The organism is Pseudomonas sp. Sample_23 (assembly GCF_004307595.1).
GTDB classification, from domain to species: domain Bacteria; phylum Pseudomonadota; class Gammaproteobacteria; order Pseudomonadales; family Pseudomonadaceae; genus Aquipseudomonas; species Aquipseudomonas atacamensis.
In genome coordinates this window covers 1-105,660 of sequence record NZ_RCNX01000092.1, presented here as the reverse complement: position 1 = coordinate 105,660, position 105,660 = coordinate 1, and the positions used below count along the sequence as shown (strand labels likewise).

94 protein-coding genes and 1 pseudogene are annotated in these 105,660 nt (G+C 60.3%); 60 read left to right on the top strand and 35 right to left on the bottom strand.

The window, feature by feature from the left end:
- Positions 1-104 precede the first annotated feature (104 nt).
- Together D8U82_RS24985 and D8U82_RS24980 are read right to left on the bottom strand one after the other, a co-directional pair.
- The gene (locus tag D8U82_RS24985; protein ID WP_016772344.1) at positions 105-1,058 is read right to left on the bottom strand and encodes a homoserine kinase; all 954 of its coding nucleotides are present in this window, start codon (positions 1,056-1,058) and stop codon (positions 105-107) included.
- 52 nt (positions 1,059-1,110) lie between these two features.
- On the bottom strand, positions 1,111-1,401 hold the full coding sequence (locus D8U82_RS24980) for a DUF2782 domain-containing protein (RefSeq protein ID WP_016772345.1): 291 nt from the start codon (positions 1,399-1,401) through the stop codon (positions 1,111-1,113).
- A 74-nt stretch (positions 1,402-1,475) separates the two neighbouring features.
- On the opposite strand from D8U82_RS24980, the gene polA reads away from it, so the two are divergent.
- On the top strand, positions 1,476-4,280 hold the full coding sequence (gene polA, locus D8U82_RS24975) for a DNA polymerase I (protein WP_130903180.1): 2,805 nt from the start codon (positions 1,476-1,478) through the stop codon (positions 4,278-4,280).
- A gap of 403 nt (positions 4,281-4,683) precedes the next feature.
- Here polA and yihA read toward each other — a convergent pair whose 3' ends face one another.
- A complete protein-coding gene (gene yihA / locus D8U82_RS24970) occupies positions 4,684-5,328 on the bottom strand; it encodes a ribosome biogenesis GTP-binding protein YihA/YsxC (protein ID WP_110599637.1) in 645 nt (214 codons plus the stop codon).
- Positions 5,329-5,519: 191 nt separating this feature from the next.
- Here yihA and D8U82_RS24965 point away from each other — a divergent pair, with 191 nt between their 5' ends.
- The 7 genes from D8U82_RS24965 (at position 5,520) to D8U82_RS24930 (ending at position 12,786) form a co-directional block, all read left to right on the top strand.
- On the top strand, positions 5,520-5,825 hold the full coding sequence (locus tag D8U82_RS24965; protein WP_016772347.1) for a c-type cytochrome: 306 nt from the start codon (positions 5,520-5,522) through the stop codon (positions 5,823-5,825).
- Positions 5,826-5,855: 30 nt separating this feature from the next.
- Complete coding sequence (locus tag D8U82_RS24960; RefSeq protein WP_016772348.1) at positions 5,856-6,467, top strand: c-type cytochrome; 612 nt, start codon at positions 5,856-5,858, stop codon at positions 6,465-6,467.
- Between the two features lie 199 nt (positions 6,468-6,666).
- Positions 6,667-7,308, top strand: coding sequence for a thiol:disulfide interchange protein DsbA/DsbL (locus tag D8U82_RS24950; RefSeq protein WP_016772349.1), 642 nt, complete (start codon positions 6,667-6,669; stop codon positions 7,306-7,308).
- Between the two features lie 14 nt (positions 7,309-7,322).
- Complete coding sequence (locus D8U82_RS24945; RefSeq protein ID WP_024014985.1) at positions 7,323-8,201, top strand: endonuclease/exonuclease/phosphatase family protein; 879 nt, start codon at positions 7,323-7,325, stop codon at positions 8,199-8,201.
- Positions 8,198-10,213 (top strand): GGDEF domain-containing protein, encoded by a 2,016-nt coding sequence (locus tag D8U82_RS24940; RefSeq protein ID WP_130903179.1) that lies wholly within the window; start codon positions 8,198-8,200, stop codon positions 10,211-10,213. The genes D8U82_RS24945 and D8U82_RS24940 overlap by 4 nt, the downstream gene beginning before the upstream one ends.
- Positions 10,214-10,314: 101 nt before the next feature.
- Positions 10,315-11,097, top strand: coding sequence for an N-acetylmuramoyl-L-alanine amidase (locus D8U82_RS24935; protein WP_130903178.1), 783 nt, complete (start codon positions 10,315-10,317; stop codon positions 11,095-11,097).
- Between the two features lie 75 nt (positions 11,098-11,172).
- Positions 11,173-12,786: an EAL domain-containing protein gene (locus tag D8U82_RS24930; RefSeq protein ID WP_130903177.1), complete on the top strand. Its 1,614-nt coding sequence runs from the start codon at positions 11,173-11,175 to the stop codon at positions 12,784-12,786.
- Here the strand turns inward: D8U82_RS24930 and D8U82_RS24925 are convergent.
- The gene (locus D8U82_RS24925; RefSeq protein ID WP_130888804.1) at positions 12,783-14,573 is read right to left on the bottom strand and encodes an ATP-binding protein; all 1,791 of its coding nucleotides are present in this window, start codon (positions 14,571-14,573) and stop codon (positions 12,783-12,785) included. The genes D8U82_RS24930 and D8U82_RS24925 overlap by 4 nt on opposite strands.
- A 10-nt stretch (positions 14,574-14,583) precedes the next feature.
- Positions 14,584-15,930, bottom strand: a complete 1,347-nt coding sequence (algB, locus tag D8U82_RS24920; RefSeq protein ID WP_024014980.1) for a sigma-54-dependent response regulator transcription factor AlgB — start codon at positions 15,928-15,930, stop codon at positions 14,584-14,586.
- A gap of 428 nt (positions 15,931-16,358) precedes the next feature.
- Here algB and D8U82_RS24915 point away from each other — a divergent pair, with 428 nt between their 5' ends.
- The 5 genes from D8U82_RS24915 (at position 16,359) to D8U82_RS24890 (ending at position 20,827) form a co-directional block, all read left to right on the top strand.
- Complete coding sequence (locus tag D8U82_RS24915) at positions 16,359-16,643, top strand: hypothetical protein (RefSeq protein WP_024014979.1); 285 nt, start codon at positions 16,359-16,361, stop codon at positions 16,641-16,643.
- A 74-nt stretch (positions 16,644-16,717) separates the two neighbouring features.
- The gene (locus D8U82_RS24910; RefSeq protein ID WP_003177151.1) at positions 16,718-16,882 is read left to right on the top strand and encodes a DUF1328 domain-containing protein; all 165 of its coding nucleotides are present in this window, start codon (positions 16,718-16,720) and stop codon (positions 16,880-16,882) included.
- Positions 16,883-16,884: 2 nt separating this feature from the next.
- Positions 16,885-17,349 carry an inhibitor of vertebrate lysozyme family protein gene (locus tag D8U82_RS24905; protein WP_016772356.1) on the top strand — a complete coding sequence of 155 codons (465 nt, stop codon included), beginning with the start codon at positions 16,885-16,887 and terminating at the stop codon, positions 17,347-17,349.
- A gap of 714 nt (positions 17,350-18,063) precedes the next feature.
- On the top strand, positions 18,064-19,395 hold the full coding sequence (gene gltP / locus D8U82_RS24900) for a glutamate/aspartate:proton symporter GltP (RefSeq protein WP_130888803.1): 1,332 nt from the start codon (positions 18,064-18,066) through the stop codon (positions 19,393-19,395).
- A gap of 202 nt (positions 19,396-19,597) precedes the next feature.
- Entirely contained in the window at positions 19,598-20,827 is a 1,230-nt protein-coding gene (locus D8U82_RS24890; RefSeq protein ID WP_122880234.1) for a spore maturation protein, read from the top strand.
- Between the two features lie 115 nt (positions 20,828-20,942).
- Here D8U82_RS24890 and D8U82_RS24885 read toward each other — a convergent pair whose 3' ends face one another.
- The 10 genes from D8U82_RS24885 to D8U82_RS24840 form a co-directional block, all read right to left on the bottom strand.
- Positions 20,943-21,569 carry an ABC-type transport auxiliary lipoprotein family protein gene (locus D8U82_RS24885; RefSeq protein WP_123441936.1) on the bottom strand — a complete coding sequence of 209 codons (627 nt, stop codon included), beginning with the start codon at positions 21,567-21,569 and terminating at the stop codon, positions 20,943-20,945.
- Positions 21,566-22,504: an MlaD family protein gene (locus D8U82_RS24880; protein ID WP_016772359.1), complete on the bottom strand. Its 939-nt coding sequence runs from the start codon at positions 22,502-22,504 to the stop codon at positions 21,566-21,568. Before D8U82_RS24880 ends, D8U82_RS24885 begins: the two co-directional genes overlap by 4 nt.
- 1 nt (position 22,505) lies before the next feature.
- Positions 22,506-23,309, bottom strand: a complete 804-nt coding sequence (locus tag D8U82_RS24875) for an ATP-binding cassette domain-containing protein (protein WP_122506332.1) — start codon at positions 23,307-23,309, stop codon at positions 22,506-22,508.
- Positions 23,306-24,454, bottom strand: coding sequence for an ABC transporter permease (locus tag D8U82_RS24870; protein WP_125927316.1), 1,149 nt, complete (start codon positions 24,452-24,454; stop codon positions 23,306-23,308). Before D8U82_RS24870 ends, D8U82_RS24875 begins: the two co-directional genes overlap by 4 nt.
- A gap of 54 nt (positions 24,455-24,508) precedes the next feature.
- Positions 24,509-25,537, bottom strand: a complete 1,029-nt coding sequence (locus D8U82_RS24865; protein ID WP_122705410.1) for a DUF5924 family protein — start codon at positions 25,535-25,537, stop codon at positions 24,509-24,511.
- 211 nt (positions 25,538-25,748) lie between these two features.
- On the bottom strand, positions 25,749-27,143 hold the full coding sequence (locus D8U82_RS24860; protein ID WP_130903176.1) for an insulinase family protein: 1,395 nt from the start codon (positions 27,141-27,143) through the stop codon (positions 25,749-25,751).
- Between the two features lie 175 nt (positions 27,144-27,318).
- Positions 27,319-28,977 (bottom strand): Na/Pi cotransporter family protein, encoded by a 1,659-nt coding sequence (locus D8U82_RS24855; protein ID WP_122612878.1) that lies wholly within the window; start codon positions 28,975-28,977, stop codon positions 27,319-27,321.
- A 327-nt stretch (positions 28,978-29,304) separates the two neighbouring features.
- Positions 29,305-30,072 carry a TerC family protein gene (locus tag D8U82_RS24850; protein ID WP_024014971.1) on the bottom strand — a complete coding sequence of 256 codons (768 nt, stop codon included), beginning with the start codon at positions 30,070-30,072 and terminating at the stop codon, positions 29,305-29,307.
- 85 nt (positions 30,073-30,157) lie between these two features.
- Complete coding sequence (locus tag D8U82_RS24845; protein ID WP_073470799.1) at positions 30,158-31,465, bottom strand: CitMHS family transporter; 1,308 nt, start codon at positions 31,463-31,465, stop codon at positions 30,158-30,160.
- Positions 31,466-31,868: 403 nt separating this feature from the next.
- Positions 31,869-32,195 (bottom strand): DOPA 4,5-dioxygenase family protein, encoded by a 327-nt coding sequence (locus tag D8U82_RS24840; RefSeq protein WP_056791177.1) that lies wholly within the window; start codon positions 32,193-32,195, stop codon positions 31,869-31,871.
- Between the two features lie 81 nt (positions 32,196-32,276).
- Here D8U82_RS24840 and D8U82_RS24835 point away from each other — a divergent pair, with 81 nt between their 5' ends.
- Positions 32,277-32,942: an NAD(P)H-binding protein gene (locus D8U82_RS24835; RefSeq protein WP_041476500.1), complete on the top strand. Its 666-nt coding sequence runs from the start codon at positions 32,277-32,279 to the stop codon at positions 32,940-32,942.
- A 23-nt stretch (positions 32,943-32,965) separates the two neighbouring features.
- Here the strand turns inward: D8U82_RS24835 and D8U82_RS24830 are convergent, their stop codons facing one another.
- Positions 32,966-33,916, bottom strand: coding sequence for a LysR family transcriptional regulator (locus D8U82_RS24830; RefSeq protein WP_122880238.1), 951 nt, complete (start codon positions 33,914-33,916; stop codon positions 32,966-32,968).
- Positions 33,917-34,030: 114 nt separating this feature from the next.
- On the opposite strand from D8U82_RS24830, the gene betC reads away from it, so the two are divergent.
- From betC to D8U82_RS24815, 3 genes are all read left to right on the top strand, one after another.
- Positions 34,031-35,545: a choline-sulfatase gene (gene betC / locus D8U82_RS24825; protein ID WP_130888796.1), complete on the top strand. Its 1,515-nt coding sequence runs from the start codon at positions 34,031-34,033 to the stop codon at positions 35,543-35,545.
- A gap of 16 nt (positions 35,546-35,561) precedes the next feature.
- Positions 35,562-36,482: a choline ABC transporter substrate-binding protein gene (choX, locus tag D8U82_RS24820; protein ID WP_130903175.1), complete on the top strand. Its 921-nt coding sequence runs from the start codon at positions 35,562-35,564 to the stop codon at positions 36,480-36,482.
- Positions 36,483-36,737: 255 nt separating this feature from the next.
- On the top strand, positions 36,738-38,306 hold the full coding sequence (locus D8U82_RS24815; RefSeq protein ID WP_130888794.1) for a SulP family inorganic anion transporter: 1,569 nt from the start codon (positions 36,738-36,740) through the stop codon (positions 38,304-38,306).
- Positions 38,307-38,381: 75 nt separating this feature from the next.
- Here the strand turns inward: D8U82_RS24815 and aroE are convergent, their stop codons facing one another.
- Both aroE and hemF read right to left on the bottom strand, forming a co-directional pair.
- Positions 38,382-39,203: a shikimate dehydrogenase gene (aroE, locus tag D8U82_RS24810; protein ID WP_130888793.1), complete on the bottom strand. Its 822-nt coding sequence runs from the start codon at positions 39,201-39,203 to the stop codon at positions 38,382-38,384.
- Positions 39,204-39,212: 9 nt separating this feature from the next.
- The gene (hemF, locus tag D8U82_RS24805; protein ID WP_125927326.1) at positions 39,213-40,127 is read right to left on the bottom strand and encodes an oxygen-dependent coproporphyrinogen oxidase; all 915 of its coding nucleotides are present in this window, start codon (positions 40,125-40,127) and stop codon (positions 39,213-39,215) included.
- Between the two features lie 150 nt (positions 40,128-40,277).
- Here hemF and D8U82_RS24800 point away from each other — a divergent pair, with 150 nt between their 5' ends.
- Positions 40,278-41,255 carry a quinone oxidoreductase gene (locus D8U82_RS24800; RefSeq protein ID WP_125927327.1) on the top strand — a complete coding sequence of 326 codons (978 nt, stop codon included), beginning with the start codon at positions 40,278-40,280 and terminating at the stop codon, positions 41,253-41,255.
- Positions 41,256-41,434: 179 nt separating this feature from the next.
- Here D8U82_RS24800 and D8U82_RS24795 read toward each other — a convergent pair whose 3' ends face one another.
- The 4 genes from D8U82_RS24795 to D8U82_RS24780 form a co-directional block, all read right to left on the bottom strand.
- The gene (locus D8U82_RS24795) at positions 41,435-42,103 is read right to left on the bottom strand and encodes a hypothetical protein (RefSeq protein WP_125927328.1); all 669 of its coding nucleotides are present in this window, start codon (positions 42,101-42,103) and stop codon (positions 41,435-41,437) included.
- Positions 42,104-42,362: 259 nt separating this feature from the next.
- A complete protein-coding gene (locus tag D8U82_RS24790; RefSeq protein WP_039757175.1) occupies positions 42,363-42,920 on the bottom strand; it encodes an L-threonylcarbamoyladenylate synthase in 558 nt (185 codons plus the stop codon).
- A 56-nt stretch (positions 42,921-42,976) separates the two neighbouring features.
- Positions 42,977-44,074, bottom strand: a complete 1,098-nt coding sequence (gene dprA / locus D8U82_RS24785) for a DNA-processing protein DprA (protein WP_130888792.1) — start codon at positions 44,072-44,074, stop codon at positions 42,977-42,979.
- Positions 44,075-44,158: 84 nt separating this feature from the next.
- Positions 44,159-45,184, bottom strand: a complete 1,026-nt coding sequence (locus D8U82_RS24780; RefSeq protein ID WP_130888791.1) for a LysM domain-containing protein — start codon at positions 45,182-45,184, stop codon at positions 44,159-44,161.
- Positions 45,185-45,343: 159 nt separating this feature from the next.
- Here D8U82_RS24780 and def point away from each other — a divergent pair, with 159 nt between their 5' ends.
- The 5 genes from def (at position 45,344) to D8U82_RS24750 (ending at position 50,019) form a co-directional block, all read left to right on the top strand.
- Complete coding sequence (gene def, locus D8U82_RS24775; protein ID WP_016772378.1) at positions 45,344-45,850, top strand: peptide deformylase; 507 nt, start codon at positions 45,344-45,346, stop codon at positions 45,848-45,850.
- Positions 45,851-45,907: 57 nt separating this feature from the next.
- Complete coding sequence (gene fmt / locus D8U82_RS24770) at positions 45,908-46,867, top strand: methionyl-tRNA formyltransferase (RefSeq protein ID WP_130903174.1); 960 nt, start codon at positions 45,908-45,910, stop codon at positions 46,865-46,867.
- Complete coding sequence (gene rsmB / locus D8U82_RS24765) at positions 46,864-48,174, top strand: 16S rRNA (cytosine(967)-C(5))-methyltransferase RsmB (protein ID WP_125927331.1); 1,311 nt, start codon at positions 46,864-46,866, stop codon at positions 48,172-48,174. Before fmt ends, rsmB begins: the two co-directional genes overlap by 4 nt.
- A gap of 21 nt (positions 48,175-48,195) precedes the next feature.
- Positions 48,196-49,572: a Trk system potassium transporter TrkA gene (gene trkA, locus D8U82_RS24760; protein WP_016772381.1), complete on the top strand. Its 1,377-nt coding sequence runs from the start codon at positions 48,196-48,198 to the stop codon at positions 49,570-49,572.
- A gap of 132 nt (positions 49,573-49,704) precedes the next feature.
- Positions 49,705-50,019, top strand: coding sequence for a tetratricopeptide repeat protein (locus tag D8U82_RS24750; protein ID WP_130903173.1), 315 nt, complete (start codon positions 49,705-49,707; stop codon positions 50,017-50,019).
- A gap of 57 nt (positions 50,020-50,076) precedes the next feature.
- On the opposite strand, the gene D8U82_RS24745 is transcribed toward D8U82_RS24750, so the two are convergent.
- Both D8U82_RS24745 and D8U82_RS24740 read right to left on the bottom strand, forming a co-directional pair.
- The gene (locus D8U82_RS24745; protein ID WP_016772383.1) at positions 50,077-50,964 is read right to left on the bottom strand and encodes a lysophospholipid acyltransferase; all 888 of its coding nucleotides are present in this window, start codon (positions 50,962-50,964) and stop codon (positions 50,077-50,079) included.
- A 41-nt stretch (positions 50,965-51,005) separates the two neighbouring features.
- A complete protein-coding gene (locus D8U82_RS24740) occupies positions 51,006-51,563 on the bottom strand; it encodes a DNA-3-methyladenine glycosylase I (RefSeq protein WP_056791133.1) in 558 nt (185 codons plus the stop codon).
- Positions 51,564-51,644: 81 nt separating this feature from the next.
- Here D8U82_RS24740 and glyQ point away from each other — a divergent pair, with 81 nt between their 5' ends.
- From glyQ to D8U82_RS24720, 4 genes are all read left to right on the top strand, one after another.
- Positions 51,645-52,598 (top strand): glycine--tRNA ligase subunit alpha, encoded by a 954-nt coding sequence (glyQ, locus tag D8U82_RS24735; protein ID WP_003187265.1) that lies wholly within the window; start codon positions 51,645-51,647, stop codon positions 52,596-52,598.
- Positions 52,595-54,649, top strand: coding sequence for a glycine--tRNA ligase subunit beta (gene glyS / locus D8U82_RS24730; RefSeq protein WP_024014953.1), 2,055 nt, complete (start codon positions 52,595-52,597; stop codon positions 54,647-54,649). Before glyQ ends, glyS begins: the two co-directional genes overlap by 4 nt.
- A 4-nt stretch (positions 54,650-54,653) precedes the next feature.
- A complete protein-coding gene (gene gmhB / locus D8U82_RS24725) occupies positions 54,654-55,193 on the top strand; it encodes a D-glycero-beta-D-manno-heptose 1,7-bisphosphate 7-phosphatase (protein WP_162999871.1) in 540 nt (179 codons plus the stop codon).
- An 83-nt stretch (positions 55,194-55,276) separates the two neighbouring features.
- A complete protein-coding gene (locus D8U82_RS24720) occupies positions 55,277-56,056 on the top strand; it encodes a lysophospholipid acyltransferase family protein (RefSeq protein ID WP_071173920.1) in 780 nt (259 codons plus the stop codon).
- Positions 56,057-56,226: 170 nt separating this feature from the next.
- On the opposite strand, the gene D8U82_RS24715 is transcribed toward D8U82_RS24720, so the two are convergent.
- A complete protein-coding gene (locus tag D8U82_RS24715; RefSeq protein ID WP_130903172.1) occupies positions 56,227-57,762 on the bottom strand; it encodes a HAMP domain-containing sensor histidine kinase in 1,536 nt (511 codons plus the stop codon).
- A gap of 164 nt (positions 57,763-57,926) precedes the next feature.
- Here D8U82_RS24715 and D8U82_RS24710 point away from each other — a divergent pair, with 164 nt between their 5' ends.
- A complete protein-coding gene (locus D8U82_RS24710) occupies positions 57,927-58,646 on the top strand; it encodes a response regulator transcription factor (RefSeq protein ID WP_024014949.1) in 720 nt (239 codons plus the stop codon).
- Between the two features lie 56 nt (positions 58,647-58,702).
- On the opposite strand, the gene gyrB is transcribed toward D8U82_RS24710, so the two are convergent.
- The 4 genes from gyrB to dnaA are packed head-to-tail and all read right to left on the bottom strand — an operon-like array spanning position 58,703 to position 64,910.
- A complete protein-coding gene (gyrB, locus tag D8U82_RS24705; RefSeq protein ID WP_024014948.1) occupies positions 58,703-61,120 on the bottom strand; it encodes a DNA topoisomerase (ATP-hydrolyzing) subunit B in 2,418 nt (805 codons plus the stop codon).
- A 5-nt stretch (positions 61,121-61,125) separates the two neighbouring features.
- Entirely contained in the window at positions 61,126-62,229 is a 1,104-nt protein-coding gene (gene recF, locus D8U82_RS24700; RefSeq protein ID WP_016772389.1) for a DNA replication/repair protein RecF, read from the bottom strand.
- 14 nt (positions 62,230-62,243) lie between these two features.
- Positions 62,244-63,347, bottom strand: coding sequence for a DNA polymerase III subunit beta (dnaN, locus tag D8U82_RS24695; RefSeq protein WP_016772390.1), 1,104 nt, complete (start codon positions 63,345-63,347; stop codon positions 62,244-62,246).
- Between the two features lie 39 nt (positions 63,348-63,386).
- Complete coding sequence (gene dnaA, locus D8U82_RS24690) at positions 63,387-64,910, bottom strand: chromosomal replication initiator protein DnaA (RefSeq protein ID WP_130903171.1); 1,524 nt, start codon at positions 64,908-64,910, stop codon at positions 63,387-63,389.
- Between the two features lie 566 nt (positions 64,911-65,476).
- Here dnaA and rpmH point away from each other — a divergent pair.
- From rpmH to D8U82_RS24570, 23 genes are all read left to right on the top strand, one after another.
- Positions 65,477-65,611 (top strand): 50S ribosomal protein L34, encoded by a 135-nt coding sequence (gene rpmH, locus D8U82_RS24685; RefSeq protein ID WP_003213577.1) that lies wholly within the window; start codon positions 65,477-65,479, stop codon positions 65,609-65,611.
- A gap of 16 nt (positions 65,612-65,627) precedes the next feature.
- Entirely contained in the window at positions 65,628-66,029 is a 402-nt protein-coding gene (gene rnpA / locus D8U82_RS24680; RefSeq protein ID WP_024014946.1) for a ribonuclease P protein component, read from the top strand.
- Complete coding sequence (gene yidD, locus D8U82_RS24675) at positions 66,022-66,267, top strand: membrane protein insertion efficiency factor YidD (protein WP_027901580.1); 246 nt, start codon at positions 66,022-66,024, stop codon at positions 66,265-66,267. Before rnpA ends, yidD begins: the two co-directional genes overlap by 8 nt.
- Before the next feature lie 2 nt (positions 66,268-66,269).
- Entirely contained in the window at positions 66,270-67,949 is a 1,680-nt protein-coding gene (gene yidC, locus D8U82_RS24670) for a membrane protein insertase YidC (RefSeq protein ID WP_123441917.1), read from the top strand.
- An 81-nt stretch (positions 67,950-68,030) separates the two neighbouring features.
- Positions 68,031-69,398: a tRNA uridine-5-carboxymethylaminomethyl(34) synthesis GTPase MnmE gene (gene mnmE, locus D8U82_RS24665; protein ID WP_130888860.1), complete on the top strand. Its 1,368-nt coding sequence runs from the start codon at positions 68,031-68,033 to the stop codon at positions 69,396-69,398.
- A gap of 552 nt (positions 69,399-69,950) precedes the next feature.
- Positions 69,951-71,849, top strand: a complete 1,899-nt coding sequence (mnmG, locus tag D8U82_RS24655; protein ID WP_122603541.1) for a tRNA uridine-5-carboxymethylaminomethyl(34) synthesis enzyme MnmG — start codon at positions 69,951-69,953, stop codon at positions 71,847-71,849.
- Complete coding sequence (rsmG, locus tag D8U82_RS24650; RefSeq protein WP_123441912.1) at positions 71,846-72,490, top strand: 16S rRNA (guanine(527)-N(7))-methyltransferase RsmG; 645 nt, start codon at positions 71,846-71,848, stop codon at positions 72,488-72,490. The genes mnmG and rsmG overlap by 4 nt, the downstream gene beginning before the upstream one ends.
- An 18-nt stretch (positions 72,491-72,508) precedes the next feature.
- Positions 72,509-73,306 (top strand): ParA family protein, encoded by a 798-nt coding sequence (locus D8U82_RS24645; RefSeq protein WP_016772400.1) that lies wholly within the window; start codon positions 72,509-72,511, stop codon positions 73,304-73,306.
- Positions 73,307-73,315: 9 nt separating this feature from the next.
- Entirely contained in the window at positions 73,316-74,188 is an 873-nt protein-coding gene (locus D8U82_RS24640) for a ParB/RepB/Spo0J family partition protein (RefSeq protein ID WP_007960777.1), read from the top strand.
- A 148-nt stretch (positions 74,189-74,336) separates the two neighbouring features.
- Positions 74,337-74,744, top strand: coding sequence for a F0F1 ATP synthase subunit I (locus tag D8U82_RS24635; protein WP_016772401.1), 408 nt, complete (start codon positions 74,337-74,339; stop codon positions 74,742-74,744).
- Between the two features lie 16 nt (positions 74,745-74,760).
- Positions 74,761-75,630 (top strand): F0F1 ATP synthase subunit A, encoded by an 870-nt coding sequence (gene atpB / locus D8U82_RS24630; protein WP_016772402.1) that lies wholly within the window; start codon positions 74,761-74,763, stop codon positions 75,628-75,630.
- Between the two features lie 133 nt (positions 75,631-75,763).
- Entirely contained in the window at positions 75,764-76,021 is a 258-nt protein-coding gene (gene atpE / locus D8U82_RS24625; protein ID WP_003097235.1) for a F0F1 ATP synthase subunit C, read from the top strand.
- Positions 76,022-76,079: 58 nt separating this feature from the next.
- Complete coding sequence (locus D8U82_RS24620; protein ID WP_016772403.1) at positions 76,080-76,550, top strand: F0F1 ATP synthase subunit B; 471 nt, start codon at positions 76,080-76,082, stop codon at positions 76,548-76,550.
- A 12-nt stretch (positions 76,551-76,562) separates the two neighbouring features.
- A complete protein-coding gene (locus D8U82_RS24615; RefSeq protein WP_016772404.1) occupies positions 76,563-77,099 on the top strand; it encodes a F0F1 ATP synthase subunit delta in 537 nt (178 codons plus the stop codon).
- Between the two features lie 21 nt (positions 77,100-77,120).
- Positions 77,121-78,665, top strand: coding sequence for a F0F1 ATP synthase subunit alpha (atpA, locus tag D8U82_RS24610; RefSeq protein ID WP_016772405.1), 1,545 nt, complete (start codon positions 77,121-77,123; stop codon positions 78,663-78,665).
- A 50-nt stretch (positions 78,666-78,715) separates the two neighbouring features.
- Complete coding sequence (gene atpG / locus D8U82_RS24605) at positions 78,716-79,576, top strand: F0F1 ATP synthase subunit gamma (RefSeq protein ID WP_007911960.1); 861 nt, start codon at positions 78,716-78,718, stop codon at positions 79,574-79,576.
- Between the two features lie 27 nt (positions 79,577-79,603).
- Positions 79,604-80,983, top strand: coding sequence for a F0F1 ATP synthase subunit beta (atpD, locus tag D8U82_RS24600; RefSeq protein WP_016772406.1), 1,380 nt, complete (start codon positions 79,604-79,606; stop codon positions 80,981-80,983).
- 45 nt (positions 80,984-81,028) lie between these two features.
- Positions 81,029-81,454 (top strand): F0F1 ATP synthase subunit epsilon, encoded by a 426-nt coding sequence (locus D8U82_RS24595; protein ID WP_016772407.1) that lies wholly within the window; start codon positions 81,029-81,031, stop codon positions 81,452-81,454.
- 118 nt (positions 81,455-81,572) lie between these two features.
- Positions 81,573-82,940 (top strand): bifunctional UDP-N-acetylglucosamine diphosphorylase/glucosamine-1-phosphate N-acetyltransferase GlmU, encoded by a 1,368-nt coding sequence (glmU, locus tag D8U82_RS24590; protein WP_016772408.1) that lies wholly within the window; start codon positions 81,573-81,575, stop codon positions 82,938-82,940.
- A 206-nt stretch (positions 82,941-83,146) separates the two neighbouring features.
- Complete coding sequence (locus D8U82_RS24585; protein ID WP_130903170.1) at positions 83,147-83,923, top strand: DeoR family transcriptional regulator; 777 nt, start codon at positions 83,147-83,149, stop codon at positions 83,921-83,923.
- Positions 83,924-83,925: 2 nt separating this feature from the next.
- Positions 83,926-85,758 carry a glutamine--fructose-6-phosphate transaminase (isomerizing) gene (gene glmS, locus D8U82_RS24580; RefSeq protein WP_130903169.1) on the top strand — a complete coding sequence of 611 codons (1,833 nt, stop codon included), beginning with the start codon at positions 83,926-83,928 and terminating at the stop codon, positions 85,756-85,758.
- A gap of 75 nt (positions 85,759-85,833) precedes the next feature.
- Positions 85,834-86,760, top strand: coding sequence for a LysR family transcriptional regulator (locus tag D8U82_RS24575; RefSeq protein WP_130903168.1), 927 nt, complete (start codon positions 85,834-85,836; stop codon positions 86,758-86,760).
- 104 nt (positions 86,761-86,864) lie between these two features.
- Positions 86,865-87,491: a glutathione S-transferase gene (locus D8U82_RS24570; protein WP_130903167.1), complete on the top strand. Its 627-nt coding sequence runs from the start codon at positions 86,865-86,867 to the stop codon at positions 87,489-87,491.
- Positions 87,492-87,617: 126 nt separating this feature from the next.
- Here D8U82_RS24570 and D8U82_RS24565 read toward each other — a convergent pair.
- Positions 87,618-88,010: pseudogene (locus D8U82_RS24565) on the bottom strand (glycosyltransferase); the annotation flags it as partial.
- Positions 88,011-88,111: 101 nt separating this feature from the next.
- On the opposite strand from D8U82_RS24565, the gene D8U82_RS24560 reads away from it, so the two are divergent.
- Together D8U82_RS24560 and D8U82_RS24555 are read left to right on the top strand one after the other, a co-directional pair.
- The gene (locus D8U82_RS24560; RefSeq protein WP_130903166.1) at positions 88,112-89,296 is read left to right on the top strand and encodes a DUF3142 domain-containing protein; all 1,185 of its coding nucleotides are present in this window, start codon (positions 88,112-88,114) and stop codon (positions 89,294-89,296) included.
- On the top strand, positions 89,283-91,418 hold the full coding sequence (locus D8U82_RS24555) for a hypothetical protein (protein WP_024014872.1): 2,136 nt from the start codon (positions 89,283-89,285) through the stop codon (positions 91,416-91,418). Before D8U82_RS24560 ends, D8U82_RS24555 begins: the two co-directional genes overlap by 14 nt.
- On the opposite strand, the gene D8U82_RS24550 is transcribed toward D8U82_RS24555, so the two are convergent.
- Positions 91,415-92,044 carry a LysE family translocator gene (locus D8U82_RS24550; RefSeq protein ID WP_130903165.1) on the bottom strand — a complete coding sequence of 210 codons (630 nt, stop codon included), beginning with the start codon at positions 92,042-92,044 and terminating at the stop codon, positions 91,415-91,417. The two genes, D8U82_RS24555 and D8U82_RS24550, sit on opposite strands and share 4 nt — an antisense overlap.
- Before the next feature lie 145 nt (positions 92,045-92,189).
- Between D8U82_RS24550 and D8U82_RS24545 the strand changes: the two genes are divergently transcribed.
- Entirely contained in the window at positions 92,190-92,663 is a 474-nt protein-coding gene (locus D8U82_RS24545; RefSeq protein ID WP_129998005.1) for an Lrp/AsnC family transcriptional regulator, read from the top strand.
- A gap of 99 nt (positions 92,664-92,762) precedes the next feature.
- On the opposite strand, the gene lpdA is transcribed toward D8U82_RS24545, so the two are convergent.
- A complete protein-coding gene (lpdA, locus tag D8U82_RS24540) occupies positions 92,763-94,163 on the bottom strand; it encodes a dihydrolipoyl dehydrogenase (RefSeq protein WP_016772429.1) in 1,401 nt (466 codons plus the stop codon).
- Between the two features lie 211 nt (positions 94,164-94,374).
- On the opposite strand from lpdA, the gene D8U82_RS24535 reads away from it, so the two are divergent.
- The 5 genes from D8U82_RS24535 (at position 94,375) to cfaB (ending at position 101,706) form a co-directional block, all read left to right on the top strand.
- A complete protein-coding gene (locus D8U82_RS24535) occupies positions 94,375-96,336 on the top strand; it encodes a protease modulator HflK (protein WP_130903164.1) in 1,962 nt (653 codons plus the stop codon).
- Positions 96,333-97,388, top strand: coding sequence for a protease modulator HflC (locus D8U82_RS24530; protein WP_130903163.1), 1,056 nt, complete (start codon positions 96,333-96,335; stop codon positions 97,386-97,388). The genes D8U82_RS24535 and D8U82_RS24530 overlap by 4 nt, the downstream gene beginning before the upstream one ends.
- Entirely contained in the window at positions 97,385-98,434 is a 1,050-nt protein-coding gene (locus tag D8U82_RS24525; protein WP_130903162.1) for a protease modulator HflK, read from the top strand. Before D8U82_RS24530 ends, D8U82_RS24525 begins: the two co-directional genes overlap by 4 nt.
- A complete protein-coding gene (locus D8U82_RS24520) occupies positions 98,431-100,341 on the top strand; it encodes a cation-translocating P-type ATPase (protein WP_130903161.1) in 1,911 nt (636 codons plus the stop codon). Before D8U82_RS24525 ends, D8U82_RS24520 begins: the two co-directional genes overlap by 4 nt.
- Before the next feature lie 177 nt (positions 100,342-100,518).
- Positions 100,519-101,706, top strand: coding sequence for a C17 cyclopropane fatty acid synthase CfaB (cfaB, locus tag D8U82_RS24515; protein ID WP_122612801.1), 1,188 nt, complete (start codon positions 100,519-100,521; stop codon positions 101,704-101,706).
- A gap of 10 nt (positions 101,707-101,716) precedes the next feature.
- Here cfaB and cls read toward each other — a convergent pair whose 3' ends face one another.
- Positions 101,717-103,156: a cardiolipin synthase gene (gene cls / locus D8U82_RS24510; protein ID WP_130903160.1), complete on the bottom strand. Its 1,440-nt coding sequence runs from the start codon at positions 103,154-103,156 to the stop codon at positions 101,717-101,719.
- Positions 103,157-103,287: 131 nt separating this feature from the next.
- Here cls and D8U82_RS24505 point away from each other — a divergent pair, with 131 nt between their 5' ends.
- Positions 103,288-103,806: a DUF3617 domain-containing protein gene (locus tag D8U82_RS24505; RefSeq protein ID WP_016772436.1), complete on the top strand. Its 519-nt coding sequence runs from the start codon at positions 103,288-103,290 to the stop codon at positions 103,804-103,806.
- Between the two features lie 83 nt (positions 103,807-103,889).
- Here D8U82_RS24505 and D8U82_RS24500 read toward each other — a convergent pair whose 3' ends face one another.
- Positions 103,890-104,765, bottom strand: a complete 876-nt coding sequence (locus tag D8U82_RS24500) for a metal ABC transporter substrate-binding protein (RefSeq protein WP_130903159.1) — start codon at positions 104,763-104,765, stop codon at positions 103,890-103,892.
- A gap of 11 nt (positions 104,766-104,776) precedes the next feature.
- Entirely contained in the window at positions 104,777-105,646 is an 870-nt protein-coding gene (locus D8U82_RS24495) for a metal ABC transporter permease (RefSeq protein WP_024014863.1), read from the bottom strand.
- Positions 105,647-105,660: the final 14 nt, after the last annotated feature.

Sequence of the window (105,660 nt, the reverse complement as noted above, 5' to 3'; positions counted from 1 at the left end):
TTTTTAGCGGTAAACACACCCAAAAAGCTTGACCGTGAACAGAGTATCTACAGGGTGTACATCAATCCCTTGTAGGAGCTGCCGAAGGCTGCGATCTTTTGATCTTAAAGGGCGAAAGGCAACGGTGTGCTGACCTTCTGCCGCTGCGCCAGGCGCTGCTCGAATTCCTGCGGATCGTGAATCAACACATCCTGCCCGGCGAACTGCTCGGCGGCGATCAAGCGTGACAGCCAGAACCGCACACAGGCCACACGCAACATCGTTGGCCAGAGCTCAGCCTCCGCCGCCGTGAACGGCCGCAGCGCCGCATAGGCACCGAGAAACGCACGCGCGCGCGGGCCATCGATCACGCCCTCCTCGTCAGAACACCAGTCATTCAAGGCAATTGCCACGTCGTACAGCATCGGCCCCGAGCAGGCGTTGTAGAAGTCGATCAGCCCGGTCAGGTGGGTGCCTTCGAACATGGCGTTGTCGCGGAACAGGTCGGCGTGAATGTTCGCCCGAGGCAGCGCGAGGATCTTGTCTTTGCGCTCGGTGATCTCATCCAGCGCCTTTTGCAGCAAGGCACGCGGCTCATCGCTCAGGTGCGAGAGAAATTCAGTACCTTCTTCCAGCATCCAGTCCAGGCCACGATCGGTCTTGCGCTTGATCATGCGCTCGCCCTGGGTCGCCAGGTGCAGATGCGCCTGCAACTCGCCGACCTGGGCGCAATGCTGGGCGTTGGCGACTTTGATGTGCTTGCCGGACAAGCGCGGTTGCAGCAGCGCCGGTTTGCCTTTGAGCTCACGCAGGGCCAAGCCGTCGGTGGTGCGCAGGGCGTAAGGCACCGGCAGTTCGGCTTCGTGCAGCACGTCGAGCAGGTCGATGAAGAACGGCATCTCTTGCACCGGGCCGCGCTCGACCAGGGTCAGGACAAACTCGCCCTGCTCCAGGCTGATGAAGAAATTGGTGTTTTCGCTGCCGGCGGCGATCCCCTGGAAATCAAGCAGGCGGCCGAGCCCGTAAGGGGCGAGAAAGGTTTCCAGCTCGGGCCGAGCCAGGGGAGTGAACACAGACATGTCTTAACTGCCAGTACGGGCGCCGCAACGGCGGCGCCGGGTGAATTAAAACCTACTTCCATTCGAATATCTTCCATGACGGGATCAGCATATCCGGCTGATCCGAACGGATGAAATTGGCATCCGTCCCGTCGGCGCGCACCAGAAAGTACGGCGGCGCGCCCTTTGGCGTGACTTTGATCGCATACAGGAAACCGTTCTGGCGGTACTCCTCAATGGTCTTGTCGCCCTCCGTGCGGATGGTGACCTCGGGGTCGCCGCCCGGCGCATCATCCGCCGCCATCGCGGCCAGTGGTGAGACAGCGATCAACCCGACCAGCAGCAAGCGATTTAACGTACGCATGATAACCTTGTCCCTTTGTCGTCAACGGTCCCGCTATTCTAGCCCCGGACCCGCCGAAAAGGTTGATCCTGCTCATGAGCCAAGCCCCCCTCGTCCTGGTGGACGGTTCGTCTTACCTGTACCGCGCCTTTCATGCACTGCCACCACTGACCACGTCCAAAGGCCTGCCGACCGGTGCGGTCAAAGGCGTGCTGAACATGCTCAAGAGTCTGCGCAAGCAGTACCCGGACAGCCCCTTCGCCGTAGTGTTCGACGCCAAGGGCGGGACATTTCGCGATGAGATGTACGCCGAATACAAGGCCAACCGACCAAGCATGCCCGATGACATGCGCGTGCAGATCGAGCCGCTGCACCAGAGCGTGATCGCCCTCGGCTTCCCGCTGCTGTGCGTCGACGGCGTCGAGGCCGACGATGTGATCGGCACCCTCGCCCGCAGCAGCGCGGCGGCCGATCGCCCGGTGATCATCTCCACCGGTGACAAGGACATGGCGCAACTGGTCGATGGCCACATTACCTTGGTCAACACCATGTCCGGTAGCTCGATGGATGTGGAGGGCGTTAAGGAGAAATTTGGCGTCGCACCGGATCAGATCATCGATTATCTGGCGCTGATGGGCGATTCGTCCGACAACATTCCGGGCGTGCCGGGCATCGGCCCGAAGACGGCGTCCGGCCTGCTGGTCGGCGTCAACGGCGGCCTGACCGAGCTGTACGCCAACCTCGATATCGTGCCGACCCTGCCGATCCGTGGCGCAAAAAACTTGCCGGCCAAGCTCGAAGAGCACCGGGAGATGGCTTTCCTGTCCTATCAACTGGCGACCATCAAGGTCGATGTGCCGCTGGATATCGGTCTCGATGATCTGCAAATGGGCGCGGAAGACCCGGCCAAACTCTACGAGCTGTACACCCTGCTGGAATTCAAGAGCTGGCTCAATGATCTGGATCGCGATGCCAAGCGTCTGGAACTGAGCGCGGCGGCCGAACCTGCGCCGGCGGGCGATCTGTTCAGCGCCCCGCAAGCCGAGGCACCTGTTGCTCCTGTCGAGGCCGCATACGAAACCATCCTCGATCAGGCCCGCTTCGACGTCTGGCTGGAAAAACTGCGCAACGCCAAACTGATCGCCTTCGACACCGAGACCACCGGCATCGACGCGCAGCAGGCGCAACTGGTTGGCCTGTCGTTCGCCGTACAGGCCAACGAAGCCGCGTACATCCCGCTGACCCATTCCTACATCGGCGTGCCGGAGCAGCTGGATCGCGACACCGTGCTGCGCGCACTCAAGCCGATTCTGGAAGACCCGAACAAACTCAAGGTCGGCCAGCACGCCAAGTTCGACATGAACATTCTGGCCAACTGCGCCATTGGCGGCGATCAGAGTGAAGGCATCAGCGTGCGCGGCATCGCCTTCGACACCATGCTCGAGTCCTACGTACTCAACTCCACCGCAACCCGCCATGACATGGACAGCCTCGCGCAGAAATACCTCGATCACACCACGGTGAGCTTCCAGGACATCGCCGGCAAAGGTGCCAAGCAGCTGACCTTCGACCAGATCGCCCTGGAACAGGCCGGGCCGTACGCCGCTGAAGACGCCGACATCACCCTGCGCCTGCATCAGGCCCTGTTCGACAAGCTCAGCGCGATTCCGAGCCTGGCCAGCGTGCTGACCGACATTGAGATCCCGCTGGTGCCAGTGCTGGCTCGCATCGAACGCCAGGGCGCGTTCGTCGATGCCGAGTTGCTGGGCATTCAGAGCATTGAGCTTGGCAACAAAATGGTCGCGCTGGAGCGTGAGGCCTTCGAAATCGCCGGGGAAGAATTCAACCTCGGCTCGCCGAAGCAGCTGGGCGTGATTCTTTATGAAAAGCTCGGCCTGCCGGTGCTGAAGAAAACCGCCAAAGGCCAGCCGTCCACCGCTGAAGAAGTGTTGGCGAAACTCGCCGAAGACGATCACCGCTTGCCGAAGGTGCTGATGGAGCACCGCTCGATGAGCAAGCTGAAAAGCACTTACACCGATCGCCTGCCGGAGCAGATCAACCCGCGCACCGGGCGCATCCACACCTCGTATCACCAGGCTGTGGCTTCGACCGGGCGCCTGTCCTCCAGTGATCCGAACCTGCAGAACATTCCGGTGCGCACCGCCGAAGGCCGACGCATTCGTCAGGCGTTCGTCGCACCCAAAGGCTACAAACTGCTGGCGGCGGACTATTCGCAGATCGAACTGCGGATCATGGCGCACCTGTCCCGCGACGAAGGCCTGATGAACGCCTTCCGTAACAATCTCGACGTGCACACTGCAACCGCTGCCGAAGTATTCAAGGTCGAGCTCGATCAAGTGACCTCCGACCAGCGCCGCAGCGCCAAGGCGATCAACTTCGGTCTGATCTACGGCATGGGCGCGCAGAAGCTCGGCAAGGACATCGGCGTCGACACCAAGACCGCCAAGGCTTACATCGACACCTACTTCGCCCGTTATCCAGGTGTTCGCGAATACATGGAGCGCACCCGCGCGCAGGCGGCGGATCAGGGTTACGTCGAAACTTTCTTCGGGCGTCGCCTCTACCTGCCGGAGATCAACTCGAACAAGCCGCAAGAACGCGCCGCTGCAGAACGCACAGCGATCAACGCGCCGATGCAGGGCACGGCAGCGGACATCATCAAGAAAGCCATGGTGGCTGTGGATAACTGGCTGACCGCGTCGGGTCTGGACGCGCGGGTCATCCTGCAAGTGCACGACGAACTGGTGCTGGAGGTTCGCGAGGATCTGGTCGAGCAGGTCAGCGCCGAGATTCGTACGCACATGAGCGAAGCGGCGAAACTGGATGTGCCGCTGCTGGTGGAAGTTGGCGTGGGCAACAACTGGGATGAGGCGCACTGAATATTGGCAGAGTTGCCGCGACGCGCCGTCGCGGCAAGCCCGGGAACCGGGCTTAGACCGATAAATGCTTGAGGCTATTCCAAAGCTTTTTGAAAAAAATCTGAACTAATCTGTCGATCGAACACTCAGAGGTACTGAATGGCTGGTGAAGCCCTTCGATGCTCCTATGTTGTGTTAAGTGTTGGCAGATATCTGAACCCCGCCCTAGCGGTTCGGAACTTGAACCCCGGAATTTCTCCCTCCCCAATGAAATCCGGGGCTTTTTTTGCCCAAAAATCGGCTGAAGCGCGGCCATGCTGCGTTAAAAGCATCGCTAAAAAAGCTCATTTAGGTCCCCTAAACTCCGCTTTTTAGCGTTACTCTCGCCTTGCCTGACAGCACCACAGTCAGTTTTGAAATTGTCTTACTCGGCTGCCGCCTCGGCGCCTTTGTCTGCCAGTTCCATCCAGTTGGCCAATACAGTGTAGGCCTCTTCCAGGCCCATGCGTTTTGGGGCGGAGAACAACTGGATGGTGATCGAGTCGCCCCAGCCTTTGCGGATTTCCGACTGTACTTTCAACAAGGTGTTCTTGGCTGCGCCGTAGGTGAGCTTGTCGGCCTTGGTCAGCAGGATGTGCATCGGCATGCCGGCGGCGACGGCCCAGTCGAGCATCAGCAGGTCGAAGTCGGTCATCGGATGGCGGATGTCCATCATCAGAATCAGACCTTTCAAACTCTCCCGACCACCGAGGTAAGCCTCGAGGTGGCGCTGCCAGTGTTGCTTGAGCGGGATCGGTACTTTTGCATAACCGTAGCCCGGCAGGTCGACCAGACGGCGATCATCGTCTAGCTTGAAGAAGTTCAACAGCTGTGTGCGACCCGGAGTTTTCGAGGTGCGCGCCAGGCTGGCGTGGGTCAGGGTGTTCAGCGCGCTGGATTTGCCAGCGTTGGAACGACCGGCAAACGCCACTTCGAAGCCTTCGTCGTCTGGGCATTGATCGACTTTGGCGGCACTGAGCATGAACGTGGACTGTTGGCACAGGCCGAGGATGGGATTCTTGAGTTGCATGGGATTTCCGATGTGGGCGGCGCCGGGATTGGGCGCGGAACGCGGTGTCGCTTCCGTTTCAGTGACGCCAGTATATAATGCCGCAGATTTTGTGTGTGCTTTGTCCCAGCGAAGGATGAAGTTCACGAGAGCGACAGACTTTGAATGCGCATTAGAACGCAGAACGCTCTCAACCCTGAAAAGGTCGTTTTATGACGAAATGGCTGCTGGCTGCCGGAGTCTTGATGCCGCTTTACAGCGCACAGGCTACACAGGATCCGGAAGCTGTGTACAACCGTGTTTGTGGTGCCTGTCATTCCGGCCAACTACCCATGGCGCCCGCAAGAGGCGATCAGGAAGCTTGGACGCCGAGGTTGGCGAAAGGTATGGGGACGCTGGTGCAACACGTGACCCAGGGTTTCAAGGCGATGCCGCCGCGTGGTTTGTGCATGGACTGCAGTGCCGAGGATTACCAGGCCATCATCCTTTGGATGAGCGAGAGTAAGCCCGGTCCATAACTTAACCCTTAGCCGTAGTTGGATTAGCTGATGAACAAATTGATCGTGAGTCTGCTGTTGACCGTGGGAATTTCAGGTGTCGCCCATGCTGCCGGCGATGCCGCAGCAGGCCAGGCCAAAGCTGCCGTGTGCGGAGCCTGCCACGGCCCGGACGGCAACAGCATGGCGCCAAACTTTCCGAAACTGGCAGGTCAAGGTGAACGCTACCTCGACAAGCAATTGCACGACATCAAGTCGGGCAAGCGCGTGGTGCTGGAAATGACCGGGCTGCTGACCAACCTGAATGACCAGGATCTGGCCGACATCGCTGCGTACTTCGCCAGCCAGAAAGGCAGCGTCGGCGCCGCCGATCCGAAGATCGTCGCTCGCGGTGAAGCGCTGTTCCGTGGCGGCAATCTGGAAAAAGGTCTGCCAGCCTGCACCGGCTGCCACTCGCCGAACGGCTCCGGCAATGCCGCCGCAGGCTTCCCGCACCTGGGTGGCCAGCACGCTCAATACATCGCCAAGCAACTGACCGATTTCCGCAAGGAAGACGGCGGTCGCGCCAACGACGGCGACGCAATGACCATGCGCACCATCGCACGCAAGCTGAGCGACGAAGACATCGCTGCGGTTTCCAGCTACATCCAGGGCCTGCACTGAGGCCCTGAATCGAGGGCTGAGCGAGGCGCGCAGCGCCGGTCACGTTAACGCTCGATTAATCCTTCGCAGCAAGTATAAAAAGGGTGGCTTTGGCCGCCCTTTTTTGTGGCCGCTGCCGTTACACTACAGCACTCATGCCCGCCAGGATCTGTGTCGAAACAGGTCGAGCGAGGCGACCCAAATTGTTCAGGAGTAAAGCATGCGTAATCTGATCATCAGCGCCGCCCTCGTCGCTGCCAGCCTGTTCGGCGTCACTGCCCAGGCCGCTGAAGCCCCTGCCGCCCCTTACGTCGAACTGGCCAACCCGGTGCCGGTGGCAAAGCCTGGCAAAATCGAAGTGGTCGAGCTGTTCTGGTACGGCTGCCCGCATTGCTACGCTTTTGAGCCAGTGATCAATCCATGGGTTGAAAAACTGCCGTCCGACGTCAACTTCGTGCGCATTCCCGCCATGTTCGGCGGCCCATGGGATGCTCACGGCCAGATGTTCCTGACTCTGGAAGCCATGGGTGTCGAGCATCAGGTGCACAACGCCGTGTTCAACGCGATCCAGAAAGAACACAAGAAGCTCACCGACAAGAACGACATGGCTGACTTCCTCGCCACTCAAGGCGTGGACAAGGACAAGTTCCTCGCCACTTTCGACTCGTTCGCAATCAAAGGCCAGATCGTCAAGGCCCGTGAGCTGGCGAAGAAGTACGAAATCACTGGCGTGCCAACCATGATCGTCAATGGTAAATACCGCTTCGACATCGGCTCTGCCGGTGGTGCCGAGCAAGCATTGAAGCTGGCTGACGATCTGGTCGCCAAAGAGCGAGCGGCTAACAAGGCTGCTGCCAACTAAGCGCGGCATTCGCCATGCGCCGCTGGAAGTCCGAACGCATCGTTGGCCTGCATGATCCGCAGGTCAACGAGCATCATCTGGCGTCTACGGGCCTGCCCGCAGACCAGCGTCTGCGCTTGCTCAGTTTCAACATTCAGGTCGGCATCAGCACCGAGCGCTATCGGCATTACCTGACCCGCAGCTGGCAGCATCTGCTGCCGCACACCGGGCGTTCCGGCAATCTGCAGAAGATCGGTGACCTGCTCGGCGACTTCGATCTGGTCGCGCTGCAGGAAGCCGATGGCGGCAGCCTGCGCTCGGGCTACGTCAATCAGGTCGAACACCTGGCCCACCTCGGCGCCTTTCCCTACTGGTATCAACAACTCAATCGCAACCTCGGTCGACTGGCCCAGCACAGCAATGGCGTGCTCAGTCGCCTGAAGCCGTGGGCGATCGAGGATCACCCGCTGCCCGGTCCGAAAGGTCGCGGCGCGATCCTGCTGCGTTTCGGCGAAGGTCCGGAAGCGCTAGTGGTGGTAATGATGCACCTGGCCCTCGGCGCGCGGACGCGCAGCCTGCAACTGGCCTACATTCGTGATTTGATCAGCGGGTACAAGCATCAGGTGCTGATGGGCGATATGAATACCCATGCCAGCGACCTGCTCGAACACTCGCCGCTACGCGATCTCGGCCTGCTGGCCCCGCAGGTGGAAGCGACCTTCCCCAGCTGGCGCCCACAGCGTTGCCTTGATCATATTCTGCTCAGCCCGACCCTGACCCTGGAAAAGGTCGAGGTGCTGGCCCAGCCCATTTCCGATCACCTGCCGGTCGCGGTGGAAATTCGTCTGCCGGGTTCGCTCACGGCTGACGCATTGCCCGCGTTGAGCCCTGCCCCTCGCGGAACCTGTGAATGAGCGACGACGCCCAGCGCTGGAAAGAGAAGTACCTCAAGAGCATCGAACAGCAGGACAAGCTCGAACGCCGCTGGGCCGCGCGACTCGACCTGCTGCGGCGCGGTCTGGTGCGCAGCACGCTGGCGGCCGAGGGCACCGACAAGGTCGTCGATCAGTGCATGAAGGAAATGCGCGAAGTCGTGCGCACCGATGACATGGACGCCGGCCTCGCCGCCCTGCTGCCGCGTCTGGAAAAAGCCGTGCTCGACTCCGAGCAGCGCCGTGAAACGCGCATTGATCAGGTCAGCACCGCACTGACCGCGCTGGTCACCCAGTTGCAGGCTTTGCCGCTGCCGCGCGAAGTCGCGCAACCGCTGAAGAAATTCGCCAAACAACTGGACAGCCGCGTCGGTCAGGCACGGGAAATGCCGCTGCTGTTGAGCGAACTCAGTGGCTTGCAGGGCAAGGCCTTGAGTCAGTTGGAAACGCCTGCCGAGCCGGGGCGGCCGGGGTTGTTGCAGCGTTTGTTTGGTAGTCGCGACAGTGAAGAAGCCGTTGCACCGGCGGCCGACATACCAGCAACACCAGTGCCGCAACCGGTCGAAGCCCGACAATCTGAACCGGAGCCTGTGCAATCGGCACCGGTGGCCCAAGCTGAGCCAGCGATCGCAGCGCCCGAGACCGTCATCGAGGCGCCTGTCCAGACGCCGCCTGATGAGCCGCAAGTCGTTGCGTTCGCTACGCCTGTGGTCGCCGTTGAAGCCGAGCCAACGCAGGTTGAGCCAGCAGCTGACACCGAGATAACCGTCGCTGCGCAAGCAACCGAAGCACTCAACCCCGACGAACTGATCCACCCCGGCGATCCGTCGCCGCTGCTCCTCGACAGCCTGCCCCTGCCCGAACCGATTGCTCAGGCCTTGGCCGCCATCGACCCGGAGCAGTCGGAACACGACATCCTCTTCGCGCTGCCGGATTCCCCGGAGCCGTCCTACAGCTCCGTAGCCAGACATATCGAAGACACGCTGATCGGCCTGCTCGACGACCTGACCCTGCCCGAGCGCCACCGGCCGCAAGCCGAAGCCATGCGCGAACGGCTCAAACACGGACTGAACTGGTACGAACTGCTGCCGATCCTCGACGATCTCGCAACCTTGATGCTGGCGATTACCGACAGCGGTCAGCACGAATTCGAAGCCTATCTGCAGCAACTCAACGAACGCCTCGAAGCGTTTCAGAGCAATCTGCAAGCGGCCAGCGAAGGGCATGCCGACAACAGCTCGGCGGCGCGGGCCATGGACACGCAGATTCGCGAGCAGGTCGACGGCTTGCAGAGCAGCGTCCAGCAAGCGGCGGACCTCGATGACCTCAAGCATGTGCTGGAGAATCACCTGGAAGGCCTGCTGGGAACGATGGACCAGCACCAGAAACAGCGCGACGCCCGAGAGCAGGAAGTCGCCGCCAGGTTGAAGAGCCTGTCGGAGCGGGTGGCGCATATGGAGCAGGAAGCCATGGGCTTCCGTGAACACCTTGAAGAGCAGCGGCAGAAAGCCCTGATCGATCCGTTGACCGGCCTGCCCAACCGTGCGGCGTGGAGCGAACGCCTTGAGCATGAAATCCAGCAATGGCAGCAGCACGGCAACACCCTCAGCCTGGCCATGCTCGACCTCGATCACTTCAAGCGGATCAACGACAGCTATGGCCATCTGGCCGGCGACAAAGTGCTGAAGATCATCGCCACGGTATTGCGCAAACGCCTGCGCGGCTCGGATTTCATCGCCCGTTTCGGCGGTGAGGAGTTCGTGCTGTTGCTGCCCGCGACGCCACCAGCGGTGGGCGCGAAACTGCTGGAAACCCTGCGCGCGGCGATCGAAGCCTGCCCGTTTCATTTCAAGGGCGAGCGAGTGACTATCACCATTTCCATGGGACTCGCGTCATTCCGGGTGGGAGAACACAGCGATCTGGTGCTGAAAAGAGCCGATCAGGCGCTGTACCGAGCAAAAAACGCCGGGCGCAACCGAGTCGAGCTCGGCTAAGGCAATTGTTCCATTTTGTTTAAATCCGCCCGCTGGCGGACTCTGAGCAAATCCGTACGTTACACTGTTGCATTATCGTTTTCAGCGTATCGTCCTCTGCCATGAAATTCCTTGCCCTTGTTGCCTCGCTGCTCGTCCTCGCTGGTTGCGCCAGCGGTCCGCGCTATGACACCAGCCACCCTTCGGCCAATTACGACAGCCGCATCCAGTTCGTTGTGGTGCATTACACCTCGGCGTCGCTGGAGCGTTCGCTGCAATTGCTGACCCATGGCGACGTCAGTAGCCATTACCTGATCGGCGATGACAAGAGCGCCACCGTGTACAAGCTGATGGACGAAAACCAGCGCGCCTGGCACGCCGGCGAAAGTCAGTGGCAGGGCCGTACCTGGCTGAACTCCAGTTCCATCGGCATCGAAATCGTCAATCCCGGCTACAAGGACACCCCGACGGGGCGCCTGTGGTATCCGTACAGCGAAGCGCAGATCGAATCGTTGATCACCCTGCTCAAGGACATCAGCAAACGCAACGGCATCAGCCCGCGGCACATCATCGGTCACAGCGACATCGCGCCGTTGCGCAAGCTTGATCCGGGGCCACTGTTTCCGTGGAAACGTCTCGCCGCCGAAGGCCTTGGCCTGTGGCCGAACGAGCAAGCGGTGGCGCGTCAGCAGGCTATTTTTAACAGCAACCCGTTGCCGGAGATCGGCTGGTTCCAGGCGCAACTCGCGCGTCTGGGTTACGACACGCCGCAGACCGGCGAGCTGGACGTCGCCACGCGCCACGTCCTCGCCGCGTTCCAGATGCATTACCGCCCTGCCCGCTTCGACGGCACTCCGGATGCGCAAACCGCAGCACTTCTTTTGGTCCTCAATCAGACAAAATAATGACGCCCGCCCGACGGTCAGGGCGAAATCGCAATCAGCAGCTATAACTCATGGTAATTCTTCGGAAAATCCCTTATGGCTGCGACCCGAGAGACGCTGCGTAGCTGGTTTTATCGCCCTGTTTTTTTGGCGATGATCGCGGCTGTCCTCAGCGCCAGCCTGCTGATCGCCGGCGGTATGTTCGCGGCGATGCGCCAGTTGGAAATGCGCGAGAGCCAGGAAATGAACGCCCAAGGCGAGCGTTTCCTCGCGCGCCTCGAACAATTGTTCGGCCAGTTGCGCGAAAGTCTCGACGACCTTGAAGCCCAGCCCTTGCGCGGCTGCGACGAAGAAATGATCGCGACTCTGCAGCAAGTCACCTTCAACTACCGCTTCGTCTACGAAGCCGCGTACATGGACGCCTCGCGGTTCTGCTCCAACCGTCCGCGCCAGGAAGGTCTGTCGTTGGTGCGCGCGCCGGACATTCAGGGCCCGACCTACAGCTATTGGCTGAACACCACCACCGAGCCCGATGAAAACCGCGCGGCGCTGATGCTCGGTCGCGGCAACTTTCGTGTCGCTACCTCGCGCGGGCATTTGACCGACATGGTCGATCTTTCGCCCGGCAGCAGCCTGCTGGTGGTACTCGATCACGGCACTCGCGCGATTCCGGTGCTCGGCACCGCACAGACCTGGCCACCGACCGAACCCTGGCCACCGAAGAGCCCTAATGCGCTGCAAGTCACGCAAACGCGGCTGATCTATCGCATGCCCACCGACAACCCGGAATATCAATTGGTGCTGATTACGCCGCGCACGGGCATGCACGTCCCGGCGGTGTGGTGGTGGCTGTTGCCGGTGTGCCTGATCGCCGGGGCCGTTGTCGGCTTTCTGACCTTACTATTGGTGCGTCAGCGCCAGTCGCTGGATGCCGAGCTGCACGGGGCGATCCGCCGGGGTGAGTTGCAGGTGCTGTATCAGCCGATCTTCGATCTCGACAGCCGCAACTGCGTCGGCGCCGAAGCGCTGCTGCGCTGGCGGCGCCCGGACGGCACGCTGACCAGCCCCGACCTGTTCATTCCCATGGCGGAGAACACCGGGCAGATCCGGCAGATGACCGACTTCGTCTTGCAGCGTCTGCTCGAACAGCTGGGGCAGCTGCTGCGCGCCAATCCGCAGCTGTATATCTCGGTGAACCTCGCGGCCTGCGATGTCATGGTGCCGCGCATCGGCCAGGTCATGGCGCGGCTGCTCGCGCTGCACCGTGTCGCCGCGCGGCAGATAGCCTTCGAAGTCACCGAGCGGGGCCTGATTGATGTGGTGGTGGCGCGGGAAAACCTGCAAGCCTTGCGCGACGTCGGCCATCAGGTGCTGATCGATGATTTCGGCACCGGCTATTGCAGCCTCGCCTATCTGCAGACCTTGCCGGTGGACTGCCTGAAGATCGACAAGGCGTTCATCGATGCGCTCGGCCATGACGCGGCGAGCAGCGGCGTCGCTCCGCACATCATTCACATGGCGCAGGCGCTGGATCTGAAAGTGATTGCCGAAGGCATCGAGCTGGAATCCCAGGCAGCACTGCTCAGCAGTGAGGGGGTCAAGTTCGGTCAGGGCTGGCTGTTCGCTCACGCACTGAGCGCCGTGCAGTTCATTGAACTGATCACCCGTGGACGACGCCTGGCCGGACGGCGTATGGACGATGAAGCCTAAACGGCCAGCGCCATGTAGAACTGGGTGCCCTGCCCCGGCCGCGAATAAACGCCCATGCGCCCGCCGTGCAACTGGACGATTTCCTTGCACAGCGCCAGACCGAGGCCGGCGCCGCCCTTCTTGCGCCCGACCTGCACGAACGGTTCGAAGATCCGCCCCTGCTGGCCGTAGGCAATGCCTTCGCCATTGTCTTCGACGCTGATGATGACCCGCTCGCCATGCCGGCGCGCTTGCAGCCGGATCTGCCCGTCGCGGGCAGTGTGCCGCAGGGCGTTGTCGATCAGGTTGTCGAGGACGCGATCAAGTTGCGCCTGATCAGCCTGCAACCTCGGCAGCGGGCCTTGAATCTCGATGTTCAGCGCAACACCTTTGGCAGCAGCCACGTCGGCAAAGCGCAGCTGCGCCTGCTCCAGCAGGTCCTCAATGGAACATGGCGCCAGAGTGAGTTTCTGTAGGCCGTTCTGGTAGCGCGAGAAATTCAGCAGGTCGTTGATCAACTGCATCAGGCGCTGCATTTCTTCGTTGACCGTATCCAGCAGGTCGGCTTCGCGCGATTCCGCCGGGAACTTGGCCCGCTCGCGAAACAGCCCGAAGGCCATGTGCATGCCTGTGACCGGCGTGCGCAGTTCATGGGAAGCGCGCAAGACGAACTCACTGCGCACGCGCTCGAACGCGCGTTGCTCGGTAACGTCGTGCAGCACCATCACCGCGCCGAGAATATGCCCCTGGGTATGACTGACCGGCGTCAGACTGTAGGTCAGCAGGCGCGATTCGCCATCGACTTCGATGCTCAGATCTTCCGGCGCGCGCTCCAGCGTGCCGCCGCGCAGGACCAATTGCAATTGCGCATCCAGCTCCGGACGGCCGAGTGCAGTACCCAGGCCTTGGCCGAGCCGGTCGTCTTCCCAGCCCAACTGGCGCTGAGCCACGGGGTTGAGGTGTTCGAGCTGGCCCTGGCGGTCGATCATCAGCAAGCCATCGTCGATGCTGTCGAGCACCGCTTGCAAACGCTGCTGACCGGCCAACAGTTCGTCGACATTCATCGCTTGGTGTTCGCGCAACGCTTCGGCCATCAGGCCGAAGCGTCGCGACAACAGGTTGACTTCCATGGCCGTGGAAATCGGCAGGGTCACGTCATAGTTGCCCTGGCCGATATTGTCGGCAGCCTTGGCCAGCGCTTCGATCGGTGCGCCGAAACGTCGGGCGATGCCCTGGGCGGTGACGAAACCGATGATCAGCACCGCCAGTCCGACCAGGCCAAGCAGCCCGGCAATCAGCAACGCGCGTTCACGGGCAGCGTGTTGGACCGCGTTGATGGTTTCCAGCGCATGTTTGTGCTCAGCAATCAGGCCATTACGCAGAATGTTGAAGCGCTCGCGGAAATCCGCAGTGGTACTGGCGTTCTTCGCCGCTTCGGCAGTCACGTCGAATGAGGCGAGGAAGTTCAGGTAGTCGGCCTTGGCCTGGCGGAAACCGTAAGGCTGGTCATCGCCCTCCGGCTGCTGGGCGATGCCTTGGTCGAGCAACTCGAAGTAGTGCTGCTTGGACGCTTCGAACGCAACGGGATCGGGTTTTTCGGCGAGCATGATGATCAATTGATCACCGAGGGTCTGGCGCAGCTTGAGGCCCAGATCCAGGGTGACGAAGTTGCTGCGCACCAGCGCTTCCTGTGACCCGGCCATCTGCATCACGCTGACCAGCCCGAGCAAGAGCCCGAGCAAGGCCACGGTGATCAACGCAGAAATGCTCAGGAACAGGCGCGTGCGCAGCTTGATCGCCAGTTTCATCGCGCAGTGCTCACAGGTTGTACTGCTTGCGTTTGCGATACAGGGTCGAGGCGTCGATGCCGAGGGTTTTCGCCGCTTGGTCCAGGGTGCCGGCGGTGGCCAGCACCGCGCCGATGTGCGCTTTCTCCAGCTCGTCCAGGCTCAGTGCCGCGCCGACCCGTGGCGCGTTGTTGGCCGGTTGTTCGGCCATGCCCAGGTGGCTGATTTCCACGCGTTCCTGCGGGCAGATGATACTGGCCCGCTCGACCACGTTGCGCAGTTCGCGAATATTGCCCGGCCAGCGATAACCGAGCAGCGCTTCGCGCGCCTCATCGCTGAAGCCGCGCGCTGGGCGTGCGTACTCTTTGACGAAGCGTGCGAGGAAGCGATCGGCAAGGGTCAGGATGTCTTCGGCGCGCTCGCGCAACGGCGGCAGATGCAGGGTGATGACGTTGAGACGATAGAGCAGGTCTTCGCGGAAACGGCCGTCGCGGACCATGTCTTCGAGGTTGAGGTTGGTGGCGGCAAGGATGCGCACATCGGCGCGGCGAGTGACCGGATCGCCGACCCGCTCGTATTCCTTGTCCTGGATGAAGCGCAGCAACTTCGGTTGCAAAGTCAGGGGAAAGTCGCCGATCTCGTCGAGAAACAGCGTGCCGCCGTCCGCCTGGTTGACTCGACCCAGCGTGCTTTCGCTGGCGCCGGTAAACGCGCCACGGCTATGGCCAAACAGCTCGCTTTCCATCAGCTCGGCAGTCAGCGACGGGCAGTTGATAGTGACGCAGGATTTCTTCTCGCGCTTGCTCCAGCCGTGGATCGCACGGGCCAGTTCACCTTTACCGGTGCCGGACTCGCCAAGGATAAGAATGTTGGCGTCGGTGCTTGCGACCTGCCGGGCCGTTTCCAGCACGACTTTCATCGCCGGGCTGTGGGAATCAAGGCCGTCTTTCGGTTTGCGGATCTCGCCTTCCAGCGCTTCGAGCCGCGCGGAGAGCTGGCGCACTTCCAGCTGCTTGGCGGTGGCCAGGCGCAGTTGATCAGGGCTGCACGGCTTGACCAGATAATCGGCGGCGCCGGCCTGGATGGCATCAACGGCGGTGTCGACCGCCGAATGGGCGGTGACGATCACTACGCGCATCCACGGCGCCTGAATGCGCATCTGCGCGAGGACGTCGAGACCGTTGTCCTCGCCCAGGCGCAAATCAAGGAAGCACAGATCGAAGACCTGACGTTGCAGCAAAGCATCGGCCTGGGCTGCGCTATTGGCGGTGGCTACCGTATAGCCTTCGTCTTCGAGGCAATAACGAAACGTACGCAGGATGGCGGATTCATCGTCCACCAGCAGAATGCGGCCTTGTTGCTCAGTGGCAGATTCCATTTTTCCTACGCTCCATAGTGATTAGTCTTGGGTTAGTCCCGGAAAAATCGGGCAAGTTGCATGGTTGATTCTGAACGATACCAGCCATAGGAGGGTAGCTCTCTACTGCCATAACGGCCAATTCATTGATTTCGTTGAGTTTTAAAACATTCTGCGTTTTGCAGGGCAGATCCTGCGTCCTCTTCTGACATCTGCGTACCGGTAGCAATTCCATATCATCGAAATTTCCCACGAAATAATCGTGCATTGCGCACGACCGCAGAAGAGCCATCGTGCAGGATGCGTCTTAGGAAATTTCTCAACCACGTATAAGTCATTGTTTTCAGTGGTTTTTTCACAGATGAAAAAACTGGCATGCAGGCTGCAATACCTCACTCAGCCCGGGCAGAACAGCACTGCCCCAACCGAACAAGCGTGAGGAACACAGGATGACTCGCCCAATCGCCGCCCAAGTACGTATTTCGCCACTGCAGATCCAGCAAGGTCTGTTCGGTGTACTGGCGTTGCTGATCACCCTGATCGTCTGCCAGCAGTACATGAGCTGGGAAAACAGCCGTAAACCCGAGCCACTGATTTCGATGCAGCACAGCACTCAAACGCACTTCAGTGCCGTGAGCAGCAGCCAGGCCGAGAACGCTTCGATGCACATGATCGATGTCGACCAGGCGCAACCGCTGGATCAATTGCCACGGGAAGAGCGCTGGGTTTTCTAAGCCTTTGAACACATTCAGGCGCGTAGCGCCGGAAACCGGAAACACCCCTAAATAGAGAAGTAAGGAGAATCACCATGTTGAGCTGGGCAATTACATTCTTGATCATTGCCATCATCGCCGCCGTTCTGGGCTTCGGTGGTATCGCGGGCACCGCCACGGGTATCGCCAAGATTCTCTTTGTCGTGTTCCTGGTGATGTTCATCGCTTCCTTCTTCTTTGGCCGTCGCGGCCGAGGTTAACGATGATCGGTCTCAAGACATTGGCCGCCGCCCTGCTTCTGGGCGGCAGTGCCATGGCCATGGCGGCCAATGACGGCCAGACCCGGGTCAACGAACTGCTCGCCTCCGACGCGCAGTACCGTGAAACCTGGGAAGGCGTGATCAAAAAGGAAGAGCGCGTACCGGAATGGGTGATCAACCTGTCCGGCACCTCCGAACAACAGATGCATGCCGTTACGGAAGATGGCGATCAGTATCTGGTCGGTCCGCTCTGCGAGAGTCAGGACAAGTGTCTGAATCACCGCTTGATCGTGGCCTTCAGCTTCGACAAGGATGACGCCTACGCCATGCTGGTCGATGTGCCGGAAGGTCTGCCGCAGGACAAGTCGCCGACGCGACACGCGACTTATCGCTTCTTCGGCAAACCTGATCAGGGCATGCAGGATCTGCTGATGGAAACCCTGAAGAAAGATCCGAAGTGGTACTGACGCAGGACGCGCAACGGTTTCGAACACGAAAGCAGCGCCCCGCTGCTTTCCATTGCACCGCCCGATGAGGGTCGGTGCATGACCAGGGGGCCGGGATGTTCTGACTGATACAGGGTCGGAGTGACCTACGGGTACAGGGAGTACCTGCGCAAGGGCCGGGTCAGGGTAAAAGCTGCGCCGCAGGTTCGTCGACCCGGTGGTCTGACGAATCTGCGCTGGGCTTTGAATTCGCTAAAACATTGATCCAGCACGCCAAATTCCTTTTTCAATCGTCAACACTGCGAGGAAAACATTTCGCGGTGTTTCCTGGCGACCGTATATCGACAAAGATCGCGCTCGTTCCGTGTGACTTCTAGTCTTGCGATTCAGACTTTTTCCGGAAATTTCCGCCGGTTTTCCCTGTGCAAAATTTAACCAGCCTACGCTGTAATGGCCGGTTCACGGCACTTATGCCGGCACAAATGTCACAATCGAACCGCTTGGGACGCCAGTTTCAAATGAAAAAGCTCATGCCGATTAGGCATAGGGTAGGCGTTTACGGCATTAGACGGCGCCACCTTGCATCGGAATAGTTGCGCCTTTTTTCGCCTGCCGAAGAGCCGTAAACACGCACTTCGGGGCACCTTATACGGAGGCAGATGCACAGACTTTTCCGCTGATGAGCGTTCCAGTTCCTGCATGTGCCTGAGTCAAACGCAAGTAAGGGTAAAGATAATGAAGAAGGCAAAAATCAGCCTCGCCTGGCAGATCCTCATCGGTCTGGTTCTAGGGATTGCAATTGGTTCGTTGCTCAACCACTTCAGTGCTGAAAAGGCCTGGTGGATCAGCAACGTCCTGCAACCGGCAGGCGATATCTTTATCCGTCTGATCAAGATGATCGTGATCCCGATCGTCATTTCCTCGCTGATCGTCGGCATCGCTGGCGTCGGCGACGCCAAGAAACTCGGGCGTATCGGCCTGAAGACCATCATCTATTTCGAGATCGTCACCACCATCGCCATCGTTGTCGGTCTGGTGCTGGCCAACGTGTTCCATCCGGGCACCGGCATCGACATGAGCACTCTGGGCACGGTCGACATCTCGAAGTACCAGGCGACCGCCGCCGAAGTGCAGCATGAACATGCATTCATCGAAACCATCCTCAACCTGATCCCGTCGAACATCTTCGCGGCCATGGCCCGCGGCGAAATGCTGCCGATCATCTTCTTCTCCGTACTGTTCGGGCTCGGCCTGTCGAGCCTGCAGTCGGACCTGCGCGAGCCGCTGGTGAAGATGTTCCAGGGCGTTTCGGAAAGCATGTTCAAGGTCACCCACATGATCATGAACTACGCCCCGATCGGCGTGTTCGCACTGATCGCGGTGACCGTGGCCAACTTCGGCTTCGCCTCGCTGCTGCCGCTGGCGAAACTGGTGATCCTGGTTTACGTCGCCATCGCCTTCTTCGCCTTCGTCGTGCTGGGCCTGATCGCCAAGCTGTTCGGCTTCTCGGTGCTCAAGCTGATGCGCATCTTCAAGGATGAGCTGGTACTGGCCTACTCCACCGCCTCCTCGGAAACCGTGCTGCCACGGGTGATCGAGAAGATGGAAGCCTACGGCGCGCCGAAAGCCATCTGCAGCTTTGTGGTACCGACCGGTTACTCGTTCAACCTCGACGGCTCGACCCTGTACCAGTCGATTGCGGCGATCTTCATTGCCCAGCTGTATGGCATTGACCTGTCGATCAGCCAGCAACTGCTGCTGGTGTTGACGCTGATGGTCACCTCCAAAGGCATCGCCGGCGTACCGGGCGTGTCCTTTGTAGTGCTGCTGGCGACTCTGGGCAGCGTCGGCATCCCGCTTGAAGGCCTGGCGTTCATCGCCGGTGTCGACCGCATCATGGACATGGCCCGTACCGCACTGAACGTGATCGGTAATGCTCTGGCGGTGCTGGTCATCGCGCGCTGGGAAGGCATGTACGACGACGCCAAGGGCGAGCGCTACTGGAACTCCCTGCCGCACTGGCGCAGCAAGGAAAAACTGCCGGCTGGCGAAATTTCCAAGAACTGATGCAAAACCCTGTGGGAGCGAGCCTGCTCGCGAAGACGGTGTATCAATCTACAGAGATGTTGAATGTGCCGGCCTCTTCGCGAGCAGGCTCGCTCCCACAGTGATTGATGCACGCCCCACCAACGAACCCCGGAGCAATCCGGGGTTTGTCGTTTCTGGCGACCCCGCTATCATTCGCCGCATTCTTCGGGGGATTTGACTGATGCTTAATGGCCTGTGGCTTGGCTTCTTCATCGTTGCAGCCGTGTCGGCGCTGGCGCAGTGGCTGATCGGCGGCAACGCCGGGATCTTCGCGGCGATGGTGGAAAGCATTTTCGCCATGGCCAAGCTGTCGGTCGAAGTCATGGTGCTGCTGTTCGGCACCCTCACCCTGTGGCTGGGCTTTCTGCGCATCGCCGAAAAGGCCGGGATCGTCGAGTGGCTGGCCAAGGTCCTCGGCCCGCTGTTTCTGCGGCTGATGCCGGAAGTCCCGCCCGGCCACCCTGCCCTTGGCCTGATCACGCTGAATTTCGCCGCCAACGGCCTCGGCCTGGACAACGCCGCCACGCCGATTGGCCTGAAAGCCATGAAAGCGTTGCAGGAGCTCAATCCCAGCGCCACCATCGCCAGCAACGCGCAGATCCTCTTTCTGGTGCTCAATGCCTCGTCGCTGACCCTGCTGCCCGTGACCATTTTCATGTACCGCGCCCAGCAAGGCGCGCCGGATCCGACGCTGGTGTTCCTGCCGATTCTGCTGGCGACCAGTTGCTCGACTATCGTCGGTTTCCTCTCCGTAGCTTTCATGCAACGCCTGCGCATCTGGGACCCGGTGGTCCTCGCCTATCTGCTGCCCGGCGCGCTGATCCTTGGCGGCTTCATGGCCCTGCTCGGCACGCTTTCCGCGACAGCGCTGGCGGGATTGTCGTCGATCCTCGGCAATCTCACGCTGTTCGGCCTGATCATGCTGTTTCTGCTGATCGGCGCGCTGCGCAAGGTCAAGGTGTACGAGGCGTTCGTCGAAGGCGCGAAAGAAGGCTTTGATGTGGCAAAGAACCTCTTGCCGTATCTGGTGGCGATGCTCTGTGCGGTTGGCGTGCTGCGCGCCTCTGGTGCGCTGGATTTCGGCCTGGACGGCATTCGCCATCTGGTCGAGTGGGCCGGCTGGGACACGCGCTTCGTCGATGCGCTGCCGACGGCGATGGTCAAACCGTTCTCCGGCAGCGCCGCACGGGCGATGCTCATCGAGACCATGCAGACTTCCGGCGTCGACAGCTTCCCGGCGCTGGTCGCGGCGACGGTGCAGGGCAGTACCGAAACCACGTTCTATGTGCTGGCGGTGTACTTCGGCGCGGTGGGCATTCAGCGCGCACGGCACGCGGTGGGGTGTGCGTTGCTGGCGGAGTTTGCCGGAGTGGTGGGCGCTATCGGGGTCTGCTACTGGTTCTTCGGCTGAGCAAAATCCCCATGTGGGAGCGAGCCTGCTCGCGAAGTCGGAGTGTCAGTCAACGCTTAAGTGACTGATACACCGCTTTCGCGAGCAGGCTCGCTCCCACAGGAGCTGTGGTGTGTCAGCGGGGTTGCGGGGCGAGTTTCTGGCCTTGCTCCACGGCCCAGGCCACAACCTTGGCCGTGAGGCGATCACTGGCCTGACCAAACCCGGCGACCACCGCTGGCACCTGCACATCGCTCAACGGCTGGCGCTCTTCAAAACGGCGGCTGGCGAGGATGCGCTGGTCATAGCCGCGCACCAGCAACGCATCGACCCGCACCACAACGCCGGCCTGGGTGCCCTGATATTCGGTCTGAAACGCCTGCAAACTGCCGCCCAGTTCCAGATCCGCCTGGAAGTTGCTGTCGTCGGTGCTCAGCAGCGTCACCCGACCATCACGCTGGAATCCATCGAGCAGGCGATTGCGCAGCAGTACCGGCGCCGGATCGCTCCAGCGCGAGCCTTTGTAGCTGCTGATCACATCGCCCTGCGGGATCACGGCAATGCTCGGCCGGTTCAGTGCTTCGCTGGCCTGCAATTTATTCAAGCGCAGCGACCACGACTGCGTCGCCGCCGGGCTGGCCGAGGCGGGCGCTTGCGCGGCGGGCAGGCGGTAGACGTCCGAGGGTTCCGACTTGGGCAAGATCGAGCACGCGCCGATCAGGGTCAGGCCAGCGCCGAGCAGGGCGATTCGAGTCAGTTTCATGGGGTGAATTCCTTGTTCTTGTCGCTGCCCAACAGATAGCCGCTGGGATTGGCCTCGAGGCGTTGGGAAATGGCGCGCAGCGAGGTCAGCGTCTCGCGCAGTTCGCGAATCGCCGGGGCCAGGCCGTTGAGGCCCTGCATGCCGTTATCCAGCGAATTCTGGTTTTTGCTGAGCAAGCCATTGATGGTCACGCTGCTTTGCTCCAGCGACTTCATCGCCTGTTCGGCACTGCCCAAGGCCTGCTTGCCCTGATCGTTAAGCAGGCCGTTGGCGTTGCGCATCAACAGTGAGGTCTGCTCGAGCATGCTGCCGGCCTGTTTGCCGACGGTCGCCAGTTGCTGCATGGCTTGCTTGATGTCGCCGCGCTGGTCGTTGATGGTGCCGGTGGTCTGTTCCAGATGGGCAAGAGTCTTGCTCACACGCTCGACGTTTTCCGCGGAGAACATGTGGTTGGCGTTTTGCAGCAGGGCGCTGATGCCGGTCATCAAGTCGCTGCTGTCGTTGAGCAGGCGGGAAATAGGCGAGGGCGAGGCGACCAGAGTTGGCAGCTTGCCGTCATGCCCGCGCAATTTCGGGCTCTCGGGTGTGCCGCCGCTGAGCTGGATGATCGACGTGCCGGTGATGCCGGTCAGTGCCAGTTTGGCCTGGGTGTCTTCCTTGACCGGCGTGTCGCCCGCCAGACGAATCCGCGCCAGCACCCGGCGCGGATCCTGCGGGTCGAGGCGCAGGCTGACCACGTCACCGACCTTGATCCCGCTGTACTGCACCGAACTGCCCTTGGACAGACCGCTGACCGCCTCGTTGAACACCACTTCGTAATCCTTGAACTCGGTGTCGACGCTGGATTTGGCCAGAAACAGGCCGAAGAGCAGGGCGCCGGCCACGACGATCACCGTGAACAGGCCGATCAACACATGATGGGCTCGGGTTTCCATATCAGACCTCGTTGAGCAGTTTGGCGGCGTCCAGCGCCGAGCGGCCGCGCGGGCCGTGGAAGTATTCGTGAATCCACGCGTCGGCGGTTTCCGAGACGTCGTCGATAGGGCCGGCGACCAGCACTTTCTTCTGCGCCAGCACCGCCACGCGATCGGTGATGGTGTACAGCGTGTCGAGGTCGTGGGTCACCAGAAACACGCTCAGACCCAACGCATCACGCAGGGTCAGGATCAATTGATCGAACTGCGCCGCGCCAATCGGATCAAGGCCGGCGGTGGGTTCGTCGAGAAACAGAATGTCCGGATCCAGCGCCAAGGCCCGCGCCAGCGCCGCGCGCTTGATCATGCCGCCGGACAACGACGCCGGGTATTTGTCCGCCGCCGACAGCGGCAGCCCGGCCAGCGCCAGTTTCACCGCCGCCAGGTGCTCGGCGTCGTGACGGCTGAGGCCGGCGTGTTCGATCAGGGGCAGGGCGACGTTCTCGGTCACGGTCAGCGAGGAAAACAGCGCGCCTTTCTGGAACAACACACCGAAGCGCCTTTCGATCAGCGAGCGTTCATGCTCGGGCAGATTCGGCAGGTTCTGGCCGAAGACTTTGACCATGCCTTCGCTGGGCCGATTCAGCCCGACGATGCTGCGCAGCAGCACCGATTTACCGGTACCGGAGCCACCCACCACGGCGAGGATCTCGCCTTTGTACACGTCCAGATCAAGGTTCTCGTGCACGCTCTGCGGTCCGAAGCGATTGCACAGGCCACGGACTTCGATCACCGCCTCCGAGGGCGCGCGGGGTAGACGACTCACCAGCCCATCTCCATGAAAAACAGCGCGGCCACCGCATCGAGCACGATCACCACGAAAATCGACTGGACCACGCTGGAGGTGGTGTGCGCGCCGACCGATTCGGCGCTGCCGCTGACCTTGAAACCTTCCAGGCAACCGATCGCCGCGATCAGGAAGGCGAAGATCGGCGCCTTCACCAGCCCGACCAGAAAATGCTGAATGCCGATGTCCGATTGCAGCAGCGACAGGAACATCGCCGGCGAGATGTCCAGCGACACCGCGCAGACCACACCGCCGCCGACGATCCCCGAGAGCATCGCCAGAAACGTCAGCATCGGCAGCGCCACCAGCAGCGCCAGCACGCGCGGCACCACCAGCAATTCGATCGGGTCGAGACCGAGAGTACGGATCGCGTCGATTTCTTCGTTGGCCTTCATCGAGCCGATCTGTGCGGTAAAAGCACTGGCGGTGCGCCCGGCCATCAGGATCGCCGTGAGCAACACGCCGAATTCGCGCAGGAACGAGAAGCCGACCAGGTCCACGGTGAAAATCGTCGCGCCGAAACTGGCCAGCACTGTGGCGCCAAGAAACGCCACCACGGCGCCGACCAGAAACGTCAGCAGGGCCACGATCGGTGCGGCGTCGAGGCCGGTTTGCTCGATGTGCGCGATCATCGGCGTGATGCGCCAGCGCTTGGGCCGCAACAGCCCACGGGCGATGACTTCAAGGATCAGGCCGACGAAGCCGAGCAGTTGCATCGTGTCGGTCCAGACCTTGTCCACCGCGCGGCCAATGCGCGTCAGCAGTTGCACGCTGACGCTGATTTCCGGCTCCTTGATCGGCACGCAGAAATCGCTCAGCGAGCAGTACACGGTTTGCAGCAAGGCGCGGTCGGCAGTTGAAAGGGTGCAATCGGGGTGTTCGGCGGTTTTACCCAAGCGCTCGGAACCGAGCAGCTCGACCAGCAACGAGGCGCCGGCGGTGTCGAGGGCACCGAGGCCGTTCAGATCGATGGAAGTGTTGGCATCGTACTGGCCGCGGAGCTTTTCGCTCAGGTGCTTGAGCGCGGTGTAGTGGGCGAGCGTCCAGTCGCCGCTGACGCGCAGGCGGGCAGGGCTGAACGCGGTGTCCAGGTGGGCACTGCCGGGGGTTGGGCTGCTGGTCATAAGCTCCGTGCTTGTACGGCCGTTACGAGATCCTACGTAATAGCACGAACCGGATTACTTTTCTTTGGCCGGTGTGCTGTCGGTGATTGCGAAACGCAGCACGCCGATCAACTGCCCGTCCTCGGTCAACACCCGCACCTGCCATTTGCCCGCCGGGTTGCCGGGGAAGTTCTGCTTGTGCGTCCACGCCCGGTAGCCTTCCTTGCGCCCGCCATGGATGTCGAGGGCGATGCGGTCGACCTCTTTGCCGTTGAAGGTCCACACGTGATAAATCCGCTCATCGAGGCCGCGCGGCGCGTTGATTGCGGTGTAGGCGTAGAGCCCGCCGCTGCGGATCTGCTCGGCGCTGACGGTTTCGAGGCTGGCGCCGGGGGTGCGATCCTGCAGCTGCGTGCTGATCGCCACGTCGGTCATCCACAGCGTTGCCGGCGGCACCCACGAACGCAGCGCCCAACCGACGCCGCCGATGCCGACTGTGATGAACAGAATCGCCAGGGCATTGCGCACCGTGCGGATCGGGAAGATCGATGCCAGGCTCGGGAACGACAGCAGCACGGCAATCCCCAGCGCCCATTTGAAACTCTGCGCGGTGGTCAGGTGCATGATCACCGGCAGCGCGGTGAGCAGGGCGGCGAACAGGGTCAGGGTGTGCAGCGCGAGAAACGCCCAGCGCCGTGGCGCCAGCCATTTGTAGTACAGCGGATCGACGATAGAGATCAGTGCAGCAACGCTGAGCAGCCCCGTGAAGACAAACTGGCCGCTGTTCCACGTGGTGGTGATGAAGAAGAATGGCAGAACGAAAAACAGGCTTTCCTGATGGATCATCTGCGTCGCGTAGCGCAGCAGCGGCTGGGGAATCTCGCGCTTGAAAATCCGTGTGAACAGCCCGGTCAGGGTGTTTTCCAGCATCAGCCAGATCCAGCTGAGCAGCATGATCACCGTGATCCAGCTGGCCAGCCCCTGTTGGCGATCGACGAGGATGAAACTGCCGACCCCGGAAATGAAACCACCCGCCGCGATCAACCCGGGGTAGCGCTTCATCAGCTCGAGAAGGCGCTGGATAAGGAGGGTCAGTTTTGGCATTTTGGCGGTTCACGACGATATGGGGAAAATCCCGGAAAGGTTAACGCCGCATGACCCCTGTGGCGAGGGGATTTATCCCCGATCGGCGGCGCAGCCGTCGTAGATCCTGCAAGCGAATTTTGTCTGGCTATACCGAGCTGCCCTTATTGGGGCTGCTGCGCAGCCCATCGGGGATAAATCCCCTCGCCACAAGTGCTCACTCATCACAGGGTTAATGGCTTCCGGCAATTTTGTGGCGGCGATGCAGGCGCCAGCCGATCACGATCAGCAGCAACAACCCGATTCCACCAGCGACCAGCCACAACACCTGATCATCACTGATCAAAGGCTTCTCGATCCGGATATACCCCGGCTGCAGCAACAGCTCGCGCATCGCCTTGTTCGCCGCTTCCAGCGTCACCCCTTGCAACTCCCGCGCGGGATTGGCAAAGCGGCCATCCTGATAGTCGGCCAGCGCGCTCCAGTAATAGTCTGCCAGCGCGCTGTTGCCCTGCACGGCCCAGGCCTGGTGGGCGATGGCGGCTTGTTTGATGCGGGCGAAGGTGCTCGGGTCGAGGCCGTTTTTCAGCAGGTCGGCTTTGAGGTCATCGAGTACCTGGATGGCTTCGTCGACGTCATCGCGATCCAGGTCCGCGTTGAGGCTCATGAAGCCGACACCGCCGAATACTTCACGCTCGGCCCACGGCCCGTACGACAAGCCGTGGTTGAGGCGAATCTGCCGGTACAGCGCCCAGTCGAGATAATCCTTGAGAATGTCGAACGTCTGGTCGTACTGATCGTCGAGCACCGGTTCCGGCACCAGCCAGTGCAGCTTGGCGCTGTCGCCAATGAAGCCACGGGTGAGGGTGCGCTCATGGGCGGCGCTGGTGCGGATGTCCGGCAGCGCCCGGTGTTCGCTCGGCTCGACCGGCTCCAGCTCACCCCAGGTACGCTCGAGATAGGCTGGCAGCAGTTTGTCGAGTTCGCCGACAACGATCAGGGTCATGTTGTTCGGCGCGTACCAGGCCTTGCGCACCGTCTCCAATTGTTCCTGGGTCAGATGGCCGACTTCGGCACGCTGCGGGCATTTCAGTCCCAGCTCGACAGCCAGTTGATTGCTCGCGGTATGACCGAGGTCCTGACGGTCGAGGAAACGTTGCAGCCTGGTGTAATGCCCGCCGTCCTCACGCTCGACCACCCGTTTCGCCGCGTTGATTGCGTTGTCGTCAATGCGTGTCTGGGTCAGCAGCGCGAGCAGCAGGTCAAGCACCTTGCGCTGGTTTTTCGCCGGGGCTTCGATGACGAACGTGGTGTCGGCGTTGCTGGTGAACGCATTCCAGTCCCCGCCCAGCGCCTGCATGCGTTCTTCCAGACCGCCTTCGCCGGTGGCGTCGATACCGCTGAACAGCAGGTGTTCGAGCAAATGCGGCAGCTCTTTTTCGTCGCAATCGAAGTCATCGAGGCCAACGCCGACCACCAGCCGGATCGCCACATGCCCACGCTCGGTGCCGGGCTTGAGCATCAGTTGCAAACCGTTGGGCAGCGCATAGCCTTCGACCTGAAAGCGATCCAGGGCAAAGGCGGGCAGGGAACCGAGCAACAGACAGGCGAACAACAGGCAACGCATAACAGGCTTCCATACGGCTGATTTGGAGATCCGTGTCGTCAGTCAGGCCCCATCGCTGGCAAGCCAGCTCCCACAAGGATCTGCGGCGCTCACGAAACCCTGTGGGAGCTGGCTTGCCAGCGATGACGGTCTCAAGGCTGAACCACTGTAACTGACTGACCCCAGCCTCAGACGTTCAAGGCGAATGCGTAATGTCGGCCATGTCATCCACCGCCAGCGCGCCGGTGTCCGCCGTTTCCAGCACGACATAGGCGCTGCTGCAGAACAACGAATTGAGCCGTTTCATGTCGGCGATCAACTCCAGATGCAGCGAGCTGGTCTCAAGGCTCTGCACGATCTTGCGTTGCAAACGGCTGACATGCGCATGGGCCAGACGCCGTTCCTGCGCACGAAAGCGGCGTTTCTCCCGCAACAACTGCCGCGCGCTTTCGCGGTCGCCGCTGAGAAACACCGACAGGCCCAGGCGCAGGTTGGCGATCAGTTGCTGTTGCAGCCCGGCAAGATCTTCCAGGCCTTCTTCGGAAAACGAACGGCGCTGCGAAGTCTTCTGCTGCTGAATCTTGCGCAGCATGCGCTCGATCAGGTCGGCGGCGAGTTTGAGGTTGATCGCCAGTTCGATGATCTCGGCCCAGCGCCGACTGTCGTGCTCGCCGAGATCCTCGCGGGGCATCTGCGCCAGATACAGCTTGATCGCGCTGTACAGGGCCTCGACGTCGTCGGTCAGGCGGCGCATTTCCTGAGTGACGGCAGTCTGCTTGCCGCGCAGCACATCAAGGGAGGCATCGAGCATGTTGTCGAGCAGATCGCCCATGCGCAGGGTTTCCCGCGCGGCGTTGGCCAGCGCCAGGCTCGGCGTGACCAGCGCGGTCGGGTCGAGATGGCGCGGCTTGGCGGTGCCGTTGACCTCCGGCCGCTCCGGCAACAGCCAAGCACAGAGCCGCGCCATCGGCCCGACGCTGGGCAGCAGGATCAGGCAGCGCGCGGTGTTGTAGAGCAGGTGGAAGCCGATGACCATTTCCTGCGGGCTGAAATCAAGGCTGTCGATCCAGTGCACCAGCGGGTCGAGCACCGGGATGATCAGCAGCAAACCGATCAATTTGTACAACAGACTGCCCAGCGCAACCTGGCGGCCGGCGGCGTTCTGCATGCTGGTGCTCATGAAGGCAAGGATGCCGCTGCCGATGTTGGCGCCGATCACCAGACCGATCGCCACCGGCAGGCTGATCACCGCAGCACCGGCCAATGTAGCGGTGAGCAGCACGGCGGCGAGGCTGGAGTAGGAAATCATCGCGAACAGCGCGCCGACCAGGGCGTCGAGAAGAATGTCGCCGGTCAGCGAGGCGAAAATCACTTTCACCCCTTGCGCATGAGTGATCGGCGCAGCGGCCTCGACGATCAATTGCAGGGCGAGAATGATCAGCCCGAGACCAATCGACACCCGGCCCATCTGCCCGAGCCGCGTCTGTTTGCGCGACAGAAAGAAAATCACCCCGAGGAAGATCAGCAGCGGCGACAGCCACGACAGATCGAGGGTCAGCACCCGCGCCATCAAAGCGGTACCGACATCGGCGCCCAGCATGGTCGCCAGCGCCGGGGTCAGCGCCATCAGGCCCTGACCGACAAACGAAGTGACCAGCATCGCCGTGGCGTTGCTGCTCTGCACCATGGCAGTGACGAGAATACCGGCGATGAACGCCAGCCATTTCTTCGACATGTTCTGGCCGATGACATGTCGCAGATTGGTGCCGTAAACCCGCAGGATGCCGGTTCGGACGATGTGCGTGCCCCAGATCAACAGGGCGACGGCGGACAACAGATTGAGCAGGGTGAGCATGCAGACCCCCTGTAGTAGCAGCGCCCCAGAGGGGCAAGTGGACGGCACCGCGCGGTTTCTACGTTCTTGATACTTAAGCTGTAGTTGGCGAACGGTCTCGGCGCCAGCATTGCACAGCTAAAGCGTGGATTGAAACAAAAGTGTCATCAAAACAAATGCATCCACTCACCGAATCCGACACGTTTCCCCTCTGTTGCCCAAAACAACTGTGGGAGCGAGCCTGCTCGCGAAAGCGGTGGGCCAGCCAACATTGTTGTCGACTGGCACTCCATCTTCGCGAGCAGGCTCGCTCCCACAGGGGTGTAGCGTGCTGCCGGGACTACCGGATTATTGGCCCGGCACATCCTTGCGCAGTTTCACCGGATCCTGTTGCTGTCTCTTCTTGGCCATCGCGCCGCGCAGTTTGATGTTGATAGCCTCAACCGCCAGCGAGAACGCCATGGCGAAGTAGACGTAGCCTTTTGGCACGTGCACGTCGAACGATTCGGCGATCAGCACGGTACCGACCACCAGCAGGAAGGACAGGGCGAGCATTTTCAGCGACGGGTGCTTGTCGATGAATTCGCTGATCTTGCCCGAGGCCAGCATCATCACCAGCACCGCCACGACGATCGCCGCGACCATGACCGGAACGTGGGAGACCATGCCGACGGCAGTGATCACCGAGTCCAGCGAGAAGACGATATCGATGATCGCGATCTGGATGATGGTGTAGAGGAAGTTGCCGCCCTTGCCCGATGGCGCGTCGTCGCTTTCGTCTTCGCCTTCCAGCGCGTGGTACATCTCCTGCGAGCTTTTCCACAACAGGAACAGGCCACCGAAGAACAGGATCAGGTCGCGACCGGAGATGCCCTGGCCGAACACTTCGAAAAGATCGGCAGTGAGGCGCATGACCCAGGTGATCGAAAGCAGCAACAGGATCCGGGTGACCATGGCCAGGCCAAGACCGAAGATCCGCGTGCGCGCCTGCATGTGCTTGGGCATGCGGCTGACCAGGATCGAAATCATGATGATGTTATCGATACCGAGGACGATTTCCAGGGCGGTCAGGGTAAAGAAGGCAACCCAGATTTCGGGGTTGGTCAGCCAATCCATGTGTATTCCTTTGAGCAAATGTTGAACCGAAAAAGGTCCGGGCTTCAAACCGCGAAGCCAGGACCCGTAACGGTGAGTCTTGGGCTTATAGAGTGCTGAACATCGGGAAAGTCCCCAACAGCAGTGCAGCAATCAGAATGCAGATGCACACCAGGATCGCCCATTTCAGGGTGAAACGCTGGTGATCACCGAAATCGATACCGGCCAGCGCCACCAACAGATAGGTCGACGGCACCAACGGGCTCAGCAAGTGGACGGGCTGGCCGACGATCGAGGCACGGGCCATTTCCACCGCAGTGATCCCATAGTGGCTGGCCGCTTCGGTCAGCACCGGCAATACACCGTAATAGAACGCATCGTTGGACATGAAGAAGGTGAACGGCATGCTCACCAGTGCCGTGATCACCGCCAGGTACGGGCCGAGGAAATCCGGAATCACCGCCAACAGGCTCTTCGACATCGCATCGACCATGCCGGTGCCCGACAGGATACCGGTGAAGATACCCGCCGCAAAGATCAGCCCGACCACTGCCAGCACGCTGCCGGAATGCGCCGCGACACGATCTTTCTGCATTTGCAGGCATGGGTAGTTGACGATCATGGCGATACTGAACGCCACCATGAACAGCACCGGCAGCGGCAACAGACCGCCGATCAGCGTGCACATCAGGCCGAAAGTCAGTGCGGCGTTGAACCAGATCAGCTTCGGACGGCGTGCGTCAGGGAATTGCGAGACGCTGATTTCACTGTGATCGATCTCATCGCCGACCAGGTGCAGTTCACCGAGGCGGGCACGCTCACGCTTGCCGTAGAAGTAGGCAATCACGAGGATCGCCACGACACCGGCGGCCATGGCCGGGATCATCGGTACGAAAATGTCCGACGGGTCGACATGCAGGGCACTCGCCGCGCGGGCGGTCGGGCCGCCCCACGGGGTCATGTTCATCACGCCACCGGCGAGGATGATCAGACCGGCCATGATCCGCGGGCTCATGCCGATGCGGCTGTACAGCGGCAGCATGGCGGCCACACAGATCATGTAAGTGGTCGCGCCGTCACCATCGAGGGAAACGACGAGCGCCAGAACGGCGGTGCCGACCGAAACTTTCAACGGGTCGCCCTTGACCAGTTTGAGAATCTTGCGCACGGCCGGGTCGAACAGGCCGGAGTCGATCATCAAGGCGAAATACAGAATGGCGAACATCAACATCACGCCGGTCGGCGCCAGTTTGGTGATGCCTTCAAGCATCATCGGGCCGATCTTCGGCGCGAAACCACCGAACAGCGCGAACAGGATCGGGATGATGATCAGGGCGATCAGCGCGGACAGGCGCTTGGTCATGATCAGGAACATGAACGTGATGACCATGGCGAAGCCAAGGAAAGTCAGCATGGGAATACTCCAGGCGTAGCGCGGCTAATGGAATGAGCGGATCGGGCGGGATCAGCGCAGAACGGCAGGCGCGAGGCGTACGGGCGGAGTGACCAGCAGGAAGCGGGAGAAACGGCGGGTTGCAGAAGACATCAGAATCACCATTGTTGTTGTTAATTGGGCCGGGCCTGTGGAACAAACACAGGGCTTGGGCCAACCGGTCTGTTGCCGGGAGTGGGGCGATCCTAATCGGGGAAGCTTTCAGCTACCTTTCGCGAGCGAAAGCGATCAATGAATGATCAACCGGCGGTCGGATGCAACGACAGCCAATGAATACGGGGTTGGTAGCGATGCGGATAAACGGACAGTCAGCGCTGGCTGGCAGTCTGGACATATCCGTTATCAGTTCAGCGTCAGCATCTGGTTAAAAAATCGACAGATCCAACGGCCGCACCGCGCCCATCCAGATCGCGTGTTCGGTGTGGTCGAGCAAGTCATCGCCCGTGTCCGGATGCAGGAATACCACCAGGCCCTTGCGGTTGAGCGCCAGCCATGGCAGCACCTCGCCGATCAGCTCGGGACCGAAAGCCAGTTGGCAGCTCCAGTCGGGGTGCGGCCCCACCGGGCGTTCGTGCACGCGGCCCATTTTCAGCGCAAACAACTGCGCGGCCTGTTCGCACAAGGCCCGCGCCTGGTCGATGGTTTGCGCGTCGAAATAGACATGGGCGTGATAGCCCTTGATCCCTTGCATCGTGTTGCCTCTCAATCGGTTCGAACCCTTGGCTGTTTCCACCGTCACAGGTCATATAGGACAACTATAAGGAAAACAGCCATGAAAAATGCCGAGACCCCAGTGGTCAAAGTGGTGCTTTATGGTGCCATGGCCAGCTTGGGCGGTGCATTGATGGCTGAATTGCTGCGTCGCCAACACGAAGTCATCGCCATTCTCGACGATCTCACCGCACTCGCGCCGCGTCCGGGGTTGCGCACCAAAACCGGCGATCTGTTCGATGCCGAGCGGGTCAATCAGAGCGTCGCCGGCAGCTCGGCGGTGATCTGCCTGCTGGACGCTCCGGGGTTGCCGTTCAGCAGCGACCACGTTGAGCGCTCGGTGACGCTGGGGCCGGTGGAACAAGTGCTGGCAGTCGACGCGCTGGTCGAAGGTTTGCAACTGGCCAGCGTGCCGCGCCTGTTTCTGGTCGGCAACTTCGGTGTGCTCGACGAGCCTGACAATGACGAGCGTCTGCAACGTCACGCTGCCGAAGAAATCCTCGAGGCGGTACAAAGCAGCTCACTGCGCTGGACCTTGGTCAATGCGCCGCATGGCGTGGCCGGGTTGACCATCGAGCACTTCAGTCAGGTCGGCGGCAATCTCGAACCGGGACTGGCCGAACCGCTGGAGCGATTGAACCGTGTCGCGGTGGGCATCGCCGATGAGCTGCGGTTGAACCTGCATGTGGGGCAGCATGTGAATTTTGTGGCGGCTTCTGATTCGTAAAAGATCGGACGATCTTTTGCTCTTCACACCGCAATTGAGGGCAGGGCCAGACCGTTAAGCGATTCGGCACTGCTGGCCTGTTCCGCCATTAACCAATCAACAAATTCCTGAATCAACGCACCCCGACGTTTGCGTTGCGGCAGCACAACGTAATAGCCAAGGCGCGACAGCGTGGTTTCCGCCAGCGGCCGGCACAGCAAACCCTGCACCAGCAAGTTATCCACAAGGTGCCGCCAGCCAATCGCCACGCCTTGTCCGCCAATCGCCGCCTGAATCAGCAAGGTGTAATTGTCGAAGCGCAATTGCCCCGGCGCTGGCGGCGTAGTCAGGCCCAATTGACGAAACAAGCCACTCCAGTCGAACCAGTTGCTGCTGTTTTCCCCACGCAGATGCAACAGCGGAAATTCCAGCAGTGCCTGCGCGGGCAGCGGCAATGAACGCCCCTTTAGCAGCAGCGGACTGCACACCGGGAACACCTCTTCGCTGAACAGCCAGTGGCTCTCGCCCTGCTTGAATCGACCATCGCCAAACAGGATCGCCACGTCGATGTCGGTGCGCAGCATGTTGTGGTTGCGCTCGCTGGTGACCAGGCTGACATCGATATGCGGATTGGCCTCATGGAAGCGATGCAGGCGCGGCATCAGCCAATAAGCGGCGAAAGCGAAATCCGTGGCCACTTGCAGCACTTCATGTTGCTGCTGAGTGCTGATTGCGCTCAATCCTGCGTCGATATTCTGCAAACCGAGGGTAACTTGCTCGAACAGCAGGGCGCCAACCTCTGTCAACTCGATACCCCGGTAAATCCGGTCGAACAGGCGCGTACCGAGCTGCTCTTCCAGACGTTTCATTTGCTGGCTGATCGCAGGCTGCGTGGTGCCAAGCTCCACCGCAGCAGCGGTAAAACTGCGATGGCGGGCCGCCGCTTCAAAAGCGCGCAGCAGATCGAGGGAGAGGTCACCGAGGGCGTCATACATAAGCTGTACTTATCCTAGTCATTGTCCAGCGCGGGCTTTACCGGAACAGGCATGGAATCCATGCTCGATCGCAGCACTCTCGCATAAATATTCAACATGGAATGCCGCGATCACATGAAGCGCAAGAACATTCTTTTCATCATGGCCGATCAAATGGCCGCGCCAATGTTGCCGTTCTACGGCCCATCGCCGATCAAACTGCCGAATCTGTCCCGCCTCGCCGCCCAAGGCGTGGTGTTCGATGCTGCCTATTGCAACAGCCCGCTGTGCGCGCCGTCGCGCTTCACCCTGGTCAGTGGCCAGTTGCCGAGCAAGATCGGCGCCTACGACAACGCCGCTGATTTCTCTGCCGACATTCCGACTTACGCGCATTACCTGCGGCGTCTCGGCTACCGCACCGCGCTGTCGGGCAAGATGCATTTCTGCGGGCCGGATCAGTTGCACGGTTATGAAGAACGCTTGACCAGCGACATCTACCCGGCCGATTACGGTTGGGCGGTGAACTGGGACGAGCCGGACGTAAGGCCGAGCTGGTATCACAACATGTCTTCGGTATTGCAGGCCGGGCCGTGCGTGCGCACCAATCAGCTGGATTTCGACGAAGAGGTGGTGTTCAAGGCGCAGCAATACCTGTTCGATCACATCCGCGAGGACGGCGATCAGCCGTTCTGCCTGACTGTGTCGATGACCCACCCGCACGATCCGTACACGATTCCCAAGGCTTTCTGGGATCTGTATGACGATGCTGATATTCCGTTGCCTACAGCCTTGAACCAGGACGAACTCGATCCGCACTCGCAACGTCTGCTCAAGGTTTACGACCTGTGGGACAAGCCGCTGCCTGTGGATAAGATCCGCGATGCCCGTCGCGCCTACTTCGGTGCTTGCAGCTATATCGATGCCAATGTCGGCAAACTGCTGCAAACCCTCGAGGAAACCGGGTTGCTCGATGACACCATCATCGTCTTCTCCGGTGACCACGGCGACATGCTCGGTGAGAAAGGCCTCTGGTACAAAATGCACTGGTTCGAGATGGCCGCGCGGGTGCCGCTGCTGATCAGCGCACCGGGACAATTCGAGGCCGGCCGGGTCAGTGCCGCCGTATCCACCGCCGACCTGCTGCCGACCTTCGTGGATCTGGCCGGTGGCACGCTGGAGCCCGGCTTGCCACTGGACGGTCGTTCGTTGCTGCCGCACCTGCAAGGGCAGGGCGGGCATGACGAGGTGTTCGGCGAATACATGGCCGAAGGCACTGTCAGCCCGCTGATGATGATCCGCCGCGGCGCCTACAAATTTATCTACAGCGAAAGCGACCCGTGCCTACTCTTCGATGTGGATAACGATCCGCGCGAAGAAGAGGAACTGAGCCAATCGCCGCAACATCGTCAGCTGTTCGAAGACTTTCTCGCGGAAGCGCGGGCCAAGTGGGACATTCCGTCGATCCATCGGGACGTACTGGCCAGCCAGCGCCGACGCCGTTTCGTCGCCGATGCGTTAACCATCGGCAAGCTGAAGAGCTGGGATCACCAGCCACTGGTCGATGCCAGTCAGCAGTACATGCGCAACCACATCGACCTTGATGATCTGGAGCGCAAGGCCCGTTATCCACAACCCTGCCAAAACCAATAACGTTAAGGGGAAGTCCATGCGCAAGTTATCCACAGCTGTCACCGTTGGCCTGATCGCATTGAGCAGCACCTCGGCCTTCGCCGAGCAAAGTTGCGAAACCGTGAAGATGGCCGATCCGGGCTGGAGCGACATCGCCGCGACCAATGCCATCACCGGATTTCTGCTCGACGGCATGGGCTACAAGGCCAAAGTCGACACCCTCGCGGTGCCGATCACCTTTGGCGGCTTGAAGGATGGCCAGGTGGACGTGTTCCTCGGCAACTGGATGCCGGCGCAGCAGGGCTTCTATGACAAGTTCGTCGCCACCGGTGATGTGACGCAATTGGCGAAAAACCTCGAAGGCACCGAATTCACCCTCGCCGTCCCCGACTATGTCTGGGAGGCGGGTGTGCATGATTTTGCCGACCTGAACAAATTCGCCGACAAGTTCGACAAGAAAATCTACGGCATCGGATCAGGCGCGCCGGCGAACATTTCGCTGCAGGAAATCATCAAGAAGAACGACTTCAACATGGGCCAGTGGAAGCTGATCGAGTCCAGCGAACAGGCGATGCTCGCCGAAGTGTCGCGGGCGGTGAAGAAACAGAAATTCGTCACCTTCCTCGGCTGGACCCCGCACCCGATGAACGTGCAGCTGAAAATGCGTTACCTCAAGGGCGGCGAAAAATACTTCGGCGACACTGGCAACGTTTTCACCCTGACCCGTAAGGGCTACGCCGAGGCCTGCCCGAATGTGGGCAAGTTGCTGACCAATCTGTCGTTCACTCAGGACATGGAGAACAGCATCATGGCCGAGGTGGTGAACAAGAAGGTCAGCAATGCCGAAGCGGCGAAGGCGTGGATCAAAGCCAATCCGGCGGTGCTGGACACGTGGCTCGACGGCGTGAAGACGCTGGATGGCAAGGATGCGCTGGCGGAGGTGAAGGCCAAGCTTTGATCTCAGGGTTGCTGGAATAGCGTTCGGCTGGAGATTTTTGCCCCCTCACCCCAGCCCTCTCCCCCAAGGGGGCGAGGGGGAAAGGGAGCCGATCGCTGTTGAATCAAGACTTGCGTTCAACGCCGAAATCGCAGGTCGGTGAATCTTCAACAAACAGCTCGGTCAGTCCCCTCTCCCTCAGGGAGAGGGCTAGGGTGAGGGCTTTTACACCTGACACCCTGATAACCTTGAACAAAACCCCAACCGCGAGGACCCATGGCCTTCCCCAGCCGCCATTCACTTTTTCCTTTCCTGAGCTGGTTGCCACGGCAAACCCGCGCCAGCGTCGGGCGGGACCTGATCGTCGGCCTCAGCGGTGCGATTCTCGCCTTACCCCAGTCGATTGCCTACGCGCTGATTGCCGGGCTGCCACCGGAATACGGGCTGTATGCGGCGATCATCCCGGTATTGATCGCGTGCCTGTGGGGTTCCTCATGGCATTTGATCTGCGGCCCGACGGCAGCGATTTCGATTGTGCTGTACGCCAGCGTCAGCCCGCTCGCCGTGCCTGCGTCCGAGGACTACATCACCCTGATCCTGCTGCTGACGTTCCTTGCGGGGATTTTCCAGTGGCTGCTCGGTTTGCTGCGCTTCGGCGCGCTGGTGAATTTCGTTTCGCATTCGGTAGTGCTCGGCTTCACCCTCGGTGCCGCCGTGGTGATCGCCATTGGGCAATTGCCCAATCTGCTCGGGCTGGATTTGCCGGCCAACACCACAGCGCTCGCCAGCCTGATGGATCTGCTGCGACATCTGGGGGCTGTGGATAAGCCTTCGCTGATACTCGGCGTCGCCACGGTAATCGTCGGCGTGGCCCTGAAAAAACTCCTGCCGCGCTGGCCGACGCTGTTGCTCACGCTGGTGCTGGCCAGTCTGCTGGTGTGGATCTGGCCAGGAATGTTCGGTCATGTGCATCTGGTCAGCGCTTTCGTCGGACGCCTGCCGCCGCTGAGCGCCTTGCCGCTGGATCTGGAGGTGATCCTGCGCCTGCTGCCAAGCGCCGTGGCGGTGGGCATGCTCGGGCTGGTCACCAGTCTGTCGATCGCCCGTTCGATATCGGCGCGCTCGCAACAGTTGCTCGACGCCAATCAGGAAGTCCGCGCACAGGGTCTGTCGAACATTGTCGGTGCGTTCTTTTCCGGGTCGCTGTCCGCCGGATCGTTTACCCGCTCAGGTCTGAGTTACGAGGCGGGTGCCTGCTCGCCACTGGCCGGAGTGTTTTCGGCGATATGGGTGGCGCTGTTCGCGGTGTTCGGCGCGGGGCTGATCGCGCATATTCCGATCCCCGCCATGGCCGGCAGCATCCTGTTGATTGCCTGGGGTCTGGTCGATCACCGGGGCATTCGCGCTTTGCTGCGAGTCAGCCGTGCCGAGTTCGTGGTGATGGCCCTGACCTGTCTCGCGACCTTGCTGCTGGAATTGCAGACGGCGATTTACGCCGGGGTGCTGGCGTCGTTGTTCTTTTACCTCAAGCGCACCTCGCAACCACGGGTGCAGCATTGGCGCGACGGTGACGACGATGTGCTGCGGGTGGGCGGTTCGATCTTTTTCGGCGCCAGCCATTACCTGCAGGTGCGCCTGCAACGCCTGCATGGCGCGCGGGTGGTAATCGAGGCACAGCAGATCAACTTCATCGATTATTCAGGGGTAGAGATGCTGCATCAGGAAGCGCGACGGCTGCTGGGCCAGGGTCGCAGCCTGACCTTGCGCCGGGCGCGGCCGCCAGTGGTGGAGGAACTGAGGAAGCTGGAGGGGGCGGAGAAGTGCCCGATCAGGTTTGAGGATTGAGCTGACATTGGTGGTGATGCGATTCGCGAGCAGGCTCGCTCCCACATTGATCGCATTTCAATGTGGGAGCAAAAGTTAAAGGGCCAGTTGGCGGCGCAGCTCGGCGAGTACCGGCGCGGTATCCGGGCGTACGCCGCGCCACAGCCAGAATGCCTCGGCCGCCTGTTCGGCAAGCATGCCCAGACCATCCATCGCCAGCGCCGCGCCGTGCTCAGTGGCCCAGCGACAGAACGCGGTCGGCTCCTTGCCGTACATCATGTCGTAGCACAGGGTCTGGCCCGGCTCGATCAGACTTGGCGCGATCGGCGGAACGTCGCCGGTCAGGCTCGCGGAAGTGGCGTTGATGATCACGTCCACCGGCTCGCGCAGCCAGTCGAAACCACTGGCCGACACCGGCCCCAGATCGCCGAACAATTCCGCCAGCAGCTCAGCCTTGTTCACCGTGCGATTGGCGATGATCACCGAGGCCGGTTTCTCTGCCAGCAACGGCTCCAGCGCACCGCGCACCGCGCCGCCGGCGCCGAGCAAAAGGATGCGCTTGCCGGTCAGGCTGAAGCCGGCATTGACCGTCAGATCACGGACCAGGCCGGCGCCATCGGTGTTGTCGCCGAGCAGCGAACCGTCGTCCAGTTTGCTCAAGGTGTTCACCGCACCGGCCCGCTGCGCGCGGGCGGTCAGGCTGTTGGCCAGACGGTAAGCGTCTTCCTTGAACGGCACCGTCACATTGGCGCCGCGGCCTTCGCGAAAGAACGCCGTGGCGCAGCCGGGAAAATCATCCAGCGGCGCCAGCAGCGTGCTGTAATCGAGGCGTTGGCCGGTCTGTTCGGCGAACAACTGGTGAATCATCGGCGACTTGCTGTGGCCGATCGGGTTACCAAAAACAACGTAACGATCCATCACCCGTCCTCAGGCCTCGGCCAGCCAGTCACGATCCTGCAGGAAATACTCGGTCAGACGCGCTTCTGCGCTGCCCGGCTCGGCCTTCCAGTCATAACCCCAGCGCACTTGCGGCGGCAGCGACATCAGAATCGATTCGGTACGGCCACCCGACTGCAAGCCGAACAGCGTGCCACGGTCGTAAACCAGATTGAATTCGACGTAGCGGCCACGACGGAATTCCTGGAATTCGCGCTGCTGAGCGGTGAACGCGTCATTCTTGCGCCGCTGCACGATCGGCAGGTAGGCCTCGATGTAGGCATCGCCGATGGTGCGCATGAAGGCGAAACTGGTGTCGAAATCCCACTCGTTCAGATCGTCGAAGAACAGACCGCCAATGCCACGTGGCTCATGACGATGCTTGATATGGAAATAGGTGTCGCACCAGGCTTTGTAACGCGGATAGACGTCCGCACCGAACGGCGCACAGGCTTGCTCGGCGACGCGGTGCCAATGAATGCAGTCTTCTTCAACGCCGTAGTACGGGGTCAGGTCGAAACCGCCGCCGAACCACCAGACCGGTTCTTCGCCTTCTTTTTCAGCAATGAAAAAACGCACGTTGGCGTGGGAGGTCGGCACATGCGGGTTGTGCGGGTGAATCACCAGCGACACGCCGAGCGCCTCGAAACCACGCCCGGCCAGTTCCGGCCGATGGGCACTGGCCGACGGCGGCAGACCGCTGCCGAACACGTGGGAAAAGTTGACCCCGCCCTTTTCAATCAACGTGCCGTTTTCCAGCACGCGGGTGCGCCCGCCACCGCCCGCCGGCCGGGTCCAGGCGTCTTCGACGAAGCATTTGCCGCCGTCTTCGGTTTCCAGTGCAGCGCAGATGCGGTCTTGCAGATCGAGCAGATAGGCCTTTACGGCGTCGGTGCGGGTCGTCATGGCTTCACCTTGAATCGGGCGGCGCCCCGGCAGGCGGGCGGCGCAAATGGGCGCGTAGCATACCATCGCAGACCGGCGCGCCGCAGTTGACGAAGATCAAGCAGGGGAGTTGGATAGAGGGCTTAGCAACGACCCAAGGAGAGCAGGCAGATGGCAAAGCGTATCCAGTTCCGCGCCCACGGCGGTCCCGAAGTGCTCGAATATGTTGACTACGAACCCGCTGCCCCCGGGCCGAATCAGGTGCGCGTGGCCAACCAGGCAATCGGCCTGAACTTCATCGACACCTATTACCGCAGCGGCCTCTATGCGCCGCCCGCGTTGCCGTCCGGCCTGGGATCGGAAGGCGCCGGCACGGTCGAAGCGGTGGGCAGCGACGTCACCCGGTTCAAGGTCGGCGATCGCGTGGCATACGGCAGCGGCCCGCTCGGCGCCTACAGCCAGCTGCATGTGCTGCCGCAGGACAATCTCGTTCACCTGCCCGATGAAATCAGTTTCGAAACTGCCGCCGGCGTCATGCTCAAGGGCCTGACCGTGCAATACCTGCTGCGCCAGACGTACCAAGTGCAGGGCGGCGAAACCATTCTGTTCCACGCCGCAGCTGGTGGCGTCGGCTCGCTGGCCTGCCAATGGGCCAAAGCGCTGGGCGTGAAGCTGATCGGCACCGTCAGCTCGAAGGAGAAAGCCGAGCTGGCCAAAGCCAACGGCGCCTGGGCGACCATCGACTACAGCCATGAAAACGTTGCCGAGCGCGTGCTGGCGCTGACTGACGGCAAGAAAGTCCCGGTGGTGTATGACGGCGTCGGCAAGGACACTTGGCTCACATCCCTGGACAGCGTCGCACCACGTGGCCTGGTCGTGAGTTTCGGCAATGCTTCGGGCGCAGTCGACGGCGTCAATCTGGGCATTCTTGCCGCGAAGGGCTCGTTGTACGTCACCCGGCCTACGCTGGCGACCTACGCCAACAACGCCGAGAACCTGCAGCGCATGGCCGACGAGCTGTTCGAGATGATCATCAGTGGCAAACTGAAGGTCGACATCAGCCAGCGCCATGCACTGGCGGATGCGGCGAAAGCACAAACCGAACTGTCGGCACGGCGCACGACCGGTTCCACGATTCTGCTGCCATAACGCTTCAAGTTGATACTCGGTGAACTCTTCCATGAGTTCGCCGAGTATCTTGCGGCTATATCAAGTACATCTTACGGTGAAGTTTCTTCGCCGCTGGTCTACGACCGGCGAACTTCCTGCGCAACTTCTTCGATTCATATACGAGCCATTTCTCAGCCCACTCTTCAATCACTGGCGGATCAATACTGACGGTTAAAAACATCACGATACTCCGGCTGATGCGCGTTCATGTTCACAGGCTGATCCAGGGCCATCAGGATTTGTCGCCACTCGGCAGACAACAGCCAATAATCGCCCCGGGCACGCTGCTCGATATGCATTGCCTGCGAAGCGATCGGTGTCAGGCCGAAGCGCTGATACATTTGCCGCTGTGGCGATCTGCACAAGGCCGTGACTCCCTGATATCCGCGATCAATCGCCCATTCCGCAGCGGTGGCAAGCAGACCATTGACCGACACCGGCCGGTGCTGCTGGGAATGGGTGATCAGACGGCTGAACTCGACGTGGCGCGCCAATGCCACAGTGGGAGACACATGATGCTGCGCCAGTGAAGCCCATTCGAAGGGCGCCGGAGTTGCCCGCAGCACCGCAATAAGCTGATCACGCTGATACAACAAGAAGTGCGTGCTGCGTGAGGTGATCGCCAGTCGAGTTTCCAGCGCCCGGGCTCTGGAGGTGAGCATGTAATGCTGCAATCGCAGGCGAAACTGTCGATTGATGAAGCGTTCAAATTCCCCGGCATCCGATCCTGCCTCGACAATGGCCACACGATAGTCGGCCTGTTGATTCTTGAGTGTCTCCTGAAAGCCCTGCAGATAATCCTTGAGGTGTAAATCGGTAATATCCATTACTTCTCCGCAGCCATTAATATTTCGAAGTTGCTTCAAGCACATTGAAAGAATGGATGCTTTTGGAAATCTCGCCACTGCACGCGTTCTGAGAATCACGTGGGAAAACTTACAGATATTTCAGACTCAAAGATTCGTCTGACGCATGAAAGAACAATGGCAACGGATAAGTTTTGAACGAATGCAGGAATAAAGTGCGGGCATGCGCAGAACTCCTCGTCGACGCCGAGGAGTCCGCAAAAAAATAAAAAGAATGGCGTCAGTCAGGACGAACGACGTTACCGGTGGCCAGGTCGCGGATCACGCTGGGATTCTTGCGCCCGCCAAGGCTGCCGCCCAGCACCAGATCGACCTGACCACGGAAATACTGCTCGATGCGCAAACGCGTGCGCGCCGGCGGTCGCCCCTGGGGGTTGGCCGATGTGGAAATCAATGGCCCGACCAGCGAGCACAGGTCGCGCACCTGGGGGTGATCGCTGACCCGCAGCGCCACGGTGTCATGCACGCCTGTGACCCATTCCGGCAACAGGTTCTGGTGCGGCACCAGCCAGGTGTTCGGCCCCGGCCAGGTACTGGCCATGCGGTCGATCCAGTCCTGAGGGAAGTCCTCGAAGAGGAAATCGAACTGGCGGATGTTGTCGGCGACCAGGATCAGCCCTTTGCTCACCGAGCGATTCTTGATCGCCAGCAAGCGGTCCACCGCGTCTTCATTCCACGGGTCGCAACCCAGCCCCCAGACGGCTTCGGTTGGATAGGCAATCACCGCGCCGGCGCGAACTTCACGCGCGGCTTGTTGCACACGCCAACTGTTGACCATGAAAAAACTCTCCCACAAACAGGTTTCGCGCAGTTTACCGATCTTCCTCGTAAAACCTAGCTCGACCGCGCCAGCCAGCGACCGTTTTCGCATACCGCACGGCCTTCGATTTCCAGCTCGGTCAACGTTGCCAGCACTTTCGGCAACGCCCAGCCACAACTCGCGGCCAAGGCCTCGCTGGTGTGCGGCGCCGCGTGCAGCAGCGCCAGCAACGGGTGATCGGCCTGCACCGCCGCTGTGGATAACAACGGCTGCTGCCAGCCGCGCAGGGCTTCGAGGATGTGTTCGATAGTCTCCACCAGCACCGCCCCGTCGCGAATCAATTGGTGACAACCGCGCGCGCCGGGGTGATGGATCGAGCCCGGAATGGCATAAACCTCGCGGCCCTGTTCGGCTGCCAGCCGCGCGGTGATCAACGAACCGCTGGCAACGCTGGCCTCGACCACCAGCACGCCAAGGGACAACCCGCTGATAATGCGGTTGCGCCGGGGGAAGTTGCTCGGGCTCGGCCCGGCGTCCAACGGAAACTCGGAAAGCACCGCGCTGCCCGAGCCAATCATCGCCTCGGCCAGGCGTTTATTGCGTTGTGGATAAAAATTTTCCAGGCCCGTCCCAAGCACACCCACGGTCAAGCCACCAACGTCGAGTGCTGCCTGATGGGCAGCGGCATCGATGCCCAGCGCCAGACCACTGTTGATGACAAAACCGGCCCCGGCCAGACTGCGGGAAAACGCCGCCGCTGTATCCATGCCCGGGCGCGAAGCGCGGCGGCTGCCGACCATCGCCAGTTGCGGTTTTTCCAGAATCGACGGATCGCCCGCGACGAATAACAGCGGCGGCGGATCGGCAATTTGCGCCAGCAACGCTGGGTAATCCGCTTGATCCCACATCAGCAAATGTTGATCGGGACGCTCTAGCCAGCGCATTGCGTGGCTGGCGCCGTCGCGCACCGCTGGACAACGCCGTGCTTCGGCGCAGGCCGCCGGCAACCCCAGTGAGCGCCAGGCACTGGCCGGCGCGCTGAGGGCTTTCGACGCCGAGCCGAAGGCTTCGAGCAATTTGGCAAAACGCTTGGGGCCGATATCCGGCATGCGGTGCAGGCGCAGACGCGCTTCCAGTTCCGCCGGGGAAATGGCCGTACTGACAGACAACATGAATGGATCATCCTTGATCGTTCTATGCTCCGAACCATTCGGAACAAGCTGTGGATAACTCTGTTGGTAACTTGTTAAGCACGCTTACGGATTTCGCACCTTGTCGAGCACCGCCAGCGAGCGTGAAGCATTGAGGACCAGGCCGTAACTGAGTTTGTCGTAGGTGCGGAACACCATCAGCAGGCCGGCGCGTTCATCGGGAATTTTCAGCGGCTGGCCGGTGATCCGGTCGCGCACGGTTTCGCCGGTTTTCATCACCGCCAGAACATTGCCTTCGGCCAGACCGTCACGTTTGCCTTTGTTCAGGGTAACCACGTCCATCACGCCGATCTGCGTAACGCCGCGTGGCACGTCAATGATCAGCCCGTCGATGGAACGCTTCGGCGCGCTGGGCATGAAAGTCGAATTGATCGAACGTTCTTCACCGCCGAACAAGCGGTCACCGAGGCGCACTTCCTGGGTGGTGCGTTGCAGGGCGAGGGTGGCGACGTCGCCTTCGGTGGCAACAACCTCGCCGCCGCCGATATCGTCGGCGTTGATGCCGAGGAATTCCTTGGTCTGCGGATCGGTGTAGACCTTGCCCTGGCGGAAGATGCCGTACACCGGCTGCTCCGGATCGAAATGGCCGCGCGCGAAGATGCGATCGCCTGTACCGCTGAGCACCCGTTCGGCATCGCCGGCGACGATGTACGGGGCCTTGTCGAAGTCTTCGGCCTTGTCGACGATACGGTTGCTCAGCAGAAAGCTGTTGATCGATTTCAGCGGAATGCTCGGAATCGCCTCAGCCACCGGGCTGGTGCGAATCCGTGGCGAGAGTTTGATGGTGCCGCGCGACTCGCCACGATGGACGGTCAGTTGCGGCTGGCCGTTGACGTAGCTGAGGGTCAGTGTGTCGCCGGGATAGATCAGGTTGGGGTTTTCGATCTGCGGATTGGCCCGCCACAGTTGTGGCCACTGCCAGGGCTCGCGCAGGTATTTGCCGGAAATGTCCCAGAGCGTGTCTCCGGAAACCACCGTGTATTGCTGTGGAAAACCATCCCTGAGTTGCACTTGCCCTTGCGACGCGCCAGCCGAAGCCAGAAGCAGCAGGGCGAGTAGTGTTTTCCTCATGCAGTGAATCCCTTTATCATGTGCATTCGCGTGAATCGTCAGAGCCCCCGTGGCTCGCTTCTGTTTTTCAGAAGCTACGCTTCACAACGGTAGCCTGCATCTTCGGACCCGCCAGGCCATCGACCCGACTTTACTCAACGTGTGCAGCAAGCGAAGCCTATGGCCATTTTAAACATCCTCGAATTTCCGGACCCGCGTCTGCGCACTATCGCCAAACCAGTGGCTGTAGTGGACGACGAAGTGCGTCAGTTGGTCGACGACATGTTTGAAACAATGTATGAAGCGCCGGGCATCGGCCTCGCCGCGACCCAGGTCAACGTGCACAAACGTATCGTCGTGATGGACCTGTCCGAAGACCGCACCGAGCCACGGGTGTTCATCAACCCCGAGTTCGAACCGCTGACCGACGAGATGGACCAGTATCAGGAAGGCTGCCTCTCGGTACCGGGCTTCTACGAAAACGTCGACCGCCCGCAAAAGGTCAAAATCAAGGCGCTGGACCGCGACGGCAAGCCCTATGAGCTGATCGCCGAAGGCCTGCTCGCGGTGTGCATCCAGCACGAATGCGACCACCTCAACGGCAAATTGTTCGTCGATTACCTGTCCACGCTCAAACGCGACCGGATCAAGAAGAAGCTGGAAAAGCTGCACCGCCAGAACGCTTGATGCCCCTCTTCAAAGGCTTGCTGCGGCAAGCCTTTTTCTTTTTATGAGACGCCTTTCATGACTGAGCCACTGCGCATTGTTTTTGCCGGTACCCCGGAATTCGCCGCCGAACACCTCAAGGCCCTGCTGAGCAGCCCGTACGAGATCGTCGCGGTCTACACCCAGCCGGATCGCCCGGCCGGCCGTGGGCAAAAACTGATGCCGAGCCCGGTCAAACAACTGGCCCTGGAAAATAATATCCAGGTATTGCAGCCGCCGACCTTGCGCAATGCCGACGCCCAGGCGGAGCTGGCCGCGCTGAAGCCGGATCTGATGGTGGTGGTCGCTTACGGTTTGATCCTGCCGCAAGCGGTGCTGGATATTCCGCGTCTGGGTTGCATCAACAGCCATGCATCATTGCTCCCGCGCTGGCGCGGTGCGGCGCCGATTCAGCGCGCGGTCGAACACGGCGACGCCGAAAGCGGTGTAACAGTGATGCGCATGGAAGCCGGTCTCGACACCGGGCCGATGCTGCTCAAGGTCGTCACCCCGATCAGCGCCGATGACACTGGCGGCACCCTGCATGATCGCCTCGCCGAGATGGGGCCGCCAGCTGTGGTGCAGGCGATTGCCGGTCTGGCTGCCGGCACCCTGCAAGGTGAGGTGCAGAACGACGAGCTCGCAACCTACGCGCACAAACTCAACAAAGACGAAGCACGCATCGACTGGAACCGTCCGGCGGTGGAGCTGGAACGTCTGGTCCGCGCCTTCAACCCGTGGCCGATCACCCACAGCACGCTCAATGGCGAAGCGTTGAAAGTGCTGGCCGCCACCGTGGCCGACGGCACTGGCGCTCCGGGTGAAATCCTCAGCGCCAGCAAGGACGGCCTTATTGTCGCCTGCGGTGCACAAGCGCTCTGTCTGACCCGCCTGCAATTGCCCGGCGGCAAGGCGCTGAACTTCAGCGACCTGTTCAACAGCCGCCGCGAGAAATTCGCCGTCGGCAGCGTCCTCGGCGCAGCGGTGGACTCGCAATGAATCCGCGTCTGGCCGCCGCCAAGGCACTCGCTGCCGTACTCAGCGGCAAAGCCTCGCTGAACAGCTCCCTGCCGACGCAACTGGACAAGGTCGAGGATCGCGATCGCGGTTTCACTCAGGACCTGGCCTTCGGCACCGCGCGCTGGCAGCCACGCCTGTCGGCACTGGCGGAAAAACTCCTGCAGAAACCGTTCAAGGCCGCCGACGCTGATGTCGAGGCGTTGCTGCTGGTTGGTCTGTACCAATTGCTCTACACCCGCGTGCCGGCCCACGCCGCCATCGGCGAAACCGTCGGTTGTGCCGACAAGCTGAAAAAGCCTTGGGCCAAAGGTCTGCTCAACGCGGTGCTGCGCACTGCCCAGCGCGAAAGCGAGACGATCTTCGCTGAGCTGGAACGCGATCCGGTGGTGCGCACGGCCCACCCGCGCTGGCTGCAAAAATCCCTGAAGGCATTTTGGCCCGAGCAGTGGGAAGCGATCTGCGCAGCAAACAACGCGCATCCGCCGATGATCCTGCGGGTCAACCGTCGCCATCACAGCCGCGACGCTTATCTCCCACTGCTGGGCGCTGCCGGGATTGCCGCGACGCCGTGCGTTTACAGCCGCGACGGCATCGTCCTCGAAGCCGCTGCCGACGTGCGCAGCCTGCCGGGTTTCGCCGAAGGCTGGATCAGCGTGCAGGACGAAGCCGCGCAACTGGCTGCCGACCTGCTTGATCTGGCGCCGGGGCAGCGGGTGCTCGACGCCTGCTGCGCCCCTGGCGGCAAGACCTGCCACATCCTCGAAGCCGAACCGGCGCTCGCTGGCGTGGTAGCGGTGGATCTGGAAGCCAAGCGTCTGGTGCGGGTGAAGGAAAACCTCGAGCGCCTCGGCCTCGACGCTGAACTGATCGCCGCCGACGGTCGCGATATCGACAAATGGTGGGACGGCAAACCGTTCCAGCGCATCCTCCTCGATGCGCCATGCTCGGCCACCGGGGTGATCCGCCGCCATCCGGACATCAAGCTGACCCGCCAGCCCGACGACATCGTCGCGCTCGCACAACTGCAAGGCGAACTGCTCGACGCCATGTGGAAAACCCTCGAAGTCGGCGGCATCCTGCTCTACGCCACGTGCTCGACGCTGCCGACCGAGAACACCGAAGTCATCGCCGCGTTCCTCGAGCGCACCCCCGGCGCGCGGGAACTGGATCTGGCCACCGCGGCCGGCATCAAGCAGCCCCATGGTCGCCAGTTGCTGGCCCAGCAGGGCGGGCATGACGGCTTCTACTACGCCAAGCTGATCAAGATCGCCGCCGCGCGCGGCTAAACGGATTCATGGAGTGACTGGATGAAAATCATCATCCTCGGTGCGGGACAGGTCGGCGGTTCGCTGGCCGAACATCTGGCCAGCGAGGCCAACGACATCACTGTGGTCGATACCGATGGCGAGCGCCTGCGCGACCTCGGCGACCGCCTCGACATCCGCACCGTGCAGGGCCGGGGCTCACTGCCGTCGGTGCTGCGCCAGGCCGGTGCCGACGACGCCGACATGCTGGTCGCGGTGACCAACAGCGACGAGACCAACATGGTCGCCTGCCAAGTCGCGCACACGCTGTTCCACACGCCGACCAAAATCGCCCGGGTGCGCGAAGCGTCGTATCTCAATCGCGAGGAACAGCTGTTCCAGAACGAAGCGATTCCGGTCGACGTGCTGATCAGTCCCGAGCAGGTCGTGACCAATTACATCAAACGCCTGATCCAGCATCCCGGCGCATTGCAGGTGATCGACTTCGCCGAAGGCGCGGCGCAACTGGTGGCGGTGCGCGCTTATTACGGCGGGCCGCTGGTCGGTCAGCAACTGCGCCAGTTGCGCGAGCACATGCCGAACGTCGAAACCCGCGTGGCGGCGATCTTCCGCCGTGACCGGCCGATCCTGCCTCAGGGCGACACGGTGATCGAAGCCGATGACGAAGTGTTCTTCATCGCCGCCCGCGAAGACATTCGCGCGGTGATGAGCGAAATGCGCCGCCTCGACGAAACCTACAAACGCATCGTCATCGCCGGTGGCGGACAGATCGGCGAGCGCCTGGCCGAGGCCATCGAAAGCCGTTATCAGGTGAAGATCATCGAGATGAGCCCGGCGCGCTGCCGCTACCTCTCCGACACCCTCGACAGCACCGTGGTCTTGCAAGGCAGTGCCTCGGACCGCGATCTGCTGCTGGAAGAGAACATCGCCGACGCCGATATCTTCCTCGCTCTGACCAACGATGACGAAGCCAACATCATGTCGTCGCTGCTGGCCAAACGGCTGGGGGCGAAGAAGGTCATGACGATCATCAACAACCCGGCCTACGTCGACCTGATCCAGGGCGGCGACATCGACATCGCCATCAGCCCGCAACTGGCGACCATCGGCACTTTGCTCGCCCATGTGCGTCGAGGCGATATCGTCAGCGTGCACTCACTGCGCCGCGGCGCGGCGGAAGCGATCGAGGCGATTGCCCACGGTGATGCCAAATCGAGCAAGGTCATCGGCAAGCCGATCGAGAAGATCGGCCTGCCGCCCGGCACCACCATCGGCGCGGTGATCCGCAACGAGAAAGTGATCATCGCCCACGACGACACGGTGATCGAAGCGGGCGACCACGTGATTTTGTTCCTTGTGGATAAAAAGCATATTCGCGATGTGGAGAAGCTGTTTCATGTGGGGTTGAGCTTTTTCTGAGGTTGATCGTTCCCACGCTCCGCGTGGGAATGCAGCCCGGGACGCTCTGCGCCCCATAAGCGGACGCAGAGCGTCCATTGAGGCATTCCCACGCGGAGCGTGGGAACGATCACTCAAACGAGGTTGCAAAAAATGCTCGAATCCCTGGAAAAAATGCTCGCCAAGGGTGTGGATAACGCCCTGCTGCGCTTCGGTCTGGGCAAGGGTTATCTGGACTTGGGCGAAAACGCCAAGGCTGCCGAGCATTTTCAGCGTTGTGTCGCGTTCGATCCGAAATACTCGGCGGCGTGGAAGCTGCTGGGCAAGGCGCAGCTGGCGCTAGACGATCACGCCGCTGCGCGCCAGGCCTGGGAACAGGGCCTGGAAGCGGCCCGCGCCCACGGTGACAAACAGGCCGAGAAGGAGATGACGGTATTCCTGAAAAAGCTCGAGCGGCAGGCGCCTTGAGCTACCGATTGAGCAAGGCGAGCCCGTCTGCATCAACCGTCACCCCATCGAAGTTGCTCAGTACCAGCGCGCCTCGCCCGGCGGACGCTTCTTGAAGCGTTTCATGCTCCACATGTACTGGCTCGGATACGCCGCGACGTAACGCTCGACCACTTTGCTCATGGCTGCGCAGGACTCTGCGGTATCGGTGCTGTACATGGCTTCTGGCGCGGCTTCGAGAATGACTTTGTAGCCCGAGCCGTCAGGCAGGCGCAGCGCATGCAGGAACACACCGACCGCTTTGCCGCCGGCCAACATGTTCGGCACAAATTTGCTGGTCAGCGCCTGTGTGGCGAAGAACGGCACGAAAATCCCGGCGGATTCGGCCGGTTCCGGGTCGGCGGGAATGCCCACGGCACCGCCCTTGCGCACTTCCTTGATGACGCTGAGAATGCCTTCCTTGGTCGACGCTGCGACCTTGTTGCCCAGTTGCACGCGCTGTTTGCGCAGCAATTCATCCACTGCCTTGAGCTTCGGCGGACGGTAGAAAATGATCGGTTTGCACTGGCTGCAATAGAAGTGGTTGAGCACTTCCCAGTTGCCGAGGTGGCTGGTGATGCCGACCACGCCTTTGCCCGAGGCCAGCGCCTCCTTGAGCACATCGAGGCCTTCAACTTCGCGAACCAGATCGATCGAGCGCTGCGCCGGCCAGATCCACGCGCAGGCGCTTTCGGTCAGCGACTTGCCGATGTCTTTCAGACTTTGCCCGACCAGACGCTCACGTTCGGCCGCATCCATCTGGGGAAAACACTTGGCGAGGTTGATCCGCACCACGTCGCGGGAACGGTTGGGGGTTTTCCACATGATCCAGCCGATCGCCGAACCCACGGCCTGCACGGCTCGCCATGGCAGCAGGGCAAACAGCCGCAGAGCGCCTACCAGCAAGGCGCCTTTAAACTTTTCCACAGGTCACTCCTGATCTTTGTGCTGTGCGCGAGGCGGGCATTCTAACCGGCGTTGGCGAGCTGCGCGTAGCGGTCGCAATCCTGGGTGTGGTCCATGACCATGCCCGAGGCCTGCATCAGCGCGTAGCAAATGGTCGGGCCGACGAAAGTGAAGCCGGCTTTTTTCAGCGCTTTGCTCATTGCCAGCGCTTCGGGGGTGATCGCCGGGACTTCGCTGCGATCCTTGAAATGATTGATGATCGGTTGGTCGCCCACGAACGACCAGAGCAATGCCACCGGATCCTCCAGCGCCAGCCACGCCTGGGCATTGCGCCGCGCGGCGTTGAGTTTCAGGCGATTGCGGATGATGCCCGGGTCGAGCATCAGCTCGTCGATTTCGGCGTCACTCATCTGCGCCACGCGCTGCACATCGAAGCCGAACAGCACCTGACGGTAACGCTCGCGTTTGCGCAGCACAGTGATCCACGACAACCCGGCCTGGAACCCTTCGAGCAAAAGCAACTCGAACAAACCCTGCGCATCGCGCAGCGGCGTGCCCCACTCCTGATCGTGATAAGCCATGTACAGCGGATCTTCGGTACACCAAAAGCAGCGTGGCATAAGGCTCCAGGGGGCGTGCGCAGCAACGAATCGGGTATACTCCCGCTCTTTAAATCGCAGCCCAAGAAACAGGTGAATTTCGTGAGCCAGCCTACGCCAGCCGTGCGTACCTTCCAAGACTTGATCCTCGCGCTCCAGCAATACTGGGCCGAGCAAGGTTGTGTGGTACTTCAGCCCTACGATATGGAAGTAGGCGCCGGCACTTTCCACACCGCGACCTTCCTGCGCGCCATCGGCCCGGAAACCTGGAACGCCGCGTACGTGCAGCCAAGCCGCCGTCCGACTGACGGCCGTTACGGCGAAAACCCGAACCGTCTGCAGCACTACTACCAGTTCCAGGTAGTCCTGAAGCCGAACCCGGACAACTTCCAGGAACTGTACCTGGGCTCGCTCAAGCATGTCGGCCTCGACCCGCTGGTGCACGACATCCGCTTCGTCGAAGACAACTGGGAATCGCCGACCCTCGGCGCCTGGGGTCTGGGCTGGGAAGTCTGGCTCAATGGCATGGAAGTCACCCAGTTCACCTACTTCCAGCAAGCGGGCGGCATCGAGTGCTACCCGGTGACCGGCGAGATCACCTACGGTCTCGAGCGTCTGGCGATGTACCTGCAAGGCGTCGATTCGGTCTACGACCTCGTCTGGGCTGACGGCCCGTTCGGCAAAGTCACCTATGGCGATGTGTTCCACCAGAACGAAGTGGAGCAGTCCACCTACAACTTCGAACACGCCAACGTCGACAAACTGTTCGAGTTGTTCGACTTCTATGAAAGCGAAGCCAAGCGCCTGATCGAACTCGACCAGCCGCTGCCGTTGCCGAGCTACGAAATGGTGCTGAAGGCGTCGCACACCTTCAACCTGCTGGATGCGCGCCGGGCGATCTCGGTGACCGCGCGTCAGCAATACATTCTGCGCGTACGCACCCTGGCGCGTTCCGTTGCGCAAGCCTACCTGCTGGCCCGCGCCAAGCTGGGCTTCCCGATGGCGACCCCGGACCTGCGTGACGAAGTACTGGCCAAGCTGGAGGCTGCACAATGAGTGCGCAAGATTTTCTGGTTGAACTGGGCACCGAAGAACTGCCACCCAAAGCCCTGAACACTTTGGCTGATGCGTTCCTCGCCGGTATCGACAAGGGCCTGCAAGCCGCCGGCCTGAGCTACGAAAGCAAAACCGTGTATGCCGCGCCACGTCGTCTGGCCGTGCTGATCACTGCGCTGGCCACTCAGCAGCCGGATCGCAGCATCAACCTCGATGGCCCGCCACGTCAGGCCGCGTTCGACGCTGATGGCAATCCGACTCAAGCCGCCCTGGGCTTCGCCAAGAAGTGCGGCGTCGAGCTGAGCGAAATCGACCAGAGTGGTCCGAAACTGCGCTACAGCCAGAACATCGCCGGCAAGCCGACTGCAAGCCTGCTGCCGACCATCGTCGAAGATTCGCTGAACGACCTGCCGATCCCGAAACGCATGCGTTGGGGTGCGCGCAAGGAAGAATTCGTGCGTCCGACCCAATGGCTGGTGATGCTGCTCGGTGACCAGGTCATCGATTGCACGATCCTCGCGCAGAAGGCTGGCCGTGAATCCCGTGGTCACCGCTTCCACCATCCGCAAGCCGTACGCATCGGTTCGCCGTCGAGCTACCTCGCCGACCTGCGTGCCGCTTACGTATTGGCCGATGCCAACGAGCGTCGCGAGATCATCAGCAAGCGCACCGAAGAGTTGGCCACCCGTCAGGAAGGCACGGCGATCGTACCGCCGGCGCTGCTCGACGAAGTGACCGCGCTGGTCGAATGGCCGGTGCCGCTGGTGTGCTCGTTCGAGGAACGCTTCCTCGACGTGCCGCAGGAAGCGCTGATCACCACCATGCAGGACAACCAGAAGTACTTCTGCCTGCTGGATGCCGACGGCAAGTTGCTGCCACGTTTCATTACCGTGGCCAACATCGAAAGCAAAGACCCGCAGCAGATCATCGCCGGTAACGAGAAAGTGGTGCGCCCACGCCTGACCGACGCCGAGTTCTTCTTCAAGCAGGACAAGAAGCAGAAACTCGAAGACTTCAACCTGCGCCTGCAGAACGTGGTGTTCCAGGAAAAACTTGGCAGCGTCTACGACAAGGCCGAGCGCGTATCGAAACTGGCCGCGTACATCGCCGCGCGCATCGGCGGCAACGCCTCGTGGGCTGCCCGTGCGGGCCTGCTGTCGAAGTGTGACCTGGCCACCGAAATGGTCGGCGAGTTCCCGGAGATGCAAGGTGTCGCCGGTTACTACTACGCCCTCAATGACGGCGAGCCACAGGATGTCGCGCTGGCACTGAACGAGCAGTACATGCCACGCGGTGCCGGGGCTGAATTGCCGGCGACCCTGACCGGTGCAGCTGTCGCCATCGCCGACAAGCTCGACACTCTGGTCGGCATCTTCGGTATCGGCATGCTGCCAACCGGCAGTAAAGACCCGTATGCCCTGCGCCGTGCGGCACTGGGCGTGCTGCGGATCCTGATCGAGAAACAACTGGATCTGGACCTGAACGACGCCGTGGCCTTCGCGGTGAATGCGTTCGGCGGCAAGGTCAAGGCTGCCGGCCTCAACGAAGCCGTGCTGGAATTCATCTTCGACCGCCTGCGTGCGCGTTATGAAGACGAAGGCGTCGACGTCGCCACCTACCTGTCGGTACGTGCACTGAAGCCGGGTTCGGCGCTGGACTTCGACCAGCGTGTGCAGGCGGTGCAGGCCTTCCGCAAACTGCCGGAAGCGGCAGCGCTGGCGGCGGTGAACAAGCGTGTGTCGAACCTGTTGAGCAAAGTCGAAGGCTCGGTACCGACCGTGGTCGAAGCCAAGTATTTCGACAACGCCAACGAGTTCTCGCTGTATTCGGCAATCCAGCAAGCGGATCAAGCGGTGCAGCCAATGGCCGCGGCGCGTCAGTACAACGAATCGCTGGCACGCCTGGCGGCACTGCGCGAGCCGGTCGACGCGTTCTTCGACGCGGTGATGGTCAATGCCGACGATGCCAATGTGCGGGCCAACCGTTACGCGCTGCTGGCGCGCCTGCGTGGCCTGTTCCTCGGTGTTGCCGACATTTCGCTGCTGGGTTGAGGGATTGCTGTTGAAACTGCTGATTCTCGATCGTGACGGCGTGATCAATTACGACTCCGATGCCTACATCAAGTCGGTGGAGGAGTGGATTCCGCTGCCCGGCTCGATCGAAGCGATCGCGCAGTTGAGCAAGGCCGGCTGGACGGTGGCGGTGGCCACCAACCAGTCGGGCATTGCTCGCGGCTATTACGACCTCGCCACCCTCGAGGCCATGCACGCGCGCCTGCGCGAGCTGGTCGCGGAGCAGGGCGGTGAAGTCGGTTTGATCGTGTATTGCCCGCATGGCCCGGACGAAGGTTGCGATTGCCGCAAACCGAAACCGGGAATGCTGAAAGCCATTGCCGAGCATTACACGGTGCCGTTGACCAACGTCTGGTTCGTCGGCGACAGCCTTGGTGACCTGGAGGCCGCCAAAGCCGTCGATTCACAGCCAGTTTTGGTGAAGACCGGGAAAGGCGAAAAGACTCAGGGCAAAACCTTGCCGGTTGGCACCCTGATTTTTGACGATCTGGCGGCGATTGCCGCAGAACTTATCCACAACTAGAGTACTTCTGAATTTCCTGGCCAGGGATTGCTCGGGAGTGCGCTTGAACAGTCGGGCATTGCCCCGTAACGGTAACCGTCGCCATGTCGATACTGCGGGCCTTCAGAATCTTTCTTTTCTACCTGCTGCTGGGCACAACAGCGTTGCTGTGGTGCAGCCTGAGCTTTTTTATCGCGCCGTTTCTGTCCTTCAAGGCGCGCTATCGTTTCATCAACGTGTACTGGTGCCGTTGCGCCCTGTGGCTGACCAAGGTGTTCCTTGGCATCCGCTACGAAATCAAAGGCGCGGAGAACGTGCCGGACCGGCCCTGCGTGATTCAATCGAACCACCAGAGCACATGGGAGACGTTCTTTCTCTCCGCTTATTTCTCGCCATTGAGCCAAGTACTCAAGCGCGAATTGCTTTACGTGCCGTTCTTCGGCTGGGCCATGGCCATGCTGCGCCCGATCGCCATCGACCGCGACAACCCGAAGGCAGCGCTCAAACAAGTTGCGGCCAAAGGCGACGAGCTGCTCAAGGACAACGTCTGGGTGCTGATCTTTCCCGAAGGCACACGAGTCCCCTACGGCACCGTTGGGAAGTTCTCCCGCAGTGGCAGCGCGTTGGCGGTGAATGCGGCGCTTCCGGTGCTGCCGATTGCACACAATGCCGGCAAATTCTGGCCAAAAATCGGCTGGGGCAAACAGGCCGGAGTGATCACCGTGGTCATTGGCGAACCGATGTATGCCGAAGGCAGCGGGCCGCGCGCCATCGCTGATCTCAATGACCGTGTGCAGGCGTGGAACGAGAAGACCCAGCGCGATATGGGCTCGCTGCCACCGGCGCCACAGGCACCGGCCGCGAGTGATCAACTGGCTGTCTGAATTTTGTGGATAACCTGTGTACGCTTTTGCTTCAAAAGTCCGTGATCGTTTTGTAACTTATTGATTTTCATCGATATTTTTAAATCGATAAGTTGAACGAAATCCGTGCATAAGTTTTATTCGGATGTAAAAAAACCGGTCGTTATAGCCGGTTTTTTTGTGCCTCTTTTTCATTCAGAAATCAGCGGCAAATCGATGCGGAATGTGGTTCCCGCGTCGACCACGCTGCGACACTCGATTGTGCCGCCATGATGATCAATCACGGCTTTGACCATCGACAGACCCAGGCCCACACCGTCGATGCCCTGGGCGGAGGAGAAACGCCGATACTGGCTGAACAGGTCAGGCAATTCATCGGCGGCAATGCCCTTGCCCTGATCGGACAATTCGCAGCGCAGCCACTGCCCATCACAGCTGACCGTCAGTTGCACCGTGCTGTCTGCCGGGCTGTACTTGATCGCGTTTTCCAGCAGATTGAACAGGGCGCGAGTCAGCAATCCCTGATCGGCCAGAATCAGCCGCTCCTGACATTCCTCATCAACTTCGTTGAGCATCTCGATGCGTTTCTGCTGGGCGATGGGCAGGGCCTGATCGAGGACGTCCAATACCAGCATCGCGAATAATGTCGGGCGGAACTGGTAGGTCTCGGACTCAGCCCGCGCCAACAAGACGAAACCATCGGTCAGATCCAGTGCGCGGCGCACCTGACGCTCAATCTGCTCGAATAACGGCGCATCAGCGCCGGCCTGATGACGATGCACATCCAGCAGGGCGAGGATCGCCGAATGGGGCGCGCGCAGGTCATGAGAAAGAAAACGCAGCAGGACGCCGCGCTGCTCCTCGGCCGCACGCTCGGCACTCAAGTCCGTCAGGCTGAGCAGCCAACCGATCGGCGTGTCGCCGTCGACCGGCAGCAGCGCCGCTCTTTCCAGGCGCAGACTGCGTTCCTTGTGATCGCGAAATTCCAGCAGCGGCAGGGTGGCCAGCGGCGGTCGCGGCGCTGTGGATAATTCCGGATAGCCGAGCCGCGCCAGTTGCTCGAGTACGTCATCGCCCACCAGCGAATCTTCGAACAGTTCGCGCGCCTTGCGATTGCCCAGCAGAATCTTGCCCAGCGGATCACTGATCAGCGTCGCCACCGGCAGGTATTCCAGGCCATCGGCAATGAACCTCCGGGTGTCGCGGGTGCGGCTCATCGCTTGTTCGAGCGCCATGATCTGGCCCTGCAAACGGTCGGCACCGGTGAAGCGGGTCCGGCGGCGTTCAGGGAAGACTTTCGGTTCGCTGTCCAGACGTGCCAGCTCCCAGCCGAAGTAGGTCAGCACCACGCTCAGGCGTCGCCAGTTCCAGATCAGGTAACCGAACAACATCCCCAGGGCTGCTGGCGTTGGCGACCACCAGTAGCGGACTTCGGCCAGGAGGGCGCTGGCTATCAGCGCACAGGCCATGCCGATCAAGGTGACCCACAGCGCCCAACGCGGCCGCCACAGCAATAATCCCAGCACACCGGCGACCATCGCCACGGACAACAGCGCGCCGGGCGCTGGCGACGGATTGTGCAGATTGATCTGGGCGCGATAAGACAACAAGGCAGTCAGCGGCAACAGCACTAGACTTATCCACAACCACTCGCGCACCAGCCGGCGGAACAGACGCTGGACCTGGCTCGGCTCACGACTTTCACGTCGGCGTTGAGTGTTATGCATGAGGCACAGGGCAGGGCAGTGGGAATGGTTTCATAGGTCTCAGGTCTGAGGCGTAGACCCGAAGAATCATAGCGGACGTCGACCAACGACGGGCTGCTTCTTTCATCGCGGCCGGGGAGTCGCTATTGTCGACATCCCAGCCCCAGCGATAAGGAACACCGCCGATGCGCGTTGCCATTCTGGACGACGAACCCGCCGAACTGCGCCGGGTCGAGCAAACCCTGGAGCAAATGGCCGAAGCGGGCGAACAGCCGTGGTCACTGCACAGCTTCGAGCGCGGCGAAGACTTGTTGCGCCAGTTGCGCCGGGAAACCTTCGACCTGTTGATTCTCGATTGGCAACTTCCTGATCTCACGGGCCTGGCACTGCTGCGCTGGACCCGCGAACACATGGACGCGCCACCGGCAGCGATCATGCTCACCAGCCGCGACGGCGAGAGCGATATCGTTCAAGCCTTGAATGCCGGGGCCGACGATTATGTCAGCAAGCCGTTTCGCCCGAATGAGTTGAAGGCGAGGGTGGCAGCGGTATTGCGTCGGCATAGCCAACCGCGCAGCGCGGCGGGCGAAGTACAGACGTTCCATGATCTGACTTTCGACGACGCCGAACTGACCGTCACCCGTGAAGGCAAACCGATCCTCATGACCGAACGCGAATACCGCCTGGCGCGGTGTCTGTTCAGCAACCTGGGTCGACCGTTGTCGCGGGATTATCTGTACGAGCGCTTCTGGCCGAACGAAGAGACGACTTCCTCGCGGCCGCTCGACACGCATATCTACCGATTGCGCAACAAGCTCGGGCTGACAGCGGATCGGGGTTGGCAGTTGCTGACTATTTATGGGTATGGGTATCGGTTGGAGAGTGTCGGCACTGGGAATGAGTGAGGCCAAAAAAACCCCGGCATTGGCCGGGGTTTTTCATGAGCGGGTAGCAATCAGGATCAGAAATCCAGGTTGGAAACCGCCAGTGCATTGCTCTCGATGAAGTCCCGGCGAGGTTCGACCGCATCACCCATCAGGGTGTTGAAGATCTGGTCTGCGCCGATGGCGTCTTCGATGGTGACCTTCAGCATGCGCCGCACGCTTGGGTCCATGGTGGTTTCCCACAGCTGATCCGGGTTCATTTCGCCCAGACCTTTGTAGCGCTGGATGGTGTGGCGCTTGGTGCTTTCGGCCATCAGCCAGTCGAGGGCTTCCTTGAACTCGGTAACGGCTTTCTTGCGCTCGCCACGCTGGATGTACGCGCCTTCGTCGAGCAGGGTGCTCAGTTGCGCGCCCAGGGTGACCACGGTTTTGTAGTCGTTGCTGCCGAAGAAGTCGCGGTTGAAGGTGACGTAGTTCGACAGGCCGTGGGAGATCAGTTCGACCTCTGGCAGCCAGACGCCACGTTCACGGTCTTCGCGCAGGCTGGCCTTGTAGACCAGGCCGGACTTCTCGTTGGTGCGCAGGCGAACTTCATACTGGGCCAGCCACTCTTGCATCGCTGCGTGGTCGCCCAGAGTTTCGAGGCTGACGGCCGGCAGATAGATGAAGTGCTCGGTCAGCTCCTGTGGGTACAGGCGCGACAGGCGCTTGAGCGTCTTCATGACCATGCGGAAGTCGTTGACCAGACGTTCCAGCGCTTCACCGGAAATGCCCGGGGCTTCTTCGTTCAGGTGCAGGCTTGCGTCTTCAAGCGCCGACTGCGTCATGTACTCTTCCATGGCGTCGTCGTCTTTGATGTATTGCTCTTGCTTGCCTTTCTTGACCTTGTACAGCGGTGGCTGGGCGATGTAGATATAGCCACGCTCGATCAGCTCGGGCAACTGACGGAAGAAGAAGGTCAGCAGCAGGGTGCGGATGTGCGAACCGTCGACGTCAGCATCGGTCATGATGATGATGTTGTGATAGCGCAGCTTGTCGATGTTGTACTCTTCGCGACCGATGCCGCAGCCCAGCGCGGTGATCAGCGTGCCCACTTCCTGGGAAGAGATCATCTTGTCGAAACGCGCTTTCTCGACGTTGAGGATCTTGCCCTTCAACGGCAGGATCGCCTGGGTCTTGCGGTTACGTCCCTGCTTGGCAGAACCGCCCGCGGAGTCACCTTCCACCAGGTACAGTTCGGACAGCGCCGGATCTTTTTCCTGGCAGTCGGCGAGCTTGCCCGGCAGGCCGGCGATGTCCAGCGCGCCTTTGCGGCGGGTCATCTCACGGGCCTTGCGCGCGGCTTCACGGGCACGGGCGGCGTCGATCATCTTGCCGACTACCAGCTTGGCTTCGTTCGGGTTCTCCAGGAGGAAGTCGGAGAAGTATTTGCCCATCTCCTGCTCGACCGCAGTCTTCACTTCGGAAGACACCAGCTTGTCTTTGGTCTGCGAGCTGAACTTCGGATCCGGCACTTTCACCGAGATGATCGCGGTCAGGCCTTCACGGGCGTCGTCGCCGGTGGTGGCGACTTTGTGCTTCTTCGCCAGACCTTCCTGCTCGATGTAGTTGTTCAGGTTACGCGTCAGTGCCGAACGGAAGCCCACCAGGTGGGTGCCGCCATCGCGCTGCGGGATGTTGTTGGTGAAGCACAACAGGTTCTCGTTGAAGCTGTCGTTCCACTGCAGGGCGATTTCTACGCCGATGCCGTCTTCACGCTGAATGTTGAAGTGGAACACCTGGTTGACCGCAGTCTTGTTGGTGTTCAGGTATTCAACGAACGCACGCAGGCCACCTTCATACTTGAACAGCTCTTCCTTGCCGCTGCGCTCGTCCTTGAGGACGATGCCGACACCGGAGTTGAGGAAGGACAGTTCACGAATGCGCTTGGCCAGAATGTCCCAGCTGAAGTGAATGTTCTTGAAGGTTTCGCTGGAAGCCTTGAAGTGGATCTGGGTGCCGGTGGTTTCGCTGTCGCCAACGATGGCCATCGGTGCCTGAGGCACACCGTGGACGTAGGTCTGTTCCCAGATCTTGCCACTGCGGCGAACAGTCAGGACCAGTTCTTCGGACAGTGCGTTCACTACCGACACACCTACACCGTGCAGACCGCCGGAAACCTTGTAGGAGTTGTCGTCGAACTTACCGCCAGCGTGGAGGACGGTCATGATGACCTCAGCGGCGGAAACGCCTTCCTCTTTATGCACGTCTACCGGGATGCCACGACCGTTGTCTTTAACGGTGATGGACTCGTCCGGGTGGATGATGATGCTGATGTCGTCGCAATGGCCGGCGAGGGCTTCGTCGATCGAATTGTCGACCACCTCGAACACCATGTGGTGCAGACCGCTGCCATCGTCGGTGTCACCAATGTACATACCGGGACGTTTGCGTACGGCATCCAGGCCTTTCAGCACTTTAATGCTCGTTGAGTCGTACGTATTTTCTTCGCTCAATGCCTTCACTCCCGATGGTCGTGGGTCTGGGTGATACGGCCCTGTTCCACGTGGAACAAAGCGACTGGCGTTTCCGTCTGCCAGCCTTCCCTCAGTAATTCGTGATCTACACAGGTGATGAACACCTGGCAGCGTAAGTCTTCCAGCAAGCGGCACAGCGCGCGACGGTGGCTCTCGTCCAGCTCGGACGGCAAGTCATCCACCAGATAAATACACTGTCCGCGACGGGCCTGACTGACCAGGTGCCCTTGGGCAATCCGTAGTGCACAGACCACAAGCTTCTGCTGACCCCGGGACAGGATGTCCGCGGCATTGTGTGCGCCCAATCTGAGACGCAAATCAGCTCGTTGCGGTCCGGCCTGGGTGTGCCCCATCTGCTGGTCCCGTTGAACGGAACCGGCGAGTACGGCGCTCAATTCGCGGTCCTTGTCCCAGCCTCGGTAATAGCTGAGCGTCAAACCCTCGAGCTCAACCAGTTCGCTCAAGGTCTGTTCGAAGACCGGTTTCAAGGCTGTGATGTAAGCGCGGCGGTATTCATCGATTTCAGCGCTGGCCTGGCACAGTTCCCTGTCCCAAACCGCTTGTGAAACGGCGTCAAGTGTACCATGCCGCAGCCAGGAGTTTCTCTGGCGCAGCGCCTTCTGCAAACGCTGCCAAGTGGCCATGAAACGCGGTTCAACGTGGAACACACCCCAGTCGAGAAACTGGCGGCGAATCTTCGGCGCGCCTTCCAGCAGACGGAAGCTGTCCGGGTTGATCAACTGCAACGGCAGGATCTCCGCCAGCTGCGCAGCGCTACGGGCGTTCTGGCCATCGATGCGAATCTGGAACTCGCCCTGACGGTCGCGAGAAATCCCCAGCGCACTGTGTCCGCCTTCAGCCAGCTCAACCTGACCAAATACGGTACAGGCGAGCTGTTCGTACTGAATGACCGGCAACAGCCGCGTGCTGCGAAACGAACGGGCAAGCCCCAGCAGATGAATGGCTTCCAGAACACTGGTTTTGCCGCTGCCGTTGGCGCCGTAAAGAATATTGATGCGGGGGGAGGGGGAGAAGGTCACCGGGTGCAGATTGCGCACCGCGGTGACCGAAACACGACTTAACGACATTCAGGATCAGCTGATTACAGACGCATCGGCATGACAACGTAAGCCGAGTCGTCATTGTCGGACTCTTGCACCAGCGCACTGCTGTTGGAGTCGGACAGGATCAGGCGAACCTGCTCGGTGGTCATCACGCCCAGCACGTCGAGCAGGTAGCTGACGTTGAAACCGATCTCCAGCGAGCCGCCGTTGTACTCAACGCCCACTTCTTCTTCCGCTTCTTCCTGCTCCGGGTTGTTGGCCTGGATCTTCAACTGACCGCTGGCCAGTTGCAGACGGATACCGCGGTACTTCTCGTTGGACAGAATCGCCGTACGGCTGAAGGCTTCACGCAATGCCTGACGATCGCCGAGTACCAGTTTGTCGCCACCTTTCGGCAGGACGCGCTCGTAATCGGGGAATTTACCGTCGACCAGTTTCGAGGTGAAAGTGAACTCGCCCGTGGTGGCGCGGATGTGATGCTGACCAAGGACGATGCTGACATTGCCGTCCGGCTCGGTGAGCAGACGCGCCAGTTCGAGGATACCTTTGCGCGGCACGATCACCTGATGACGATCCGGCTGACCGATATCGGCCTGCATCGAGCACATCGCCAGACGGTGTCCGTCGGTGGCCACGGCGCGGATCACACCAGCGGAAACTTCCAGCAGCATGCCGTTGAGGTAGTAACGCACGTCCTGCTGGGCCATGGCGAAGCTGGTGCGTTCGATCAAGCGACGCAGTTTGCTCTGCTCCAGGCTGCACGTCAGCGAGCCCGGGCCTTCTTCAACAGTCGGGAAGTCGTTGGCCGGCAGGGTCGACAGGGTGAAGCGGCTACGGCCGGCCTTCACCACCAGCTTCTGCTCGTCGACCTTGATGTCGATGAGCGCGTCGTTGGGCAGGCTCTTGCAGATGTCCATCAGTTTGCGCGCCGGCACGGTGATCGAGCCCGTTTCGGCCGGCTCTTCGAGTTGCACACGACCGACCAGCTCGACTTCCAGGTCGGTACCGGTCAGCGACAGTTGCTGGCCTTCGACGACCAACAGCACGTTGGACAGTACCGGCAAGGTCTGTCGGCGCTCGACGACGCCTGCGACCAGTTGCAGGGGTTTCAACAGGGCTTCGCGTTGAATGGTGAAATGCATGGTCTAGTCCCTTGCCTTAATAAGCTGCGCTGGTGTTCATCAAGTGGTCAGTGTACGCAGCAGGTTCTTGTAGTCCTCGCGGATGTCCGCGTCGGATTCCTTAAGTTCGTTGATCTTGCGGCAGGCGTGCAACACGGTGGTGTGGTCGCGGCCGCCAAACACATCGCCGATTTCCGGCAGGCTGTGGTTGGTCAGTTCCTTGGACAACGCCATGGCGACCTGACGCGGACGAGCCACCGAGCGCGAACGGCGCTTGGACAGCAGGTCGGAAATCTTGATCTTGTAATACTCGGCGACGGTGCGCTGAATGTTATCCACAGAGACCAGTTTGTCCTGCAACGCCAGCAAGTCTTTCAGGGATTCGCGGATCAGCTCGATGGTGATGTCGCGGCCCATGAAGTGCGAGTGGGCGATCACGCGTTTCAGCGCACCTTCCAGCTCACGGACGTTGGAGCGGATGCGCTGGGCGATAAAGAATGCGGCGTCGTGCGGCAGATCGACCTTGGCCTGATCCGCCTTCTTCATCAGAATCGCTACACGGGTTTCCAGCTCCGGCGGCTCGACAGCCACGGTCAGGCCCCAGCCGAAGCGGGATTTGAGGCGTTCTTCAAGGCCTTCGATTTCTTTCGGGTAGCGGTCACTGGTGAGAATGACCTGCTGACCACCTTCAAGCAACGCGTTGAAGGTGTGGAAAAACTCTTCCTGGGAACGCTCCTTGCGAGCGAAGAACTGAATATCGTCGATCAGCAAGGCGTCCACCGACCGGTAGAAACGCTTGAATTCGTTGATGGCGTTCAGTTGCAACGCCTTGACCATGTCGGCCACAAAGCGCTCGGAATGCAGGTACACGACCTTGGCATTCGGATTCTTCTTTAATAGATGGTTGCCCACCGCGTGCATCAAGTGGGTTTTACCCAGGCCGACGCCACCATAAAGGAAGAGCGGGTTGTAACCGTGCTTGGGATTGTCCGCCACCTGCCAGGCCGCCGCACGGGCGAGCTGGTTGGATTTACCTTCAACGAAGTTTTCGAAGGTGAACGTGCGATTCAGGTAACTGGTGTGCTTGAGCGCACCTTCTACCTGCACGGTGCGCTGCTCGGCGCGAACCGGGGCCTGCTGCGAAGCAGCGCCCGCCATCGGGTCGAAGCTGTCGCGGGAAGGCTCTTCACTGACTTCAGCGGCTTTTTGTGTGGAACGCTTGGCCGGAGCAGGGGCTGGCGTCGGTGCCGGATTGCTCGCTGGCACATTATTGGCCTGCGCCTGAGCAACCTGCGCGGCCGCCAGTGGTGCATTGGGTGCGGCGCGAGGTGCCGAGCTGCGTTTGCTGCCTATTAACAAGGACAGCGCTGGCGTCGAGCCATTGCCGTGCTCATCCAGCAGTTCAAGGACGCGGCCCAGGTACTTTTCGTTGACCCAGTCCAACACGAAACGATTCGGTGCGTAAACGCGCAACTCGTCGCCTTCGGCTTCGACCTGTAGTGGACGGATCCAGGTGTTGAATTGTTGGGCAGGCAGCTCTTCGCGCAAAAGCTCCACGCACTGCTGCCAAAGTTCCACTGACACGGATATCCCCTAAGTTGAAAGCCGGTGAGGCAAAAACAAGCGGCCATTGTAGCGGCGAGCGATTCACTTATCCACATGCAGGTAGGTTCGTCACCATCATTTATCAACGCGTTAACGCATTAAAAGGCGACCAACGGCATGTGAATAAGCCCTGTGGATAAATGCCTCTGAGGGCACTGGACAACTGGGGGCTAAACCCGGTGGAGAACCAGCCTGTGGATAACAGGCCATTCCACACACAGCTTATCCGATAGCGCAGCACAGGCTGAACACGGTTTTCCACTGTAGTTGTCATTCTCTGTACATCCCGTGGAATGAGGCTTCATGGCAGTTATCCACAGAAGATGGCGTGCCTAGCTTTTACAAGCTTTACAGAAAAGCTTTAAATAATTCCCTTCTTTATTTCTATATCTGGCTGACAGGCGTTCAAGCTAAAAACCTGCCCGGATCTATTTATAAGGAAACGCTGGTTGGAAATTGACCTGAAGGCTTGCTTTCTCTAGAATCCCCGGTCTCTTAAAACGGGGGCCATTCCGGCCCGTTGTGGACGAACCAGGTAACACGACATGAAACGTACTTTCCAACCAAGCACTATCAAACGCGCTCGTACCCACGGTTTCCGTGCTCGCATGGCTACCAAGAACGGCCGCGCAGTCCTGTCGCGTCGTCGCGCCAAAGGTCGTGCGCGTCTGGCAGTTTGATAATCCGGTACTGGAGGTGAGTCAGGACTTCAGTCGGGAAAAGCGTCTGCTTACCCCCCGGCATTTCAAGGCAGTCTTTGACTCCCCTACCGGCAAGGTTCCGGGGAAAAATCTCCTGCTCCTTGCACGCAACAACGATCTTGATCACCCCCGTCTCGGGCTGGTTATCGGGAAAAAGAGCGTAAAGCTCTCCGTTGAGCGCAATCGCCTCAAACGTCTGATGCGCGAATCGTTCCGTCTGCACCAGGATTCACTGGTCGGCTGGGACATCGTTATCGTCGCGCGTAAAGGTTTGGGTGATGTAGAAAACCCCGAATTGATTCAGCATTTCGGCAAACTCTGGAAGCGTCTGGCACGCAACAAGCCCGTTCCGGCAGTCAAAACCGAAACTGTAGGGGTAGACAGTACCGATGCGTAAACTGGCCCTCGTTCCGATCCAGTTTTATCGCTATGCCATTAGTCCTTTAATGGCCAGCCACTGTCGCTTCTACCCCAGTTGTTCCTGCTACGCGTATGAAGCCATTGAAAATCATGGCCTTCTGCGCGGTGGCTGGCTGACCTTTCGTCGTTTAGGTCGCTGTCATCCGTGGAATCCCGGTGGTTATGACCCGGTTCCACCTGTCCCTACCTCCCGTTCTTCTTCGATGGCCGAGTAATCATGGATATCAAACGCACGATCCTGATCGTCGCCCTGGCAATCGTGTCCTACGTCATGGTTCTTAAATGGAACCAGGATTATGGCCAGGCTGCCCTGCCGACTCAGAATGTTGCTTCCAGTACGACTACATCCGGTTTGCCGGACACCGCCACTGGCACAAATGCCGCCAGTGACGATATTCCGCGCGCCGCCAGCGATACCAGCGCACCTGCCGAAACGCCGGTCGCCGCCAGCAAGGATCTGATTCAGGTCAAGACCGATGTGCTCGATCTGGCGATCGATCCGCAGGGTGGCGACGTTGCGCAACTGACTCTGCCTTTGTATCCACGTCGTCAGGATCGTCCTGACGTTCCGTTCCAGCTGTTCGATAACGGCGGCGAACGTGTATATCTGGCGCAAAGCGGTCTGATCGGTACCAACGGCCCGGATGCAAACCCGGCCGGTCGTCCGGTTTATTCCTCGGAGAAGAAGGTTTACCAACTGGCTGACGGTCAGGATCAACTCGTTGTTGACCTGAAACTCAGCAAGGACGGCGTCAACTACATCAAGCGTTTCACCCTGAAACGTGGCCTGTACGACGTCGCTGTCTCCTACATTGTGGATAACCAGAGCGCTCAGCCCTGGAACGGCGCAATGTTTGCCCAGTTGAAGCGCGATGCCAGCGCTGATCCTTCGTCGACCACTGCTACTGGCACCGCGACTTACCTGGGCGCTGCCCTGTGGACAAGTTCCGAGCCGTACAAGAAAGTGTCGATGAAGGACATGGACAAGGCGCAGCTCAAGGAAACCGTCACCGGTGGTTGGGTAGCCTGGCTGCAGCACTACTTCGTGACCGCGTGGATTCCGGCCAAGGGCGAAAACAATATCGTCCAGACCCGTAAAGACAGCAAAGGCAACTACATCATCGGTTACACCGGTCCTACTCTAACCGCTGCTCCAGGTGCGAAAGTTGAAACCAGCGCTGTGCTGTACGCCGGTCCGAAAAGCCAGGCTGTGCTGAAAGAGTTGTCCCCAGGTCTGGAACTGACCGTCGACTACGGCATTCTGTGGTTCATTGCCCAGCCAATCTTCTGGCTGCTGCAACACATCCACGCCATTGTCGGTAACTGGGGCTGGTCGATCATCTTCCTGACCATGCTGATCAAAGGGATTTTCTTCCCGCTGTCGGCCGCCAGCTACAAATCGATGGCGCGCATGCGTGCCGTGGCTCCGAAACTGGCTGCGCTGAAAGAGCAACATGGCGATGACCGGCAGAAAATGTCGCAAGCCATGATGGAGCTGTACAAGAAAGAGAAGATCAATCCACTGGGCGGCTGCTTGCCAATCCTCGTGCAGATGCCGGTCTTCCTGTCGCTGTACTGGGTTCTGCTGGAAAGCGTGGAAATGCGTCAGGCGCCGTTCATGCTGTGGATCACTGACCTGTCGATCAAGGATCCGTTCTTCATTCTGCCGATCATCATGGGCGCAACCATGTTCATCCAGCAGCAGCTGAACCCGACGCCTCCGGATCCGATGCAGGCGAAGGTCATGAAAATGATGCCAATCATCTTCACCTTCTTCTTCCTGTGGTTCCCGGCGGGTCTGGTGCTGTACTGGGTTGTGAACAACTGCCTGTCGATTGCACAACAGTGGTACATCACGCGTAAGATCGAAGCGGCGACGAAAAAAGCCGAGGCGTAACTTGCACTGTGGATAACACCACTCAAAACGCCCCCTAGTGGGGCGTTTTGCTATCTGCCACTTTTGTCTGGATGCCGCTTTATGAGCACACCCCGTGAAACCATCGCCGCTGTCGCCACCGCTCAAGGGCGCGGCGGTGTGGGCATCGTCCGTATTTCCGGGCCGTTGGCCAGCATGGCGGCAAAAGCCATCAGCGGCCGCGAGCTGAAACCGCGTTACGCCCATTACGGGCCGTTTTTCAGTGACGACCGGCAAGTGCTGGATGAAGGTCTGGCTTTGTATTTCCCGGGGCCGAACTCGTTCACCGGCGAAGACGTGCTGGAACTCCAAGGCCACGGCGGCCCGATCGTGCTGGACATGTTGCTCAAGCGCTGCCTGGAACTGGGTTGTCGTCTGGCCCGTCCTGGGGAATTCAGCGAGCGCGCCTTCCTCAATGACAAACTCGATCTGGCCCAGGCCGAGGCAATCGCCGATTTGATCGAAGCCAGTTCTGCCCAGGCTGCGCGCAATGCGCTGCGTTCATTGCAGGGTGCGTTTTCCCAGCGTGTGCATAACCTGACCGAGCAACTGATCGGCTTGCGTATCTACGTCGAAGCCGCCATCGACTTCCCGGAAGAGGAAATCGACTTTCTCGCCGACGGCCATGTGCTGAGCATGCTCGACAAAGTACGCGATGAGTTATCCACAGTATTGCGCGAAGCGGGGCAGGGCGCGTTATTGCGTGATGGCATGACCGTCGTCATCGCAGGCCGGCCGAATGCCGGTAAATCCAGCCTGTTGAATGCCTTGGCCGGTCGCGAGGCTGCCATCGTTACCGAGATTGCCGGCACCACGCGGGATATCCTGCGCGAACATATCCACATCGACGGTATGCCGTTGCACGTTGTCGATACCGCAGGCCTGCGTGACACCGATGATCGTGTGGAAAAAATCGGTGTTGAACGGGCCTTGAAAGCCATTGGTGAAGCGGATCGGGTTTTACTGGTGGTCGATGCGACCGCACCAGAGGCACTGGATCCTTTTGCCTTATGGCCAGAATTTCTCGAGTCTCGACCGGACCCGGCGAAGGTCACCCTTATCCGCAACAAAGCCGATCTGACCGGTGATGCGGTTTCTCTGGAGACCAGTGACGACGGCCACGTGACCATCAGTCTCAGCGCCAAGTCCGCCGAAGGCCTCGATCTGCTGCGGGACCACCTCAAGGCGTGCATGGGTTACGAGCAGACTTCGGAAAGCAGCTTCAGCGCACGTCGCCGGCATCTGGAAGCACTGCGTCACGCCAGCGCGGCACTGGAACATGGCCGCGCGCAACTGACCCTGGCCGGGGCAGGCGAATTGCTCGCCGAAGATCTGCGCCAGGCTCAGCATTCCCTGGGTGAAATTACCGGGGCGTTCAGCTCTGATGATTTGCTCGGAAGGATTTTCTCCAGCTTCTGCATCGGCAAATAACCCTCCTGCTATTCACAGACAGGTCCATTCGCGACCTGTCTGCTTCCCTCTTTTCTAAAATCCTCCAAGAGTGCCGGGCTGATTTTTTCTCCCTGAGCGGTTTTCGGCTGCCTGGTACCTCTTCGTCCATCAAATTTTTGTGGACTAAGCCCTGTGAATAACTGCCACTGAGGGCAGTTGATAACAGGGCCTCAAAACTGGAGATAACCCACGCTGTGGATAACCACCCCTTTCATCCACAGGCTTAAACCGGTTATCCAATGGCCTCATTGCCACATGAGCACAGAGTTTTGGATCTCTGTACATTTTAAAAAACAAGGCCTGTAGCGATGTATCCACAGAAAGGTGGTTCAGTAAGAATAAACATAAAAACAAAGGTTTTATAAATTTCTCTCTTTTTTATTCTTTTAACCTCGAGTTCTCCACAGCTGGTTAAATTTTGTGCAAAGGGTTCTTTAGAAAGGGCGAAGTCCCTATACTTGCCGACCAGGTCCAGAAACCTGAGCTCAACTATTTCCTGAATGACCTACTTAAGCAGGCACGAGGTGCGTGGTGGATTTCCCTTCCCGTTTTGAAGTGATCGTCATCGGCGGCGGTCATGCCGGTACCGAGGCAGCACTGGCGTCAGCTCGCATGGGGGCAAAAACCCTGTTGCTGACGCATAACGTGGAAACCCTCGGCGCCATGAGTTGCAACCCGGCCATCGGTGGCATCGGCAAAAGCCATCTGGTCAAGGAAATCGATGCCCTAGGCGGCGCGATGGCCATGGCTACCGATAAGGGCGGCATCCAGTTTCGCGTGTTGAACAGCCGCAAGGGTCCGGCCGTACGGGCGACCCGTGCGCAAGCCGACCGGATTCTCTACAAGGCAGCTGTACGCGAAATCCTGGAAAACCAGCCGAACCTGTGGATATTTCAACAGGCTGCTGACGACCTGATCGTCGAGCAGGAGCAAGTCCGTGGTGTGGTTACACAGATGGGGCTGCGTTTCTTCGCCGATTCCGTGGTGTTGACCACCGGTACCTTCCTCGGCGGACTTATCCACATCGGTTTGCAGAATTTCTCCGGCGGTCGCGCCGGTGATCCACCGTCGATTGCTCTGGCCCACCGTCTGCGTGAGTTGCCATTGCGTGTCGGGCGCCTGAAAACCGGTACACCGCCGCGTATTGATGGGAAATCTGTGGATTTCTCGGTGATGACCGAGCAGCCGGGTGACACTCCGATCCCGGTGATGTCGTTCATGGGCAACAAGGAACAGCATCCCCGTCAGGTCAGCTGCTGGATCACCCATACCAATGCCCGCACCCACGAAATCATCGCGGCGAACCTCGATCGTTCGCCGATGTATTCCGCTGCCGGTGAAATCGAAGGCGTCGGCCCGCGTTATTGCCCGTCGATCGAAGACAAGATTCATCGCTTTGCCGACAAGGAAAGCCATCAGGTGTTCATCGAACCGGAAGGTCTGACCACCCATGAGCTGTATCCGAACGGGATATCCACAAGCCTGCCGTTCGACGTGCAATTGCAGATCGTGCAATCGATCCGCGGCATGGAAAACGCACACATCGTGCGTCCGGGTTATGCGATCGAGTACGACTACTTCGATCCGCGCGACCTGAAGTACAGCCTGGAAACCAAAGTCATCGGCGGTCTGTTTTTCGCCGGGCAGATCAACGGCACCACCGGTTACGAAGAAGCTGGCGCTCAAGGTCTGCTCGCCGGGGCCAACGCTGCACTGCGCGCGAAGGGCAAAGAAGCCTGGTGTCCGCGCCGCGATGAAGCGTACATCGGCGTTCTGGTCGACGACCTGATCACCCTCGGTACTCAAGAGCCGTACCGCATGTTCACGTCGCGAGCCGAGTACCGCCTGATTCTGCGCGAAGACAACGCCGACCTGCGTCTTACCGAAAAAGGTCGCGAGCTCGGTCTGGTCGATGACGCGCGCTGGGCGGCCTTCTGCAAGAAGCGCGAAAGCATCGAACTGGAAGAGCAGCGCCTGAAAAGCACTTGGGTTCGACCGAATACCCCGCAGGGCGATGCGATTGCCGAGAAATTCGGCACACCGCTGACTCACGAGTACAACCTGCTCAACCTGTTGAGCCGTCCGGAAATCGATTACGCCGGTCTGGTCGAAGTGACCGGGCAGGGCGCCGAAGATCCACAGGTCGCCGAGCAGGTCGAGATCAAGACCAAGTACGCCGGTTACATCGACCGCCAACAGGACGAAATCGCCCGTCTGCGCGCCAGCGAAGACACGAAATTGCCTGTGGATATCGATTACACCAACATCTCGGGTCTGTCCAAGGAGATCCAGAGCAAGCTCGGCGCCACACGTCCCGAGACTCTGGGCCAGGCTTCGCGGATCCCGGGCGTGACCCCGGCAGCGATTTCGCTGTTGATGATTCATTTGAAAAAACGCGGCGCGGGCCGTCAGTTGGAGCAAAGCGCTTGAGTGCCAAGGTCACTTCGCAACATGCCGAAGAGTTATCCACAGGAGCCCGCGAGCTCGGTGTCAATCTCACAGAAACCCAGCACGCATTGCTGCTGGGTTATCTGGCCCTGTTGATCAAATGGAACCAGGCCTACAACCTGACCGCCGTGCGCGATCCAGACGAAATGGTTTCGCGGCACTTGCTCGACAGTCTCAGCGTGATGTCGTTCATCGAAAACGGTCGCTGGCTCGATGTCGGCAGTGGCGGTGGCATGCCTGGTATTCCGCTGGCAATCCTTTATCCGGACTCGCAAGTGACCTGTCTGGACAGCAACGGCAAGAAAACCCGCTTCCTGACTCAGGTCAAACTGGAGCTGAAGCTGGATAACCTGCAAGTTATCCACAGTCGCGTAGAAGCCTTCCAGCCTGCGCAGCCATTCAACGGGATCATTTCCCGGGCATTCAGCAGCATGGAAAACTTCACCAACTGGACTCGCCACTTGGGCGATGCCGATACACGCTGGCTGGCAATGAAGGGCGTTCATCCGGCCGATGAGCTGGTAGCATTGCCGGCAGATTTCAAACTCGATAGCGAACACGCCCTGGCCGTCCCCGGTTGCCAAGGCCAACGCCATCTGCTGATACTGCGCCGCACGGCATGATTGGGAACACAAGCAAGAATGGCTAAGGTATTCGCGATAGCGAACCAGAAGGGTGGTGTGGGCAAGACCACCACCTGCATCAACCTCGCAGCATCCCTGGTCGCGACCAAGCGCCGGGTGCTGTTGATCGATCTCGATCCACAGGGCAACGCCACCATGGGTAGCGGTGTGGATAAACATGGTCTGGAAAACTCGGTCTACGATCTGCTGATCGGTGAATGCGACCTCGGCCAGGCGATGCACTTCTCCGAGCACGGCGGTTATCAACTGCTGCCGGCCAACCGCGATCTGACCGCGGCCGAAGTGGTGCTGCTGGAAATGCAGATGAAGGAAAGCCGTCTGCGCAGTGCGCTGGCGCCGATCCGTGACAACTACGACTACATTCTGATCGACTGCCCACCGTCGCTGTCGATGCTCACGCTCAACGCACTGGTCGCCGCTGACGGGGTGATTATCCCCATGCAGTGCGAATACTTTGCGCTGGAAGGTTTGAGCGACCTTGTGGATAACATCAAGCGCATCGCTGAACTGCTCAATCCGAACCTGAAAGTCGAAGGCCTGCTGCGGACCATGTACGACCCGCGCCTGAGCCTGATGAACGATGTTTCGGCGCAGCTCAAGGAACACTTCGGCGATCAGCTGTACGACACGGTGATCCCGCGCAACATTCGCTTGGCCGAAGCACCGAGCTACGGCATGCCGGCGCTGGCTTACGACAAGCAATCGCGTGGCGCTCTGGCCTATCTGGCTCTGGCGGGCGAGATGGTTCGTCGTCAGCGCAAAAATTCACGCATTGCTGCTGCTCAGCCAACTTAAGGAATCCCCATGGCCGTCAAGAAACGAGGTCTCGGACGTGGACTGGATGCACTGCTGAGTGGTCCGACGGTCAGCGCGCTGGAAGAACAAGCCGCGCAGGCCGACACCCGCGAACTGCAACACCTGCCGCTGGACCTGCTGCAGCGCGGCAAATATCAGCCGCGCCGTGACATGGACCCGCAGGCCCTGGAAGAGCTGGCGCAGTCGATCAAGGCTCAGGGCGTGATGCAGCCGATCGTGGTACGCCCGATTGGCGGCGGTCGGTTTGAGATCATTGCCGGTGAACGCCGCTGGCGCGCCAGTCAGCAGGCCGGGCAGGAAACCATCCCGGCGATGGTTCGCGATGTGCCAGATGAAACCGCCATTGCGATTGCGCTGATCGAGAACATCCAGCGTGAAGACCTCAATCCGATCGAAGAAGCCGTCGCCTTGCAGCGCTTGCAGCAGGAATTCCAGCTGACTCAGCAGCAGGTCGCCGAGGCTGTGGGTAAGTCGCGGGTGACTGTGGCTAACCTGTTGCGACTTATTGCACTGCCTGAAGTGATCAAGACGATGCTGTCGCACGGTGACCTGGAAATGGGTCACGCGCGTGCCTTGCTCGGTCTGCCGGACAATCAGCAGGTCGAAGGGGCGCGACATGTTGTCGCACGAGGGCTGACTGTGCGCCAAACCGAGGCACTGGTTCGCCAGTGGTTGAGTGGCAAACCGGAGCCTGTGGAAGCTGCCAAACCCGACCCGGACATCGCTCGCCTCGAGCAGCGTTTGGCCGAGCGCCTAGGCTCTGCGGTGCAGATTCGCCATGGCAAGAAGGGCAAAGGCCAATTGGTGATTGGTTATAACTCGCTCGACGAGCTTCAAGGTGTGCTCGCACACATCCGCTGAAACATTTCCTCATGTAGCGCGCAGTCGGAAATCACTACCTGACAGTTGAATAGGGGCAGAACCGCCCCTATACTCTGCGCGCATTTTGTCGGCACAAATTATGCCAAGTTATTGAATTTCGGCAGCCGACCATTGGAGAGCAACTGTGATGGAAACCCGCACGCCAAACCGCTTGCCTTTCCATCGCCTGGCGGTTTTTCCGGTGTTGATGGCTCAATTTGTCATTCTGCTCATTGCCGCTTTGGCGCTCTGGCAATGGCATGGAGTCGTTGCCGGATACTCGGGACTTTGCGGAGGCCTGATAGCCTTGCTGCCCAATGTTTATTTCGCTCACAGGGCATTTCGGTTTTCCGGCGCCCGAGCAGCCCAGTCCATCGTCCGGTCTTTTTATGCCGGCGAGGCAGGCAAACTTATTTTGACGGCAGTGCTGTTTGCACTGGTGTTCGCAGGTGTGAAGCCACTGGCGCCGATCGCAGTATTCGGCGTGTTCGTGCTGACGCAGTCGGTCAGCTGGTTCGCTCCCCTGCTGATGAGAACAAGACTTTCGAGACCTTAGGGCGTTTGAGGCAACCATGGCAGAGACAACCGCTTCGGGCTATATCCAGCACCACTTGCAGAACCTGACTTTCGGTCAGCTACCCAACGGCGGCTGGGGCTTTGCCCACACCGCAGCAGAGGCCAAGGAAATGGGCTTCTGGGCTTTCCACGTCGATACCCTCGGCTGGTCGGTCGCGCTGGGTCTGATCTTCGTTCTTCTTTTCCGCATGGCGGCGAAGAAAGCGACGTCGGGTCAGCCGGGTGCCTTGCAGAACTTCGTTGAAGTATTGGTCGAATTCGTCGATGGCAGCGTGAAAGACAGCTTCCATGGCCGTAGCCCGGTGATTGCACCGCTGGCGCTGACCATCTTCGTCTGGGTGTTCCTGATGAACGCCGTCGACCTGGTACCGGTCGACTGGATTCCTCAGCTGGCCATCCTGATCTCCGGCGATGCCCACATCCCGTTCCGCGCCGTGTCGACTACCGACCCGAACGCGACTCTGGGCATGGCGTTCTCGGTGTTCGCACTGATCATTTTCTACAGCATCAAGGTCAAGGGCATCGGCGGCTTCATCGGCGAACTGACCCTGCACCCGTTCGGCAGCAAGAACATCTTCGTTCAGGCCCTGCTGATCCCGGTGAACTTCCTGCTGGAATTCGTCACCCTGATCGCCAAGCCGATCTCTCTGGCTCTGCGTCTGTTCGGCAACATGTATGCCGGCGAGCTGGTGTTCATTCTGATCGCTGTGATGTTCGGCAGCGGCCTGCTCTGGCTCAGCGGCCTGGGCGTTGTTCTGCAGTGGGCGTGGGCTGTATTCCACATCCTGATCATCACCCTGCAGGCGTTCATCTTCATGATGCTGACCATCGTCTACCTGTCGATGGCGCACGAAGAAAACCATTAAGACCAGTCTCGACTAGTCTGATGTTCCTCCCGGTCAAACGGGAGGGAGCTCCTTGCGGGGCAGCTGAAACGATTTGTTTTACCGCTTTAATCTAAAAAACCTAAACCATACGACGTAAAAGTCGGGAGGAAAGATGGAAACTGTAGTTGGTCTAACCGCTATCGCTGTTGCACTGTTGATCGGCCTGGGCGCACTGGGTACCGCAATTGGTTTCGGCCTGCTGGGCGGCAAGTTCCTGGAAGGCGCAGCGCGTCAGCCAGAAATGGTTCCAATGCTGCAAGTGAAAATGTTCATCGTTGCCGGTCTGCTCGACGCCGTAACCATGATCGGTGTTGGTATCGCTCTGTTCTTCACCTTTGCGAACCCGTTCGTTGGTCAGATCGCTGGCTGATTACTCGGATCTTCCGGGTAATTTGGTGTGATGGACAACGTAACTGCGAGGTGTTGGCGTGAACATTAATGCGACCCTGATTGGCCAGTCCGTTGCGTTCCTGATTTTTGTACTGTTCTGCATGAAGTATGTATGGCCTCCGGTCATCGCTGCTCTGCACGAACGTCAAAAGAAGATCGCTGATGGTCTGGACGCTGCCAGCCGTGCAGCTCGCGACCTGGAGTTGGCCCAAGAGAAAGCGGGTCAGCAACTGCGCGAAGCGAAAGCTCAGGCAGCTGAAATCATCGAGCAAGCCAAGAAACGCGGTAACCAGATCGTCGAAGAGGCTGTTGAAAAAGCCCGTATCGACGCTGACCGTGTGAAGGTTCAGGCTCAAGCCGAGATCGAACAGGAACTGAACAGCGTCAAAGACAAGCTGCGTGCCCAAGTGGGCTTGCTGGCTGTCGGCGGCGCCGAGAAGATCCTGGGTGCCACAATCGATCAAAACGCGCACGCAGAGCTGGTTAACCAACTGGCTGCTGAAATCTAAGCGAGGGCGATCATGGCAGAACTGACCACGTTGGCCCGACCTTACGCTAAGGCGGCCTTCGAGCACGCTCAGGCCCACCAGCAACTGGCCAATTGGTCAGCCATGCTCGGCCTGGCAGCAGCGGTGTCGCAAGACGACACCCTGCAGCGCGTGCTCAAGGCCCCGCGACTGACGAGCGCAGAAAAGGCCGCCACGTTCATTGACGTGTGCGGCGACAAGTTTGATGAAAAGGCACGCAATTTCATCAACGTCGTTGCCGAAAACGACCGTCTCCTGCTTCTGCCGGAGATCGCCGCTCTGTTCGACCTGTACAAGGCCGAACAAGAGAAATCGGTAGACGTTGAAGTAACCAGTGCATTTGCATTGAACCAAGAACAGCAAGACAAACTCGCCAAGGTTCTCAGTGCACGACTCAACCGGGAAGTGCGCCTGCAAGTTGCGGAGGACGCTGCCTTGATTGGTGGTGTCGTGATCCGCGCCGGCGACCTGGTTATCGATGGCTCGATTCGCGGCAAAATCGCGAAACTTGCCGAAGCATTGAAATCTTGAGTTTGAAGGGGCAGCAGAGCAATGCAGCAACTCAATCCTTCCGAAATAAGTGAAATTATCAAGGGCCGCATCGACAAGCTCGATGTGACCTCCCAAGCCCGTAACGAAGGCACTGTCGTCAGCGTATCTGACGGCATCGTGCGGATTCACGGTCTGGCCGACGTCATGTACGGCGAGATGATCGAGTTTCCGGGCGGCGTCTACGGTATGGCCCTCAACCTGGAGCAGGACTCCGTAGGTGCCGTGGTATTGGGCTCCTACCAGTCGCTGGCTGAAGGCATGAGCGCCAAGTGCACCGGCCGCATCCTCGAAGTTCCTGTTGGTAAGGAATTGCTGGGCCGCGTAGTCGATGCTCTGGGTAACCCTGTTGACGGCAAAGGTCCACTGGGCAACACCGAGACCGACGCGGTCGAGAAAGTTGCTCCAGGCGTGATCTGGCGTAAGTCGGTAGACCAGCCTGTACAGACTGGCTACAAGGCTGTCGATGCCATGATCCCTGTCGGCCGTGGCCAGCGTGAGCTGATCATCGGTGACCGTCAGATCGGTAAAACCGCTCTGGCGATCGACGCGATCATCAACCAGAAAGACAGCGGCATTTTCTGCGTCTACGTAGCCATCGGTCAGAAGCAATCGACCATCGCCAACGTGGTTCGCAAGCTGGAAGAAAACGGCGCCCTGGCCAACACGATCATCGTGGCTGCCAGTGCTTCGGAATCTCCTGCGCTGCAATTCCTGGCACCGTACTCCGGTTGCACCATGGGTGAATTCTTCCGCGACCGCGGTGAAGACGCGCTGATCGTTTATGACGATCTGTCCAAGCAGGCAGTGGCTTACCGCCAGATCTCCCTGCTGCTGCGCCGTCCACCAGGCCGTGAAGCTTACCCAGGCGACGTGTTCTATCTCCACTCCCGTCTGCTGGAGCGCGCATCCCGCGTTTCGGAAGAATACGTAGAGAAGTTCACCAACGGCGCAGTGACCGGCAAAACCGGTTCCCTGACCGCACTGCCGATCATCGAAACCCAGGCTGGCGACGTTTCCGCGTTCGTTCCGACCAACGTGATTTCCATCACCGACGGTCAGATCTTCCTGGAATCGGCCATGTTCAACTCGGGCATCCGCCCTGCAGTGAACGCCGGTGTTTCGGTATCCCGTGTGGGTGGTGCCGCTCAGACCAAGATCATCAAGAAGCTCTCCGGTGGTATCCGTACCGCTCTGGCTCAGTACCGTGAACTGGCGGCATTCGCCCAGTTCGCTTCTGACCTGGACGAAGCGACCCGCAAGCAACTTGAGCATGGTCAGCGCGTTACCGAGCTGATGAAGCAGAAGCAATACGCACCAATGTCGATCGCTGACATGGCGCTGTCGCTGTATGCCGCTGAGCGTGGGTTCCTGACTGACATTGAAATCGCCAAGGTCGGCAGCTTCGAACAAGCGCTGATCGCTTTCTTCAACCGCGATCACGCCGATTTGATGGCCAAGATCAACGTTAAAGGTGACTTCAATGACGAAATCGACGCTGGCATGAAAGCCGGTATCGAGAAGTTCAAGGCCACCCAAACCTGGTAAGCCGCAGCGGGAGCCGCGAGGCTCCCGCTTGCTAACCTGATAGGTGTTACATGGCAGGCGCAAAAGAGATTCGCAGTAAAATTGCGAGCATCAAAAGCACGCAAAAGATTACCAGCGCCATGGAAAAAGTGGCGGTCAGCAAAATGCGCAAGGCACAAATGCGCATGGCTGCTAGCCGTCCTTATGCGGAGCGTATCCGCCAGGTAATTGGGCATCTGGCCAACGCCAACCCGGAATACCGCCACCCGTTCATGATCGACCGCGAAATCAAGCGCGTCGGTTATGTCGTCGTGAGCAGTGACCGTGGTCTGTGCGGCGGCTTGAACACCAACCTGTTCAAGGCCCTGGTCAAGGACATGGCGGTAAACCGCGAAAACGGCGTCGAGATTGATCTGTGTGTAGTCGGTAGCAAGGGTGCGGCCTTTTTCCGCAACTTCGGCGGTAACGTCGTTGCAGCTATCAGCCACCTGGGTGAAGAGCCGTCGATCAATGATCTGATCGGCAGCGTCAAGGTGATGCTGGATGCCTACCTGGACGGCCGTATCGACCGCCTGTCCGTGGTGTCCAACAAGTTCATCAACACCATGACGCAACAGCCTACCGTGGAGCAGTTGATTCCACTGGTGGCAACCCCGGATCAGGATCTCAAGCACCACTGGGACTATCTCTACGAACCGGACGCCAAAGAGCTGCTTGACGGCTTGATGGTCCGTTACGTCGAGTCGCAGGTCTACCAGGCGGTGGTCGAGAACAACGCGGCTGAACAGGCTGCGCGGATGATCGCGATGAAGAACGCTACCGACAACGCCGGTGATTTGATCAGCGATTTGCAGCTGATCTACAACAAGGCGCGTCAGGCTGCGATCACCCAAGAGATCTCGGAAATCGTCGGCGGCGCTGCCGCGGTTTAACGGTTCAAATATTCAGAGGATCCAGCTATGAGTAGCGGACGTATCGTTCAAATCATCGGCGCCGTTATCGACGTGGAATTTCCACGCGACAGCGTACCGAGCATCTACAACGCGCTGACTGTACAAAGCGCGGCCGCAACCACCCTGGAAGTTCAGCAGCAGCTGGGCGACGGCGTGGTGCGTACCATTGCGATGGGTTCCACCGAGGGCTTGAAGCGCGGTCTGGAAGTCACCGACTCTGGCGCAGCCATCTCCGTACCGGTCGGTAAAGCGACCCTGGGCCGGATCATGGACGTCCTCGGTAACCCGATCGACGAAGCTGGCCCGATCGACACCGAAGAGCGCTGGGGCATTCACCGCGCAGCACCTTCGTTCGCCGAGCAAGCAGGCGGCAACGACCTGCTGGAAACCGGCATCAAGGTTATCGACCTGGTCTGCCCGTTCGCCAAGGGCGGTAAAGTCGGTCTATTCGGTGGTGCCGGTGTAGGCAAAACCGTAAACATGATGGAACTGATCCGTAACATCGCCATCGAGCACAGCGGTTATTCCGTGTTCGCCGGTGTGGGTGAGCGTACTCGTGAGGGTAACGACTTCTACCACGAGATGAAGGACTCCAACGTTCTGGACAAAGTGGCGCTGGTTTACGGTCAGATGAACGAGCCGCCGGGAAACCGTCTGCGCGTAGCACTGACCGGCCTGACCATGGCCGAGAAGTTCCGTGACGAAGGTAACGACGTTCTGCTGTTCGTCGACAACATCTATCGTTACACCCTGGCCGGTACTGAAGTATCCGCACTGCTGGGCCGTATGCCTTCGGCAGTAGGTTACCAGCCGACCCTGGCTGAAGAGATGGGCGTTCTGCAGGAACGTATCACTTCGACCAAGGAAGGTTCGATCACCTCGATCCAAGCGGTATACGTACCTGCGGACGACTTGACCGACCCGTCGCCAGCGACCACCTTCGCCCACTTGGACGCCACCGTCGTTCTGTCCCGTGACATCGCTTCCCTGGGTATCTACCCAGCGGTAGATCCACTGGATTCGACTTCGCGTCAGCTGGACCCGAACGTGATCGGTCAGGACCACTACGACACCGCTCGCGGCGTTCAGTACGTTCTGCAGCGTTACAAAGAGCTGAAAGACATCATCGCGATCCTGGGTATGGACGAGCTGTCGGAAGCCGACAAACAGTTGGTTAACCGTGCTCGTAAGATCCAGCGCTTCTTGTCGCAGCCGTTCTTCGTGGCTGAAGTCTTCACCGGTGCTTCGGGTAAATACGTTTCCCTGAAAGACACCATTGCTGGCTTCAAAGGCATCCTCAACGGTGACTACGACCACCTGCCAGAACAAGCGTTCTACATGGTTGGCGGCATCGAAGAAGCGATCGAGAAAGCCAAGAAACTGTAATCCCGGCGCCCGGCAACGGGCGCTAATTTAGGTTGAGGCAATCAGATGGCTATGACAGTCCATTGCGATATCGTCAGCGCGGAAGGGGAAATCTTTTCCGGCCTGGTCGAGATGGTGATTGCGCACGGTGCACTGGGTGATCTTGGTATCGCTCTGGGTCACGCGCCGCTGATCACTAATCTCAAGCCGGGTCCGATCCGCCTGATCAAGCAAGGCGGGGAAGCCGAGGTGTTCTACATCTCCGGTGGTTTCCTCGAGGTTCAGCCGAACATGGTCAAGGTACTTGCCGATACCGTGCAACGTGCCGCCGACCTGGATGAAGCTCAGGCTCAGGCAGCTCTCAAGGCTGCCGAGAATGCCCTGAACGAAAAAGGCGCGGACTTCGATTACGGCGCCGCTGCCACACGTCTGGCCGAGGCTGCAGCCCAGCTGCGCACCGTCCAGCAGATCCGCAAGAAGTTTGGCGGTTAATCCGTCAGCCGCTTATTGTGCGATTGATAAAAAAGGGTAGCCTCGGCTACCCTTTTTTCTTTTCCGAATTCCCACAAACCGGTCGCAGTTGCTGACCACCCAGGATTGGTAGCCAGTCATGTCTCTCGAAATCGTTATCCTCGCGGCCGGTCAAGGCACTCGCATGCGCTCGGCGCTGCCCAAAGTGCTGCACCCGATTGCCGGCAACTCCATGCTCGGCCATGTTATCCACAGCGCTCGGCAACTTGATCCACAGCGCATTCACGTGGTGATCGGTCACGGTGCCGATGTGGTGCGTGAGCGTCTGGCAGCTGATGACCTGAATTTCGTGTTGCAGGACAAGCAGCTGGGCACTGGCCATGCCACCGCCCAGGCGGTGCCGTTCATTGATGCCGACACTGTGCTGATTCTTTACGGCGATGTGCCGCTGATTGAAGTGGAAACCCTGCAACGTCTGCTCAAGCATGTCGTGCCGGGCCAGATGGGTTTGCTCACTGTCGAGCTGGATGACCCGACCGGTTACGGCCGCATCGTGCGTGATGCTGACGGCAAGGTCGCGGCAATCGTCGAGCACAAAGACGCCAGCGAAGCGCAACGTGCGATCACCGAAGGCAACACCGGCATCCTCGCTGTGCCGGCCGATCGTCTGGCGGACTGGATGAGCCGCCTGTCGAACAACAATGCGCAGGGCGAGTACTACCTCACCGACGTGATCGAAATGGCGGTCAGCGATGGTCTGGTGGTTGCCACCGAACAGCCGCACGACCCGATGGAAGTGCAGGGCGCCAATGATCGCAAGCAGCTCTCTGAACTGGAGCGTCATTACCAGTTGCGCGCCGGCCGTCGCCTGATGGCTCAGGGCGTGACCCTGCGTGACCCGGCGCGTTTCGATGTGCGTGGCGAAGTCAGCGTAGGCCGCGATGTGCTGATCGACATCAACGTGATCCTGGAAGGCAAGGTGATCATTGAAGACGACGTACAGATCGGCCCGAACTGCGTGATCAAGGACAGTACCCTGCGCAAAGGCGTGGTAATCAAGGCCAACAGTCATATCGAAGGTGCCATTCTCGGTGAAGGCAGCGACGCCGGTCCCTTCGCGCGTTTGCGCCCGGGCACTGTGCTCGAAGCGCGCGCCCATGTCGGTAACTTCGTTGAGCTGAAAAACGCCCACATGGGCGAGGGTGCCAAGGCTGGCCATCTGACCTATCTGGGCGATGCCGAAATCGGCGCACGCACCAACATCGGCGCCGGCACCATCACCTGCAACTACGATGGCGCGAACAAGTGGAAAACCGTGTTGGGCGCTGACGTTTTCATCGGCTCCAACAACTCGCTGGTCGCGCCTGTGGATATTTCCAATGGTGCAACTACTGCTGCCGGCTCGACCATCACGCAAAATGTGGATAACGCTCAGTTGGCGGTTGGCCGAGCCCGTCAGAAGAACATCGACGGCTGGAAGCGGCCGGAAAAAATCAAAAAATCCTGATTTATCCACAACCTCCTGTGGGAGCGAGCCTGTTCGCGAATGCGGTTTGTCAGTCACGTCTTCAGTGGCCGAGACTCCCTTTCGCGAGCGGGCTCGCTCCCACAGTCGTTTCAATCTTTCTGAATTTTTCTCCCCGCGTCTTGACGGCAACCTTTCGATAGAGTTTCATTGCTTGCGTTATCTTTCGAATCGAAACTTAAGCTGCCATGTCCAAGCGCAATACTCCTCAACGTCGCCATAACATTCTCGCCTTGCTCAATGAGCAGGGCGAAGTCAGTGTCGACGAGCTGGCCAAGCGTTTCGAAACTTCCGAAGTTACGATTCGCAAGGATCTCGCGGCGCTGGAAACCCATGGTCTGTTGCTGCGTCGTTACGGCGGGGCGATCACCATGCCGCAAGAGCTGTTCGCAGAAACGGCGCAGAGTATTTCCAAGTACAAGCAGGCGATCGCCCGCGCGGCGGTCAAACGCATCCGCGAGCACGCGCGCATCATCATCGACAGTGGCAGCACCACCGCCGCGATGATTCCCGAACTGGGCCAGCAACCGGGTCTGGTGGTGATGACCAACTCGCTGCATGTCGCCAATGCCTTGAGCGAACTGGAACACGAGCCAGTGCTGCTGATGACCGGCGGCACTTGGGATCCGCACTCGGAATCCTTTCAGGGCCAGGTCGCCGAGCAGGTACTACGCTCTTACGACTTCGATCAACTGTTCATCGGCGCTGACGGTATCGATCTGGTGCGCGGCACCACCACCTTCAATGAACTGCTCGGCCTCAGCCGGGTGATGGCCGACGTTGCGCGAGAAGTGATCGTCATGGTCGAGGCCGACAAGATCGGTCGCAAGATTCCCAACCTGGAGCTGCCCTGGAGCAGCATCCATACCCTCATTACCGATGATCGCCTGCCCGTCGAGGCACGCGATCAGCTTCAGGCCCGTGGGATCACTTTGATCTGTGCGGCTGTCAGTCAGGAGAAATAACCATGTGTGGCATTGTCGGCGCAGTAGCTGAACGTAATATCACCGCCATCCTTCTCGAAGGCCTGAAGCGCCTCGAATACCGCGGCTATGACAGCGCCGGTGTGGCGGTTTATACCAACGACCAGACCCTGGAACGCATGCGCCGTCCGGGCAAGGTCAGCGAACTGGAAACCGCGCTGGCCGAACACCCGCTGGCCGGCCGTCTCGGTATCGCCCACACCCGTTGGGCTACCCATGGCGCGCCGTGCGAGCGCAATGCCCACCCGCATTTTTCCGGTGACATTGCGGTGGTGCACAACGGCATCATCGAGAACCACGAAGCCCTGCGCGAACAGCTGAAAGCGCTGGGCTATGCGTTCAGCTCGGACACCGACACCGAAGTCATCGCCCACCTGCTGACCCACAATCTCAAGGAACAACTGGACCTGACTGCCGCGCTCAAAGCGACCGTCAAGGAGCTGCACGGTGCCTACGGTCTGGCAGTGATCAACGCACAGCAACCGGATCGTCTGGTCGCCGCGCGCAGTGGCAGTCCATTGGTGATCGGCCTGGGCCTGGGCGAGAACTTCCTCGCTTCCGACCAACTCGCTCTGCGTCAGGTCACTGATCGCTTCATGTACTTGGAAGAAGGCGATATCGCTGAAATCCGTCGCGACAGCGTGCAGATCTGGGACGTGAACGGCAACGCTGTCGAGCGCCAGACCGTGCAGTACACCGACGGTGCCGAAGCCGCCGACAAGGGCGAATTCCGCCATTACATGCTCAAGGAAATCCACGAGCAGCCGGCCGTGGTCCAGCGCACCCTCGAAGGTCGGCTAGGCAACAATCAAGTGCTGGTTGAGGCCTTCGGTCCACAAGCTGCCGAGCTGTTCGCCAAAGTGCGCAATGTGCAGATCGTCGCCTGCGGCACCAGTTATCACGCCGGCATGGTCGCGCGTTACTGGCTCGAAGAGCTGGCCGGTATTCCGTGCCAGGTCGAAGTCGCCAGCGAATTCCGTTATCGCAAAGTGGTAGTGCAGCCAGACACGCTGTTCGTGACCATCTCGCAGTCCGGTGAAACCGCTGACACCCTTGCGGCGCTGCGCAATGCCAAGGAGCTGGGCTTCCTCGCCAGCCTGGCGATCTGCAACGTCGGTATCAGCTCGCTGGTGCGTGAATCCGACCTGACCCTGTTAACCCAGGCCGGCCGCGAAATCGGCGTGGCCTCGACCAAAGCCTTCACCACGCAACTGGTCGGTCTGTTGCTGCTGACCCTGTCGCTGGGTCAGGTGCGCGGCACTCTGGCTAATGGCGTCGAAGCCACACTCGTCGAAGAACTGCGTCGCCTGCCGACCCGTCTCGGCGAAGCGCTGGCGATGGACAGCACCGTGGAAAAAATCGCCGAGCTGTTCGCCGAGAAAAACCACACCCTGTTCCTCGGCCGTGGCGCGCAATTCCCGGTCGCGATGGAAGGTGCCTTGAAACTCAAGGAAATCTCCTACATCCATGCCGAAGCCTACCCGGCCGGCGAGCTCAAACACGGGCCGCTGGCACTTGTGGATAACGACATGCCGGTGGTGACCGTCGCGCCGAACAACGAGTTGCTGGAGAAGCTCAAATCCAACCTGCAGGAAGTTCGCGCTCGCGGCGGCGAGTTGATCGTGTTCGCGGATGAGAAGGCTGCGATGACCAACGGCGAAGGTACCCACGTGGTGCAAATGCCGCACATCCACGACATTCTCTCGCCGATCCTTTATACGATCCCGTTGCAACTGTTGTCGTACTACGTCGCCGTGCTCAAGGGCACCGACGTTGATCAACCGCGCAACTTGGCGAAATCGGTGACCGTGGAATAAGTTATCCACAGATGATCTACGCTTCCCCAATCGCAGCCTCGGCTGCGATTGTCGTATCCGCCGCCGAGGAATCCCATGGACCGCTTTCAGGAAATGCAGATCTTCGTTGTCGTCGCCCAAGAGCAAGGCTTTTCGGCGGCGTCGCGGCGTCTGGGTCTGTCGGCGGCGAGCGTCACCCGGGCGGTGGCGGCGCTGGAGCAGCATATCGGTACGCAGTTGCTGGTGCGTACCACGCGCACCGTGCATCTCACCGAAGCCGGGCAACGTTACTGCGATGACTGCCGGCGGATTCTTGCCGAGGTGCAGGAGGCCGAGGATTCGGCGGCAGGCAGCCATGCCTTGCCGCGCGGGCAGTTGACGATTACTGCGCCGGTGCTGTTCGGCGATCTGTTCGTCACGCCGGTGATGGCCGATTACCTCTGTCGTTACCCGGATGTGTCGATCAACGCGCTGTTGCTGGACCGGGTCGTCAACATGGTCGAGGAGGGCATTGATGTCGCGGTGCGCATCGGTGACCTGCCGGACAGCAATCAGCATGCGATTCGCGTCGGGGAAGTGCGGCGGGTAATCTGCGCTTCGCCGGGGTTTCTGGCTAAACATGGCCGCCCGGAGCATCCGCAGGCCTTGGCCGGGTTGCCGGTGGTGGCGACATCGGCGATCGGTCAGCAACGCAACTGGCCGTTTCTCGACGGCGGTGAAGCACTCAGTGTGCGCACCGAACCGCGCCTGACCGTCACGGCCAATCAGTCGGCGATCACCGCCGCGCGAAAAGGCCTGGGCCTGACGCGAGTACTGTCCTATCAAGTAGCGGACAAGGTCGCAGCGGGCGAGCTGGAAATCGTCCTCGCCGAGTTTGAATTGCCGCCGTTGCCGATTCATGTGGTGTATCAGGGCGGGCGCAAGGCACCGGCGCGGATCCGCAGTTTTGTCGACTTCGCCGTGAAGGCGCTGCGCGAGCATCCGGCCTTGAGCGCTGCGGCGTTATTGCACGAGATGAAATAATCGATTGCAGCGGCTGGTTATTCTGTTGTTCCGGCAACCCATAGATGATGACTCCATCGGCGCGCTCATCCCCGTAGCGACGTCACTTTCCAGCGGAGTCGACCATGCAAGCGATCAAACTCTACAACTTCCCCCGTTCCGGCCACGCCCACCGTGTCGAGTTGATGCTGTCGCTGCTGCAACTGCCGACCGAGCTGATCTTCGTCGATCTGGCCAAGGGTGAGCACAAGCAGCCGCAGTACCTGGCGATCAACAGCTTCGGCCAAGTGCCGGCGATTGATGACAATGGCGTGGTGTTAGCCGATTCCAATGCGATTCTGGTTTATCTGGCGCAGAAATATGGCAACGGACGCTGGCTACCGACCGATCCGGTGGGCGCAGCGCATGTGCAGCGCTGGTTGTCGGCAGCGGCGGGACCGATTGCCTTTGGCCCGGCGGCGGCACGCCTGATCACGGTGTTTGGTGCGCAACTGAATGCCGAGGAAGTCATTGGCCGTGCGCACAACCTGCTCAAGGTCATGGAACTGGAGTTGGGCAAAACGGCGTATCTGGCGGGCGAAGAGCCGACCATCGCTGACGTGTCTGCCTACAGCTACATCGCCCATGCGCCGGAGGGCAATGTCTCGCTGGACGACTACACCAACGTTCGCGCCTGGCTGGCACGGATCGAAGCGTTGCCGGGTTTTGTCGCGATGCCGCGTACGGTGGCCGGGTTGCAAACCGCAGTCTGATTTGCGCAGCCGCACTCTGGAGGCCGCGCCAGACAGGTTGTTCAGCAATGCTGAGCGGGCAAGCAAAATCTGCAGGAATGGGGTGAATGGCGCATCCCGGTGCGCAGTCGCTGTTGAACCGTTGCGTCAAGGGCAAGATGCGTACTGCATGGGAAGCGCCTCAGGCACTTCCAACAAATGGTGTACGCTGCGTTCGACTAGTTGCAGGCTGGCTTCACGCCAGCTAATCCATTGCCAATCGACAACGTCGCGGACAGCTGGAAATTGCCCGCTGCGCTGGAAGCAGCAAATCAGATTGGCGAGACTTTGCGGGTCCTGCAAGTCAAAGTACGCCATAAAATCTCCGCCGATTTCACGAAACACTGCTATATCGCTCCCCATAGCCGGCAAGCCTCGCTGCATGGCTTCCACCAATGGTAAACCGAAGCCTTCGACGAACGATGGAAACACCAGTGCACTGGCATGAGCGTATGCATATTCAAGGCTAGTGTCGCTGAGGTCGTTGAACATGAACAGTCGCGACCTTGCCGGTCTTTGCCTGGGAGTTCAGCACGATCGACTCGCTCACGCCATGTTTTGTGTAACCTTGCAGCCCTGTGGTTTCAGGGATTTTTCAAGGTATGCGGTTTATTGCGGGTCTGATCCTTAGCGTCTTGCTGGCAGGTTGCGAGCAACACGCCGCACCGGCCCTCGACCAGCAGCTCTACGTCTGGCAACGCCAATGGACACCTGCGCATGAGCCGGCATTGCGCGACAGTCGCCATGATTTCTCCACCCTGCGCGTGCTGGCGTTGCAGGCCTTTCCCGGCGAGCGGTGGAGCAGGGCGCGGGTTGATCCGGCGTTGTTGAAAGCTGATGGTCGCGCTCTGATCGCAGTGATTCGCCTCGATGGCCAGTTGCAGTCGCTGGACCAGCAGCAGGTCACCGAGCAGATTCTGCAGGTCATTGCCGATTGGCAAGCGCAAGGCCTCACGCTGAACGGTATCGAAATCGACCACGATGCCGGCAATGCACGGCTGCCCGTGTACGCTGAATTCCTCAAACACTTGCGTGCGGTCTTGCCGCCATCGTTGCCTTTGAGCATCACCGCGCTACCGGCCTGGCTCGATAGCGCGCAGTTGCCGGCGCTGTTGCGAAGCGTCGACAGCAGCGTGCTGCAAGTCCACGCCGTGAGCGATCCGCGACTGGGTCTTTTCGACGCCAGGCAGGCGTTGAAGTGGGCCAAGGCCTGGGCACATGTCAGCGACAAACCGTTCTATCTGGCGCTGCCGGCCTACGGCGTTGCGCTGTTGAGCGATGACGGTGGCGCGCCGGTAGTGGAAAGCGAAGTGCAACTGGAGCGCGGCGGGCAGCGCCGGGAGTTGCTCGCCGATCCGCAGCAACTCAGCCAATTGGCCAAGACTTTGCGCGAGGATCCGCCTGAGCATCTGACCGGTTTGATCTGGTTTCGCCTGCCGCTGGCCAACGATCGTCGCGCCTGGAGCCTGACTACTTTGCGCGCCGTGGCTCGCGGCGATGTGTTGAACGGTCAGTTGCGCCTGTCATTCAAAGAGCAGGGCGGACTCTATGACATCCAGCTCGATAACCGCGGCAATCTCGACAGCCCGTGGCCCGCGCAAATCACCCTAAAGGCGCGGGATTGTGCAGGCGCCGATGCGCTCATCGGTTACTCGTTGCAACAAAGTGCCAATCTGCTTACCTTCACCCGCCTGCGTGACGGCCGCTTGCCGGCGGGCGGACAGCGCGCTGTCGGTTGGGCGCGTTGTGCACATATTGATCAAGGAGGTTCGCATGTTGACCCGTAACTGGCCCCGCCATCTGCTTTGCCTGAGCCTCAGCCTGCCGCTGGGTTCGGCGCTGGCCTGCGGCCCGGACTTCCCGATGCGCCTGCTCGACAACCGCGCGCAGACCCTCGCCGATCTGCCCGAAGGCAGTTTCAGCTTCGAAGTCAGTCGCCTCGGTAAAACCATTGCCGGGCTGAAAAATGTCACAGCGGCGACCCACAACCCCAACGATTATGCCGAAGACAACGCGTCAGAACTGGCGCGCGAACAGGCTGAGCAGGTGGGCCTGAGCGTCGAGCAATACGCTGTGGTCAAGCGCCTTCGCGGGCTCAGCGATGCACGTCAGGCCGAGGAACAGGGCGCCAGTCTGCCGGTGGAAATCCGCTTGTACGTCGCCGGCGCGGTGGCCTTTGCCACCGGCGACCATCAATTGGCCACGGAGTATTTCAACAAGGTGCTGGCGCTGCCGGCGGACCAGCGTCCTTTGCGCAGCACGTGGGCGGCGTATTCCCTCGGGCGCATCGCCTTCGCCATGAGCAACGAGGCGCACGATCGCATCGAAGCGCTGGAAGAAGCGCGCGATGCCTTCCGGCAGGCCCGGCAACTGAGCATCGACGGCTTCAGCGATCCGTTGGAACTGGGCGTTGCCAGCCTCGGTGAAGAGGCGCGGGCGTTGCGCAGCGCGGGCGACTGGAGCGGCGCCATCGAACTGTACGAAGCACAGAACCTGCACGGTTCGGCCGTCGGCTACACCTCGCTCAAGCAACTGATGAACGAACTGGCCGAGTTGCCGGAATCTCAGTTGGCCAAACTGCTGCAGCAGCCAGCAGTGCAGCAACTGGTCACGGCATCGCTGGTCAGCCGTCAGGGCTGGTCTTTCGGTGAGCAGCCGCCGAATGAAAAGAAACTCGTCACACTCCTGCAAAACAGCACCCGTGGCAGCCTCGACAATGCCGATCGACTGGCGGCGATGAGTTATCAACAGGGCGACTACGCGTCTGCCAAGGCCTTTCTGGTAAACGCCGAGGACGGCGGACTGGCCTGGTGGCTGCGGGCAAAACTGGCAGTGCGTGACGGCGACACGACTGCCGCTGCCGCCGCCTACGCCAAAGCCGCCCAGGCCTTTCCACAGAATGAAGACTGGGGCTATCGCCGCACGCCGGACTGGGCGTTTGAAACGGTGCAGCCAAAATGCCGGGTCGAGGGCGAAAGCGCGATCCTGGCGCTGCAACGCGGCGAATACCTGCAAGCGTTCGTGCAGCTGTATCGCAGCAACAGCCTTTACTGGTTCGATGCCGCCACCGTTGCCGAGCGGGTGCTGACGGTCGATGAGCTCAAGCAGTACGTCGATGAGAATGTGCCGGCGCCGCCGCCATTGACGCAGCAGGAGCGCGACAACTATGTGCCGCTGTCGGTGGCCGCCAATCTGCGCAATCTGCTCGGTCGACGCTTGCTGCGTGAGGGGCGTTACGAGGAAGCGGTCGGTTATTTCGCCAGTGACGATCTGCAGCACAAGGCCCGGCTCTATGGCGAGCAACGGCTCAAGGCCGAGTCGGCGTGGTGGCCGAGCAAACGCGCCAGTGCGTTATACAACGCCGCATGGACGGCCCGGGAGTGGGGCATGGACATCCTCGGTTATGAGATGGCCCCTGATTACGCCACCTTCGGCGGCAATTACGCGCTGGAGAGCACGAAGCTGGATGTCGGCCCGCTGATTTCCACGGCGGAAGTGCAGCGCCAGCAGGCCAGCGCCGCGCAACCGGATCAGCGTTATCACTATCGTTTTGTCGCCACGGCACTGGCCAGTCGCGCCGCCGATAACTTGCCGCACACCAGTCAGGCGTTTGCTGCGGTGTTGTGCAATGCCGCCGGCTGGAACAGCAGCCTTGAAGACCAGAGTGCGCTGTATCAGCGCTACGTCAAGGAAGGTCCTTATGTGCCGTGGGCGCAAGACTTCGGCAATCAATGCCCGTACCCGGATTTTGAGAATGCCGACAAGCGCTACGTCACCCAGGTGACCGATGCCGTGCGTGGGACGCTGCGGCCGTACAAGTGGCCGGTGCAGATCGGCGCGGTCATCCTGGTCGCTGTTGCTGCGCTACTGCTGATCACCCGTCGTCAGCGCAAGGTGCGCAAAGGCTAGGCCTGTTGAATGAAGCTCAGGCGTACGGCGAAGCCAATCAACAGACTGCCGAACAGCCATTGCTGAGCGCGCTGGGCGGTTGGACTGTGTTGCAGCCAACGGCCCAGTGCCGCGCCGGTCATGGCGACAACACTGTCGAACAGCAGGCCGACGCTGACCAGCACCAGGCCGAGCACGGCGAACTGTGTCAGCACCGGCGCGCCGCCGCTGACGATAAACTGTGGCAACAGTACCGAGCAGAACAGCAACGCCTTGGGATTGAGCAGGTTGGTCAGCAAACCGCGACGGATCGCATCGCGCCGCTGGCCGGGAGCAGGTACCTGCTCTTGGGCTTGCAGGCTCGGCACCAGCGAGCTGCGAAAACACTGGATGCCGATCCACATCAGATAGGCCGCGCCGGCGATGCGCACCACGTCAAACGTCCACGGCGCCGTTTTGAACAGCGCCGCCAGCCCCAATGCCGCCAGTGCCACGTGGCAGCCGCGGGCGATGGCCAGGCCCAGCGCGGTGGCCAGCGCCGCACCTCGACCTTGCCGCGCACCGGTTTGCAACAGCAGGATCATGTCCGGTCCCGGCAGTAGCAGAACCACAGCCAGCGTCAAAATAAACAGCCACAGACTTGCCATATCACACCCCTTTTCGATGTCGATTTGCTCGCGCCAGTCTAGAGCGAGAGGGCAGGGCAGGTGCTTGCGTAGTCGGCTTCAATTGTTCGCAGCTTTGGCATAACCTGCTGGTTTTCAACCGTCAGACTATCGGGATCTGCCAAAGATGAAACTCGACGCCTATGACCGCAAGATTCTCGCCGCGCTGCAACGCAACGGGCGTTTGAGCAATGTCGAGCTGGCAGAAGAAATCGGCCTGTCGGCTTCGCCGTGTCTGCGCCGGGTGCGCATGCTGGAAGAGGCGGGGGTGATTCGAGGCTACCAGGCCAATCTGGATCGCGATGAAGTCGGGCTGGGGCTGACGGTGTTTGTCGGGGTCAAGGTCGAGCGCCACAACGAAGAACGCGCCGAGGCTTTTTATGCGGCCGTCACTGCGTTGCCTGAGGTGGTCTCAGCGTTTCTGGTGTCCGGCGAATCGGACTTTTTGTTGCAGGTAGTGGTGCCTGACTTGCGCGCTTATGACCGCTTTGTCAGCGGCCATCTGCTCAAGCTTCCGGGTGTGAGCGATATTCGCAGCAACTTTGCCATTCACACGGTGAAAGCGCCGGGGGCTTTGCCGTTGGGGCATCTGCCGGTGTAGACCGGGTGGCGCCATTCGCGAGCAGGCTCGCTCCCACGGGGGAACGCATTCCAAAGTGGGAGCGAGCCTGCTCGCGAAGACGGCGGCAAGGTTTGGAACCTACATCTGCGTCGCCATCCCCTCGACATTCATCGCTGCCTGACGCAACGCTTCCGAACGCGTCGGGTGCGGATGGCAGGTCAGGGCAATGTCCTCGGCCGAGGCGCTGAACTCCATCGCCACACAGAATTCGCCGATCATCTCGCTCACGCTCGGCCCGACCAGATGCACGCCAAGCACTTCGTCCGTGCGCTCGTCGGCGAGGACTTTGGCAAAGCCTTCTGTTTCGTGATTGATCTTCGCCCGGCTGTTGGCGGTGAAAGGAAACTTGCCGACCTTGTAGGCACGGCCCTCGGCCTTGAGCTGTTCTTCGGTCTGGCCGACGCTGGCCAGCTCCGGTTGGGTGTAGATGACGTTGGGGATCAGCGCGTAATTGACCTCGCCAGCCTTGCCGTGGATCTGCTCGACGCAGGCCATGGCTTCGTCTTCAGCCTTGTGCGCGAGCATCGGGCCGGACGTGACGTCGCCGATCACCCAGACCCCGGCGGCTTCGGTGCGATGTTGCTTGTTGGCGAGCATGCCGCGTTTGTCGGTACTGAGGCCGACGTTCTCCAGCCCCAAGCCCTGGGTGTACGGCCGGCGCCCGATGGCCACCAGCACATAATCGGCTTCGATCAGTTCAGCCGTGCCGCCAGCGGCAGGCTCGACACTCAGCTGCACGCCTGTGGCGGAACTGGTGGCGCTGGTGACCTTGGAACTCAATTTGAAGGCAATGCCTTGTTTGCTCAGCGCGCGCTGCAAGGTCTTGCCGGCCTCGCCATCGACGCCGGGGCAGATGCGATCAAGGTATTCGACCACGGTGACCTGCGCGCCGAGTCGGCGCCATACCGAACCCAGCTCCAGGCCGATCACCCCGGCACCAATCACTACCAGATGTTTGGGTACTTCACTCAATGACAGCGCGCCGGTGGAATCGAGGATGCGCTGGTTGTCGATCTCTACGCCGGGCAGGGGAGTGGGCTCGGAACCGGTGGCGATGATTATGTCCTTGGCGCTGAGCTCGCTCTTGTTGCCTTGAGCGTCGGTCACCGTCACTTTGCCCGGGCCGTCGATATGGCCCCAACCCTTGATCCAGTCGACTTTGTTCTTGCGAAACAGAAACTCGATGCCCTTGGTCAGGCCGGCGACGCTCTCGTCTTTTTGTTTCATCATCTGCGCAAGGTTCAGCGTCGGTTTGACCTCGATGCCGAGATTGGCGAACTCCGTGCCCACCGCAGCGGCGTACAGCTCTGACGCATGCAACAAGGCTTTGGACGGCATGCAGCCGACATTCAGGCAGGTGCCGCCGAGGGTTGCACGTCCTTCGACGCAAGCGGCCTTGAGCCCAAGCTGACCGGCGCGGATCGCTGCGTTATAACCGCCGGGGCCGCCGCCCAGAATCACTACGTCATAGTTGCTCATGCGCTTGCTCCAGATTGCTCGAAGGGGATAGCCAAGATTAGTCGCGATAAAAATTATGTACGTAATATGAGCTTTGCCGGACATTTCGGTCAAGGCTTCAGGGCAAGCGACAGCTGCGGCATCTTTGAATAAGTGCAATTGTGTACGAATATTTCACAGTTTGCGTTATATCGTAACGCTATGAACGCTGAGCCTACATTTTCGGGGTGTTATGCAAGTCGATCTTGAGTTGGACGCCACGCCAGTCAACGGGCTGCCGCGCTTTCAGCAGGCAGCTGCGCAGTCACGCAAATTACGTCGGCTGGCTTATGGACTCGGCGCATTGGTCGGTTTGGGCTGGGTGCTGGCGTTTTTCGTCGGCCTGTTTGCGCCGCAGTCCCTGTGGTTGCCGTTGTTGGTCAATCAGAGCGCGGCGTTGCTGGTGCTGGTCGCCGGTCTGCAATCGGCGTGGTGGGTGACGCACTGGCGCGCGCGGGTGATGCATCCGCCAGCTTCGCAACCGACCGTTGTGGAGGAGGGCGCTGCAGCCGAGGGCTGGTACGAAAGGCTGCTGGAGCGATTGAGTCAGCAGGGCCGCCATCTGCTTGGACAAATCGGTGCGCCGACGTTGTGGCTCGGCGGCTGGGCGTTGCTGGTTCTGCTTGGTATTGAGCAGGTGTGGAATCTCACGTTGCCTGCGGCGGCCTTGGGGCTGTCGGCGAGCATCGGTGCGGCATTGGCGTTGTTGCTGGCGTTTGCCCTGCTGGTGCTGGAGCGGCACCTGGCGCAGGAACCGCCGGCGCAATGGCCGGAAGCGGCTGCGCTGGCGCAACTGACCCGGGTGGTGATCATCACGCTCTTGATCGGTGCGCTGTGTCTGTTGTTTGCCAGCGAAAGCGCAGTCTGGCCGGTACGCGTGGCGGTGCTCAGCGCAGTCCTGCCAATGTTGGTTGCCGTCGAACTGCTGCTGCGCGCGTTACTGTCTGTCTTCAGCCCGCGGCGTGAACAACTGGAACCGCCCCTGCTGGCGCGTAGTTTTATCGCCGATATGCTGCGCTGGCCGCCGCAGCCGTGGCTGGCGTTGCAGCATGAAATGCACAATCGGTTCGGCATCGATCTGCGGCAGATCTGGGCCTTCAGTTACATGCGTCGGGCCTTGTTGCCGGTGCTGGCGGTGGTCGCCCTGAGCGGCTGGCTGCTGACCGGCGTACATGAGATTCCTCTGCACGGTCGCGGCATCTACGAGAGCTTCGGTAAACCGGTACAGGTGTTCGGCCCGGGTTTGCATGCCGGTTTGCCCTGGCCATTGGGGCGTGTGATCTCCGTTGAAAACGGTGTGGTCCATGAACTGGCAACCAGTGTTGGCGACAAGCCAATCGCCGTGCAGTCCGATTCCGCTGAAGGCCCGGCGCCGCTGACCGCCAACCGTTTGTGGGACGCCAGCCACGTCAACGACAAATCCCAGGTCATCGCCAGCAGCCGCGGCGCGCAACAGGGCCTGCAAATCGTCAACATGGACGTGCGCTTCGTTTATCGCATCGGTTTGAACGACGAGGCGGCACTCGCCGCGACTTATAACAGCGCCGATGTACCGACACTGATTCGCAGCACCGCCAGCCGCATCCTGGTTCACGATTTTGCCTCGCGCACCCTCGACGGTCTGCTCGGCGACGACAGGGCTGGACTGGCTGGGGAAATCGGTCGCGCAGTGCAAAGCGATCTGAACAGATTGAACAGTGGCGTGGAGATCCTTTCCACAGTCGTCGAAGCGATTCATCCACCGGCCGGCGCGGCGAATGCCTACCACAGTGTGCAAGCGGCGCAGATCGGCGCGCAGGCGTTGATCGCTCGCGAACGCGGGGCGGCTGCGCAGGCCACTAACGAGGCGCAGTTGCAGGCGAGTACGGCGCGGGATAAGGCAACGGCAAACGCGCGGGAGATCAACGCCGTTGCGCAAACAGCAGACCTGAAATTCAGCGCCGAACAGAAAGCCTTCGCCAGTGCTGGCCAGGCCTTCGTGCTGGAGCAATATCTCAGCCAGCTCAGTCAGGGCTTGAGTAAAGCCAGGTTGCTGATACTCGATCATCGACTTGGCGGGAGCGCAAATGCGCCAACCATCGATCTGCGTACTTTCACACTGCCGACTGATCCGTCGCCCGCCCGTACCACCGCTCAACCAGGAGCCACCCATTGAGCCAGTCGCCTGTTCATGACGTTCACGACCACAGCGGCCACGACCACGGCCACGGCCACGGCCACGGCGGGCATCACCATCATCATGGGCATCACCACCATCACGGCGAGGTGCCAGAAGTCGGACCATTTCCGTGGCGGCGTATGGGCTGGGCTGCGTTGCTGGTGGCGTTTGCCATTGCCGCCGCAAGTCTGGTGCAAGTGCGCTCCGGTGAAGCCACGGTCATCACCCGTTTCGGTAATCCTTCGCGGGTATTGCTTGATCCCGGTTTGAGCTGGCGCTGGCCTGCGCCGCTCGAAGCGGCGATTCCGGTGGACTTGCGTCTACGTACCACCTCAAGTGGTTTGCAGGACGTCGGCACCAAGGACGGTTTGCGCATCATCGTTCAGGCCTACGTGGCGTGGCAGGTGCAGGGTGATCCTGAACACGTGCAGCGTTTCATGCGTGCCGTGCAGAATCAGCCGGACGAAGCGGCGCGGCAGATTCGAACCTTTGTCGGCTCAGCGCTGGAGACCACGGCCAGCAGTTTCGATCTGGCGAATCTGGTCAACACTGATGCCAAACAAGTGCGCATCGGCGATTTTGAAACGCAGTTGCGTCAGCAGATCGATCAACAGTTGCTTGCTACATATGGCGTGCGCGTTGTGCAGGTGGGTATCGAGCGTTTGACTTTGCCATCGGTCACGCTCAGCGCCACGGTCGACCGCATGCGCGCCGAGCGTGAAACCATTGCTACCGAACGCACGGCTGTTGGCAAACGCGAAGCGGCGCAAATCCGTTCTGCCGCCGAACGCGATGCGCGAATCGTCCAGGCCGATGCGACGGTGAAAGCCGCCGATATCGAAGCACAGTCACGGGTCGAGGCTGCGCAGATTTATGGTCGCGCCTACGCCAGCTCGCCGCAGCTCTATAACCTGCTGCGCTCCCTCGATACCCTCGGCACCATCGTCACGCCGGACACCAAATTGATTCTGCGCACCGATGCCGCACCTTTCCGCGTATTGGTCGACGGCCCACCGACGCTCGACAACAAAGCTGGATCGCAGCCATGAGCGAAGAAGTTCCACGTGGAACACATGCGTTGAACAGTCCGTGGATCCAGGCCGGACGTCTGACCTTCATCGCGCTGTATGCGATCACCGTGTTGGCGGCGTTGGCATGGGCATTCTCGAACGTCCGGCAAATTGATCCGCAGAACTGCGCCGTGGTGCTGCACTTTGGCGCGCTTGATCGCGTTCAGAATGCCGGGTTGTTATGGGCGTGGCCGCAACCCTTTGAACAGGTGGTTCTGTTGCCGGCGGCGGATCGGATGATCGAGCGCCGAGTGGAAAATCTGTTGCGCAGTGACGAGGCGTTGACGGCTGACCGGGTGGCGTCCTTCGCCACGCCATTGAGCGATGCACTCGCCGGGTCTGGTTATTTATTGACCGGCGATGCCGGCGTAGTGCAACTGGACGTGCGAGTGTTTTACCAAGTCTCCGATCCCTATGCGTTCGTGTTGCAGGGCGAACATGTGCTGCCAGCACTCGATCGGCTGGTGACGCGCAGCGCCGTGGCCCTGACCGCCGCGCGAGATCTCGACACCATTCTGGTCGCTCGCCCGGAATTGATCGGCGCCGACAATCAGGCAGCCGAGCGCCGTGAGCGATTGCGCGGTGATCTGGTGCAAGGCATCAACGCGCGACTCGCTGAACTGAAGGCGAGCGGCCAGGGTATTGGCATTGAGGTGTCGCGGGTGGATGTGCAATCAAGTCTGCCGGAGCCAGCGGTCAGTGCCTTCAATGCGGTTCTGACCGCCAGTCAGCAGGCTGACAAAGCGGTGGCTAACGCGCGCACCGATGCCGAGAAACTTACCCAGTCCGCCAACGAACAGGCAGACCGCACGCTCCAGGTGGCTCATGCGCAGGCAGGCGAGCGTCTTGCAAAAGCCTCGACCGATACCGCAACCGTCTCGAGTCTGGCGACGTCTGCCGACCCGCAAATGCTCCTGCGTCTGTATCGCGAGCGCATACCGAAGATCCTGGATCAGGCCGGGTCGGTCACCACCGTCAATCCGAAAGACGATTCCCGGTTGATCATTCAAGGAGCCAGTCAATGAGGGCGACCACCGCTGCTCCAGGCCTGTTGTCCTCGGCCGAACAACGTCGCGCCGCGCGTCAGTTGACCCTGGCGATGCTTGCGCTCGGATTGCTGGGTCTGGGGTTGCTCTGGCGCTGGATGCTCCCGGAGCAAACCGGTGTCAGCCAGTTGCTGCTCGGTCTCGCCTCGTTGCTGGTAGCGGTTCCGGTGATGCGTTCGGCTTGGTACAGCCTGCGTTACCCGAGCCTGCACGGCATCACCGATCAGTTGATCGCGCTGGCCATGCTCGGTGCCTGGGCGACCGGTGATCTGCTCACGGCGGCGTTGTTGCCGATCATCATGATCTTTGGCCATGTGCTCGAGGAGCGCAGCGTCATCGGTTCCCAGGAAGCAATTAATGCGCTTGGCCAGTTGACCCGCAGCCATGCGCGCAAGCTGCAAGCAGACGGTTCGATCATCGAAGTGGACAACGGCACGCTCAGCGCTGGCAATGTTGTCGAGGTGCGGGCCGGTGATCGGGTGCCGGCGGACGGTCGGGTGTTGTCCGGCCAAGCGAGTCTCGATACGGCATCGATTACCGGTGAGTCGGTACCGGTGGAAGCTGGCGTCGGCATGCTGGTATTCGGCGGCGCGATCAACCTCGATGGATTGCTGCGCGTCGAAGTCACCCGCACCGGCGGCGAATCCACCTTGGGCAAAGTCATCGCCCTGATGCAAAACGCCGAGCGCTCGAAACCGCCGATCACGCGATTGCTCGAACGCTATGCCGGCAGCTACATGGTGCTGGTCTTGCTGCTGGCGGCGGTGACCTGGTTCGTCACCCATGATGCACAGGCGATGCTCGCGGTGTTGGTGGCGGCGTGTCCGTGTGCGTTGGTGCTGTCGGCGCCGGCCACGGCGATTGCCGGTGTCGCCGTCGCCGCGCGTCACGGGATTCTGATTCGCAGCTCGGCGTTCCTCGAAGAACTCGCCGATCTGACCTCGCTGGTGGTCGACAAAACCGGCACGCTGACTTACGGCACCTTGCGTTTGCAGTCGATCGACAGCCTGAATGCGGACACCGCCGAAGTGCAGACACTGGCCGCCAGTCTCGGCGCGGCGAGCAGTCATCCGGTGAGCCGGGCACTCGCCGGGATGGCCGATCAGGAAGCCTATTGGCCTCTGACCAACATCCATGAGCGCCAAGGCCTGGGCGTAGTGGCGACGACAGAGAAGGGCGAAGCTGCGCTCGGTCGTCCAGAGTTGTTCGCGCAACTGGGTATCACAACCATCCTTGTTCCTGAGCACGATGGGCCGATTGCCGGGTTGGCTTTGAACGGTGAATTTCTCGCCTGGCTTTTGCTCGCCGACAGCATCAAACCGGAAGCGGGCTTTGCCTTGAACGAGTTACGCGAATTGGGGCTGGGACGCCAACTCCTGCTGACGGGGGATCGCCAGAGCGTTGCGCGAACGTTGGCGCAGGAAGTCGGGCTGAACGAAGTCCAAGCGCAAGCGCTTCCGGAGGACAAACTCAATCGCGTACTGAAGGAAATCGATTACGGCTTCCGCCCGATGGTAGTAGGCGACGGCATCAACGATTCACTCGCGCTCAAAGCCGGCGTGGTCGGCGTGGCGATGGGCGCTGGCGGGGCCGACATTGCCCTGGCGTCGGCGGACATTGTCTTGATCGGCAGCGATCTGCGTCGCCTCGGTACTTGCGTGCGCTTGAGTCGTCAGTGCCGGCGTACATTGCAGGTCAATGTGATCATCGGCCTCGGCTGGACGCTGGCTATCGTGGTCTTCGCGGCGTTCGGCTGGCTTGGTGCGGCCGGGGCTATGATCGCGGCGCTGCTGCATAACCTCAGTACCTTGTTGGTGTTGGGCAACGCCGGACGTTTGCTGCGCTTTCAGGAGCCATTGCTCAGGCTCGACGCTCAGGCTAAATGAAAGAAAATTCATCGAACCGCCGTGTGCCCAGGCAGTCATCTATCGTAAGGCGCGTCGTCTGTGGCGTTCAGCCGAAGTGCCGATCACGATAGACAAGGCCGATCGAATCGATAGCCTGCTATTTTTCCAGGTTGGTCTACCCTCAGATCAGACGTCTGAAACAAGGGGGGATTTTCCATGCTCGCGCAACTTCCACCGGCCTTACAGAATCTGCAGCTACCGCTTCGCCTGCGACTCTGGGACGGCCATGAGTTCAATCTGGGCCCGACGCCCAGTGTAACCATCGTCGTTAAGGACCCGCAGATGGTTACTCAATTCACCCACCCAAGCCTGGATGCGCTGGGTGCGGCGTTCGTCGAAGGCAAGCTGGAACTGGAGGGCTCGATCAGCGAGGTCATCCGGGTTTGCGATGAATTGAGCAATGCGCTGCTCGACGAAGACGAAGGCAGTCAGCCGGTGCGTGCGCATCACGACAAGGACACTGACGCCAAGGCCATTTCCTACCACTACGACCTGTCGAATGCGTTCTACCAGCTCTGGCTGGATAGCGACATGGCGTATTCCTGTGCCTATTTCGAAACCGGTAGCGAAACCCTCGAACAGGCGCAGCAAGCCAAATTCCGCCATCTGTGCCGCAAGCTGCGCTTGCAGCCGGGCGAGTATTTGCTGGATGTCGGCTGCGGTTGGGGCGGTCTGGCGCGGTATGCGGCGCGAGAGTTCGGCGTAAAGGTGTTCGGTATTACTTTGAGCAAGGAACAGTTGGCGCTGGCGCAGGAGCGGGTCAAGGCCGAGGGTCTGGAAGATCAGGTCGAACTGCAATTGCTCGACTATCGCGATCTGCCGCAGGACGGCCGCTTCGACAAGGTTGTCAGCGTCGGCATGTTCGAACACGTTGGTCATGCCAATCTCGCCGAGTATTGCGCAACGCTGTTTGGCGCGGTGAAGGAGGGCGGCCTGGTGATGAACCACGGCATCACCGCCAAGCACACCGATGGCCGCCCGGTTGGACGCGGCGCTGGCGACTTTATCGAAAAATACGTGTTCCCCAACGGCGAGCTGCCGCATCTGGCGATGATCTCAGCCGAGATCAGTGAAGCCGGGCTGGAAATCGTCGATGTCGAAAGCTTGCGCCTGCACTACGCGCGCACGCTCGATCACTGGAGTGAGCGACTGGAGGATAACCTCGAAGCTGCGGCGAAACTGGTGCCTGAGCAAGCACTGCGTATCTGGCGTCTGTATCTGGCCGGTTGCGCGTACGCCTTTGCCCGGGGCTGGATCAATCTGCATCAGATCCTCGCCGTGAAGGCGCATCCGGATGGCAGCCACGAATTGCCCTGGACCCGCGACGACATCTACCACCCCTGAAACGGGGCGCTCAGAGTATCGGCGAAATCAGCCGGGCGATCCGCATGCCGACCTGTTGCAGGCGGTGGATCTCCCGGCTTTCTTCTTTGGCCACTTCATCGGCCTGGGCGAAATCGTCATTGAGCATGTGTTCCACGGCGGCGGCGAACTCGCTGTCGACGGTCAGCAACATCACTTCGAAATTCAGGCGGAACGAGCGATTATCCAGGTTGGCGCTGCCGATGGCGCTGATCTCGCTGTCGATCAACACCACTTTCTGGTGCAGAAAACCCGGTCGATAGCGGAACACCCGCACGCCGGCACGCACCGCCTCGAAGGCATACAGGCTGGAGGCGGCATAGACGATGCGATGATCAGGCCGCGACGGCAACAGCAGGCGCACATCAACACCGCGCAACACTGCCAGCCTTAGCGCGGCAAATACGGCTTCGTCCGGGACGAAGTAAGGGCTGGTAATCCAGACCCGTTGTGTTGCTGCGTGAATGGCTTCGACGAAAAACAGCGAGCAGGTTTCATAAGCATCGGCCGGACCGCTGGCAAGCAATTGGCAAAGCACGCCATCCTCCGGGTATGTATCCGGAAGGATCAACGGCGGCAGAGTACGAGCAGCCCAGAACCAATCTTCGGCGAACGATTCCTGCATGCAGGCCACCACCGGCCCGCGGACTTTGACGTGGGTGTCACGCCACGGCGCCAATGGTGGCTTCTCACCCATGTATTCATCGCCGACGTTATGCCCGCCGACAAAGCCGACTACGCCATCGACCACAACGATTTTGCGGTGGTTGCGGAAGTTGACCTGAAAGCGGTTGAGCCAGCCGCTGCGCGTGGCAAAGGCTTTGACCTCGACGCCGGCATCACGCAGCGCCTGCACGTAATGATGGGGCAGGGCATGGCTGCCGATGCGGTCGTAGAGCAAATGAATTGATACGCCTTCGGCGGCTTTCTTCAACAGCAAATCACGCAAGCGCTGGCCGAGCCGATCGTCGTGAATGATGAAGAACTGGATCAGCACTGCTTCCTTCGCTTGTGCGATCGCCTGAAAAATCGCATCGAAGGTCGCGGTGCCGTTCACCAGCAGTTGCACCTCGTTGTTCGCCAGGCACGGCATGCGCCCCAGTTTCGGCATCGCGCGCAATGAGGCGTAGGCACTCGAAGCGCGAGCGGCCAAGGCTTCCTCCACCCACGGGCGCCAGTTCAATTCGGAAATGGCCAGGCGCATCTGCTCGTTGGCCTGGCGCCGCGCCTTGATGTAGCCATCGAAGGTGCTGCGACCAAATACCAGGTATGGAATAAGCGTGAGGTAGGGAATAAAGATCAGCGACAATGCCCAAGCGATCGAGCCTTGCGCTGTGCGCACGGTGAGCACCGCATGGATTGCCGCGATCGAACCGAGTGTGTGCAACAGGGCGATCAGATAACCGAAAATGTGCGGTCCGACAAAATCCATGGGGCAGCCTTGCTCCGTGAGATGCAATGCTTAACAGACCATGTTCTGCGCCGAATGTCTCTATTTAATCGGCGCATGAACCGACACAATCGGCCGGCGTCTAACGGCCACAACTGATCAGGAGTTACTCGATGAACGTTCGTCTGCTGGGTTTGGCGCTGGGCCTGGGTTTGGCATTGCCGGTGGTTGCGCAGGCGCAAATGCTGCAGCCGGGGTTGTGGGAAATGTCTTCGAGCAATCTGAAGGTCGATGATCAGGCCATGGATGTGCAATCGATCCTTGGCCAGATTCAAGGCCAGATCACCCCGCAGCAGCGCGCTGCGCTGGAGAAGAACGGCATCAACATCGGCGGCAAAGGGATCCGCGCTTGCCTGACGCCGCAGCAGGTCGCGACCAACGACATCCCGCTGGCCGATCCGCAATCGGGCTGCAAGCAACAGATCACCGAGCGCACCGGCAACCAGTGGAAATTCCGCTTCAGCTGCCCGAAAGCCCAAGGCACCGGCGTCGCGACATTCCTCAGTGACCGCGAATTCACCACCGTTGCCAATGGCACCTTCAACGCCATCGGTATCAACCAGAAGGGTAGTCTGGAAACCCGTGCCGTGTGGCTGGGTCAGGATTGCGGCACGGTAAAACCCCGCGCTTGAACCCTCTGCGACGCCCACAGTTGGAAGCCATTCCAACTGTGGGAGCGAGCCTGCTCGCGATTAGATCGGAAGTGCACCTCAAGTCATGGCTGACTCAACGCCTTGTACAGCGTATTGAGGTTGTATTCGAACAGCCCGGTAAAGGTGCTCGCAGGCCCGGTGGAAGCCAGTGCATCCGAGTACAGCGTGCCACCGATGTGTGCGCCGCTTTCATCCGCGATCTGCTTGAGCAGACGCGCGTCCTTGATGTTTTCCATGAACACCGCCTTGACCTTGGCCTGGCGAATCTGCGTGATCAGCGCAGCGACTTCGGCGGCGGAGGGTTCGCGTTCGGTGGATAAACCCTGTGGCGCGATAAAGTCGATGCCATAGGCCTGACCCAGATAGCCAAAGGCATCGTGGCTGGTGACGATCTTGCGATTACCCGGCGGCAGCGCGCCGAGTTTGTTTTTGGCTTCGGCGAGCAGGGCATAGATCTGCTTGAGGTAGGTCTGGCTGTTGCGCTCGTAGTCAGCCTTGTTGGCCGGGTCGGCGGCGATCAGCGCCTTGGTGATGTTGGCGACGTACAACTCAGCGTTCGCCAGATTGTGCCAGGCGTGTGGATCCGGAACGGTTTCGCCATCTTCATCGAGCGAACGTGGAATCACCCCGCGACTGGCACTGATCACCGTTGCCTTGCTGTCGGTGCTGGTCACCAGGCGATCCAGCCAAGGTTCGAAACCGAGGCCGTTCTTGATGATCACTTTGGCTTTGAGCAACGCCTTGGCATCGTCCGGTGTCGGCTCGTAGGTGTGCGCATCGGCGTCCGCGCCGACCATGTTGGTGATCTCAACGTGCTCGCCGCCGACCTGATGAACCATGTCGGCAAGGATGCTGAAGCTGGTGACCACCGGCAGTTTTTCGGCGGCTGACAAGGACATCGACAGCATCAGGCTGAACAGCACGAGTAGAGCGCGCATCGGGAAACACCTCATTGGGATGTGAGCAAAGGCGGGCGGCGCAGCAAACCGTGAACCGGTCCGAACACCACCGACAGCAGATAGCCGACCCCCGCGACCAGCACGATGGCCGGGCCGCTGGGCAGCGAGTAGTAGAACGACAGCAGCAAGCCGAGCCACACAGACACGCAGCCCATGACCGCGGCGATGGCGATCAGTAGCGGTAGGCGGCGACTCCAAAATCTCGACGCAGCAGCCGGAAGCATCATCAGGCCGACAACCATCAGTGCGCCGATGGCCTGAAAGCCGATCACCAGATTCAGCACGACCAGAGTCAGGAACACGCCATGAGCCAGCGGCCCGAGGCGACTGACCGTGCGCAAGAACAATGGGTCCAGTGTGTCCAGCAGCAGAGGTTTGTAGATCGCCGCCATCGCCATGAGGCTGACCGCCGATACCCACAGCATGCCGGTCAGTGTCGGCCCGTCTACGGCCAACGCTGAGCCGAACAGCAAGTGCAGAAGGTCGAGGCGCTTGCCGGCGATGCCAAGGATCAAAACGCCGCTGGCCAGTGAGATCGGATAGATCGCGGCGAGGCTGGCATCTTCTCGCAACCCCGTTCGCCGGGTGATCCAAGCCGCGAGTCCGGCCATGCTCAGACCGGCTCCCAAGCCACCGAGGGTGAGTGCGGGAAGACTCAAACCGGCAAACCAGAATCCCAGCGCTGCACCAGGGAGAATACCGTGCGCGACGGCGTCACCGATCAAGCTCATACGTCTAAGAATCAAAAAAACACCCAAGGGCGCCGTGCTGCACGCCAGCACCAGACCACCGAGCAGGGCGCGGCGCATGAACACGAATTCGCTGAACGGCTGCCAGAAATGGCTGACGGTGGCGAGCATCAGGCGACCTGCAT

Coding starts and splice junctions, on each gene's coding strand:
- recF (WP_016772389.1), bottom strand. CDS start 62,229: ATGTCGTTAAGTCGTGTTTCGGTCACCGCGGTGCGCAATCTGCACCCG.
- D8U82_RS24885 (WP_123441936.1), bottom strand. CDS start 21,569: ATGAAACTGACTCGAATCGCCCTGCTCGGCGCTGGCCTGACCCTGATC.
- D8U82_RS24910 (WP_003177151.1), top strand. CDS start 16,718: ATGTTGAGCTGGGCAATTACATTCTTGATCATTGCCATCATCGCCGCC.
- D8U82_RS24945 (WP_024014985.1), top strand. CDS start 7,323: ATGCGCCGCTGGAAGTCCGAACGCATCGTTGGCCTGCATGATCCGCAG.
- D8U82_RS24495 (WP_024014863.1), bottom strand. CDS start 105,646: ATGCTCGCCACCGTCAGCCATTTCTGGCAGCCGTTCAGCGAATTCGTG.
- D8U82_RS24795 (WP_125927328.1), bottom strand. CDS start 42,103: ATGGATATTACCGATTTACACCTCAAGGATTATCTGCAGGGCTTTCAG.
- D8U82_RS24780 (WP_130888791.1), bottom strand. CDS start 45,184: ATGAGGAAAACACTACTCGCCCTGCTGCTTCTGGCTTCGGCTGGCGCG.
- atpG (WP_007911960.1), top strand. CDS start 78,716: ATGGCAGGCGCAAAAGAGATTCGCAGTAAAATTGCGAGCATCAAAAGC.
- D8U82_RS24830 (WP_122880238.1), bottom strand. CDS start 33,916: ATGTATGACGCCCTCGGTGACCTCTCCCTCGATCTGCTGCGCGCTTTT.
- D8U82_RS24710 (WP_024014949.1), top strand. CDS start 57,927: ATGCGCGTTGCCATTCTGGACGACGAACCCGCCGAACTGCGCCGGGTC.
- D8U82_RS24500 (WP_130903159.1), bottom strand. CDS start 104,765: ATGCGCGCTCTACTCGTGCTGTTCAGCCTGATGCTGTCGATGTCCTTG.
- D8U82_RS24535 (WP_130903164.1), top strand. CDS start 94,375: ATGCAAGTCGATCTTGAGTTGGACGCCACGCCAGTCAACGGGCTGCCG.
- D8U82_RS24545 (WP_129998005.1), top strand. CDS start 92,190: ATGAAACTCGACGCCTATGACCGCAAGATTCTCGCCGCGCTGCAACGC.
- fmt (WP_130903174.1), top strand. CDS start 45,908: ATGACTGAGCCACTGCGCATTGTTTTTGCCGGTACCCCGGAATTCGCC.
- D8U82_RS24790 (WP_039757175.1), bottom strand. CDS start 42,920: ATGGTCAACAGTTGGCGTGTGCAACAAGCCGCGCGTGAAGTTCGCGCC.
- D8U82_RS24940 (WP_130903179.1), top strand. CDS start 8,198: ATGAGCGACGACGCCCAGCGCTGGAAAGAGAAGTACCTCAAGAGCATC.
- algB (WP_024014980.1), bottom strand. CDS start 15,930: ATGGAATCTGCCACTGAGCAACAAGGCCGCATTCTGCTGGTGGACGAT.
- D8U82_RS24965 (WP_016772347.1), top strand. CDS start 5,520: ATGACGAAATGGCTGCTGGCTGCCGGAGTCTTGATGCCGCTTTACAGC.
- aroE (WP_130888793.1), bottom strand. CDS start 39,203: ATGGATCGTTACGTTGTTTTTGGTAACCCGATCGGCCACAGCAAGTCG.
- D8U82_RS24505 (WP_016772436.1), top strand. CDS start 103,288: ATGAACGTTCGTCTGCTGGGTTTGGCGCTGGGCCTGGGTTTGGCATTG.
- D8U82_RS24950 (WP_016772349.1), top strand. CDS start 6,667: ATGCGTAATCTGATCATCAGCGCCGCCCTCGTCGCTGCCAGCCTGTTC.
- D8U82_RS24930 (WP_130903177.1), top strand. CDS start 11,173: ATGGCTGCGACCCGAGAGACGCTGCGTAGCTGGTTTTATCGCCCTGTT.
- D8U82_RS24595 (WP_016772407.1), top strand. CDS start 81,029: ATGGCTATGACAGTCCATTGCGATATCGTCAGCGCGGAAGGGGAAATC.
- D8U82_RS24865 (WP_122705410.1), bottom strand. CDS start 25,537: ATGCCAAAACTGACCCTCCTTATCCAGCGCCTTCTCGAGCTGATGAAG.
- trkA (WP_016772381.1), top strand. CDS start 48,196: ATGAAAATCATCATCCTCGGTGCGGGACAGGTCGGCGGTTCGCTGGCC.
- cls (WP_130903160.1), bottom strand. CDS start 103,156: ATGGATTTTGTCGGACCGCACATTTTCGGTTATCTGATCGCCCTGTTG.
- D8U82_RS24555 (WP_024014872.1), top strand. CDS start 89,283: ATGTTGACCCGTAACTGGCCCCGCCATCTGCTTTGCCTGAGCCTCAGC.
- gltP (WP_130888803.1), top strand. CDS start 18,064: ATGAAGAAGGCAAAAATCAGCCTCGCCTGGCAGATCCTCATCGGTCTG.
- D8U82_RS24890 (WP_122880234.1), top strand. CDS start 19,598: ATGCTTAATGGCCTGTGGCTTGGCTTCTTCATCGTTGCAGCCGTGTCG.
- D8U82_RS24560 (WP_130903166.1), top strand. CDS start 88,112: ATGCGGTTTATTGCGGGTCTGATCCTTAGCGTCTTGCTGGCAGGTTGC.
- D8U82_RS24815 (WP_130888794.1), top strand. CDS start 36,738: ATGGCCTTCCCCAGCCGCCATTCACTTTTTCCTTTCCTGAGCTGGTTG.
- D8U82_RS24615 (WP_016772404.1), top strand. CDS start 76,563: ATGGCAGAACTGACCACGTTGGCCCGACCTTACGCTAAGGCGGCCTTC.
- D8U82_RS24960 (WP_016772348.1), top strand. CDS start 5,856: ATGAACAAATTGATCGTGAGTCTGCTGTTGACCGTGGGAATTTCAGGT.
- def (WP_016772378.1), top strand. CDS start 45,344: ATGGCCATTTTAAACATCCTCGAATTTCCGGACCCGCGTCTGCGCACT.
- D8U82_RS24925 (WP_130888804.1), bottom strand. CDS start 14,573: ATGAAACTGGCGATCAAGCTGCGCACGCGCCTGTTCCTGAGCATTTCT.
- D8U82_RS24520 (WP_130903161.1), top strand. CDS start 98,431: ATGAGGGCGACCACCGCTGCTCCAGGCCTGTTGTCCTCGGCCGAACAA.
- D8U82_RS24640 (WP_007960777.1), top strand. CDS start 73,316: ATGGCCGTCAAGAAACGAGGTCTCGGACGTGGACTGGATGCACTGCTG.
- D8U82_RS24715 (WP_130903172.1), bottom strand. CDS start 57,762: ATGCATAACACTCAACGCCGACGTGAAAGTCGTGAGCCGAGCCAGGTC.
- D8U82_RS24585 (WP_130903170.1), top strand. CDS start 83,147: ATGTCCAAGCGCAATACTCCTCAACGTCGCCATAACATTCTCGCCTTG.
- D8U82_RS24635 (WP_016772401.1), top strand. CDS start 74,337: ATGGAAACCCGCACGCCAAACCGCTTGCCTTTCCATCGCCTGGCGGTT.
- D8U82_RS24850 (WP_024014971.1), bottom strand. CDS start 30,072: ATGGATTGGCTGACCAACCCCGAAATCTGGGTTGCCTTCTTTACCCTG.
- atpA (WP_016772405.1), top strand. CDS start 77,121: ATGCAGCAACTCAATCCTTCCGAAATAAGTGAAATTATCAAGGGCCGC.
- D8U82_RS24575 (WP_130903168.1), top strand. CDS start 85,834: ATGGACCGCTTTCAGGAAATGCAGATCTTCGTTGTCGTCGCCCAAGAG.
- yihA (WP_110599637.1), bottom strand. CDS start 5,328: ATGCAACTCAAGAATCCCATCCTCGGCCTGTGCCAACAGTCCACGTTC.
- hemF (WP_125927326.1), bottom strand. CDS start 40,127: ATGACGACCCGCACCGACGCCGTAAAGGCCTATCTGCTCGATCTGCAA.
- atpE (WP_003097235.1), top strand. CDS start 75,764: ATGGAAACTGTAGTTGGTCTAACCGCTATCGCTGTTGCACTGTTGATC.
- D8U82_RS24840 (WP_056791177.1), bottom strand. CDS start 32,195: ATGCAAGGGATCAAGGGCTATCACGCCCATGTCTATTTCGACGCGCAA.
- D8U82_RS24845 (WP_073470799.1), bottom strand. CDS start 31,465: ATGCTGACTTTCCTTGGCTTCGCCATGGTCATCACGTTCATGTTCCTG.
- D8U82_RS24855 (WP_122612878.1), bottom strand. CDS start 28,977: ATGCTCACCCTGCTCAATCTGTTGTCCGCCGTCGCCCTGTTGATCTGG.
- D8U82_RS24935 (WP_130903178.1), top strand. CDS start 10,315: ATGAAATTCCTTGCCCTTGTTGCCTCGCTGCTCGTCCTCGCTGGTTGC.
- D8U82_RS24525 (WP_130903162.1), top strand. CDS start 97,385: ATGAGCGAAGAAGTTCCACGTGGAACACATGCGTTGAACAGTCCGTGG.
- D8U82_RS24570 (WP_130903167.1), top strand. CDS start 86,865: ATGCAAGCGATCAAACTCTACAACTTCCCCCGTTCCGGCCACGCCCAC.
- D8U82_RS24645 (WP_016772400.1), top strand. CDS start 72,509: ATGGCTAAGGTATTCGCGATAGCGAACCAGAAGGGTGGTGTGGGCAAG.
- D8U82_RS24880 (WP_016772359.1), bottom strand. CDS start 22,504: ATGGAAACCCGAGCCCATCATGTGTTGATCGGCCTGTTCACGGTGATC.
- D8U82_RS24720 (WP_071173920.1), top strand. CDS start 55,277: ATGTCGATACTGCGGGCCTTCAGAATCTTTCTTTTCTACCTGCTGCTG.
- atpD (WP_016772406.1), top strand. CDS start 79,604: ATGAGTAGCGGACGTATCGTTCAAATCATCGGCGCCGTTATCGACGTG.
- D8U82_RS24550 (WP_130903165.1), bottom strand. CDS start 92,044: ATGGCAAGTCTGTGGCTGTTTATTTTGACGCTGGCTGTGGTTCTGCTA.
- dnaN (WP_016772390.1), bottom strand. CDS start 63,347: ATGCATTTCACCATTCAACGCGAAGCCCTGTTGAAACCCCTGCAACTG.
- D8U82_RS24915 (WP_024014979.1), top strand. CDS start 16,359: ATGACTCGCCCAATCGCCGCCCAAGTACGTATTTCGCCACTGCAGATC.
- lpdA (WP_016772429.1), bottom strand. CDS start 94,163: ATGAGCAACTATGACGTAGTGATTCTGGGCGGCGGCCCCGGCGGTTAT.
- D8U82_RS24835 (WP_041476500.1), top strand. CDS start 32,277: ATGAAAAATGCCGAGACCCCAGTGGTCAAAGTGGTGCTTTATGGTGCC.
- D8U82_RS24980 (WP_016772345.1), bottom strand. CDS start 1,401: ATGCGTACGTTAAATCGCTTGCTGCTGGTCGGGTTGATCGCTGTCTCA.
- atpB (WP_016772402.1), top strand. CDS start 74,761: ATGGCAGAGACAACCGCTTCGGGCTATATCCAGCACCACTTGCAGAAC.
- glmS (WP_130903169.1), top strand. CDS start 83,926: ATGTGTGGCATTGTCGGCGCAGTAGCTGAACGTAATATCACCGCCATC.
- D8U82_RS24740 (WP_056791133.1), bottom strand. CDS start 51,563: ATGCCACGCTGCTTTTGGTGTACCGAAGATCCGCTGTACATGGCTTAT.
- glmU (WP_016772408.1), top strand. CDS start 81,573: ATGTCTCTCGAAATCGTTATCCTCGCGGCCGGTCAAGGCACTCGCATG.
- polA (WP_130903180.1), top strand. CDS start 1,476: ATGAGCCAAGCCCCCCTCGTCCTGGTGGACGGTTCGTCTTACCTGTAC.
- dprA (WP_130888792.1), bottom strand. CDS start 44,074: ATGTTGTCTGTCAGTACGGCCATTTCCCCGGCGGAACTGGAAGCGCGT.
- D8U82_RS24750 (WP_130903173.1), top strand. CDS start 49,705: ATGCTCGAATCCCTGGAAAAAATGCTCGCCAAGGGTGTGGATAACGCC.
- D8U82_RS24800 (WP_125927327.1), top strand. CDS start 40,278: ATGGCAAAGCGTATCCAGTTCCGCGCCCACGGCGGTCCCGAAGTGCTC.
- rsmB (WP_125927331.1), top strand. CDS start 46,864: ATGAATCCGCGTCTGGCCGCCGCCAAGGCACTCGCTGCCGTACTCAGC.
- betC (WP_130888796.1), top strand. CDS start 34,031: ATGAAGCGCAAGAACATTCTTTTCATCATGGCCGATCAAATGGCCGCG.
- cfaB (WP_122612801.1), top strand. CDS start 100,519: ATGCTCGCGCAACTTCCACCGGCCTTACAGAATCTGCAGCTACCGCTT.
- yidC (WP_123441917.1), top strand. CDS start 66,270: ATGGATATCAAACGCACGATCCTGATCGTCGCCCTGGCAATCGTGTCC.
- D8U82_RS24905 (WP_016772356.1), top strand. CDS start 16,885: ATGATCGGTCTCAAGACATTGGCCGCCGCCCTGCTTCTGGGCGGCAGT.
- yidD (WP_027901580.1), top strand. CDS start 66,022: ATGCGTAAACTGGCCCTCGTTCCGATCCAGTTTTATCGCTATGCCATT.
- choX (WP_130903175.1), top strand. CDS start 35,562: ATGCGCAAGTTATCCACAGCTGTCACCGTTGGCCTGATCGCATTGAGC.
- D8U82_RS24870 (WP_125927316.1), bottom strand. CDS start 24,454: ATGACCAGCAGCCCAACCCCCGGCAGTGCCCACCTGGACACCGCGTTC.
- mnmE (WP_130888860.1), top strand. CDS start 68,031: ATGAGCACACCCCGTGAAACCATCGCCGCTGTCGCCACCGCTCAAGGG.
- glyS (WP_024014953.1), top strand. CDS start 52,595: ATGAGTGCGCAAGATTTTCTGGTTGAACTGGGCACCGAAGAACTGCCA.
- rpmH (WP_003213577.1), top strand. CDS start 65,477: ATGAAACGTACTTTCCAACCAAGCACTATCAAACGCGCTCGTACCCAC.
- D8U82_RS24860 (WP_130903176.1), bottom strand. CDS start 27,143: ATGCGTTGCCTGTTGTTCGCCTGTCTGTTGCTCGGTTCCCTGCCCGCC.
- D8U82_RS24985 (WP_016772344.1), bottom strand. CDS start 1,058: ATGTCTGTGTTCACTCCCCTGGCTCGGCCCGAGCTGGAAACCTTTCTC.